Here is a 115343-nt window from a genome sequence, read left to right on the forward strand (position 1 = left end):
GCCAAGCACAATCGCGTGCTTCCGGTGGAAAGAGTAAGGGCTTTGGGAAGTTCCTGACCAAGGTGACCAGCATCCCGTTCTCAATCGGGAGTGAAGCGAAGGTCAAAAAGGATCCGGCGAAGGCGCTGGAGTCGGCTGAAGACATGCTGAAGGCAGATCCGTCGAATCCGGTGGGCCACAAGATCCTCGGTATTGCCGCGGAGGCTCTGGAATTGAACGAGACGGCCGCTTACGCCTACGAAGAACTGTACAAGATCGACGACGGCAACATGGACAATGTCAAATTGTTGATGGGTGCCTATATCCGTATCGGCAAGACCGAGGACGCCATTCGTCTGGGCGACACCGCGTATCGCCGGGATCCCAGTGACGACGAAATCCAGGGGCTGATCAAAAAGGCCTCGGTGGAGCAATCGATCGAAAAGGGCAAGTGGGAGGAAGAGAAGAGCTTCCGCGAAAAGCTCAAGGACGAAGAAGAGGCCCAGAAGTTGGAGCAGGCCAGCCGTGCCCGTACCGGTGAAGCCGGATTGCGCTCCCTCATCGCGGACGCCCTCAAGGCAGTCGAGGCCGAGCCCGACAATATCAATTTCTATCGCGAACTCTCCAGCCACTACCGCAAGCTAGGTGAATTTGACAGTGCACTGGAATGGATCGAGAAGGCCCGCCAACTTGAATCCGGTCGTGCCGACGTGAATTTGGAACGCATGGCCGGTGCGCTGAAGCGTGAGAAGATGCAAAAGGCCATTGCAGATGCCGAAGCCGAGTTGGAAGCGACTCCGGGCGATGCCGCTTTGGAGGCCAAACTCAAGGAATTACAGGCCGAGGAGCGCAGTTTCCGTCTTGAGCAGGCCGAGCTACTGGTCCAGCGCTATCCGAACGAGTTCAGCTATCGCTTCGAACTGGGCGAGCTTTACTTCGAAGATGGCGAAACGGACAAGGCCATCAAGGAACTGCAATTGGCGCTTCGTGCTCCGAAGGTCCGGATCAATTCCTTGATCCTTCTGGGCAAGGCATATAAGGCCAAGGGCTTCCACGATTTGGCCGCTGAACAGCTGACCACAGCCAAGGCTGAAATTCCGGGTGTGACCGAGCAGAAGAAAGACGTTCTTTACGAGCTCGGTGAATGCTACGAATCACAGGGCGACATGGACAAGGCCATGGTCGAGTTCAAGGCACTCTACGGTGCGGACATCAGCTACCGCGACGTGGCCCAGAAGATCGACGACTTCTACTCGAAGAAGAACGCATCCTGAGGCACGAATGGTACGCCCTTAAGGGAGGGCGATTGTCCCCAATCGCCGCGATTCGACAGAGCGAGCTCAGATGAACACGACCTCTTTCCGCAGCGCGGCAATCTTGCCGAGGCTTCGCATCACGAAGTACGTAGCACGGCGGCTGAGGACAGCCCGCCCTCCCAACTGGGTTCATCTCAAGTCTAGCAAGCGACTTCAAATCAAAGACCAATCTCCTCTCAAATCACCCTTAAGGTAGTGCCATTCTCCTGAGGCACGGCCACAACGGCCGGGCGTAGTCAGGGGCCGATCGATATTGCCGCTCCTTCCGATTCTGGATGTGTCTGGCCAATTGGGGCGATCATCCGGCTGATGCCGAATGCTACAACGAAACCGCTGTGATGGAGCATCGACGGTAACGCCGATGGCCGAATTGCAGACATTCCGTAGTTCGATCGAACCGGTATTATTCGCTGCTACCGCAGTGCTGCGGTCTTACTGGGTCAGACGGAAGAACTTGGCACCACCGCCGCTGGTACTGACACTCAGGGATTGGGTGGTTTCACCGGTAACGGATTCGCTGACGGCATCCCAGCTTCCGCTGCCCAAGTCGGTGCATACCTGAGGCGACCAGTCTGACCAGAACCCGGGCCAGCTCAGTTCGATATTGCCGGCATTGGCAGCCAATTGAAGGTGGGGTGGGATCTCGGGGCTCTCCGCATAGTTGCCATAGCCGACCCAGAGGGACGATTTAAATACCTTCAGCAGGGGGTAGCCGGTGCTGACGGCTTCCCAGATGGAGCTGTCCCAGCTGGAATCAAAGGAGCCTTCCAGACTCGATGTGTCTGAACTGTAGGTACTGCTGTCGACCGTCCATCCTTTATCCGCGGCCGAGGAGACAGTGTTGGCCGCAGCACTGGCACCGTAGGTATTATCGAAGACGAAACTATTGGTTGAAGTCGCAAAGGTATAGGTGAGGCTGTTGACAATGGACCGGCTGGAGCTGTTTGCGAGACTGTCCTCGTTGACCATATAGCTGTTCTTGACTCTCAGGGTCACGTTCCAGACCACGCTGCTGACCATGGCGATCATAGAGGATCCGGTGGATGCGTCTGTGGATGCCACATAGCAGTCTGTCAGGATGTCAACTTCCCCGTTCGTCGTGCTCTGCCATTGTCCGAGGATCGCACCGGCAGTGTCGCTTTGTGTGGTTCCGGTCATGATCGACTTCGAAATGGGCGAATTGAAGGATTGACCGACAATCCCGCCGCTCAGGATCCCGTTCACATTGCCGGACATCACGCATTGAGTGATGGTTGACGCGATCCCCAGGGCAGGCCGGTCGGAACTGAGAATACCACCACAATTGCGGCTATCGACTCCGAGGGATCCCTTCATCTGGCAATTCGCGATGGTTCCATAAAAGCCGGGGCCGGCAATGCCGCCCGACAAGTCGGATTCATTGATATCCAGACTAGAGATGCAGTCGCTGATACGGCTGCTGCCATTTCCGAAATTCTCGCCGACGAGGCCACCGCAGGAGTCCGCCCCGCTGATTGCCGTACCGGTGCTGGAATAGACACTGCAACGAGTGAGCTGGCCGTAGTTGTTGCTGGTGGTATCGCTCGAACCAGCGACCAAGGCACCGGCGCTGCTTGCCAGGCTGGCTGAGGCCAAGTCAATATTCAGGTTTTGAATATGTCCGCCACTGAGTTTGAAGAGCCCTGTAAAGCTGCCGGCCGGCAGCTGGATCGTATGGTGGCGGCCGTCGAAATTATAACTGCCAAGGTCGATTTGCTTGGGGCTGGCGGTAAAGACGATGTCACTGCTCAAGGCCAGATTGTCGGTCGCGGTCGTGGGGAGTGCTTCCCAATCCGCTTCCGAAGCAATCAGAGTGAGTGCGTGGGAACCGGTTTGGATGCCAAAAAATCCAACTGCTAAAAGGGACAGAAAGTTGAGTGACGATTTCATGAGTAGCTAATGTCTAAATCCGAATGAAACAGGTGATGAGGTAGCCCAGACATTAGCCGATTGCGGTAGAAAATCGAATACGGTAAATTACGTATATTGTTATAAACGAACTGTTAAAATGTCAGTGTTTATGCGGTCTACAGCCTGGTTCGCTTAGGGTATACCCCCTGATGTTGCGGTCGGCTGGTCGTCGGCAGAAAACCGACTCATTTGTTCTGCGTGCAGAGTCGTTTCACAAGTTCGGGAATTGCGGTGGCAGCCTTGGCTTCGAGAAACTCAAAGTCGTATCGCCGGGCTTCTTCCGGTATCTCCGGATTGACGAGAAACTTGGCCGCAGTCGTTGGAGCGAGATAAGCCAGGCTAGCTGCCGGATAGACTATGAGTGAGGTGCCGATGACGATGAGGATATCCGCAGTCGAAGTGATTGAGGCCGCGGTTTCCATCGCCGGAACCATTTCGCCGAACCATACGATATGTGGGCGGAGCTGGCTGCCGAGTTCGCAAGTATCACCCATGCGAATGTCTTTACCCTCCAAGGGGTAGACCAGAGTTTCGTCGGCCGTGCTACGTGCGTAGTCGAGTTCACCATGCAGATGGAGTACCTGAGTGGATCCGGCGCGTTCGTGCAGGTTGTCGACATTCTGGGTAATAATACTGACCCGGAAACTTTGTTCGAGCCGGGCCAAGGCCAGGTGCGCCGGGTTCGGTTCCACCTCGTAGAGTTGACGGCGGCGCATGTTATAAAAATCGAGGACCCGTTGCGGGTGGGCCTTCCAGGCTTCAGGTGTCGCGACATCTTCGACTCTGAAGCCTTCCCAGAGTCCTCCGGCGTCTCGGAAAGTCTTGAGCCCGCTTTCCGCGCTGACGCCCGCACCAGTGAGTACGACGATATGTTTGCTGTGATTGAAGGGTGTCATTATGAATCCGGAGTAAAGGGTATGATTGTTGTCAGGCTCTCGATTCGAAGCGGGGCGTAGTCGGGCTCGCTCGGGATGAACCACTGTCCGTCCTGGCGGTTCGACAGGCGCCCGTGTTGGAACTTGCCCCAGTTCGCAAGGGTCAAGGTGCCCGAGGTGTCGGCGCGGACAATGAGAACCACATGGTAATCCAGCAACTGGCCACTCTTCGGATCCTCGGGACGGACATAGAGAAATCCTGCCCTGTAGTTACGACTGACTTTCAGGAAATCATGATTCGTGAGTGGAGGGTCCTTGATTTCAAAATGGATGCGGATGCCTTGGGGACTGTGGGCTTGGACCAGTTCATCCAGTGTGACAACTTGCTCGAGGGAGTTGGTGCCTCCCTTGTGACTGCGCGTCATCCTTTGGAGTTCGAGGAGGTGTTGATCGATTTCCTCGAATTTGAGTAGCTTGTAGCGTTGTTCGTCCGAGTGTCGGATGTTCTCCTCGATGAGGCCGAATTTTGTATACCATATATAGAGATTGAGTAGGGCGGTCGGGCCACAGGCACTTTCGGGCTCAGGGTAGTCGGCTTGATTTTCCGAAATGATATAACGGCGGTGGTCCCCTTTCGAGGGCAACTCGACACCTTCCATGCCTTTGCGGTAGTAGTCGTAGCGACTCGTCGCATCGTTCCATTCCTTTTCGGCGACGTAAAACGGATATTGCCGCTCATCCTGACGAAAAGCAGTGCCTTTGTAAAAGGCGACCATACGAAGGATACTGTTTTGTGTGGCTGAGCTCGTGCTGCCTTCGAGCCGACTTGGCCCGGTCGGGGGTGCCGCGATACTTCCCGTTGTGGCCTCGCTTGAATGGCTCGATGATTTGCACAGAAGGAAGAACAATATTAGTGCGATGAGCCCGACCATGCATCCCACAGCGATTCGTTCCACGAGTCGATCGCATCGTTTCCGGCATCCCGGGCAGTGCGTGTCTTGCGGTGAAAGACTTTGCTTGCAGGATCGGCAATGTTCCGCTCTGAGTCGCATGATTCCCTGCTTTAAAAGTGGCGTATGCCAGACACGCAAACCTGTTCCAAAATTTAATCCGTAGTCGCGCGGCAGTAGGGATAGGATTGCCAAGCGGCTGACTGTCTGAACAGTATGGGCCCTATGAAGCTTCTGCGCGTGGCCATGGCGATGATTGCCGTCTTCCTGACATTCTACCTGCTCTACATCGGTCAGGCGCTTTTGCTTCCACTTGTAATCGCCGGGGCGGTGGCCTATCTCATCAGCATTCTGGCCCACGCGATCAGTTCGGTTCAGGTCAAAGGCATCGGTATCCCCAAGCCGGTTTCCATGCTCTTGGCACTTGGGATCATTCTTGTTTCCTTGAGTTCGGTCGTACAGTTGATTACCGTGAACATCACCAGTGTGGTGAAGGTTGCGCCGGAGTACCAGCACAACCTCGAGCGGTGGATCTACACCGGCTACGCATTGTTCGGGGTGGAAGCGGCGGAAGCCCCCAACCTTAAAGAATTTCTCGGCCAACTGGATTTTCGCAGTTACCTGCAAGACTTCGGTGGCACCGTGCGCGCCCTAGTCAGTAGTACCGGTATTATTATCGTCTACCTGATCTTTCTGCTGCTCGAACAGCGGACGTTTCCGAATAAGATCAAGGCGCTTTTTCCGGATCCGGAACGGCAGGAGGATATTTTTGAGCTGATGGCCAAGATGCGGCGGGACATACGTTCCTATATCGGGATCAAGGTCCTGACCAGCGCGGCCACCGGCCTGCTCAGTTATTTGGTGCTCCGGCTCGTCGGGGTGAACTTTGCCAGTTTCTGGGCGGTCCTGATCTTCCTCCTGAATTTCATTCCGACCATCGGTTCAATCATCGCGACGGCCTTTCCCTCGATTCTCGCGCTGGTGCAATTCGAGACGGTGGGGCCTTTTATCATGACCGCCTCGATCCTGACGGCGCTTCAGTTTTGTATCGGTAGTCTGGTCGAACCCAAACTCATGGGCAACCGCCTAAACCTGAGCCCGACCATTATACTACTTTCCCTAGGCCTATGGGGATCGATCTGGGGCATCCCGGGGATGTTTCTTTGTGTGCCGATCACTGTCATTATCATGATCATCTGCTCCTATTTTCCCGAAACGCGCTTTATCGCCGTTTTGCTTTCGGGAGATGGCAAAGTCGCGCATAGCCGGCGCAATCAGGCCATGAAGGAAGACTAGGGCGGCCTGCTTTTTGCTAGCCGCAGGTATGACGCATGAACAGATGATTGTTGCGCTGCGAAGCGCGAACGAGGTAGCGCGCAAAACCATGGAGCAGGGGCACCATCCCTTTGGCGCGGTCCTCATCGGGCCGGACGGCGACACGGTTTTGCTGGAAGCAGGCAATGTGGATACCGTTCGCCACGCCGAGACCGAACTGGCCCGGGAGGCCTCCTTGCGTTACGACCCTGAGTTTCTCTGGCGATGCACGCTGGTCACCAACTTCGAACCCTGTGTCATGTGCACGGGCACGATCTATTGGGCCAATATTGGCCGTGTCGTCTACGGTGTGAGTGAAAGCAGTTTGCTCCAATTGACGGGAGCCCATGATGCAAACCCGACCATGAGCCTCCCGTGCCGTGTGGTGATCGAGGCGGGACAAAAAACGGTGGAGGTGCACGGGCCCTTTCCCGAGGTCGAGGCCGAGATCCTCCAGTTACATGTCGACTTCTGGCGCTAGTTCCGGAGTCACTGCTGGGACCGCTTGTGCTTCGGGCTCCTCGATATCACCTTCCGCTGTCCAGGAGCCCACCAGCCAATAGACGACAAGATAGACGACGGGGGTGTCGATCAATGCCACCAGGAGTTTGAGCAGGTAGGAGCCCAGCACCAGCTTGGGCAGAACATCGTTGGGAATGATCCCATAGAAAGCGATGGAGTAGAAGAGCACGGTATCGAAGAACTGTGAGCCCCAAGTCGAGAGGTTGTTTCGCAACCAAAGATAGCGTTGTCCGGTACGCTGCTTGATCCATTCAAAGATGAATATATCCCAGAGCTGGGCAAAAACCGTCGCGACAATCGAGCCGAGTACGATGCGGGGTGCTGCGGCGAAGAGAGCCGTGTAGGCATCGTTGTGTGGCCAACCCGCAGCCGGAGGGAGTAGCGTGGCGATGAAGATCATGGCCGTGGCAATGATATAGACCGCGGTGCCCAGATAAACCATGAGGCGCGCACGCTTCGCACCCCAGACTTCAGCCACCGCATCCGTGCAGGGAAAGGTGAAGGCATGGGCAAATGAGCCATAGCTGAAAGCCAGCACCCCGAGTCCGATGGCCGAGAGATCGAGCGGGACCAGCTTGACCGTGATGCTCTGCAGGATCCCCCAGAAGCCGACATACAATCCCAGCAGAATATGGTATTTGTATTCCGGTGGTGCTTGTCGTGTTACTTGTCCTGCCATCGCTTCTCCCTCCTCGCTGCCGATTATTCTTCAGATCCGGGCAGCGTCGTCTCGTAGCGCTCCCAGTTCTTTACGATTTCGCGCACGACCGGGCTTCCGATTGCGTAGGCACTCTCGAGTGCCGGCACAAAGGCCGAGTAGCTGCCGATGGATTCACCACGCTTGCTCTGGATGGCGGTGGCGCCGGGCCATTGCATGGTATAATTGCTGGCCGAACGTAGCATCATGACGCGATCCCGATCGACGATACCTGACTGGTTCAGAAACTCCATCGCGATCATCATGCCACTGCCTTCCATTGCGGAAGCCACAAATTCACCTTCCCCGTCGGTCCAGTACTTCACCCATTCGTTGGCCCATTCATTTAAGAGGGCACCGTGCCAGTAGTTCATGGCTGCGAGGTAGCTGCCTTTCACGACGAAGGGAGGTTTCATGGCCGTGGGATAATCGGTATGCAAAGATCGGCGCTTCTGCAGGCCTTCCGTGTCGGTGAGTTCGATGTCCTTGGTGAGTCCATAGGCCCAGTCGGTCAGGTTCTCGTTAAGGTGGAAGACGGAGCCCTCACTGGCCGGGCGCGGTTGCCCGTAGGGCTCTTTCGCGCGGAACGGGAAGCGACCGGTCGGCCAGTCTTCGGGGGCTTCGCGAATATCAATGGCGTGGGAGAGGTCGCCGTCCACGACCCAGTCCACCCAACACACGCTTGCCAAGGAGGCGTCTGCCGGGTCAAAGCCGGCGATGCCGGCAAGCAGCCAGTAGGCTTCGGAAAAATCAAAGCGCGGGTCCAGTGCGACTGCGGTGATGGAAGCGGCCGCCTTGGCGGTGCCGATTCCTGTCACGATGCCAAGCACCCCGTCTTCCTCATTCCAGCGCATGTCGCGGTTGCCATGGGGTAGGGGAATGACTTCGGGGAGCGGGTAGCGTTCGGCCCAAAGTTGGAATTCGCCGGGCTTGTCGCCCGTATCCTCGCCCTGTTCAAAGAGGGTGACGATGACCACTTTCACTTTTTTTACGGGTTCTTGCGCGCCGACGGACAGTAAGCCGGCGAGCAGCGCAAAGCCGCTTGATGTGAATCGTTTAAGCAGGGTTTTGTGGTTTTTTAGCATGCACGAGGCTTAGCAAAAGCCAGGCCATTGAGGGCGCTTGTCGTTATGCTGTCTATAATTGGCGCTTCTCATGCTTATGAGGGCTTTCGTGAAATGGTTCGTTAAAGGTGACTTGGATGGGTTCTTCGCTCTCGGGCTGAACAACTTCATTAATTTTCTCTTAATCATTAGCCTGAGCACTTCGGTGCTCGGGTTCAGTATCGAGATGATCGCAGAGCGGGTCCTGCCGGCGATGGCGCTGGGCTTGCTCTTTGGAAATGCGTTCTATGCCTGGCAGGCCCGTCAGTTGGGCTTGAAGCAAGGGCGCAACGATGTGACTGCGATGCCCTACGGGATCAATTTGCTGCCCCTTTTCTTTTTCACTTTTTACGTGATGCTGCCCGCCCAGCAAATCGCCCTCTCGAAGGGGCTCAGTAAAGAGGCGGCCGATATCATTGCCTGGAAAGCGGGTGTGGTTGCCTGTCTGGGCTCGGGTCTTATTGAAGTCGTCGGCTCCTTTTTCGTGCATCACTTGCGCAAGGTGGCTTCCCGCGCGGCGCTGCTGTCGGCCTTGGCCGCCGTCGGACTTTTCTTCATTGCGGCGGATTACACTTTCCGTGCCTATGCGTTTCCGGAAGTGGGGATTACCACACTGCTCCTGACCTTGTATTTCTTTTATGGTGGCGTACGTCTGAAGGGGAACATCCCGGGCGGTTTCATCGTACTGGTCATTGGCGTACTCATTTGCTGGGGTTCACACTGGATGGGCTTCCGTAGTCCGGTCGACAGTCTGGGAGATTCGGGGCTTCAGCTCGGCCTGCACCTGCCGGGGCTCTACGGCTTGGAAGTGCTGGGTGGCCTCGGCGAAATGATTTCCTATGCCGCGATCATCATTCCAATGGGGATGATCAATGTGATCGGGTCGATGCAGGTGATCGAGGCGGCGGCGGCCGCCGGCGACGACTACGAGCCGAAGCAGACCCTGCTCGTGAATGGTATCGGGTCGGTGATTGCCGGCGGGCTGGGGTCTCCTTTTCCCACTACGATCTATATTGGCCATTTGGGGATGAAGACCATCGGGGCGCGTGCCGGTTATTCCTTGCTGAATGGGGTTGCCATGGCTTTGCTCTGCCTGACCGGAAGTCTCGGTTTGCTTTCCGAGCTAGTGCCGATCGAAGCCGGGATGGCGATTCTGATCTGGGTCGGATTTACGATTAGCGCGCAAGCTTTCCAGGCTGTTCCGGAAGAGCATGCACCGGCGATCATTGCCGGTCTGCTACCAGGCATGGGTGCGTTCTGCGCGCTCATCCTAAAGCGTATTCTGGGGGGAGTCGGCTATGGTACGGAGGCCATGCCCTATACTGCGGAATTATTCCATTCGCTGACAGAGAGTAATTTGTATGCCAACGGGATCTTCGCTCTGGAGCAGGGCTGGCTCTACTCTTCGATTGTCCTGACTTCGGTCATGGTCGCGATTATCGACAAGAAATTTTCGTCCGTCATCAACTGGCTGCTGGCCGGTTCGATCATGGCTGCGGTGGGGATCATACATAGTTTCAAGGTGCTCGAAACCGATGTCACTTCCGGTTTTAGTCCGGCTTGGGAATGGGTGCTCGGGTATGGTCTGGCCGCACTCTCGCTCCTGTTCGTCCGGCTCTGCCTCGTTGTGAAAGAAGAGGGGGAGGCGAAAGTCGTCCAAATCAGTGCCGCAACGGAGGATGCCGCTTTGACCAGTGCTGAAGCCGAGTCGGTGTAATCCGCATCGGTCCTATCGAAGTTTATCAAACAAAATGGGGCGCCGGATTCATGCCGGCGCCCCATTTTGTTTGTGTGGATTAAGTGCTCCAGAGTGCGAGTCGCTTAGGAAGCGCAGATCTTATGCTTCAACAGCCCCTTCGTCGCCGGTACGATTGCATCGAGATCCTCCACAATGGTGTACAAGGTGTCGTTTTCCCAGGGTTCGAGTAGGTCGATCAACTTGTCCCAGAAGCGTGTGCTGCCGTCCGGGTTGAGACGGTTGTAAAGGATGACCGGCTTCCCCATCATGCAGGGGTGGTTCATTTGCTTGAAGATCAGGAGCGCGAGCATTTCCTGTACGGTTCCGGCGCCGCCGGGAAAGATGACAAAGGCATCGGAGTTCTCGATCATGGCTTCCATTCGAGTGTAGATGTCGTTGCGCAGCCAGAAGCTGGAGAGTCCTTCCGGGAGTCCTTCCAATTCGATGATATGCGGGACGTTTGAACCTCCGGTCCAACCCCCGGCATCGACGGAACCGCGCACGACGGCTCCCATCACGCCGGTCGTTCCGGCACCGGACACGCAGCCCATTTGATTCATGGCGAGTTCACGGCCGAGGGCATAGCCGTCTTCCAAGTAGCTCTCGTCCTCAATGCTGGCCGAGCAAAAAATACAGACATTACCTGTCGAGCCGGCCGGCAGGGGCGTATCATAGCTTGTTTCCGAGCATTCGGTCACTTTGGTGCGTCCCGGATCCGGGACGCCCAGGCGCTGGACTTTTTCGAGTTCCGAGAGCACGCCTTCCGGGTTGGCGGTTTCCAATAGGTAATTGCGGTAATTCTGCCGGATCGTTCCCAGCGTATGCAGGTTTCCCAATAGGTTGAACATGGGGGTCCAGGTTCCGTCCGCATTCAGGATCACAGTCGCTTTACTTGAAAGATTCGGATCCAGTGTCTGGTAGCCGACAAATATAGAAATCGCTTTAAATAAGTCCTCCAGACTCGCTCCAGGCATAAATATAAAGGCGTTTGCTTCGACGATTTTGCGTTCTATATTTGAGAGTGTGATGCGCTGGTCGCCGTTGGAATTATAAATATCCCAGCCCCGGGAGAAAAGTTGATATAGCATTTTGGCGCGCACTTCCCGGTTGGGGTCGTCGCTGCCCGTGATCGTTCCGGATAGTCTTACTTTAGGCATATTGAGAGCCTAAATAGCATTTCGCATACCACCCGGTCATTGCTGGTTTTCTTGGGCCTATATTAGTTATTACTTAAAAACGTAATTTGTGGGTTTTTATATAAATCGTTCTATTTTGGCCAGTTGAGGGGTGTTGGTTGGCATGTCAGTTGCTAAAAATGTTCGCGACTACTGCAACACTAGTTAACAATGAACAAATACACGAATAAAATCATATTAGGCATGGCGACATGCCTGCTATCCGGGCCGGCTGTGTTCGCACAGGACGCGCCCGCCGAGGAAGATACGATCGTTCTTGAAGAAATGGAAGTGGATGAGGTGCCCATTGAAGAAAGCATTCTCGCGACCACGCGTCCGATTACTTCTGTCTACGGTACCGAGCGTTCCATTTTGGATACCCCGCGTAACGTGAACATCGTTTCCCGTGAGCAGCTTGACGCGATTAGCATCAAGGACGTTCGCGACTTCTCCAAGCTGACTTCCTCCTCATACACCAAATCGAATTTTGGGGCTCCGACGACTCCCAATCTTCGTGGTCAGGAAGCGGACTTGTTTATTAATGGAATGCGCCGCGGTCACTCGACCAATGGTAATGGTGTGCCGATCAACTTCAACTCCGTCGAGTCCGTCAATATCGTGAAGGGCCCGGCCGGTGCGGTCTACGGTACTTCCAACTATGTGGGTGGTTATGCCGACTTGGTGACCAAGCGTGCCTACTTTGAAGAAGGCGGTAGTGTGGAATACACTTATGGTTCCTTCGACCAGCACACGCTGGACCTTGACGTTAACATGCCGATCAGTGAAACACTGGCGGCCCGTGTTTCCTTCCAAGGCAAGGAATGGGAGGGTTTCTGGGACAACTGGTACCAAAAGAGCCAAGCCATCTATGCAACCTTGGCATGGAAGCCGAACGATAAGTATCGTCTCGACGTCATGGCCGAGTTCTACAAGGGCAACTACACCGAGAACTGGGGGATCAATCGTGCGACGCAATCTTTGATTGATGACGGCGAGTATCTTCCGAATATCGGTAGCGATGCCGATTATGCGTCATATGTCACTGGTGCTTCAGGGTACCGGAACTACATCCCGGTGGATTTGGACAACCCCGTGAGTGCCGACCGCGAGTGGAAACTTTCCGCTCCGGGGGACGACTCCAATGCGACCGTCTTCTGGGCGCAGGCGATTCAGGAATTCAATGTTTCTGAAGACTTGAAGCTCACCAACAACACCTATTTCCACTATAAGGATCGTTCCACTTGGAGTTCCTACCACTATTCGGAAATGATGCGTGATAACTGGTCGCTTGAAAACCGATTCCAAGTACTTCAAGACTTCGAACCGGAAGGCATGGCTGGTATCAGCTTGAATTATGGGGTACGCGTCAAGTACCAGGAAATCTGGTCGGTCAACCATTACTACAACGAACCGGCTAACTTCTGGGACCTGACCCGTTCGAACAGTCTCATCAACATTCCAGAAGATCAATTCTATGGAGGTTGGGCGCTGTCGGATGAATCCGGTCGCAACGGTTTGAGCCGCTGGTATGTCGGTACCGGTGAGGCGGTTGACACCGAAACATGGATCATTGGCCCGTTTGCACAGGCTGACATCAAGTTCACGGACCGTCTCTCACTTCTTGCCGGTTACACCCTCGATTATGTCGATCATTTCGAGGCTGTGCCGGACGAAATCGTTGGCATTGATGATGATGGCCTTGAGTACAAGCTCGACGAGGATCTCTACAATGGTGACGACTATGACGCTACCTTGTTTAATGTAAATGCATCCTTCGTGTTCAAGCCGACGGAAGAATCCGCAGTCTACCTGACCTATAACGAAGGCAAGCACTTCAGCGTGGGAACTGGTGGGGCTATTACTGCAAGTTCCCTTGATGACGATCTGGGCACTAAGCTCTATGAGTTGGGTAGCAACATTTCCTTCTTTGATAACAAGATGTATCTGGGGGCTGCACTCTTCCGTCAGGAGTATACTTCCCGTAACCAAGACGGATCGACTTCCTTCATCAAGACCGATGGTTTTGAAGTCGAGTTGAACTACCAGCCGAATCGTAACTTCTACGCAACGGTGGGTTATTCCTATCTGGATTCCAAGTCCTCTGGTGGCTTCTACGCCACAGGTTATTCCGCCGAGGAAGCGTACCTGACTGGTGGTACCTATGTTTCGCCGACCTTCCCGACTGCAAGCGGCAAGGAATTCGAGACTCCTGGTGTGCCGAAGCACCTCTTCAATGCCTTGGCTCAATACCAGTGGGACAACGGTTTCGGTGTTCAGGCCAATGTGGTTGTGACCGGACCGATGAATTCCGGTTATGAAGGATACACCTTTGGCGTGGATACTAATGGTGACTACGATGACGATGTCTTCCTTGAAGCAACCTCGCTCCGTACTGACTGGCAGTATGAAGTGGATGCCAAGATCTTCTACGAATACGAAAACTGGCGCTTCGAGTTCTCCATCTTCAACGTGACAGATGAAGAGAACTGGGACCTTCCGAATTCCGGTTACGGCAACGGTTCCATTGTGGCACGACCCGAGCGTAGCTACGAAGTCAGTGTGAAGTACTCCTGGTAAGGCCTTCAGGCCAAACCAAGCGAAATCAGATCTTAAACAAAGGCTGCCGTGTAAACGGCAGCCTTTTTGTTTTTTGGGAAATACTCAGAAAGGGGGGGAGTCATACCTCTTCGAGTTAAATTATGGCGTCTCAGGAATTTGTCATCGACGTGACCGTCGATGCTACGAAATTGCCCTTCCGTAGCATACGGCGTTAGCCGGATGAGTTATTTAGAATGGGGATCAGTCGGTCTGGTATTATCCATGACGTATCAAACCTGATGGGTACACCGTCTCTATGGACCTAGCAAACCATACCAGATAGAGAAAGCTCCGCTGTGGAGGCTCAGAGCCAAGATGCCGAGCCACACAAAGAAGATTTGGAAAGCGACGCCGTTCTGCGGGGAAACGATAGCCCCCGCAGACAAGCCTGTGCAGAATGAAAGATAGCTTTAGCCTCGTGGCTCGACAAGCGGCAGGATTTCCATGCCCGGAACGGTGACGAGGCCCTTGTCAGTTAAGCGGATTTCGGGGATCACGGAGAGCGGCAGTAGGTTGAAACCCATGTAGGGCAGGGTGCAACCGAGGGCATTCCAAGCCTTTTTCAGGGCGATGGTTTCTTCGGCCACCACGCGGGCGCGCTTGTCGGAGAGCAGACCGGCTATAGGCAGGTCGACTTTCGCGAGGATCGCACCGTCGGCGACCACGACCACCGCACCCTGGGTCTTTTCAATTTCCGACAATGCGATCTGCATGTCGCTCTCATTGGTGCCGGCGAGCACGATATTATGGGCGTCGTGGCCAACGCTGCTGCCAACGGCGCCACGTTCGAGACCGAAGTTCTGGAGCAGACCATAGCCGATGCCGCCATTTTGGCCGTAGCGCTCAACCACGGTGAGGAAGCATAGGTCATTTGCCTGCAGGACGCTGTCCCAGGATTCGGGCGCTGACTCCAGTTCCACGGTCTTGTGGAGGGTGACGATGCCCGGCAGTTCGGTTCGTAGCAAATTCAAGGTACAGGGACCCTTGGGCAGCTCCGGCAAGAGCTTGGGGGATTCCGGCAGCTTTACGGTCTGGTAGGCTGCTTGCGGGTAAGTATAGCTGTCCTCGGAGAGGGTCTTTTCCAGCACTGGAGTCACCGTCTTGTCTTCCACGACCAGCTCGCCTCCGTACCAGGTATTCTGGACTTCCAAATCGTCGTTGAGCAGCACCAAGTCGGCCCGGCGTCCGGGGCCGAGGCCCCCGATTTCATTATCCATGGCGTAGCGGCTGGCACTGTGCAGGGATCCGGCGCTCCAAGCCAACTCCGGGGAGAAGCCGGCCTTGGCCGCCTGACGCACGACCCAGTCCATCCCGAAGAGGAAGAGGTCGTCGGCATCCCGGTCGTCGGTACAGACGCAGACGCGTTTGGCGGCCACCGAATTTTCGGTCATGGGGCGAATGGCTTCCGGCAGGCTATGCCAGGGCGTGGTGGGCGGACCACCGCGGAGGAAGATCCAGACGCCCGCTTCAAGCAGGTCTTCGGAGATTTCCTTGTCGATGGCCTCGTGGGTGTCGGTGACCCCACCTGCGGCATAGGCGCTGACGAATTCGCGTCCGTAAATGTGCCCGCAGACCGGCCGGCCACGTTTGAGCGCCTCCGCGATGATTGCGTGGGAGCGTTCATCGGAGGTGCAGACTTGGACAAAGTCCATTTTTTCGCCAAGGGCCACGGCTTCGGGCCACTTGTCGAAGATGCCTGCGATCCGTTCCGGGGTGAGGTCTCCGCCGGCGGTTTCAAACTTCGGGGAGGTAGCAGGCACGGTGCTGGGCACAGTCAGGAAGATGTTGAGCGGCGCGCAACGGGCATCTTCCAGCATCCATTCCACGCCGTCGACACCTGCCACGTTGCCTATTTCATGGCTATCGCAGAAGATGGTGGTGGTGCCGTTGAGCAGGGCGGCTTCCGCGTAGGCGCAGGCCGTCATCATGCTGCTCTCGATGTGGATGTGCGGGTCGACCAGTCCGGGGGCAATGATTCCGCCCTTCGCGTCGTAGTAAACCGTATTCAAATTCTTGCTACGCGCGGTGCCGGCAGGCTGGACACATGCGATACGTCCGCCCTTAAGCCAGATTTCGCGCTCCGGTAGAATGCGCTCCGAATAGGTCGAGAGCATCCGGGCGCCGGTGATGACCAGGTCGGGCGTTTCGGTTTGCATGGCGACGCGTGAAAGCAGGCGCGTCATCTCATGGAGCGGGGCGATTTTCTTGAGTGGCATGGACCAGAGTATGATTTACGAAGGCCGCCATGGCAAGCGGCCTTCGTTTAATTATTACTGCGGCTGTTTTCCTGCCTAGTTGCCGGGGATGGTGTCCGCATACTCGTCCCAGTCCTTGATCAGGGCGTCGGCGACCTCGGTGCTCAGGGCATGTGCCGCCTCCAGGGCAGGCACGCCGTTGGCGGGATATTTCGCAAACAGGCTCCAGACGACATCCTTGCCGATCGGCGGAGTCGAGAAGTTGCTGGCGGTACGAAGGACCAGCAGGCGCTCAAAGTCGACTTTGCCGGTCTTGGCGACACGCTGCAGCGCGGTGGCGGTTCCGGTGTCCTCCATGTTCGACATGACGAAGTTGCCTTCCCCGTTGGTATGGAGTTTGACCCAATCATTCGCCCAGTCGTTGAGGGCAAAGCCGTGCCAATAGGTGGAGGAGGCGAGGGAGTCGCCGATCATGACAAAGGGAGGCTTGGTGGCATTCGGATAGCCGGAGTAGATCTCGCTGAACTCGTTGATTTCCTCATTTTCCGGGAGCGGGTAATCCTTGGTCAATTCATAGGCCCAGTCGACGAGTCCTTCGTTCAGCTCGAACTTGATTGTCTCGACCTGCCAACCGTCGTCCAAAGTGTTCGGGCGCTTGGCCCCGAGGGCAATCATGCCGTAGGGCCATTCCTCCGGAATTTCACGAGAATCGATTTCCTTGGCGAGGTCGCCGTCGATGACCCACTTTGCCCAGGCGGCACTGCCGAGGGAACAATCTTCCGGGTCGGCACCGGCGATGCCGGCTACGATCCAGTACGCCTTGCTCAGGTCGAAACGGTCATCCAGGGCAAGTGCCGTCACCGAGGTGGCCGCATTCGTGATGCCGCCACCGGTGCACATGATCAGCAAACCGTCGTCGCGCAGGTAGTAGTCGCGCCAGCCGAGAGGCGCTTCGATTTTCTTCACCTCATTACGCTCGATCCAGAATTGGAACTCGCCGGGGATATCGCCGGTGTCCTCGCCGATTTCGAACATGCTGACAACAACCACCTTGATCGGAATCGCAGCCTGTAGGCCGGTAAGTGCAAAAAGACCAAAAAGAAGATAGGGTGTGATTTTTTTTAACATAAATGCGTCTTTTCCTAATTCACGTTAATTAACGTCCATTCACGGTTTAGAAAAATTGTGTTCCTTCAGTTGCGTCGGTCCTAGCCGTCACGGGTCAGGCGCGCAACGAGATCGCTCTCGAATGCAGCCATGTCGGTCCAGCCGACTGCGCAGTTGACCAGATGGCCCTTGGCCTCATCGATCCGGGTAAAGCCCTTGGCATCCACTCGGAGCGGGAGCTTCTTCATCTTCAACCAGCGCGTGCTGTAGGCGAGATGCACGGCGACCGTATCGTAGAGGATGGAGCTCTCGGTTTCGGGATTCATTTTTTCCTTCAACCATTTCACATCGCGGATCCAATGGTCGTAGTTGGCCATCAGGTCTTTGGCCAGCGGGTCCTTGCTTCGGCGTACCTTGCGGTAGAGATCGCCTTTCAGTACGACGTGCTGGCAGCTGTCGATCGGCGTGATGGTACAGTCCCAGTCCGCCTCAAAGACCGCCTGAAGCGCTTCGTGGGACTGCTGGACGTTCCATTCGGCTGAGATGGATTCCCCTGTTCCGGTATAGCCCTCGTAGATCGAACCGTACATACCGACAAAGCGGGCATTCTTCACGATGCCGGGATCCCGCTTGAGGGCCTCGCCGATATTCGGCATCGGCCCCACGCAGATCAGAGTTACGGGATCCGGCGAGCTGTGAATGGTCTGAATGATGGCATCCACCGCGTCCTGGTGCACCGTGCCGGGATAGTCTTCCAACTGGTAGTTGCCCAGCCATCCGGACTGGGCATCGGGCTTGTCGTCGCGCTTCATGCCGATCGCGACCGGAATGTGCGCGTAGCCGCCGTAGTCCAGCAGTTTCGCCATCAAGCGTGCCCGGAAGATGGTGTTGTCCGAATCCGAAGCCAGAAGCTTGATGTCGACCTCGGGGGAGCGAAGCAACATGTGCAAGGCCCATGTGTCATCGATATCGCCTCCGATGTCGGAATCGTAGATGACGGGAATGGGCTTCCGCTGCAAGCTGCCTTGAATCGGCGGGCTCTTCTGTCCGGATTGACAAGCTGCAAGTGCGGCACTCCCGATGCCGGCCAGTGTCCCGCTGATGAAAGATCGACGATGCATGACGGACGCGGCGAGGCTTTATCCGATCGCGTAGAATGCGACAAAGATCGCACCGATGACGAATGTCATCGAGTTGACTTCCTTGATCCGGCCGGTTGCCAGACGCATGAAGAGGAAGAGGATCATGCCGATGGCCAAGCCGTGCGTGATGCTGAAAAAGAGGGGAATCGCGATTGCAGTGAAGATCGCGGTCAAGGTCTCCGTATAGTCGTCATAGGGGATGTCGCGAAGGCTTTGTCCCATAAGCAGGCCGACAAAGATTAATGCGGGGGCCGTTGCAATCGCCGGTACGGCGACGATCAAGGGGTGGAAGAAGAGTGAGAGCAGGAAGAGCGTCCCGACCACGATGGAGGTGAGTCCGGTTCGGCCGCCCGCTTCAATGCCGGCGGCAGATTCGACAAAGGAGGTCGTGGTGGAGGTGCCGAGAACGGCGCCTCCGATGGTGGCCATCGCGTCGGCGGTCAGTGCTTTGTCCATCTTGGGCAGCTTGCCGTCTTCATCCACCAGCTTGGCGCGGCGTGAGACGCCGATGATCGTTCCCAGGGAGTCAAAGAGGTCGAGGATGAGGAGTACGAAGAGCACCTTGAAAGAAGCGGGGTGCTGAAAGGGGTACAGCCATTCGAGCTGGGCAAAGGTCTTGCCGAGTCCGCTGGGCATGTCGACCACGCCTTCCGGTGCGCTTGTTAATTTGGCACCGTCCGGACCAGCGACAAAGAAGCCGAGGATCGCCAGTGCCACCATGCTCAGAAGGATGGCACCGGGGATCTTCTTTGCGGAAAGGACGCACATGAGGAAAAGGCCGGCGAACGCTAGCAGGATGTGCGGGGCGGTGATGTCGCCGTGAGTGATAATGGTGGCCGGGCTGGATTCGACAATGCCTGCGGCCTTCAAGCCCAGGAGTGCAATAAAGAATCCGATGCCCGCCTGGATGCCGACTTGGAGGCCGGCAGGAATGGCTTCGGCCAGACGCTTTCGAAAGCCTGTAATTGAAAGAATGAGGAAGATGATCCCGTTCCAGAAGGTCAGACTCAAGGCAGCCTGCCAGGTCATTCCCATGCCCAGCACGATGATGAACGCAAAGTAGGCGTTCGTGCCCATTCCCGGTGCCAGGGCGATCGGGTAGTTCGTCATGAAGGCCATGAGAAAGCAGCCGAGTGCGGCGGCCAGTCCGGTCGCCATGATGACTGCTTGCGTGTCCATTCCGGCGTTGCCCAGAATGAGGGGATTCACCACCAGGATGTAGGCCATGGCGGCAAAGGTGGTCACCCCCGCCATGATTTCACGTCCCATGGTGGTGCCATGGGCTTCGAACTGGAAGAATTTGCTGAGCATGATCTTAACTGTTGAAAATCGCTTCCGGCAAGTAACCGGTCACGGTGTAGTGGGGCACATTGACGACTTGGCTGAATTTAAGGTCCAGGACGGCCGAGCAGACGAGAAAGGCCTGCTCCGCACTCAGTCCGGGGCGCTTCATCAGGTAATCGATTGCGCGGCGGACGGCACCGCGTGCACACTCCATGATGTCCGGGCCGCTGGAGATGAAACCGTGATAAGTACTGCCGGCGTAGGCGGCCGGTTGTAGCTCGGGCGTAGTCACCAGATAAGGTTCCTGGACGGAAACGTCTTTGGACAGGCTGATCTTCAGCCGTACATCCATCGGGGCCTCCAAGCCGTTGATGGAAACCTCGCCATCGCCTTGAGCGGCATGCGCGTCCCCGGCACAGAGCAGGGCTCCGTCCACCAGAACAGGCAAATAGAGCGTACTCCCGGCGGTCAGGTGCTTCACATCCATATTGCCCCCGAAGGGACCGGGAGGCCGTGTCCGGAAGACCCCGGGTTCGGCGCGCTGGACGCCGATGATGCCACAGAATGGATGCAGGGCGAGTGTGATGCCGGGCATGCTCTTGGTGACATCGCCTACGAGTTCCCAATGATGGAGGTAGAAGTCATCAAAGTCCCCGGGAAGAAAGCACTTTTCCGGATTGATGCTCTGCCAGGCCCAGCCCTTGTGGATGTAGTCAAGGATCTCGATCTTCAGGGTGTCGCCCGGTTTCGCGCCTTTGATGGCAACCGGTCCGGTCAGGGCATGAATGAGATCGAAATTGATTTGCTTGAACGCATCGACCTCCATGCCGGGCTTGACCTGCCCGTCGCTCGAATCCTCCATCTCGATAAGGATGGTGTCGCCACTCTCCATTTCGAGACGAGGTTCGATCGAGTTATCCCATGCATTATAGGTGACTGATTTATCTAGGGTATGCTCCATCTATCTATTCAAAGCAGTCCGCGGCCATTAGTTAATAAACTTTTGCAGCGTATTGATGTACTGGGCGATGAAAGGTTGGTCGTTGATGACCTGCGCTTCCTTGAGGCGGTAGATCGCCTCTTGGTACTTGTTTTGTTTGACCAAGACACGGGCACTGCCCAGCAGCGCTTCCATTTTGGCTTCTTTCACCTTTTCCGCGCGGCTGTAGTAATCCAGCGACTTGACCAGTTCGTTCTCGCCGTAGTAGTAGCTGCCCAGAGTCAGCAGGGCGCTGCCGTTGAGCGGGTCTTTGGCAACCACCTGTCCCAGCAGGGTCATTGCGGTTTCCTTCTGGTTCATGGCCAGGGCGTTGCCGGCCTTGAGAGTGAGCAAGGTCAGTTCGCTGGACTGGCTGAGTTGGCCGCTGTAGGCCTTGTCCAGCATTTCCAGGAAAGTCTTGAGTTCTGTCGCGGGTAGGACACGGCTTAGCACTTTCGCTAGGTCGAGCGCGTTTTCAGCCTTCACCTTGCCGGTTCCGATGGCCTTCTCGTAAGGCTCCAGCGCGAGGGAAGGGGCCTGCATGTTGACATAGATATCACCCAGCAGCACGAGCATTTCACTGTCGGCCGCACCCAGCATCTTGACTACCTCGAAGTTGGCAGCTGCCTCGGCATACTTGCGCTGTGCAATGAAGGCGTTGGCCTGCTGGAGCCAGAATTCGGGCTCGTCCGGCTTTTCCTTGATGTAGCGATAGATGATGGCTTCGACTTCGTCGTAACGGCGGAGGCTTTGCAGGGCCTTGAGCTGGCCGAGGCGCCAGTCGCGGCTTTCGGGCTGATAGACGAGGGCGAAACGGTAGGCGTCCAAGGCCGGGCCGTAGCGTTCCAGATTCAGGTGGCAGAATCCGATCAAGCCGAACATGCCGCCGTCACCGCCGAGGATCTCGAGGGACTTGGTCAGGTTCGGCAGGGCTTCCTTGTAGTTGCCTTGTTGAATGTAGGCCAGACCCAGATTCTTGTAGGCGCGGCCGAAGTTCGGGAACTTGCGGATCGCGTTCTTGTAGGACGCAATGGCGGATCCCTGGTTGTTTTGCTGCAGCAGGAAGTTGGCGAGCGCGAAGTCCATGGCTCCGCTGGACTCCGACGTCAGCGCATTGCGGATCAGGCTGATGGCGGCCGATGTGTTACTGGCGGCGACATTGGCGACCTGTTGGAAGACCGCAGCCTCCTCCTTGGTGACACTCGGAGTCTTCTCTGTATCAAATCCATAGCTGCCCATGAAGCGTTTGACGAAGTCCGGGTTGGACCAGGTGTTCTCAGACAGCGGGTAGACCTGTGCGGTCAGCGTTGAACCGACTAATGCGAGGGAAGCGGCGATAATTCGGCTTGTTTTTTTCATGATCAATTAAAGGTAAGTGGTTGTTCGACGCGGACTTTAACGGCCCGTCCGTCTTTTTTAGGTGGTGTAAATTTCCAATTGACGATCGCTTTGCGGACTTCTTCCTCGAGTTCCTTGTGGCTTGTTTCCGAGAAGCCGAGGACACGGGACACATTGCCGTTTTCGTCCACAATAAAGGTGACCCGGGTGAACCCCTTTACGCGGTCGCGACGCATGTCGTAAGGCTTCTCCGGCTTTTGGAAACTGATGACGCGCGGCTTTTCATCCAGCTCGCTCATTTCGAAGAGCTCCTTCATTTCCGCCATTGCGTCGGGGCGGGTATTGAAGCCTCCGAAACCGAAAGCGCCAGCCATGGCATCGCCGATACCCGGGTCCAAAGCCAAATCCAACTGCGAGAGCGACAGTTGTGGCGGCGGAGGCGGCGGCGGAGGCGGCGGGGGTGGTTCGTCCACTTGCTCGTCCTCCTGCTCCGGCGGTTCCGGCGGCGGGGGCGGCGGCGGTGGCGCGATGTCCACGGAGACCGTCAAGCTGTCCTTCCTCCCGGCCGAATTGAGCAGCTGGGTGAAGGGGATCAACATGAAGATGCCTAAAGTCAGCACGAGCGAGCCCAAGGATACCGTAACAATGCCTTGATTGATACTCGGTAGCTTGAAGTCGATAACAACGCTGCTGGCGTCGTGTTCTTTGCCTGTTTTAGCCACTGTGTTTTAATTTTCCGTGGAAATGTTTACCGAGGGAGCCCCGCCGATCTTTGCTTCATCAATCACGCGGACCAGAAGACTGGTCGGAACCGTCTTGTCGGCCTGAATGATGACCGGCATGTCGTCCTTCTGGTTCAGCCGCTTGACGATGGCCCGTACGCCGGCCGCTCCGATTTCGCGACCGCCATAGACCACCTTGCCGGTATCCGTGATAGCGATGAGAACACTGTTCTTTTCCAGATCGACTGCGGACGAAGCCTGCGGCTTGGTCACTTCAACACCGGTTTCTTCGACGAAGACCGTCGTCACGATGAAGAAGATGAGCAGGATGAACACCACGTCGATCAGCGGTGAAATATTGATCTCTTCATTTCCGTCGGAAGAGGAGCCTCTTTTCTTACCTAAAGCCATAATGAGGAATGTTGTTTAAATCGTTTCTATTGAATGCCCCGTTTTTCGAAGACCTTGATGGTCTGAGCTTCGAGGTGTGCGAGGAACCCCTGAAGGCCGCGTCGCTGTGATCGGGCCAGGGTGAGGAAAAACATCGCCGGAATCGCCAGCATCAGCCCGGTCTGGGTGGTGATGAGGGCTTCCGAGATACCACCGGCTACCAGGTCGAGCGAGTTGCCACCATAACTGACCGACAGGCCGAGGAAGGTGGACAGCATCCCGATCACCGTTCCCAGCAGACCGAGAAGCGGAGCGGCGGTGACAATCGTGGCGCCGAACTTCAGCTGGCGGTCCAGTGGTTGTATGATACGGCGGCGCAAGAGGTGGAAACGCATGTGCATTTCTTCCCGCGAGCCGACATCACGCTGTGTATAGCGAATCATATCGCCGATTAGGCCGCTGCTGTCCTCAGGTTTTTCCACCCAGTGTTCCCATTGGTTAACGTCCTGGCGCAAGTCCCGGAGGCGCATCAGGTAGTAGAGCATCTGGAGGACGGAGGCATAGATGATGAATGCCAGTATCGCCAGAGCTACCATCAGCGGCCCCCCGGAAATCCAGGTGCCAAAGACATGCTCGTTGAGTGAGTCCCACATGATCGGAGCCTCGCTTTACTTCTTCTCGGCACGGAGGATGCCGTTCAAAAGCGTCATTGCATCGCCTTCGAACTCGTCCTCGATGGACTTTGCCTTGCGTTGCAGGAACGCATGCAGCACGAGGGAGGGGATGGCCACGATCAGACCGAACTCGGTCGTAATCAAGGCTTCGGAAATACCGCCACCAAGCGCTTTCGGGTCACCCGAACCGAAGATCGTGAGCAGCTTGAAGGTGGTGATAATACCGGTCACGGTACCGAGCAGTCCCAGTAGGGGAGCAGTTGCGGCTGTGATCCAGATGACGGAAAGGAGACGTTCGAGCTTGGGTTGTAGCTTCATCAGCACTTCTTCCATGGATTGCTCGATCAGGTCGCGTCCATGGCCGATGTTCTTCACGCCGGCCTCCAGCAAATCCTTGGCGGCTCCGGAGAGTCCTCTGGTCTCGCTGAGGGCTTGCTCCTTGTTGCCTTCCTGGATGGCAGTCAGGATGGTGACCAGCTTGTCTTTCGGTACGCGACTGATGGCTTGCAGCTCGAATAGTTTGATGACTGCGATAATGAGGGAGATGATCGCGATCGCGATGATCGGGTAGATCCAGAATCCACCCTTTTGAATGTGTTCCACCAGGCTTTCCTTGGTGGTTTCCATGGCCAGGGCCTTACCCAGGGTCGGGTCGAGCGGTACCGGCCCGCTTCCGGCGAGTACGGCTTCCGATAGGCCTTTGGATGTGTCGGTGAGGCTGACCAGTGTCGGTTCCCCGGAATCACCCTGCAGGGTAATGCCGGCATCCGAGCCGTCCGATGAACTGAAGAAGGCGACCGGGCCGTAGAGCAGGAACTTGCCCTTGGCGTAGGTGCCGTCGGCCAGCACCGCACTGCCGTCGAAACTGTAGCCGCCGATGATTGTATTCAAACGGTCGATACCAATGTCAACCCCGTCAAGCAGGGTCTTGATCGCCCCGACGGCTTCTTCCGGATTTTCAATGGGAGCGTCGGCACTGTTGAGCACTTCAAGCAGTTGTGCCTCGTAGAGTTGGCGTTCCGAGGCATCCGCACTCGCGGTCTGGTTGTTGACGAACTCGACCAGCAGGTTCTTGGCGTAGTCGATTTCGTCGCGGCGGGCCTTGATCTCGTTCTCAAGCGCGCTGAGATTCAAGTCGCGGGTGTCGCGAAGGCGCTCCAGCCGTTTCAGGTCGGCGTTCAACTCTTCAACCTCCGCTTCGAGGCTGTTTAACTTGGTGGCAAGCGGGATCTTTTCCTTGGCGATGCTTTCCTGCAGGGAGGCCAACTCGCTCAATGCGCTGTCCAGCTTCTTGTCCGTATCCGTTTCAACGGTGCTGAAGCTCTGTGCGCTCATTGCAATCGGTGCAAGCACCAAGGCACTGGTAGCCAAAAGTCGTCGTATGATTTTATTCTGCGCGGTCATGGAATCGTATAATTTGGTCGTTAAAGGGTCTGTACGGGGAGGGTGACGAAGCTGGCTTCGCGTGCACCTTCATAGGTGTCGATCAGGTCGACGACGCTTCCGGCGATGGCCTTGTCTTCTTCCCACTTCCAACCGCCTTCGGCCGGAATGCCTATTCCGGTATAAGCGCCGTTGTCGCTGGCAAAGAAGGCGCCCGCCAATCCGAAGTAGATGGTCTTTACCTCCATGCTGGTCTCGCCGAGATTGCGGATTTCGGAAGTAATGGTGATGCCGGTGTTAAACTTGTCGACCTTGTTGAGAATGCCGACGACGGTCAGCAGGCGCTGGGAGACGGGTAGGCTGCTCTTTTTGCCGGCTTCAGGCAGGCGGCGGATGAGGGGGTCGAGTTCCTCGATCAGCGGCTTCGGCAGTTTTGCCAGCAGGTCGCGCGCTTTCGCCTCGAGTTCCGGAATGACGGACTCCAGTGTTTCGTTGGCAGCCAGCAGGCTTTCCTTGTCGGCGTTGAGGTCGGTGCGCAGCTTGTCAGTCGCGTCTGCCGAGGTGTCGAGCTTTTCGATACTTTCCTCGAGCTTCGTCTTCTCATTTTCGAGGACTTTGACCAGATCGGTGATGATTTCCTTTTCCGCCAGCCAGTTGGCTTCGGTTTCCGAAATCGTCTTTTTAGTCTCAACCCAGGAGATCAATTTATCTTGCGTATCACGGATTTCAGCCTGCGAAGCCGAAACGATCGCAAGTCCTGCGAATACACTGTAGCATGTTTTCTTGAATGACATGGCACGCATTCAGCTTTTTCTATGCCACCGATTTCAACTTTTTTATATTTTTAATTTTCACTACCCATGCAGCTCTCTCTTTCCGGCCGGAAATACGATTTCCTACGCGGCTCTTGTTTACGTACTATTAGTGATATACATGCCGATTTTTTTCCCGACGCTTTGGTAATAACTGAGGCCGAAGGACTTTGGCGTGGGCGCATTTATGAAATCGGCGATACCTCTGAACTGGCAGCCCGCTACAATTTGGATCTCGGGGCGCTCCCCCGTTTTGAGGGCCTCTTGCTGCCTGCTTTTCATGATACCCATTTTCACTGGGTGCAGGATGATGTGCGTGAAATGCCCAAGGCTTCACTGATCGAGTGGCTGCAAAAATACACCTTCCCGGCGGAGTCCCGCTTTGCCGATCCGGACTATGCGAAAGCAAAGGCGGAACAGTTCTGGTCCCGTATTCTCGGCGTCGGCACCATCGGTGGCTTGTGCTACAGTTCGGTGCACGATGTGGCGCTTGACGCCGCCCTGGCTTGTGCCCCGGAGGATTTCAGGGTGGGCAATGTGCTCATGACGATGAACACGCCGGACTTTCTCATCCAGACGAAGGCGGAGGCGATTCGTTCGGTGTCGGAGGCGGCGGCCCGCTATGGTGCCAGGTATGTGTCGAGTCCCCGTTTTGCGCCGACCACGCATCCCGAGGTCATGCAGGCGGCCGCGGAGGCGGCGGTCCGGCACGGTTGCTTCCAGCAGACGCATCTTTGTGAGACCCCGCAGGAAATTGAATGGGTGCTTGGTATCTATCGTGGTCTGCCGGGTTACGAGGATGTGCGCTCCTATACCGAAATTTACCACCGGGTGGGGATGCTTGGCCCCCGTTCTGTCTTTGGGCATTGCCTGCACATGACGGATGCCGAGTGGGAGCTGATGGCTGCGAGCGGCAGTTGTATTGCCAGTTGTCCCACTTCCAATGCGCCGATCGAGGATCTGGGGCTGGGTTCCGGCCTGTTCGATTTCCGGGAGGCGGAGCGGCGTGGTGTGCCCTGGTCGCTGGCGTCGGATATCGGAGGCGGCCCTTATCTATCCATGTTTGATGTCATGCATTCCTTTGTGGCGCAGAACCAGCGTGCGGGTGTTTCGGAGGCGACTTATATCAAGGCGCTGCACCGCAGTACGCGCAAAGGAGCCGAACTTATGGGGCTGCCGGCGGACCGGGGTTGGTTGTGCGTCGGTGCCTATCTGGATGCGATACGAGTGCCGGTGCGCCCGGAGTTGCTGGCGACCGGCGACCCCGAAGCGATTCTTGCCGGAATCAACGGTGGCTTTGATTCCCGGGAAGAAACGGATAACTTTGTCTTGGAGACCTACATCAAAGGGGCCTCGTGCTTCAGGCGCGATTCGGTTCGGGAGGTGTGATATGACAGATCGTGAATTTTGGAAGATAGCCCTGCAGGAGCTGGAGGCGGGGCGACGGCTGTATGCCTGTTTCGTGGGCGCCAACAAGAAAGGTTCTCCCGGGACGACTGCTGCACGCATGTTGCTGCTTCTATCAGGGCGGCAGGTGGGTACCATCGGAGGCGGTATTATGGAGAAGCGTGTCCTGGAGGAGGCGAAGGAGTTGCTTGCATCCAATATCTCGCTTTTGCCTCAATGCCGCCGGTTGAGTCATCGCGCCCAGGCGGAGGAGGAGGTATCTGGCCTCATTTGTGGCGGGGAGCAGACGAATATCTACATGCTGCTCGAACCCGATGTGCATCTGGATGTGGTGCGCTCGGTTTTGCATGCGATTGAAACGGACTCGCATGGATTTCTTATAATTAATGGTAATTCTATTTCGTTTAATATTTCGAAGGAGCGGCCTAAAAAAACAGTCGAATTAAAATTAAATGGAAATATTTGGGAGTTATACATTTCGATTTATAATCCACGGCGGCTTGCCATTTTCGGAGGGGGGCATTGCGGGGTCGTTCTGGCCCGTTTGATGCATGATCTGGGATATCACGTCAGCTTGATCGAGCCTAGGGAAGATGTCTTTACCTTGGAAGGTTTGCCCGGGGAAGTCGTCTGCCTGCATGCCGGATTTTATGAGGCGGCGTCGCTGATCCGCTATCCGGAGGACACGCTGGCCGTGGTGATGACCTATTCAATGCTGACGGATGTGGAAGCGCTCGCCGGAGTCTTGAGCACGACATTTGCCTGGTCCGGGGTGATGGGCAGTAAGCCGAAATTGGCGGCCATCCGGAAGGCTTTGAAAGAGCGTGGTTTTTCGGTTGAATTGATCGAATCGATCCACGCTCCGATCGGATTGGACATGAATAGCGACACCCCCATGGAGATCGCCGTGAGTATTGCGGCGCAGATTTTGCTAGAGCGTGAAAACAAAAATCATGGTTAATATAAATAGGGAAATCAGTTTCATCCTGAATGATCAGGAAATGCATGTGACTGTACCCGCCGGCTTGCTTGCATTGGATTATTTGCGACAGGAAGCCGGGTTGACGGGGACGAAGGAAGGATGCAAGGAGGGCGATTGTGGCGCATGTTCGGTCATAGTCGGCGAGCTCGATGGGAGCGGGGGGATACGGTACCGGCCCATGACTTCCTGCCTGCTTCCCATGGGGGAACTCTCGGGAAAGCATCTCGTCACGATTGAGGGACTGAGCCGAGACGGTTTGACTCCGGTGCAGGCGGCGATGGTCGACTGCGGCGGCACCCAATGCGGTTATTGCACGCCTGGTTTTGTGGTGGCGATGACTGCGGGCTTGATGACACCAAAGCTGCCTTTGAATGAAGAAGGCTTCCTTTATGCGATCTCCGGAAATCTCTGCCGTTGCACCGGTTATCGCTCGATCAAGGAGGCCGGTGCCAATGTCATGAAGGAATTGTCGGCCAAACTGGCAGGCAAGGAGCGTCTTGCCGCGCTGGTCGAGGCCAAGGCGCTACCGGAATACTTTACCGGCATCCCGACCCGTTTGGCGGCATTGGCCGCTGACACGGTGGTTGCAGAGCCCGAGACGCCGGAGCCGAATGGGGCCCGCTTTGTGATCGCAGGCGGAACCGACTTGTATGTGCAGCGGGGGGAATTGATTCCCGAGGCTGCGGTTTCACTGCTGAATCCGGTCAAGCCGGTTGAGTCCGCGGCCATCCTTGATGGCAAGGTTCATGTCGATGCCCGGATGACCTTTGAGGCATTTGCTGAGGATCCGGTCATCCAGAGCTACGTACCGGACGCGGAAGCGTACAACAAGTTGATCGCCAGCTGGCCGATGCGTACTCGTGCCACGCTGGGTGGGAATATTTGCAATGCCTCGCCCATTGCTGACATGACCTGTCTGTTGCTGGCTTTGGAAAGTGAACTGACGCTGGTCGATGGCCGGGGAAACAGTCGCCCGATGCCATTGAGTGATTTCTTTCTCGACTACAAGAAGCTCAACAAGAAGGAGGACGAATTGGTCGAGCGTATCGCTTTCCCCACTTATGGAGAAAATACCCGGGTGAGCTGGGAAAAAGTGTCCAAGCGCGCCTGGCTCGATATTGCGACCGTCAATTCGGCCGCCAAGATCACGGTCGAGGAGGGCCGGATCCTGAGTGCGCACCTTGCCTTGGGAGGGGTGGCCGCGACGCCGCTTTACCTGACGAATGCCAGTGCATTTCTCGAAGGCAAGCCCCTGGAGGAAGTCACGGTCAAAGGCATGTTAGAGGTCGCGATGGGAGAATTCAATCCGATCAGCGACGTACGGGGAAGCGGGGAGTACAAACGCCTGTTGGCGCGCCAGCTCCTGGCGGTGCACTTTACCCAGCTGTTTCCTGAAGAAATCGGAGAGGAGGTGCTGTATGCGACATTGTGATAGCCCGCTTCACGTAACCGGCCGTTCCCTGTATGTCGACGATGTCCCGGCGCCTGCGGGCATGCTGCACGCTGCGGTCTTCGGCTCGCCGGTGGCGCACGGAAAAATACGCTCACTCGATTGTTCGAAAGCGAAAGCGGTCCCCGGTGTGGTCGCAACATACACCTGGGAAGACATTCCCGGAGACCCGGTGATCGGTGCCGTCCTAAAAGACGAGTACCTTTTGGCCCGGGAGGAAGTGCGCTTTCAGGGGCAGCCCATTGTTTTGGTTGTCGCGGAGAGCGTCGAGACGGCCCGCAAGGCGGCCAAGCTGTGCGAAGTCACACTGGAGGAACTGCCGGTCATCACCTGTCCGCGGGAGGCCTTTGAGAAAGGCGAGCTGCTGCAGGAGACCCGTGTCTTCGAAAAAGGCGATGTCAGTGCCGTATGGGATGCCTGCACGACCGTGGTCGAGGGGCAAATCGACCTTGCGGGGCAGGAACATCTTTACCTTGAGACAAACCGTGCCCGGGCCATTCCCCGGGAGGATGGCCAGGTGTCGGTGTATTCGTCGACGCAGAGTCCCTCCGCGACCCAGAAACATATCGCCGGTGTACTTGGTGTCCCGATGCACAAGGTCGAGGTCGATGTGAAGCGGCTCGGCGGGGGTTTTGGGGGCAAGGAGGACCAGGCAACGCATTGGGCCTGTATGGCCGCCGTGGCGGCGATGCGCCTGCAGCGTCCGGTCCAACTCGTCCTGAACCGCGTGGATGACATGCGCATGACGGGCAAGCGTCACCCCTACAAGCAGGATTTCAAGATCGGGCTGGATGATGCGGGCAAGATTCTCGCCTACGAAGTCAGCCACTTCCAGAACTCGGGTGCCTACATGGACCTTTCGGCTCCGGTTCTGGAGCGCACGGTCCTGCATTCCTCCAACGCCTACGCCATTCCGAATATCCGTATCCGGGCGGCGGCCTGCCGGACCAATCTTCCGCCGAATACGGCATACCGGGGGTTCGGCGGACCACAGGGCATGTTCCCTCTGGAAGTGGCCATCGAAAAAGCGGCGCATGCCATGGGTGTATCTCCAGACTGGATACAAGCCCGCAACCTGATCCAGGACGGCTATGTCTTTCATTACGGCCAGGAAGTCGAGGCCTGCAACCAGCAGCGTACCTGGGACGAAGCGATGGAGCTCTTCGATGTCGAGGGTACCCGCTCCCGGATCGACGCGTTCAATGCGGAAAACCGTCTGGTGAAGAAAGGCTTCGCCCTGATGCCTGTCTGCTTCGGGATCAGCTTTACCAAGACCTTCCTCAACCAGGGAAGCAGCCTGGTCCATGTCTACACGGACGGTTCGGTGAGCGTGACGACCGGCGGGATCGAAATGGGGCAGGGGATCAGTTCGAACATGATCGCGATCACGAGCCGGACATTCGGGATCTCGCCGGACCGGGTGAAAAGCAACAGCACGAACACCACGCGCATTGCCAATATTTCGCCCAGTGCCGCCAGCGCCACGAGCGACCTGAACGGGAATGCGACCTTGATCGCCTGTAAGGAGATCCTCGACGGCATGAAGCGGGTGGCCGCCGAAAAGCTCGACTGTGCGCCGGAGTCGGTGTCGATCCGCGAGGGGATTGTCCACGTGGGCGGTCAGCCGACCGAAAAGACCTGGGAGCAGTTGGTGCTCGATACCTATTTTTCACGGGTGCAGCTCATGGCGCACGGCTTCTACACGCCGCCGGACCTTCATTTCGATCCGGTGAAGGGCTTCGGGAAGCCCTTCCATTACTACACCTATGGGACCTGCATGATCGAGGCGACCGTTGATTGCGTGCGGGGAACCTACAAGCTCGATGCCTCCCGCATCGTCCATGACCTGGGTCGTACGATCATACCGACGGTGGACCGCGGCCAGATTGAAGGCGGTCTTGCCCAAGGCATCGGTTGGGTGACGCTTGAGGAACTCGCCTATAACGGGCAGGGGCGCCTGACCTCCCATGCCTTGTCCACCTACAAGGCGCCCGACGCCGAGTTCATGCCGGACGACATGCAGCTGAAACTTCTGGAGAACGTGGAAAATCCGGGCGGGCCACTCGGCAGTAAAGCCGTGGGCGAACCCCCCTTTATGTACGGGATTGCGGCGTTTTTTGCTATTAGGAAAGCTGTCGATGCGTTTAAGCCGCTGCATAAATATGAAAAAGAAGTCAGATCTCCGATGACACCGGAACGGGTTTTGCTATCGCTGTACCCGGACTTCGCCAGTGCGCCGGTATCTTCGGATCCGCCGCAGACCGGCCAAACTGTTTAATCGAAGTTCGATTATCAATGAGTCCTGAATTAATCGAATTCTTCAACGTCGTCCTGCGTTTTACCCATGTCGTTGCCGCGATCATGTGGATTGGTAATTCGCTGCTCTTCACCTGGATGGAGATCAACTTCATCAAGGATCCAAACAAGAACGCTAAAGGTGCGCTCGGGCATATGAACATGCTGCACGCCGGCGGGGTCTATTTCCTTGAAAAGCGGGTCATCGACCCGACGGATATACCTGCCAAGTTGCACGTCTTCAAATGGCAGTCCTATACCACTTGGTTGAGTGGACTGGTACTCCTGATCCTTACCTTCTACACCCGGTCGGGATCGCTGCTGCTGGATCCGGCCAAGACCGATATGCCGGGCTGGCAGGCATCAGTTATCAGCTTGCTCTCGCTGATCGGTTTTTGGTTCGTCTATGACGGTGTCTGGCGCAGCCCGCTGAAAAAGAAGCCGCTTTATGCGGTTGCCACGCTGGTGGTTATCTTTCTCGCCTATGCGCTTTGGATCAACGGGATCTTCAACGGCCGCTTTGTTTACCTGCAACTGGGGGCGATGATCGCGACAACCATGAGTGCGAATGTGCGCACCGTGATCATACCGAACCAGAAGAAGATCATGGCCAACCTGTTGGAAGGGAAGCCGCACGATCTCGAAATCGGGCACCAGGCAAAGATGCGGTCCCTGACCAATCACTATGTAACCTTCCCGGTGATCTTCCTGATGCTGAGCGCCCACTTCCCCATGCTGTACGGAAGCGAGCACAACATCCTGCTCATGATGATCATCTGCAGCTGTCTGGTGATCATCAAGTACATGATGAACATCTATAACGAGTTCAGCGAATGGCTGCACGTTTCCATCGCGACCTTCGTGCTCGGGGTTTTTGCCGTCATTGTCGTGCTGTCTCTGCCGGGCAGCGGTTCCGCCAACGGAACGATGCCGGCCTTGAGCGAAGATGCCATCAAGGGCAAAGCCCTGTTCTCCTCGAAGGGCTGCTCGGCCTGCCACCTGCCGACGCCGACCACCATTGCTCCGACCCTGACGGGGCTCTACGGGCATGAGGTGGAGCTGCAGGACGGTAGCAAGGTCACAGCCGATGAAGACTATATCCGGGAGTCGATCCTCAATCCCGGCGGGAAAATTGTTCGTGGTTTTGGCCCGACCATGCCCGGTCTGGCGACCATCCTCAGCGATGATGATGTCGACGAGCTTGTCGAGTATGTGAAAAGCCTGTAAGCTGCGGAATACCAGATCAGAGATTACCCACCCAATCAACTAACCAACACAATGAGTGTGCCTCAATTGCTGAAACAAATCAATCCGCCCCCCCGTCTCATGATGGGGCCGGGCCCCGTCAACGCGGACCCGCGGGTTCAACGTGCCATGAGTGCCGATCTCCTCGGCCAGTATGATCCGGCCATGACCGGATATATGAACGAGGTGATGGCGCTCTACCGCGAGGTCTTCGTGACGAAGAACCACTGGACCTTCCTGATCGACGGAACCAGCCGTTCAGCAATTGAGGCCTCCCTGGTTTCCCTGGTGGAGCCGGGCGACAAGGTGCTCGTCCCGGTCTTCGGGCGCTTCGGCCATCTGCTCACGGAAATTGCGCAACGATGTGGCGCGGAGGTGATCGCGGTGCATAAGGAGTGGGGCGAGGTCTTTAGTCCGGAGGAGATCAAAGCCGCTTTGGAGGCGCATCGTCCCAAGGTGCTGGCGATCTGTCAGGGCGATACTTCGACGACAATGAATCAGCCGCTGGCCGAGATCGGTCAGCTCGCCCATGCGTATGACTGCCTGACTTATGTGGATGCCACGGCATCCATCGGTGGCAACGAGCTGTTGATGGACGACTGGGAAATCGATGTCTGCACGGCCGGCTTGCAGAAGTGCCTGGGCGGTCCTTCCGGTTCCGCTCCGATTACGATCAGTGATCGTGCCGCCGCCTTGATCAAGGATCGCTGGCATGTGGAGAAGGGGATCGAACCTGCCAGCTTTGTCCCGGGGAAAGCCAGCCGCATTCAGTCCAACTATTTCGATTTGGCCATGGTCATGGCCTACTGGAGTCCGCAGCGGCTGAACCACCACACGGAAGCCACCAGTATGCTGTATGGCGCCCGTGAATGCGCCCGCTGCATTGTGGAAGAAGGGCTCGATCATGTTCTTTCCCGCCACGCCACTGCAGGCAATGCGATGGTCGCTGGACTTCAGGCGATGGGGCTGAAACTCTTCGGCGACCTGTCCACCAAAATGAGCAATGTGGTTGGTGTCTACATCCCCGACGCGGTGGAGGGCGAAGCCATTCGCAGCGACATGCTGGAGCATTTCGGTGTGGAAATCGGCACCTCCTTCGGACCGCTTCACGGAAAAATCTGGCGGATCGGTACCATGGGCTTCAATGCCCGCAAAGACGCGGTCCTTCGCACCCTGGCATCCTTGTCGTCCGTACTCCGGATGCACGGCATGAAACTGCCGGAAGAAGATGCGGCGCTGGCCGCGCTCGAAGTCTTCCAAGGCGCATCATAGAACGAACCCCCGACGCGAGAGCGCTTCCCCTGTCAGCACATGCAAAACGCTTCCCTTCTCATACACAATCTCGACTATCTAGTGACGATGGATGCCGACCGGCGCATCCTGCAGGATGCCTGGGTCTGGATCGAAGATGGTGACATCAAAGCCCTCGGTGAGGGGAAATTGCCGGAGGCTATTCCGGAGGACCTTTCCCGTCTGGACGGCAAGGGCAAGATCGGCACTCCCGGTCTGGTCAATTGTCACCACCACTTCTACCAGAACATGGCCCGGGCTTATACGCCGGGCAATAATCTGCCGCTGCTGCCATGGCTGGCTGCGATGAATAAGCTTTGGCAGCCATTCAGGGAGGACGATCTCGCACTCTGTACGGAGTTGGGCTTGGTCGAACTGATGCTCAGCGGGGCCACTACGGTGGCGGATCACCACTACGTCTTCCCGGATGGCGCGGTCAACATGATCGACGCGCAATTCGAGGCCGCGTCCAGGATGGGCGTGCGATTCCATGCCAGTCGCGGTTCGATGAATGTGAAGTCCGACCTGATCTCGGACTGGGCGCTGCAGGAGGAAGCGGAGATCCTGGACGATACGGTGCGTCTGATCGAAACGCACCACGATGCGGGGCACGGGAGTTGGCGGCAGATTATCGTGGCACCCTGCGCGGCGACCTCCTGCTCGGAAAGCCTGCTCAAGGCCAGCGCCGAGCTGGCCAAGAAATACAAGGTCGGCTTGCACACCCACTGCGGTGAAACGGTTCCGGAAAATGAATTTTCAATGGAGAAGTTCGGTCGCCGTCCCTTGGCCTACCTGCTTGACTGCGGGTGGGACTATGACCGGACCTGGCTGGCGCATGGTATTCATTTCGAGGATACGGAATTGGATCAGTTGCAGTCGATTGGGATCGGCGTGGCGCACTGCCCGAATGCGAACATGCGCCTGGGCTCCGGCATTTGCCGTGTGCCGGAATTCATCGAGCGGGGGATCAAGGTCGGCATTGCGGTGGACGGAAGTGCATCGAACGACTCCGGGCATATCCTTGGAGAGCTTCGTCAGGCGCTCTATCTGGCTCGGGTTCGCTACGGGGCCGAAGCGATGTCGGTGCTGGACGCATTGGAAGTCGGGACATGGCGTGCCGCGGAGATGATGGGGCGCAATGACATCGGACGCATCGCGACCGGCCTATGCGGAGACTTGGCGCTCTTCCCTGTGGAGGACCTCTACGCGAACGGTTGTGAGAATCCGGTGGATGCCTTGTTGATCTGCCATCCGCGTCAGGTCAGCGATCTCGTTGTCGGCGGCAATGTCCGCGTCTGCGACGGCGAGGTCATCGGGCTGGACCTGGAAGAACTCATGGCACGTCACCAGGACCGGGCCGACGTGATTCATGCCGGTGTTGCCTATTAAGGCGGCATGCTTGTCCGGCAACTTGCGGAAGAGCTGCGTCAGTCCTTGGCTACGACGCCTTCCGGCGAGCAAACTGCGACTCCAGGCCGTGAATCGTTACCTGTAGCTCTCTTGAAAACGCCAAGGTAAGACAGCAGGGTTTGACCTTTCCCAGATCGCCTCCCAAGCTGGCCGGACTACCATGACTACTCACTCTGACTTTGTCCGTGAGGGAGCCTGCATTCTGAGGAATCTCTACTCCGATGAAGAACTCTCTACCATCCGTTCCATTCTTGATTCGCATCCCCCGGGCAGCCCCATCCTTTGGAGCAAGGAACTGGCCGCATGCTCCCGCAATATCCTGAACTTCGCCACGCATCCACGTCTTGTTCGGCAGCTGGAGGTTTTGTTGGGGCCCAACATCCTGCTCTGGGGGGCTTGTCATTTGGAGCGGATCCCCGGACAGGTGCATCCCTGGCATACGGATATCGAGTCCTCGCGTCCGGAGGGTGGTTTCGTAACGGTCTGGATTGGGTTGGAGGGGACGAATCAAGCATCCGCGCTTAAGCTTGTGCCGGGGTCGCACCGCTACGGGAAGTGCTTGCAAGAGAGGATCCAGGCGCACGCATCCACACGTGACGGGGTGAGTGACGCCGATGTTGAAGCATGGGCCAAGTTGTCAGACCCGGATGCATCCGGTCTGAAGCAACCTGACATCGGGAACGGCGATGCGATCTTCTTTGACGGCCGCCTCTGGCATGGTTCCGCAAATACCAACGCGGATGTGACCCGCCGGGCTTTTCTTTTCCAGTATTGTGCCGCGGATGTTCCGGTACGGATACCGGATTACCGGCAGTTGTCATGGCCCTTTGAATTTTTGGATCAACCGTGGCCTCCCTGTATCCGTGTAAAAGGGGAGGCGGATTCCGGCACCAACCGGATCGCGGAACTGCCCCCGCAACTCGGGCCGGACTTGTCTTTGGTTCCGACATCGGTGCATCCGATCCACCTTGATTCCGTGCCGGAGACCGGCGAGCGGATGGTGCAGCAGCATTGCTTCAGTGGCAAAAGCCCGAACTTGCAACGCATCGGTGCGCACGCTTCGAGTCTGGCGCCCGGGGAATGTCCGCATGCGCCTCACTCGCATGTCGATGAGGAGGTCCTGCTGGTCTTGCGGGGATCCGCCGAACTTCGCTATGAAGACCGGCAGACCGGCGAGATTTACTCGGACCCCGCAAGTGCGGGAGACTTTGTCTATTATCCCGCCTTTCACCGGCATACCATTTTCAATGCCGGGACCGATGCACTGGTCTACCTGATGTTCAAGTGGGTGGCACCTTCCTCCGGTAAGTCGCGCAAGGCGCTGGCCCTGCAGCGCTTCCATACGTCGCATATCGATGTTCCCGAGCCATCCAAGCGCGGCTTTGCCAATGCCGAATGCCTGACCGGCTCCACCCATCATCTGAAGCGTTTCCATGCGCACATGAGTGAAGTTCAACCGGGCGGAGGCTATGCGGCGCATGTGGACACACATGATGTCGCCATTATTGTCTTGGAGGGCGCTGTGACCATTCTGGGGCAAAAGGTGCCAGCGGGCGCCTTTGCCTGGTGTGCTGCCGGCGAACCCCACGATCTGGCCAATCCGGATACGGAAGCGGCGCGCTATCTCGTTCTCGAATTTCACGGTCTGAAGTCCGCAGGGGAGACTGCCGTCTACAGGAAGCCCAAGCGCCGGAAAAAGAAGTCCGTCTTCAAAAAACGCTCCGCGGGCCGCGTCCTTGAGAATCTGAAGCGGCTCTTTACCCCGCGGTCCGAGTCCTAAGCCAGGCAGATTTCAACGGCTAGGCCGGTGTCGGAGCAGCCTCGACTGATCTGCGCGACTGGAGGAGAAAATAGGTCGTGACCACGCTGCAGACAGTCATGCAAGCCACGATACTGCCCATCGTTTGGGGCAGCAGGGTCGACAGGCCGCTGAGGATTCCGGAAATGCCGAATTGTGCGGCTCCGAGAAGGGCCGCCCCGGTTCCGCTGCTTTCCGGGAAGTACTCGAGGAAGCAGGCTTGGATATTCGGACTGATCGCGCCCATCGAACCGACGGTGAGCATCATGGCGGGTACCACGCTGTAGAGCTGCCAGTGGAAGCATGTGGCGATCAGGAGCACGACCACGCCGACGATTTGTGTGAAGGTGGCAAACTGCAGGATCTGATGGGAATCGAAATAGGAAAGCAGTACCTGGTTGAGCAGGTTGAAGCCCAGCATTGCGGCAATATTGACCGCAAACAAGAGCGAGAAAGCGGTTTCCGACTGCGCGAAATGCTCCTGGTAGATGAAAGATGCATTCGCGATAAAGAGCATCAGAATGGAGAATGCGAGACCTTGCCAGAGGATGTAGGGGCGTGCGGCCCGGACCGAGAGGACGTCACGGTAGCGCTTGAGGATACCGGTGCTCAGGGGCTTCCGGACCGCGGTTGGGATGTCCTTAAAAATGACATAGTAGCAGACCGGGATGAGCAGGAGTGCATACCCCGCCATGAAAATAAAGATACTGCGCCAGCTCCCCATCGCCAGGAATGCGCTCCCCACGCTGGGGGCGACACCCGGGGCGAGGATAATGATAAAGCCCAGCATGGCGAAGAGTCGTGCGGCTTCCTTTCCGGAAACGCGATCCCGAACCAGAGCCGGTACCGATACGATCACCCAACCGGCGCCGAAGGCTTGGAATACCCGGCAGAGCAAGAGCATCGGCAGGTTTTGGGCGGAGGCGATCAATGTACTCGCAATCGAATAGATGATGAGACCGCAGACCAGGACTTGCCTGCGGCCGAAACGGTCGGAGAGGGCGCCTCCAATCAGCTGGCTGAAGGCGATGGAGAAGATGTAAAAGGAGATACTTAGCGAGATCGACTGGAGTTCCACGCCGAGATCCCCCGCGATGGATGGAAAGGCCGGCAGATAGGTATCGATCGAGAAAGGACCGATCATCATGGTGCAGGCCATCGCCAGAGTGAGGATGAATGGTGTGGTTTGTTTTGACATGTAAGTTTTCAGCATAGGACCGCTATTGTGGATCGAGTCAACCTGTGCGGTGCGGATTCTGCAGTACTTCAACTGCCGCCCTCGTGAGTGGCGAGTGCGGACATCCTATAGCATGCCGCTTGCCTTTTTGACATGTCCCCGGTCGCCGGAAGGGGGGACCGAATCGCCTAGATGGTATGCAAATCCGGTCTTTTAGCGTTCCTTTTAGCTACAAGTTGCGTGTGATTGCGCTTGAACGTATTGAGATCCAACGCTCTATGTTCGGCTACAAGCCATCCGGCTCTGCAGTATTCGACCAGAAACAGGCACCGCGCTTTGGTTTCTGCGAATTTGGTGGGCCGGCGATTCCAAATACACAAACAGAACCAGAATTAATGAAACTTACGATCGGCACCGATATCGGCGGCACCAATACCTGTTCGGGGGTGGTGGACGCCGAAGGGAATGTCCTGAAGAAGGCTGCTTTCAAGACGGCAGACTACGACACGGCGGAAGCCTATGCAGATGCTTTGGCTGGTTCGGTTCAGGAGCTTATGGCTAGTTTTGAGGGGAAGTCTGTCGAATGGGCCGGCTTGGGTATCGGTGCACCAAACGGCAATCAGCGTTCGGGCACGATCGAACATGCGCCCAACCTCAAGTTTGATGGCATTGTGCCTCTCGCCCAGATGGTGCGGGACCGTTTGGATCTACCGAAAGTGGAGCTGACGAATGACGCGAATGCGGCTGCCGTCGGCGAGAAGCTTTACGGCGCAGCCAAGGACTATGATGATTTCATCATGGTGACTCTGGGGACCGGTCTGGGCAGCGGGGTTTATGTGAATGGCAAGTTGGTCTGCGGTGATAGCGGATTTGCCGGTGAGTTGGGCCACATGAGCGTGATCCCCGACGGACGTTATTGCGGTTTCGGCCGCCGTGGCAGTCTGGAGAATTATTGTTCGGCCACCGGCATTCGACGTACCTATTTCGAGATGCTGGCCCAGCGGGGCGGTCCGACCGCGTTGGATCACCTGAAGGTGGGAGAGATCAATTCGAAGCATGTGGCCGATGCCGCCAATGTCGGTGACCCGATTTGTACCGCGACGATGCATTTCACCGGGCGTCTGCTGGGCGAAGCACTGGCTTCGGCTGCCTTGCTGACGGCTCCGGCTGCTTTCTTCCTCTTTGGTGGTCCGGTTCAGGCCGGCGGTATCTTGCTGGATACCACCCATGAATTTTTTGAGAAGCACCTCATTCCGACCTATCGGGGGAAGATCAAGTTGATCGTCTCGGCTTTGCCCCCGGGGGATGCCGCGCTCCTGGGTGCGGCGGCACTCGTCGCCGAATAGGTCTTATACCTCTTCTCATAATTCTTGCGCATATGGCAGAGGGCGAACTCATTGCTGGCAAGGCGGGTGCCTCCAGTTGGGTCGAGACCCTGCTGGCGGCGACCAACGCCGCCAGCGATGAGCTCGCCCCTGTCCCTGCGGGATGCGCTGATATGCTTCTCCCGCGGCGTTAGCCGGACAGTCATGCACCTAGGTGCATTCCTGACCGGCCGCCTTGCGAGGTGAAGCAAATCAGCTGCACCATATACTCAATAATTATGAGAAGAGGTATTAGCTGTCTTTGCCTCCGAAGAGCTGGTCCCAGACCTGATCGATTTGGGATGGCTCGGGTAGGCTTTGCCGGTCCTGCAGGTATTGGCAGTAGGCCGCATCCGCATCGCACAATCGGTTGAGCGGAAAGCTCGCGGTCAAGCCGTCTTCCCTGCGGATCGATACCTGACTGTCGATGACTGAAAGAATGGTGGCGCGCAATTGCCGGCCTTTGCGGTCGGTCAGGGTTTGGATTGGAAGGGAGTCGCGTTCTGCGTAGTCGGTGGCTTCCGGTGCTGCCGCTTCGCCGATTGCCTCGGTGGACGGCTTGGTCTCGGAACCGAGTTCAACCGGTTGATAGAACTCCTCTGCGATGGTGGGACTTTCCGGTTCTGGCTCCGTTTCGATCGAAGTCGGTTCGGGGGGCGTGGGCCTTGTGTAGGCGCGGCTGGCTTGGGCCCGACCGATTTGATAGCCACCAAAGGCGGCACAAAGGGAGCAGATTAGGACGGCTACAATTAATTTCATGCGAAAAGTGAAGGGATCAGTCTGTCTGGTGCCAATTCCTCTGATGTGCAAATTCTTGCGTCAAGCCCCTGTTTATTCGTGGAGTGTATTTTAGGCCGCAGGACGTTCAGCGATTGGAAGCCTTTGATTTTTCGATGATGTCGAGCTTTATCAGTTCCTGGCTGATGTCATGCCAGAGTTTCTCCCGGCCTTCCGCCGGGCTGGAGGGAATGCGTGGGTTGTCGTCCAAATAGTGCCCCCAGAGTGCGAGATAGCGCTGCCTGTAGTCGTCGTAATTCCAGCGCCCCTTGAATCCCATGCGCTGGATCAGGTCTTCTAGCAGCAGACGTCGTATCGTCTGGTCCTGCTCGCGAAGGATTGTATAGTACTCATCCTCGAAGGTTTCGAAGGCGGCAGCGTCGCGCAGGGCTTTGACTTCCTGTTGCCGCTGGACGCGTTGCCGCACTTCCTGAATTGGAATCTGCCCGGAGGCACGGTGGGCCCGCAATACGGCGAGGTCGTCCAGCGCCCGCTGGCCGAAGCGTGCGCGGTATATCAAGGGAATCTGGGTGCCAAGAAAGGGCCTCGCATAGAAAAGGGCCTCGTCCCCGCTCTGCAGCTTGCCAATCAGGGAATCGATCGCTTCGGGTTGGGCCAGAAAGACGTCCCCGGCTTCATTTTCGACGTAGGTCCAGACCAGTGGATCTGGATCCGGGATAAAGAGGGCGGTGGAGAGTGGCAATGTGCCCTTGAACGCCTCAAGCACATCAATGCTGATTTCCTTTGCCTGCGGCCAGATGACCGGTTCGAGGGAGAGTTGCCGGCTGTCGATGGCCGTTACGTGCACGCCCATGGCTCCGGGCTTGAAGTCGCGTTCAGGGACGGTCTTCGTCACTTTGCCGTAGAAAACGAGGGTCGAGGTCTCGTAGACGCGAACCAGGTCCCAGTCTTCGGCCTCGATCGGTTCGGCTTTGATGGAACAGAGACTTAGAAAGCAAAGGGCTCCCTGGGTAAAGAGATGACGCATTCAGGCAGTTTGCAAGGAGGACGGAGTGTAGGCTAGTGCAAAAGGCTTTGCTTTCGGCTGGGTTGGCCGATGCTTTCACTGCGCTTCCGCCGTACTTGAGGCATCCGGGGGCGCGGTTAAGCCTTCCGGACGAAGGCCGGTCGAATCAAATAGAGGGTCAAGCCTCCGAGGTAGCCGATGACGCTGCCCAGCATGCTGTCGACAAAGCGCATGAGGATTAGGTGTTCGGTTTGATTGTAGGCCGAATGCGCGTCCGCATAGATGACGGTCAAGGGCGTAATGAAGATCACGGCGAGGGCATAGTTGCGTGTCACCAGGGATTCTATCAGGAAGCCAAGAATCATGATCGTGACGGATAGGGTCCAGGGGCCGGGAGCAGATCGGAAGATCAGCCAGGCGAGGCCCATGCCGATTGCGGTGCCGAGGATGCGGTGCACTTTGCGGTGCCACACGGCACGAAGGCTGGTGCCTTGCAGGATCGCAATCGTGGAGATCGGGACCCAGTAAGGATTGTCCAAGTGGATCAGTCTGGCAAAATGATAGCCTCCGGCGACAAAAGCAGCGATTGTGGCGGACTCCACCAGTGCATCCAGGAATTGCGGTTTGTCGGTGACAGGCGCATCGCTTAATTCGGCCGCGGTGGCGGGACGGAGTATGGAGAAGACCAGACCGAGGCACAGTGCGCCGAAGCAACCCGCGGATAACACGGCGGCTCGCGTGAGTATGAGTGCCGGATCGAAAGGAATGGCCCGCGCGACGCATGCCACCAGCACGAAGAAAAAGCTGGCCGGGGGGAGCACCGCGTTGCTGCGGCAGATCAGGGCGGCCATAAAGGCGGTTGCCGCGAGTGTCAGGGTGGAGACCAGCGGGTCATAGTTGGAGACCAGCCCGAGGGTGAAGCTCAGGATGAATCCGGATGACGCCAGCAGAAGGCTGCGCAGACGAACAGCGAAAGAGGTTCTGGGCCGTAAATAAAGAATGACCATCCCCCCCATGCAACCCATGCTGCTGGTGGCGAAGGCGCCGCATGCACTGCCAATCAGGACCGGTAGGCCCATGGCTATTGTCGCCATGATCAAGAGGCCGGGGGGACGTTTCCGGTCGCTCAGGGTGAAGAGTTCGCGGAGGGTTTCGCGTGCCAGATGAGAGATGCTGGTTAGGAGGGCAGGCATGGCAGGCGGGGGCATGGTCCAGGGCTGTACTTCTAGTCGCCGAAGATCGCGTCCCAATCAATCGTTTCCTCTGCTGTGGGTTCGGGTTGTGACTGGGCTTCGAGATAGCGACAGAAATCGGCATCCTCCTCGCTCAGGAGGCTGAGCGGGAAGCTCGCGCTTAAGCCGTCTTCCCTGCGTATGGCGACCGTGCCCTCCTTGACGGAGAGAATCGTGGCTCGTATTTCACGCCCTTGCTTGTCTGTCAGTTTTTGAATGGAGAGGACGGCGCGCGCCGCGTAGTCCGGTTTCGCCGCCGGTTCAGGTTCGATGTCGGGAGTTGGTACTGGGGCAGGGGGCGCTTCGGCGTTCCAGTCAAAATCGGGCAAAGGTTCCGGCGTACCCGTGTCCGGTTTGTCCGACACTGCTTTGTTCGGGAGCGGCCACTCCGGTTTGTGCTTCAGGCCGATGACATAGCCTGCGATCGCCGATAGGATCGAGCAGAGGAGCACGGTGAATACGAGTTTCATGACCCGCTTCCTAGTGCACTCCCGGGATGAGTTCAATCGGGAACTGTAGTTGCTTACGGGCTTGTCAGTTGGGTCCTTCGCAAGGAAGCTTGGCGCATGCGTTTTCTTTCTGTCAGTCTGTTGTCGCTCTTCACTGTGCTGTTCATTGCCGCTTGCGGCAGTCCTCAAGGCGGACGTTCCGCAGGAGAAGGCCTGGTCTCGATCCCGGACCCGCAAGCGGGTATTCTGCGAGCCGTGATGACGACTTCCCAGGGCGACATCGTCCTGCAGCTCTATGCGGAGAAAACGCCGGTTACCGTGGCCAGTTTCTTGAACCTCGCCTTGCGCGGCTATTATGACGGCCTGACCTTCCACCGGGTCGTGCCCAAGTTTGTGGTGCAGGGCGGAGATCCCACCGGAACGGGGCGAGGCGGCCCGGGCTACCAGTTTGAAAATGAAATCGTCCGGACACTGAGCCATGACCGGGCCGGCATCCTTTCGATGGCGAATTCAGGACCGGATACCAATGGCAGCCAGTTCTTTATAACGCTCGCCGCGACCGAATTTCTCGATGGCAGGCATACCGTCTTCGGGAGAGTGGTATCGGGCAAGGACGTGCTGGAACGTATTCGGAAGGGAGATACGATCGAGTCGATCCGCCTGCTGGATTCGCCGGCCGGGCTCTTCGAGTCGCAGAGAACGAGAATCCAGCAATGGAATGCGGTTCTAAACACGCTCGGTTTCTAGGACGCGGCTACAGTCTATCAGCGACTGGAGGATGGCGAGGTACAGTTCCAAATAGTCCTCATTCCTGCTTGTTCCCTGCGGTGGCAGGTGCAGGAAGGCGGCGAATGAAACAGGACTTTGCAAGGATCGGTAGAGCGTATTGTTACAGAGAAAGCTTCCGGCATCCCGGCTGATTGTGATTGCAGGGCACCGCGCGAGCAGCGTTTCCGTTGAAACGGGCCAGCGTGACTGGAGGCGCTCTGGTCCGGACGCATCAATGCGGGGATGTTCCGGTTCCGTGTTGCGTTCGTCCAGACCCTCGCGCCGGTTGACGGCTACGGTCTCAAACCGAACCGCATTTGCTTCGCCTTCGCCTAATCCCAGCACCACGCGAGGTTGAATTTCGGCGATTGCTGGCAAAAGCTGGCTCTCGACCACGCCCCAGAGGACCGGTAAATCCAGAACCCGCAGGCGAGGATCGCCTTTGCGGACCAGGGCCTGCCCCAGCGTGTCGGAGCCGTTGCGACTGCGTCCGCGGAATGCCCCGAAGGTGGTGATGATAAGGTCCACGGCCATACCGGATATTTTGAGGGATTTCTGTGTGGCAAGTCGATCCTATTGGCCACCCGAGGCCCTGTAGGCCGTCTGCTGGTTGCTTCGCGACGCTTGGAACTTGTCTGTCGACTTGAATATGATTCAAAAATAAATAGTTTGATATTGAACTATTACCGCGGCCGAGTAATCCGCTTGACCGAAAGACGATGAAAGAAACACCGATGCATAGAAAAGCGGCACCCGAGGCCCTGTACAAGCTGACGACAGCGATCCCGCCGGTCCGCCGCGCCTGGATACAGGCGGCCGAGCATGCGATGGGTGTTCGGGAAGCATCGACCTCGTTGACTCTGGTCGTTCTTTTGGTCTCCCGGCTCGGCCCGGATGTGCACCAAAAAATTCTGGCTCGTGAGATGGGGATCAATGCCGCGGCAATGGTACATTTGCTGGACCAAGGCGAAACGGCCGGGCTCTTGAGCCGCAGCGAATCGTCGGAAGACCGGCGTTGCAAGTTCATCAACCTGCTTCCGGACGGGGAGGAGATGGCGCGTCAGGCAGAGGCGCGCTTACAGGCTTTACGCAAGGAACTGCTGGGAGATTTGACCGCCGGCGAAGTGGCGACGGTGACTCGAGTGCTTCGTCTTTTGGAGGAGCGCAGTCTGGCCTACCTCGAGTCAGGTAAAGAGGCCTAATCCATGAAATTGCATCCTTCGCATTGGCTGTTTGCGCTCAAATTGTATCTGGCCATCATGCTGGCCTATGTCATTTCGGCGCGTATGGGTTTGGCTCAAACCTATTGGACGGTCGTGACCTGTTGCGTTGTGATGAACCCCATGAGTGGCGCGATGCGCTCGAAGGCGGTATACCGCTTCTGCGGAACGCTCTGCGCCGGCGTGGTCTCATTAACGCTTGCGTCCTTTCTCTCGCAGGCGCCGGTGCTGATGCTGGCGTGTGTCGGTTTGGTCGCTTCGGCCGCCTTCGGCGCCTCGTTGCTGGACCGCACACCGAGAAGCTATGGCATTCAACTGATGGGGATCACGCTGATGATTATTGCGGTCCCGGCGGTGGATGCTCCGGATACGCTATTTGACCAGATGGTGACCCGTTCGTGTGAGATTGGACTGGCAATTCTCTGCTGTACGGTGGTGGACAGCATACTCATGCCGCGTTCGCTCGGGCCGACGGTTCGAACCCGTATGGGCGGATGGCTGAAAGACATGGAACGGTGGATCGACGAAGCCTTTTCCGGGAGGCAGGCGGATGCCGCAGCCACGCAGGACCGGATCCGGGTGCTCGGGGACATCAGTTCCTTGTCTGTATTGGCCAGCCAACTACGCTATGACCCGCTTGTGACACGGAAGGAACGGCGTACCGCGTTCTGTCTGCAGGCAAGACTGCTGCACCTTGTTCCCCTGCTGTACGGCATTGCCTCTCGGGTCGCGGATGCCGGACCCCGCTTGCAGGCGGCCTTGCGCAAGCCGCTCGGTGATGCCGCCCGGAGTGCCCATGCCGGCCGACCGGCCGACCGCAGCCTGCCGGACCGGATCATGGAGCTCGAACCGGAGCCGGGCGACGCGCCGGAGTGGCGGCGACTGGTACAGGAAAACCTGGCCGAAATGTCGGAGTCGACCCTGAATACATGGGCCGAAATACGCCGGTTTGAACGGGCCTACACCCACAAGGAAGCCTTGCCTTCGGAGCTTGCGAAAGAGGTCAAGCTTGCGAGGACATTCACCTTGCGCCCCGATGTGTACCTGGCCACGCGTGTTTTTCTTGGCTGCCTGCTGACCTTTACGCTACTCGCTTTGTTCTGGGCGGCCACCGGATGGTCTTCCGGCAGTCTGATGCTGTTTCAGGCGGTGGTTATCCTCGCATTCTGCGGAGGCAGTGACGTGGCGGACCTGGCGATTCTTGCCACCGGACGAATCGTCGTCATTGCCTTGGCTGCTGCGGGAATCATGAGTTACGGGCTCCTTCCCCTGGCCAAGGACCTGACCAGCTTTGCATTTGTCATGGCTCTCTTCATCTTCCCTGCGGGGGCATGGACGGCAAAGAACCCGATCGGGATACTGATCACCGCGATCGCGTTTAGCAGTATCAATTTCCAGCGAAGCTACGCTCCCTATTCATTCGATGTCTTCCTCGATGCCTGCGTGGCCAATCTTGTCGGTGTCTTCGTGGCATTTACGTGCGTGAAACTGGTTCGTTCAATGGGGGCGAAGCATGCCGTGGAACGTTTGCTCTGGACCGGGCGCCGCGATATCGCCAGGTTGACCCGACACTCGACCCCACGAGAACGCGATTCCTACCTGAACCGGTCCCTCAACCGCATCGGCTTGCTGGCCGAGCGTATGTCGGGTACGGCCGATCCCGAGCAAGGGCAGCGTATCATGCGGGGCATGCGTGCGGGTGCCTGCGTGGCTGATTTGCGGTATTACGGCAACCGGACGGAAGGGGAATTAAGAAAGTCGCTGGAGCGCCTGCTCGCGGCTTTTCGCACGGAGCTGAACCAGTCGGCTTTTACAGATCGCTTGAGGGCCCGGATTGACGAGACCCTTTCGACTGCCTGGGGGCTGGGCATCCGCTCGGCCCGTGATCCTTTCCTGCGCAGCCTGGTGAGCTTGCGCCTTGTCTTGTTTGAATTTTCCGAAGCCTGGAGGCCCGTACCATGATGACTGAAATCGATATTTCGGGAGTGTTTTTCTCCCCCTTGTTGCTTTGCATGCTGGTCGCCCTGGCGACCCGGGTGCTTTTGTCCCGCGTTCTTGAGCGGGTCGGGTTCTACCAGTTGGTCTGGCACCGTCCTCTCTTCGATATCTCGCTGTTTTTCCTCTTCACTGGCGCGTCCTTTGAGATGCTGAAAATCTTCACTGCGGTCCATTAGTATGAACAAAGCACGTATTATTCTGATCTTTAAATTCCTGCTGACCGGGGTGCTCGCTTGTTTCGCTGCGCTCGTCGTATGGCGCTTGTATGATTATTACACCTATGCGCCGCAGACGCGCGACGGTAAGATTCGGGCGGATGTGGTGCCCTTGGCGGCGGATGTTTCCGGACGGGTGGAGGCTGTCTATGTCCGGGACAATCAAGTCGTCCACCAGGGAGATCTTCTTTTCTCGATCGACAAAGAGCGCCTGGAAAATGCCCTGGCACAAGCGGAAGCCACGCTCGACCGCGCGGAGTCGGAGCGCGATGCGGCCGCACGCGAGTACAAGCGTTACAAGGACCTGGATTCGGGGTCGGTTTCCCAGTTGGAGCAGGACCGCCGCATGGCTGAGGCGGAACAGGCGCAGGCCCGGTATGAACTCGCCGCAGCGGATTGTGCACTGGCCCGGCTCAATCTTGAGCGTTCGGATGTCTACTCACCGGTCAACGGGATCGTGACGAACCTGACGCTGCGTCCGGGTGTTTATGCGACGGCAGGCCAGGCTGTCCTGCCGCTGGTGGATACCGACAGCTTTTATGTGGTCGGCTATTTTGAAGAGACCAAGCTACGGCAGATCGAAATCGGTATGCCGGCGCATATCCGGGTGATGGGGGAGAAGCGCATGATCCGCGGGCATGTCAACGGTCTGGCGGCCGGAATCACGGACCGCGAGTACCAGACCTCCGCGGGTACGCTGTTGCCGGACGTCAATCCGACCTTCAGCTGGGTGCGCCTTGCACAACGGGTCCCGATCCGGATCAGCCTCGACGAGGTGCCCGAGGGGCTCGCATTGGTCGCCGGGCGAACGGTCAGCGTGGTGCTCGATGATTCGCAGGCCGTGCAGTAGACATGCGCGCGCCTGGTGGGAGGCATTTTGACGAAGCCGGCGTAGACATCGATCGGTTGACTATTTCTCTTTCCCGCATTTGGAGAAGTCGGGATAATTAACGCTGAAATAGCTTGAGCCGGTTCCGTTCAATCAGAAGATCAAGCACCTCATGTCTCGGACGTTTGTTATTCTCGCTCTGGTTTTCTCTTTAAGTCCCCTTTCGGCGGAAGAGTTTCACTATGCTTTCAGTGGCGAGGTCACGGAGGTCGCTGCAAATGAGAATGACTATCTGGGTACTCTCTATTCCGGAACGAGGGTGGATGGCTACTTTGGCATTACAGACACCTATCTGGGATTCGGGCGCTACAGGGCTCTCTACCTGGAAGTGAAGTTTCCCGGGCAAACTATCCGCGTCGACTACGAGCCACTCTTGTACCAATGGTGGACCAATGGGAGATTTGAGTTGGCTTGGGATAACAACGGTTCGGTGAATCTTCCATATGCGTTTTACGAGTTCGCGGTCGATCTGGATGGTTTTTCCGGTACGACCAGCGCGAGTTACTTGGCCGGACTCGATCTGCGTGATTTTAACGCAACAATCCTCAGTGTGCGTGGATATGATATTGAGAGTGGTGCTGCATTTGATGTCACCGTGGATCTTCAGAGCCTGGATCGATCCACTGACTTAAGCCGGAGGTTCTATTTCGATTCGGGGATTCAGTTTTATAGTAATTATCCGATCCGGGCACTGGCTTTTGACCGTGATTGCATCTGGGTTGGTGGCAGTGGGTTTTCCCGTTCCGGAGGCAAGCAACCCCTCGAACGACTCTTTCTGGATGGTGAGCGGGATACTTCCTTTAATATTGTCGGTGGATTTTCGAAAGAGGATGGCAGTCTGCCTGTGATTTATGCGATCGAGCGGTTGGAAGACGGCGACCTCTTTGTTGCGGGGGATTTTAGCCACTATATGGAGGTTGAGGTGGGGAATTATGCCCGTCTCAATCGAGATGGATCCTTGGATCCGGATTTTCTTAAAAATCGTCGTGGTCTCTCGGCTGTACCTGGTGCGAACGGCATCGTGACCGCCCTACAGCTTCTGCCGGGAGGCGATGTACTGTTGGGGGGAGACTTCTCTCAAGTGGATGGTTTGTCTCGTCTGAACTTAGCCATCGTCAGGTCTTCAGGAGAGGTGGTGCCCACGTGGTCCACGTCGGCCCTGCAATCGCCGCGATCTTTTAACGGAATTAACGCTTTCGCGCTATCACCGGATGGCATGGAGGTGTATGTGGCAGGTGATTTCCGAGTGCAGTCCACAGAGTCGGAAATGGGGCTTTTTCGAATGAATCTCAGTAAGGGGACACCGGATTGGTTATCTTCTTTCAATCTGCCTCCGTCGGAGTTTGCTAAGGTATGCTTTCGTGAAGACGGTGCCTTGGTACTGCTGGAAGATTTGGGAAGCGGGGGGGAGCTGTATGTTCAGCAAAAACCGGAAACGGGTACGACGGATCCATTCCGCTTAGGCGAGAATTCAGGTGTCATTGTTAACAATATAACGGCAATGGCTGTACTGAAGGACAATCGTATCTTTGCTGTGGGATATTTTTGGGATGCGGAACGCGACGAAACATTTTCTGTCGGGGTCTTCTCCGAGAAGGGGGATTACTTGAGCGCTTCGATGGGGCAGCGTCTTGAAATCTGGGCGGATGCTAAGGCTCAGGGCGTTCTGTCTGGCGATGGAAGCGTCTGGATCTTCGGAGATTTTGATTTGGAACTGGGAACCACTGACGGCACGGATTCGGTCGGAGAGTATCAATGGACCAAGCTTGCGCGTTTTGCCGAGTGTCAGTCGCATCCGGTTGCAAGCCCTGCGAATCTTGTTTTTGGCAGCAGTCGTTATGATACGCGTGACGGCGAGACCCTCTACGTGTCCTTGCTCCGCACCGGAGCCACGGAGGATTTGGAGGCGCCTTTGAAGGGATACGTCGAAAGCGAATGGGCGGACAACTTGAATGTTCTCAATGAAGGTGACGATTTTATCTATTCTTGGTTTCGCGGGCCTCTGTTAGAATTTGCGCCCTATGATCGGATGATTTCCGTGCCGGTCAGTTTTTTGACGGATTGGTTGCCGGGGGCTTCCGCTGAACCGGACGCTTCGCCCAGTGTGGTTTTTGCGGTCGATTATTCGAATGCACAATATCCCACTTCTACGGGAATGCGAACACGTACCGTTGCCTGGGTTGAAGACTCGACCCACGAGCACCTGACTGCACTTCAACAATATGTCCCTGATGCAACGATTGAAGCGGATGGCTACCTTGATCCGGATCAGGATGGCAGGGACAGTTATACTGAGATCTTGATGCAGACAGACCCTTTGATCGCGGATTCAGCGCCTGGTCTGAAGTTGTTTCGACGCTACCATCCGCAAGATGTGGAACCCGTGTGGGTTTTGGAGCTTCCATTTGATGGTACCATGTCGCAGGCAACGTTCGTTCTATGGCAGGCTTTGGCGAGTCAAGGTGGACTCGATGCCGGCTGGGACAGTCTTGTTTCAAACACGAGTGATGAGCTGTTGTCCCAGCGCTACAAGCCGATGAGCTATCGTGACTCCTTATTGTATGGGGACCCGCATGGTTCCGGAGTGCTCGGGATCCGTCTGGCCCCGGGGGCGGAATCTTCCGTCTTCTGGCAGGCGACCTATTCGGAGTATTGATACGGCAGCGGCCACGATCCGCAGCCACCAGTGCCAGTCGGCCTGGAGCCGGTAGTGGTGGAGGATATTTCAACCGTGATAACATCGCGGCAAAGATTTGCCTCGGAAGCAGGTTGGGGCATGTTTCTTGGAGTCATATAGAATGAATGATTCCATGACGAAGCAGCAATCGACATGCCCCGTGATGCTTTGGGACGGGGATTGTGAGTTCTGTGCGAAATGGATTGAGCGATGGCACCGGTTGACCGGAGACGCGGTCAGCTATCGTCCTTACCAGGATGCCTTGGAGGACTTTCCGCAGTTGAGCGTGGCGGCTTGCCGTCGGGCGGTGCAGTTGGTTCTGCCGGACGGGACTGTCTTTTCCGGGGCGCATGCAGTCCTGCGCACGCTGTCCATTGCCGGCAGGTATCCGCGTCTGCTGGTTCTCTATGAGGGATTTCCTCTCTTTCGCTGGCTCATGGATCTAGGCTACCGCTTTGTGGCCGCGAACCGTTCCTGGTTGCCGAAGTAATATCTCCTATGCTGTCAGGCGAATGGGCTGGCGTCGTGCGCCCCATGTCCCGCAAGGCCCTTCGAAGACTCCGGCGCAGGGATGACCGCAGAAGCGGCAGGATCCGTCGTCGGTCAGGTTATATTCGCGGATTTGGTACCAGTCGCGAACGACCACGGCTTGGTGGCAGGACGGGCAGATTGTGCTGCCGCCGTGCGAGTCGTGGACATTGCCGGTATAGGCAAAGTGCACGCCGTTTTTCAGCGCTATTTCCCGAGCACGACTCAAGGTTTCGGCCGGAGTGGGGGGGCGGTCGCGCATCTTCCAGTCGGGGTGAAAGGCGGTGAAGTGCATCGGTACGTCCGGACCGAGCTTGTCCACGACCCAGCGCGTCATTTCCTCGATTTCCCGGCTTGAATCGTTGAGTCCGGGGATGAGCAGGGTGGTGAGCTCCATCCAAACATTGGTTTCTTTGTGGATATATTCGATGGTCTCTAATACCGGATCCAGGTGTGCCCCGGTGACCTTCCAGTAAAAGTCTTCCGTGAAGGCTTTCAGGTCGACATTGGCCGCGTCCATGTGGGCATACAAGTCCTTGCGTGGTTCCGCGCAGATGTAGCCGGCCGTGACCGCGACGGCACGGATGCCGCGCGCATGGCAGGCATCGGCCACATCCATGGCATATTCGCAAAAGATGACCGGGTCGTTGTAGGTGAAGGCGACGCTGCGGCAGTTATGCAGTTCCGCGGCCTCGGCGATAGCTTCGGGGCTTGCCTGGTCACAGATGGTATCCCATTCGCGGGATTTGCTGATATCCCAATTCTGGCAAAACTTGCAGGCCAGATTGCAGCCGGCCGTACCAAAGGAGAGGACCGGTGTGCCCGGCAGGAAGTGGTTGAGCGGTTTCTTTTCAATCGGGTCGATACAGAACCCGCTGGAACGGCCGTAGCTGGTCAGTATGATCTGGTCGCCGCGACGCTGGCGAATAAAGCACATTCCGCGCTGTCCGTCCTTAAGTTTGCAGTCACGCGGACACAGCCGGCAACGGATGCGTCCGTCCTCCAGCGGCTCCCAATAGCGTCCGGGGTAGTCGGCCTGTTCCACTCGGCTCATCCACCTACAATACTGCCGTCCGAGGGCTCAGTCAATTTATCAACCAACTTGCCAGTGGGTGCATTTGTAGATAAATTTAAGCTGATGATTGTGCGCGATTCCAGGCCACCGGCGGTCGCCGGAATGTTTTATCCGGAGGATACCAACCAACTCCGGGAGGAGGTTCGTGACTACATGTCGGCAACGCCTGTTTATGAGGCGCTGGGGACACCCCGGGCACTCATCGTTCCGCATGCGGGCTATCCCTATTCCGGGCCCGTCGCCGGCACCGCCTTCCGCTTGCTCGCTGAAACCGGAAAGGAAATCAGCCGCGTCGTTTTGCTCGGTCCTTCTCACCACCTTTCTTTCGAAGGGCTCGCTTACAGTGGTTTCGAAGCATTCCGGACGCCACTTGGTACCGTGCCGGTGGACTCCGAGGCGATTGATCGCATCCGCTCGCTCCCGCAAGTGCAGCTGTTGGAGGGGGCGCATTTTCGTGAGCATTGCCTGGAGGTCGAGTTGCCTTTCCTGCAAATGGCCTTGCAGGACTTTCGCATTGTTCCGCTGGTTGTGGGCTCGGCGACTCCGGAGCAAGTTGCCGAAGTGATTCATTTGCTTTGGGATGCGCACAGCCTGGTGCTTGTGAGTACGGACTTGAGCCATTACCTGGATTACGAAACGGCGCAGGCATTGGATGCGGAAACCTGCCGTAGAATCAAAGATCTCGACTTTGTGCACATCGGGCCCGCAGATGCCTGCGGTGCGCGTGCGCTGAACGGCTTGCTCTGCGAGGCGGACAAACAAGGCCTGACGGTCCATACGCTCGACCTCCGTAACTCGGGGGATACCGCGGGCGATCGTTCACGTGTGGTCGGGTACGGGGCTTGGAGCCTAGACTGAAGCGATGCAAACGTCCGAACAGGAAGCCTATACCCCGCAAGAGCAGGTTTGTCTGCTTCATACGGCGCGTGAGGCAATTCAAGCACGCTTGGCCGGCGAAGTTTACCAGCATCCGCCGCTGCATCGCTATCCGGATGCGCTGATGGAGCATCGGGCCTGTTTTGTCACCTTGAAGATCCGGGACCAGCTTCGCGGTTGCATCGGCGGCTTCGAGGCCTCCCGTCCCTTGATCGATGAGGTGGCGCAACGTGCCTGCGATGCGGCCTTCAAGGATCCCCGTTTCGAACCGCTCGACGCCAGAGAGCTGCCCGAGCTGAGGATTCATATCGCCGTGCTGAATCCCACCATTCCAATGGAGGTGACTGGCCGTTCCGACCTGCTTCGCCAACTTCGTCCCGGAGTGGACGGAATCCTGATCGAAGAGGGCGCGTACCGGGGCACTTTTCTTCCTGCCGTCTGGGAGTCGCTGCCTCATCGCGAACAATTCCTGCAGGCACTCATGCACAAGGCGGGACTCCCTTCGGATTATTGGTCCGATTCGATTCGGGTGTACCGCTACACTTGTACGGATTTTGGGGAGTGAGCCCAGTCGAGACGATTTCCGGCTTTTCGTTGTCACGGCACTTCTGGATTGGTTGAGCTGATTTCCTCGACTACAGCGGCAGGGAAACCTTCCCGCTGTTTCGTGTCTTCCGGGGCGCGGCAATCGGTCGATGGGGGACAACAAGCAGGAAAGTCCGTTGCGTATGCCTGTGATTGGTGTATATTTTGATTGTCGCTGGAGTGTGATTCACGCTCAGCCAAAATCTGCCTAACCTCAATCCATACGCGCCATGATTATCGAACCACATAATATCGAGCACGAGTTTCCCCAACATCGCAGCAAACTGGCCCGACTCTGCCAGTCCGATTCCGAATTTGCCGCGCTGGTCGACCGGCACGACGAACTGGACCGGTCAATCCATAAGATCGAGGAACGCCAGCAAGCGGTCTCTGATGAGGAAGTCGAAAAGCTCAAGTACGAGCGCAGTGAGTTGAAAGACCGGATCTGGAGCCGTCTTGAGTCCGACTAGTTTTTTAGCTCCCCAGTTGACCTGGAGTTCAGGCTAACTTGGAAGATTGTGGCATCCTTGCTGTCGGGGTTGCTGGCGACCAGGTAGAGCCTGCCCATTTCGTCAAATGCAATACCGGCTAGATTCTGGTATTTGGGGCTGAAACACATCAGCAGTTCCACCTTGCCCTCCATGTCGAATCGAAACACCGATCCTGTGGAGGAGTCCGTCACGTACAGCCAGCCTTGGTGGAGGCTTATGCCTTCCGGGTTGATCAAGCCGTCGTTGGCGGTGGCAAAGGCGTCAACCGTTCCGCTGGGAGTTGCCCTGAAAATCGCGTGTGCCGCTTCGTCGCTGATATAGAGGTTCCCTGCGGAATCGAGGACGATTTCTTCGGGGCTCTTGAGTCCGTCCTCGGCGGAGACGATTGTGGTCTGTATCGCGCCGTCCAGACGGTAGATGAGCGAGAGTTTTTCATCGGCGACATAGAGCCGGTTCTGTGCGTCGAGCGCGAGGCCTTCGGGGGAGAGTAGTTCGGTTGCTTCGACCACGACCGGCCTGAGCTCCGGACTCGGGTAGTTCAGGATGCGGTGGTTCGCGTCGTCGCTGACGAAAAAGCCTTCCCCGTAGACGGCGACATCCTCAGGCGAGGACAGTCCGGTTTGGGCTTCGATGAATACCTTGCCGTTGCCTTCTGCATCAAAAACCAGCAAATCACCCGTTCCCTCGTTGCAGACGATCAGCCCGTAGTCGGCATTGTAGGTAAGGCCGTCGGGCTGGTCGAGACCGTCATCCGTATCGGCAAAAACCTGTATGGTGTAGTTATCTTTCTGATACAGGAGGACGTGGTCGATGCGGTCGTAATGGATCCGGAGCCATGCAAGTCCTCCGAGAAGACACAGGCAAAGAAGCAGGTAAGCCGCTTGGGCGAAACGCATGGGCCGGAGTTGTGGCTGCATCTGTTTGGCTAGCTTGAGGATGCAGCCTTCCTTGCCCTCCACCACGCCCACCCATGTGGCGCAGCAGAACAGGCTGGCAGCGGTGAACTCAAGGGTCTCCTCGATCGAATTGCACCAGTACTTCGAAGCATTCGCGCCAATCCAGGGCGCGAGTACGAAATCAAATGTATCGAGGAGCATCGCGCTTCCCAGGGCGAGGACTCCGGCGACCAGAAGACGGGGCAGATGGTTCTTCCAGTGGAAGACGCCTTGGCGGAGGGCCCAGCAGGCGGCGGCAACTGCGCCGAGGGCACCGACCGCATAGCCCGCCGTGATGAGGTCCTGCCCATGGGCGACTTTCAAGTACGGGCCCAGACGCTCATGGATCCGGAAATATTCGTCGGCTGCCGCCAGCAGGAAGGCTGCGGAGAAGACGGCCCACAGGCCATGGAGCAGCCGGTTGTGAGGTTCCCATATGCGCTGGGCAAAGAGGTTGACGGCCGCACCGGTGGCGCAGAGCACGAGGACGACCGCAGAGAAGAAGGTCAGGTTGGATGCCTCCGTCCAGAACCAGCGGTCGATCGGATCCATGATCCATACGATGCAGAGCACGATGCTTTCGGCCAGTAGGGTGTACAGCAACATGCGCATCCGTAGTCCGAACATGGGCCTGACCCAGAGGGGGAAGATCAGGGCGGCAATAACCAGCATGCCAAACAGGGTGCCCGTTGTCCTGAATTGCAGCTCCAGAGTCGGGGGCTGACCGGTCTTCGCTACGAGTTGATGAACCAGGGCCGGCGCAGTCCACAGGCTGATGAGCGGAATGCCCAGCAGCAGAAATCCGGTCCAGACCAGTGCGATCGGAGCGGACCAATGGCATTCGTGATCCGTGGGCATGCTAAAGTGGCTAGTGGCTTCGGTGAGGGGCTTGTGCTCGATTACGGGCTGCGTGAACTGATGCAGTCTTTCATAGGGCGTGGACTCCCGGTTTGCAAGGGGAATTCCCTTAGCGTGTGCTCGTGTTGACTTGGGGGCGGACGGGTTTATGTCGCGTCTTGTAGAGCGCTTTTGACAGGGGCCGTTTTTCTCTTACCATTTATTGCTTCGCTGGTGTATCGCGCCGCGCTCCAATCCTACATCTACCAACTCTTACCCATGACAACCTTGGCTGCTACCGACTATGTGGCTCTGCAATCCGAGCTGACCGGGAACGTGATCCTTCCCGTTGATCCGACCTACGACGAAGTTCGTCAAATTTGGAATGCCATGATTGATAAGCGACCGGCGGCTATCGTCCAGTGTCGCAGCACTGAAGATGTACAGGCATGCCTGCGCTTCAGTCAGGCGCATGACCTCGAAGTCTCCGTCCGGGGGGCGGGCCACAATATTGCCGGAAACTCGATTTGCGAAGATGGCTTGGTCATCGACTTTTCATTAATGAAGGAGGTCGAGGTCGATCCGAAGGCACGCCGTGCACTGGTACAGCCGGGGGCGACCCTGGGCGATGTGGATGCCGCGACCCAGGTTCATGGCCTGGCGGTTCCGACCGGGATCAACTCGACCACCGGTATCGCGGGCCTGACGCTCGGGGGCGGCTTTGGCTGGCTCACCCGGCGCTTCGGTATGACGATCGACAGCCTCATTTCCATTGAACTGGTCACGGTTGAGGGCAAGCGTGTGTGTGCGAGCGAGACGGAGCATCCCGACCTGTTCTGGGCGGTGCGCGGTGGGGGCGGCAACTTCGGCGTCGTCACGGCCTTTGAGTTTCTCTGCTATCCGGTTGGTCCTGAGGTTTTGGCGGGACTCGTTGTTTTCCCTTTCAGGCAAGCGAAACAGGTCTTAACGGCCCATTTCGCAAACACTCAACGCATGCCGCTGGAAACCAATGTTTGGTGTGTCCTCAGAAAAGCGCCGCCGCTGCCTTTTCTCCCGGAATCGGTCCACGGCCAGAACGTGGTGGTGATGGCGCTCTGTCATACCGGTGACGAGGCCTCCGGCATGGGAGAGCTCGAGCGGATACGCTCCTTTGGTGATGCGGTGGGCGAGCATGTCGGGGTCCAGGCTTTCGTGGACTGGCAACAGGCCTTCGATCCCTTGTTGACCCCCGGAGCGCGCAATTACTGGAAATCCCATAACTTCATTGAAATGGTCCCGGAAGCGATCGATTGCATTATTGAATATGCCGGGAAACTACCCACCGTTCAATGCGAGATCTTTGTCGGGCTGATTTCCGGGGTGGCCAACAAGGTGTCGCCCGCAGCGATGGCCTATAGTAGCCGTGATGCCAATTATGTGCTCAATGTGCACGGGCGTTGGGACGATCCGAAGGAGGACGCGCGTTGTATCGTCTGGGCACGTGACTTTTTTGCCGCCTCCAAGCCCTATGCCTCCGAAGGGGCCTATGTGAACTTCATGACGGAAGAAGAGGGTGGCCGGGTCGAATCCGCCTATGGCGTCAACTACAAGCGCTTGCGCGAGATTAAGCGGAAATACGATCCGGAGAACATACTTCACCTCAACCAGAATATCGTCCCTTGATACATCGGAATTCGTTCCAGTTCTGTCCGGCGTGTTCGTTTGGCTGAATGACTTCGGACACTATGACTGCTGCGACCAGCGCGGGCGGGTCGCGTTTGTCAAATCCTTCGAGGAAGACGGGCTTCGCTGGACGGACGGATGTTCAGTACGGTGACGGTGCGCCGTAATCGTAAGGCGTGTAGAAGTACTGGGGGTCGTAGTCCGGCACAAACACATCATAGTGTTCTTGCAGGAATGAAACGATGTCCACCAACTGTTCGACGGTCATCTTCGACTTGTAGTCGGGCATCATGGAACGTCCTTCCGTGTCGAGATAGCGGCCCTCTTCGGCGTAGAGATTGGCAGACGGGTGCATGACTGCCGTGACCAACTGGCCATAGGTCTTGGCGATATGTTGCTTGCCGCCGAGTGCGATGATGTTTTCGGGTGGGATGCCTTCCGTTTCAGGTAGGGTGACACCACGGACTGTGTGGCACTGGACGCAGCCCAGCTCCACGAATGCAGCTTTTCCTGCGGCAATGTCACCGTCAGGCAGAACAAATCCCCTTGGAGAGTTGCCCCGAAGCAAATAGAGCACTTGCCCTAAGTAGAGTAGGACGCCGATAATCAGCAGTGTGAGCACAAACCTCAGCGCCTTTTTTCTTTTTCCTGATTGTGTAGGTTGGTTCATGAAACACCTCCGGAATTAGTGTATCCCGATCCTTGTTTTAGGCAAGTTTAGGTGCAGAATCTGCTTGTGTCGTGGGTCTGTTAGTGGGCCTTGACATGGCCACGGAGAGGGGATGCCGGTTGAACCATGTCAGGCGACTTAAATTTCGGCGCAAAGTGTGAAGTATGCCGTGTTCGATCTCCGTAGTAACGGATTTGTTGCTCTGCCCAGAACAGCAGGGTGTCTTGCAGTATTTGAATCTCCGGCTTCTTGAATGCCGCAGCATATAAGTCGTCGAGTTCTCCGGGGTCGCGACTTGTGTCGAATAGCTGGTAGGTTCCTCTGCTGAAGTCATAGAATAGTTTATACTTGGAAGTCACCAATGCGACTTGCTTCATCGCCGGTGATTGGCAAACCAAGGGGGCCCATTCGCGCTTATCCCCCTCCAGCAAGCTGTGTCCTTGGAAGCCCGGATAGGGCGGAAGTCCGAGCAGGCTGAGAATCATTGGTGCGATGTCGGTGTGATGGCTCAGGCCCTCATAAGTAGCGGGTGCCTGATCCGGTTTGTAAATGATGAGCGGCGTCTGTACGACTTCGTTGTAAAGTTTGCTCGCATGGCCGGTAAAGCCATGTTCTCCGAAGGCTTGTGCGGTGTCGCCGCTGATGATGACAATAGAGTCCTTGAGCTGCCCGTTCTGGCTGAGCTTGTCCAGAAAGCGTCCGAGCAGTTGGTCGACGTAGTTCAGGCTGTCGGCGTATCGGTCGTAGATGTCGGGAATCTGTTGCGGAGGCAGGTTCAGGAAATTCAAACCTGAGACGTCCATGTCCTTTCCAAAGGGGCGTTCCATTGTTTCCGGAAAATAATACGGGTAGTGCGTGGATTGTAGATTGATGTAGGTGAAAAAGGGTTGTGTTTGGGCACGTATCCAATTGGTCGCAATTTCCAGGGTGACTGTGTCCGGGCACTTTCCGGCATGTCGCTTGATGGGGTTGTTGTAAAATGGTTTGGCTGATTCCAGCGCGTTGGCATGGAACAGGTAATCGAGTCTCGTACTTTCGTAGTAGTTCAGCATGCCACCCCAATTTTCATTTTGAGAGGAAATGATGGACGTGGTGTAACCGGATTCGCGGAGAAGGTCGTAGATCCTTGGCCGGGGGTAGCTGGTTGCTTCGGGATATACATGAATGCGTTCACTCCAGAATGGATACGTGCCGGAGAGTATGCTGACATCCGCATAATTCGAGTGGCTCGAGCTTGCAAAATGACGGGTGAATACGGCGCTTTTATGGGCCAGTGTCTCGAGGTGGGGCATGACCACACGTGAACCGCCCCACTGTGTGAGTTGATCCACCCGTAGTGACTCGATGACGATGATAATGACGTTATATGCGCGGGTGGTCTCGAAAATCTGACGGTTTTGTTGGCCGTATGCTTCGGGGCTTAAATATGTATCGAATTCCACCTTGTGTGCAGACACCGACTGGCTCCGGGGCATCGGTCCTGTTTTATTGATGGATCGTACCAATGACGTATAAGGCCCGGTTCGCTGGTCCAATAGGGAGTCCAGGTGGTCACCGATAGTGGTGACACTATATTCCTTAGCGCCACCCAATCGGTAGCGTCCGCTTTCACTGCTGCTAATCTGGTAGATGGAGAAGGGCTCATAGATAAGCGTCGTACATGCGATACAGAGGACAAAGAGTGTGCCCCACTTGATTTTGGAGCCCTTGTCTGCGCGTTTTGGGATCCAGGAAGGCAGGTAGACCCAAACCGCGCTTATACTACATCCGAGCAGGAGGAGGCTGATTGTGCCGGCAATGGAGAAATGAATGGCGTGTTCGAGTAAGTGCCAGGGAGAGGCTGCGTAAAATAACAAGCTGTCCCACTCGATGAACTTTCCGACATAGAGAAATTGTCCCCAGTTCAGCGCGTTATAAAAGCTCACAACCAGTGCACACAACCAGAGTGTTGTCGTCGATAGGAGGATGCGTAGCCAGTTTTGAGTTCTCTGGTGATGACGCCAGTAGGCTGCCATTCCCAGCACCACGGCAGGAAGACCGGCGTAGTTCACTTCTATCAGGATGAAACGGATGCCTAGGAAATCTTTGAAATACGGGTCTTGGATCGAAGTGTCTCCTATCGCCAGGGAGAAGGCTACGAATATGAGGATTTGTAAGAACCAATAAACCCCAATCAGATTCATGCATTCGAGCCCTTTTTTGATTACGGGAGGAAGTTTTTGTGTTGGTTTTGTCCGATCTCTGTTTGCTTGGCTCATTTGGAATAACGCATTAAAAATGATGAAATAAAAATGCGTAAAAAAGATTAGGCAATTAGGAATCGAAGCTTTCTGATGGGGTCGAACCCGGCTATCAGCGCGCCAGCGCACAGGGCTTTTGTCCGACTTTATCTTGTTCTATCTGGAGATGCCGGGGCGTATGAGTCCCCGGGCAACGCTGCGTTCCGAGCGATGCGACATGACCGGACGCGAAGCGGACCGGACCACTCCAAAATTACGCGCATCCTGCAAGGACGGGTCCACTCGGTTTTCTGGCGGCGTTGATTGCCCACAGCAGGGCCACAGCCCAACAGAGGGCACCCGCCTTGCCAGAGAACCGAGTGAGCTCTGCAAAAATACCAGAATTTTTTCGAAGTGGCATAAACGGCCGCGGAGCTTCCTTGCTTCGTTGACACTGGCTGCAATCGGGATTACTTAATTGGTAAATGTCGGCGTCTGCGGGTGCCCGCAAGGGGTCTCGTAACGTCGCCGGCAGGTGGGAGGAGGCACGACGTGATATCAAGAATGCTTTTTCTGGCGGGCCTAATGCTCGGGGTTTCGCTGATTGCGAAGCCGGGTGTTTTGCGGATGCTTGAAATCGAGGGTCCCATCGGGCCCGCGACCGCCGATTATGTCACCCGGGGGATTGAAGATGCGGAGGCCGATGCCGTCGCTGTCATTATCCTGCGGATGGATACGCCCGGCGGGCTCGACCAATCCATGCGTGAGATTATCCAGGGGATCCTGGCCTCGCCGGTTCCGGTGGTTGGGTACGTGGCGCCGCAGGGCAGTCGCGCGGCCAGCGCCGGTACCTATATCCTGTATGCCTGCCATCTCGCGGCCATGGCGCCCGCCACGAACCTGGGCGCGGCAACACCCATCCAGATCGGCGGGACCTCGCCCTTGCCCCATGACAAGCCGGAGGCGGATAAGGAGGCAGATAAGGACGACGATCCGGACCGGCCACTGTCGTCGGAGGACGCGTTGCGCAACAAAGTGGTGAATGACGCCCAGGCCTACATTCGTAGCTTGGCCGAACTGCGCGGACGCAATGCGGATTGGGCGGTGCGGGCAGTGACAGAGGCGGCCACTTTGACGGCCGTGGAAGCCCACAAACTCAATGTCATTGACCTCATCGCCGATGATACGCCAGCACTCATCGAAGCGCTCCATGGCCGCACGGTCATGATGAAGGACGGGGAGCATGTGCTCGACACCGTGGGGGCGGACTTGCAGCTTGTGGAGCCCGGATGGCGCACTGAATTCTTGCGTGTGATTACCAATCCCAGCGTGGCCTACTTCCTGTTGTTGATCGGGATCTACGGCCTGATTCTGGAGTTTTACAGTCCGGGGATCGGGGCCGGCGGAATCATCGGCTCCATCTGCCTGCTCATTGCCCTCTATGCATTGCAGTTGCTGCCGATCAGCTACTCTGCACTCGCTCTCATGCTGCTCGGCCTGGGCATGATGGCAGCGGAAGCCTTTACCCCGAGCTTTGGTCTTTTGGGAGGCGGTGGGATCGTCGCATTTATCATCGGTTCCATCATGTTGATGGATACCGATGTGCCGGGTTTCCGTATTGCACTGCCCGTCATACTCGCACTGGCGGCGGTCAGTGCCGGTGTGATGATCATCGTGCTGAATCTCTTGCTGCGCTCGCGCAGGAAACCGCTTGTCAGCGGCTCGTCCACATTGGTGGGCCGGATGGCCGAGGTTGTTGATCCGGGAGAGGGGGAACCGATGGTGCTGATCCAAGGGGAACTCTGGCGCGCCAAATGCCCCGGGACGCTGAATGTCGGCGACCGGGTGCAGGTCAAAAAAGTTTCGGGACTGGTTCTCGATGTGGAAAAGGAGGAATAAGTTATGGAGCACTTCATTATCGCATTCATCGTGATCGCCGTGGCGCTGGTCATCTACGCCTTTCGTATCCTGCTGGAGTATGAGCGCGGGGTCATCTTTTTCCTCGGCCGCTTCTACAAGGTGAAGGGGCCGGGGCTGATTATTGTCGTTCCCTTTGTCCAACGGATCGTCCGGGTTAGCCTGCGCACGATCGTGATGGACGTTCCCAGCCAGGACGTCATCTCCCGTGACAATGTCTCGGTCAAGGTGAACGCCGTTGTCTACTTCCGGGTGGTGGATGCGGAGAAAGCGATCATCCAGGTCGAAGACTACCTCGTGGCGACCAGCCAGTTGGCACAGACCACTCTGCGTTCCGTTTTGGGGCAGCACGAACTCGACGAAATGCTGGCGAAGCGCGATAAGCTGAACGCCCATATCCAGAGCATTCTCGACCAGCAGACCGACGTCTGGGGGATCAAGGTGTCGAATGTCGAAATCAAGCACGTCGACCTCAACGAGAACATGATCCGCGCGATCGCCCGGCAGGCCGAAGCGGAGCGCGATCGCCGCGCCAAGATCATCCATGCCGAAGGTGAGCACCAGGCCGCCGCAAAACTGACCGAGGCGGCCGCCATCCTCGCCCGTGAGGAAAAAGCCATCCAGCTTCGTTACCTGCAGACGCTCAACCAGATCGCGGGTGAGAAGAATTCCACCATCGTCTTCCCGCTCCCGGTCGATTTCCTCAACCGCCTCCTTCCCGATAAGAAGGATTGAACCAACCCGAGCGCAGTGCCCGAGTCGCTTTGAACGGATCGGAGTCTCGACGAGGCTTCGACTGCTTCGCTGGACAACATAGGTTGCAGCGTTCCTCTTTTTACGATTGGCTGCCGCGATGAAACTTCAACAAGGCCAGATTTGGAAGACCTCTCCCGCCGTGCACAGCCATGATGGCAAGCCGCTTTACCTGCGCATCGTCCGCCTGGAGCGTTTGGCGGTCGGCTATAAGGAAATGGCCAGCGCCACCGCTGTAGACGGCAAGCACAAGAATGCCACCAAGAAGGAGTTCTGCCGCTTTATCAAAGGGGGCGAGCTGCTCGACGCTTGAACCGTGAATCCGTCTTCGTGTAAGACTACGCTGGGACAAGTGGACGTGAATGAACGTTAATGCATGCTGAGGAACACCTGTGCGGGCGATTGGCGCCTGCTTCGGATTCCGCTCGTCTTTGACCGCATTGCCTGCACTGTGATCCGGCTACCCGGGCCTTTGCATGGCGCGGCCACCACTTTACCATCATGACTCAGACCTTTCAACAACTTGGCGTGCCGGCCGACTTGATCCGCGGTATCGAAGCACTCGGCATCGAGCAACCCACGGAAATCCAGACGCTTGCGATTCCTTTCCTGATCCAGGAGGGCAGTGACCTGATCGCGCAGGCGCAAACCGGTACGGGGAAGACCGCCGCATTCGGTCTGCCCTTGCTGACCCGGATCGATCCGGACAATCCCACGATCCAGGCCCTGATCATTGCGCCGGTGCGCGAGCTGGCCAAGCAGATCGGCAAACAGCTCTTCCGCTACACCAAGTATTGCGAAGAAAAGATCTTTGTCGAAGTGGCGGCCGGCGGCGATCAGATCGAGGATCAAATCAAGCGTTTGCAGCGTCCCACCCAGATCCTGGTCGCGACGCCGGGCCGCTTGATGGACCTGCTGGACGCCCAACTGGATCTGGGCGCGGTGCGCTATCTCATTCTCGATGAAGCCGACGAAATGATCAGTATGGGCTTCCGTCGGGAGTTGGGCCGGATTTTTGAGGAAACCAAGGGCCGCCGCAGCACCTGGCTGTTTTCAGCGACCTTCCAGGACAAGGTGCGCCAGATGGTGGAGGACAACATGTCCGCGGATGCGAAGCACATCAAAGTCGAGAAAGCGCGGGTCGTGAATCCGAATATTCGCCACGAATATGTGATCTGTGCCCGTGAGCATAAGGACGACTACATCTGCCAGTATCTGCTGCGGCATGGCGGGGAGCGTGGCTTGATTTTCTGCCGTACGCGCGCCGGGGCGCAGCGTCTGGGCCTCGAATTGGAAAAGAAGGGCCTGTCCGTCGGTGTGCTACAGGGGGACCTCAGCCAGCGCGAACGCGACAAGCTCATGCGTGGTTTTAAGAAGGCGCGCACGAACTACCTGATTGCCACCGATGTGGCCGCGCGGGGGATTGATGTCGAAGGGCTGGCCTTTGTCATCCACCACCAACTGCCGGACCAGTTCCAGTATTACACCCACCGGGCGGGGCGTACCGCGCGTGCCGGAAAGACAGGCACCTCGCTCTGCCTGATCGAACCCGATGAGCGCAAGGCCATCACCGTGCTGGAAAATGAGCTGGGGGTCCGCTTCAAACTGGTGGAGTAGTCCAGTCACGATCACGATTTGACCTTTCTTGGGAGCCTGTCTGAGAGGTTCTCTGTGGCACTGGGGGATGCGATCATCTATTTCGGTTGGGGGATTAGTGAATATTATGCAGGAGGTAAGTAATACTTCTCGCAATATGGAGCGATGCTTGAGAGTCTGGTGGGATGGATCAAATCCGGTCGAGATTGACAGCAATTGTCCTTCTTGGGGGGCTTTGTTTGTGCATGCCGCCGCTCTACAGCCTGACATTTGATAACATCGACAAAGAAGTGGTCGTGGCCGGAGAGACCGTGACGATCACCGGGACGGGGATCACGACCACTAGCGCCTACGAGGTCTTGCTAAATGACCTGAGCATTGTCGCGACACCGGTTGATACGGAGACACTTGAGTTTGTGTTGCCCGCTGCGGCGGTGCCGGGCAGCCTGCGCATTACCGAGGACGCAGGACCGGAGATTCCGACCCTCTTTTCGCTGGAGCCGGTCCGGGAAATCACGGTCAGCTTTTCGGCCTCGATTCCTGTCGACACCACCGGATTCATCGTGGGGACGATCTTTGGGGACAGCGAGGACATCGGCCCGAGCTATCAAACTTGGATCACAAACGGCGAGCCGACTCTCGTGGCCGGCACGGCGGGGCCTGACAACTATGACTTTCTCGGCATTTCCCTGAATGAGGCATCCGCCATGGAACTCAGCCCCCGTTCCACGGCCAAGGGGATCATATTTCTAGCGCCGTCCATTTTTACCTTCGATCCAGTGGTGGCCCAGGCCAGACTCGACATCCTCGAGAGCCTTCCGGAATTGGACGCTGCGGAACAGGCGATCATCAATTCGCTGGGCTCCGGGCCGGAGTACATGGAAGACCCCGCCGTGATTGCGGCCATGCGGTCGCTCCTGTTGGCTGCGGCCGAAGTCATTCTCGTTCCCCCGGATCCCGAGCCGCCTGCCGCCGCATTCAATTTCGTACAGAAACTCGAGAGCCTGGTCAGTGCCGATGGATTCAAGGAGGATTTGTATACTCAGGCTTTGGATTTCACCGTCGATCCACATCAGTTGAGTGACAGCGAGTATGATCATATCGAGCAACTCACAACCACCAAGGTGGCGACGGCTTTTACTAATGACTCCGGTATTCCTCATCGGGCGGTGAAAATCGATAATAATAATCTCAATTTCTTCTGGAAGGGCCACCCGCTGGATCATCTAGCCATGGTCTATCAACTGGATCCGACCAGTTTCAGCAGTCTCGATGAGATACAGGGTCTTCAGGGAAGCCTGACCGAAGTTTACCCACGCTATTACAATAATGCGATCGATCGGCGAGTGATCCCGGGAAGCATCAAGTTCCAGCTTTACGACACGGAACTAACTTACAGCGCACTCAAAAACAACCTCGGCTTTGAGCGCTTTGAGAAGGACTTTCTCGGCTTCGAGCGAGAGGGCGAACTGTATGTGCCTGCGGACCGACCGGGGATCTACATGGTCCGCGCATTCAATGGTGCCATCTTTAAACCGCAAAACCTCTTGGCCTACAATCTTCCCGGAGGCGACAATCTCGATCAGGCCATGTTCTTTGAGAACCTAAGTCTGGCCATCATCGACAGTGTCATGGTGATCATGAAATACAGGGGGGTGAAGAAACCACCGGAAGGAGAACCTTCCAAGGTGTTTGAACTGGGCGACCTTCAGGGGGCGGTGAAACCAATTGTCTTTGAGATGTATCGGAAGGCCTTGGAGGACCGTTTGTCTTGGTCTGCCATCAAGCAATCCTTCAAGATTACCTTGTCAAAAGTGGTTGAGTCCTACTTTGAGAATTCAGTCAAAGTGGGACTTGAAAACGCGAAGCTGGATGCCGTCAGTAATGTTTTCGATAAAGGCACGGCTGTTATTGATTTAATCACTGAAGACGCGCCCTCGGCCTTGGCCCGCTTGATGTGGGTGTTTAATGCGCCGGATTTATTGGGAATCGGCCCTGTGACCAAATCCATCGAGTCCAGCATCTTCGTGATCGGGGACCCATTTGGTCCGAAAATTACGCGCCTCAGCAAGCTGTATGGTCACCGGGGAGCGGAACTCGTCATTCTTGGGAGGAATTTTACGGACAATCCAGCCAATATCATCGTTCGTTTCGGCCCGGTGCCGGCAAATCCGGAAGATCCGAATGTGGGCGGACCCATCGCCAATATCATCTCATCGAGTTGGTCCTACATTGCCTTGGAGGTCCCCGAACTGCCCGATCCTCTGGGCCCTGAAATCGTAACGGAGATCTCTGTCACTGTCCTTGGTACCGGTAGCGACTCCTCTGGAAATTTGCCGGATGGCCGCAATCTGTTCAGCGTCTTACCGGACCCGGTCATTGACAGCCTCAACCCGTCAACTCCGATCGCCGATGGGCTGATGCTCGTGAATGGCCAGAACTTCAGTCCGGATTATAGTAGGAACAAGGTGCTCTACGATTACGGTGAACTGGATGTCCTGAGCGGGACGGCTGACACATTGCTTGTCCGCGTCCCCAATACCAATGTGACCCTGAATCTACGGGTGGAAGTTGACGGAAAACAAAGCGAGCCCTTCGAATTCACTCCGACCGCTCCCAGTCCCGAGTCGGGGGGCGGGGATGGATGGATTATATCTGTCTCGACAACTGCCATGGGTAACACTCGCGACGGAGACATCACACTGGAGGAAGCCATGATGTTGGCACGTGGCGAACTGGCTGGTACGAATATCACCACACGTCCGGAAGGGAACCTGGATCCCCCGGGGACCTATGAGTCCGATCACTTGATCGACAGTGTTGGGACACCTGGAATTGCATCCGCTGACATGATTGTCCTGCCCACGAGTCTGGACGGGCAGGTCATCTATGTGAACACCGTGCTACCTGCAGTTGCCAGCTATGATACGATTCGAAGAGCGGATGGGGCCACGGTTCTGATTCATGGAGATCCGGGTGCGTCGGATGGGATTGTTGTGGCCAATGCAGTCGATGCGACCGTGCAAAGTCTGGATCTTGAGGGATTTAGCGGGAGTGGTATCCGTATTACCGGAACCTGCAGTAGAATCGTGGTTGAAGATATCGCATTGTCCGATTGCGGCACGGGCTTGCTGGTCGAGGGGACGGCAAGTGAGCTCTTCATGAAGGAAATGACCGTTTCCAACTCAAGCAGCCACGGGATTCATTTCAACGGAGCCGGTGCAAACTCCATTACCAGCTGCCAACTCGATTATTTTATCATCGATGAGGCGGCTGGGCATGGCATCTATCTTGCCGGAAACGTGAGTCACTGTCAGATCAGCATGTTCGATATCACGACTTCCGGGATGGACGGGATTCGTCTTTCCGGTCCGGGGGTTCTCAATAACTCGTTCGACCGATCTGCGGCAAGCTCTCCGGAATATGGTCTGGGGTTCCTTGACGCGTCTTTGATTGGGGTCAGCGGATCGGAGGGGTATGGCATCCATGTCGATGGAGGTGCCAGCAATAACCAGCTGGACGCTGGCCACCTGAATGAAAATATGCTGGGTGGTATCCTGGTCACGGATGCGACTTCGACGGGTAACCGCTTTGGCAGCACTTCATCAGTGTTCGCGGCATTCGGGCATAGCCGGATATCCCTGAATGAAGGACCCGGTATCACGGTCAGGTCGCCCAATACGGTCCTTCGTAACTATAATATTTTTGGCAATCGGCCCGAAACGATCGAGGTGAACCATGGGATCTGGTTGGATGGTCCCAACGCGACTGGAATCGAGGTCGAAGGGATGCGCATCGGTTACGACGATTCGGTGGCTCCGACGAATTTCGATAATCAGAATGATGGGAGTGGCATCGCGATTACCGGGGGGGCGAATGATATCCTGATTGGAACAATCAACAATCATCCGGGCGGCAAGGAGCGTAATTTCATCGCCGGCAACCGTGACCATGGTATTTACATTGAGGGCGCCGATACATCGGATATTGTCATCAATCACACGGATATCGGACGTGCCGACTCCGACCTCTCGATTGCCTTTGATCTCTACAATAGGCCGGCCGGACTGGTCCCGTTTTCCAACGGGCTGAACGGCATACGCATCGAGAATGGGGCCACCGGCATTGAGATCGGCTCCGAGGAAACCGTGCGGGACGTACACATTGTCAACCATGACAGCAGTGCCGGTGTTTACATCAATGGGCCGGATGCCGGTCAGGTCCGGATCATTGGCACCCATTTTGGAACCAGCTACTTCGGTGATGACGAAGGGAATCTAGTCGGCATCCATTTGGCCAACGGAACACAAGGCAATATTATTGGGATGCGCGGGGAACCGATCGAGGACGGCAGTACGACCCAAAAATACTTTCATAACACTTTTGCGGCCCATACGCAGGCGGCTATCCTGATCGAGGATTCCGGTGGCACCTATGCCGGAGTCATTACCGAAGAACCGCCGGAGACGCCGCCTGAGGGGGCCAATGTCATCATCAACAATTACTTCGGCTGGCCTTGGGAAATCGAGAATTGGAATGATCTGCCCCCGCCCAATGAGGTCGATATTCTCATCACGGGCAATTCCTTCGCCAACCGGATCGGAGGCATTCACTGGACCGAGAGTAATTATTTCAATAATTCCAATCGTGCCTGCATCGAACTGGATGGTGTCACGCCACCAGCCAAGTGGATGTCCAACCGGATTATTGGCAACGTGGGCTGGGACATGGGTACCATGTTGCCCGCACCCCCTTCCGATATCCTCGCGGTTACGCAACCAGTGGGTGCGGGCATCCTCCTGACCAACGGATCATCCGGTAATATCATTGGTGGCATGGGGGAAGGTGAGACCAATTGGTTTCAGTATGGATTGGTCGGTGTCTGGGTTGAGGGCTTGCTCGGGCCGGGCGCTACGGATAACCATATCATTCAATGCTATCTCAAGTACAATTCATGGGCGGGTACGCTTTCCCGCTATGCTCACGGCAATACTTACGGTCCCTGGCTGGAGCTCCTGTTCAATGGGACAACCGCCAATGGGCTGGGCGGCATTGTACTTGATAATTCGGACGACAATAAAATCATCGGAAACTGGGTGGGCACCGAACGTGAAATGCTCAGTTACCGGAACGGGGAAAATCGAAATAACGGCATTTATCTGATTGATTCCGCAGGCAACCAAATTGGCGGATTTGACCGCCAGCGTAATGTCATCGTCGACAGTAAACAAAACGGCATCCTGATCGAAGGGGGCGGGTCCACTGGGAACAAAGTCCTCAACAATGCCATCGGATACTTTCCCGAGAGTGGAATCTTTAAGACCAATGAGGTGGCGGGGATTGGCTTATCCGGCGGAGCTAACCACAATCAGATCGGTGGCATCCTGGAGGGCGTCAATGGATTGGGGGAGGCATGGCGCAAGGAGCTCCCCAATGGGATCAGAGGGAATGCGATCGGCATCAAGACGGAGGATGCCGGCACGACGGAGAATCAGTTCAGGAGAAATTCGATCACGAAGAACAGTGGGGCCGGGATCCTTGATTTGAGTGGCAACGCCGCCGATGTGCCGCCACCGACCATTCTGGAGGCGGGCGAGGACCGTGTGAGCGGCACGGTGGATGCGACTAAAATTCCGGATGGCAGCATTGTCGAGATCTTCTCCGATAGCGGTGATGAGGGAGGGGAGTATATCGGCTCAACTATCGTAAGGGATGGCGCCTTCTCCATCCGTCCGGTGGCTATCCTGGGGCAGAATGTCAATGCCACCGTGACGCACGGCCTGACCGGAGTGACCTCTGAGTTTTCCACTTTGGGGGTTCCCGGCATTCTGCAGACCGTGACGCTTTCGAATTATAACAACCTTCCACCAACAAACCGGGACGAGGCGAACACGGGCCGGATCCTGATCGGTAAATTCCAGTTTTTGAGCAGCGGACGGGATGCCTCAATCGACCGTGTTGTCTTCAGCTTCAATGGCACGGCCGACAAGGCAACAATGGCAGACTCCTATCAGGTGCTTCAGGACGCCGACAACAACGGTGTCTTGTCCGTCGGTGATATCATTCTGGAGGATAACATTGTTATGGGGGCTTCGGCTACCTATCTCTTTGCCTACCCAAGACTGAAGCTGCCGGCAGGCCAGGCCACCACCTTGTTGCTGGCTGCGAATATGAACGGGAGCGCGACGGCGACGCAGACGGTGATCATGAGTATCGATTTTGCCACGCGTGTCGACACGGTCGGTCTGCCGGTGCCCTTCGAGATTGCCGAAGAAGGCACCTTTCCGGTCACGGCCGATACGGTGACCCTCTATGATGGGGGCGCTCCGGACATGGGCTTTGTCATCTACTTGGGCACACTGTTCCCCGGAGAGACGGATCCCAACATTATCGGAGCTGACAAGGATCCGGACGGCGATGGCCGCTCCAACTTAAGAGAGTATGCCGAAGGGACGGATGCCAGTGTGCCCGATTCGCCGCTGCCAGTGACACTTGAAGTTGTCGGGGAAACCCTCTACTTCTCCTTTATCGAGCGCAGGGATGCTCCGGACTTGCTTCGTGATGTCCTGTTCTCCCGTCAATTGACGGAATGGGCCAGGGAGAACAGCCGGATCCTTTCGCTTGAAATCACGCAGCTGGACGCTGAGCGCAATCAGGTCGATGTCGCGATCGATATCAGCGACATCATTCTAGGGAAATTCTTCGTGCTCTTGAACTACGAGCAGGCGCCTTAGGCGAACGCAGGGACGAGGTGGGCTGAGGCCGGAAAATTGCCCGTGTGAATGTTTGGGCCTTTCTGAATCCTTCGCTGTGGCGGGGGTGGAGTGCTTGACTGAAGCTCAAGCCGGTCCTACTGCTTTTCAGATGATGAACGCATGTCCGGAAAACGCCGAAAAGCCCCTGATTGAAAGCGGGGAAGCTCCGTTGCGGATCGAGGATATGCTGCGGGCCGAGGACGGCAGCTTCAACCAGCTCATTAAGAATTCTTTTGATATGATCGTGCTTCTGGATGAAAATGGAATCCAGAAGTATGTGAGTGAGTCGTGTGAGCGCATCCTCGGCTACAAACAGTCTGAACTGATTGGGATCCCTGTCATGGATGCGTTCATCCATCCGGAAGACCGGGATGCTTTGAAAAAGAACTTTCAAGAGCTTGTTCGTGGGGAATTCAATGGGGCTGCGGAATACCGTCACCGTCATCAAAACGGGACTTGGGTACACCTGGAAACCTTCGGTACCAATCAATTGGACAATCCTGCCATTCGGTCGCTGGTCCTGAATGTACGTAATGTGAGCAAGCGTAAGAAAGCCGAGCAAGCGCTGGTGGAAAGCGAAGCCCGCCTGCGGGAGCTGAATGCCACCAAGGACAAGCTCTTCTCCATCATTGCCCATGATTTGCGGAGTCCGTTCAACAGTATCATCGGCATCTCGGATCTCTTGACGGATAAAAGTCAGCCCTATGAGGCGGATGATCTGGAATGGTGTCTCGAGACTATTAACGGCTCGGCGAAAAACACTCTGGCCTTACTCGATAACCTGCTCAACTGGGCGCGCTCTCAAACCGGTCAGATCCACCTTGTACCCGAGCTCGTCGACCTGTCTGATGTTCTTCGGGATGCCGTGGCACTGTCACTGTCCGCCAGCATTCTAAAGCGTGTCGCTTTCACTTACGATCCGGTCGATCCGGTCAGGGTGGTCGCGGATGTGAACCTGTTGAAAACGGTCCTGAGAAACCTGCTTTCCAATGCCATTAAATACACGAAGCCCGGAGGTGAGATACGGATCAGTGTGCGTGCTTTGCCGAGGCTAGCCGAAGTCTGTGTGGCCGATAACGGAATCGGGATCGAGGCGTCCGTCCGGGAGAAGCTGTTTGATAAAACTTCGTTCTATTCGTCCGAGGGGACGGATCATGAAACCGGCTCGGGATTGGGACTGATACTCTGCCGGGAGTTTGTCGAAAAACTCGGCGGGACAATCTGGGTCGAGAGCGAAGCCGGGCAGGGCAGCCGCTTTACGTTTACCGTGCCCTTGGCGAGCTAGGGCTTATCAGTGTCGCGGGGCGATGTTCATGGCCTTTTTGCGGCCTTCCAATAGTGCTCCCGTTCCATGCTTGCCCCATGGGAGCTCTACGGGTTGACTCGGTGTTTTGGATGGATTTGGACTACTGGGATAGAACGCTGCAAAATTATGATGCAGAGGTGGTGAGTGTGTACGATTTGGATGCCGACGGCATGGTATCCAAGCTGATTCACGAGCTGGCCCGCACCAATAGCACCGCGAGTGCGGCCGACCTTGGCTGTGGGATCGGGAAGTTCACCGAATTACTCTCCGGTTTGTATCGACGGGTCGAAGCCTGCGATTTTTCGGAGCAGGGCTTGCAACGCACGCGCGAGCGGTGCCGGGGCAAGCCGCACATCAACTACCATCAACTGGACCTGACGAGCGACCCGGTTCCCTTTGATCCGGTGGATCTGGTCCTCTGCGTCAACGTGCTGATGATGCCCTTGATGGATGAGCGGCTCCGGGCCTGGCGTACGGTGACCAACCAGGTGCGGCGCCAGGGCCACCTCTTGCTGGTCGTGCCCGCAATCGAGTCGATCCTCATGGAGCGGCACTGCGAAATCGAAAACCAACTGAACGAGGGCAACTCCTGTCAGGCCTCCCTCCAGGAGACACTGCCCGAAGACTCCACAGCCATGGATTTCCATCAGGGGGTGTATCGTATCGAAAATGTCCGCACCAAGCACTACCTGAAGGCCGAGCTTGAAGCGACGCTCGAAGACCAACAGTTCACGGTCCGGCAGATCCACAAACTCCGCTACCGGCGCGATTGCGATTCGGACACCTTGGATACCTGGGACTGGTTGGTCCTGGCTCAGAGGAATTGAGTGGGTGAGGGCTAGCGTGTATTACACCAGCGTGTTGAAGCAGGGGGGCGAGAGGCTCTTGATTGCCCTTGTCAGTTTACTTCAGTTCCAAGTTCAGCCTGAAAAACCTGTTGGCTGAATCTTCTATTGGATCGCTGGAGCGCACCTTAAAATATTCCATAGCTGAATCTTCCGGATCGACCGTCTTATCATAAATAATGAGATCGTTCGCTGTCCATGTGGATGGATCCGAAAGATCTGTAGTGCTCTGAGCTTGCACCCGAATAAAGGGCGCGGCCGACCGTTGGATTCTAAATTGGATCACTAGAAAATCGCGGTCTGCGAAATAGCCAGGATCAAGAAGGTCGGAGGAATTACCGATAAAGACTAGATGGGTGGTAAGATCGATTTCCAGGTATGGCAGGTCACTGATCTCTGGATCCGTACCAAAAACAAACTCTTCCAGCGCACTGAGACCGTCCATGTCTTCATCCGAGTTTGGATCGATTGCGGTCTTTGATTTCGGAATGGTATGGTTCCATTCAAAGTCATCAGACAAACCGTCGCTATCAAAATCGCTGTAGTCGCCGCTGTATTCAAACTCATAAGCCCCCATGTCGACTGCCGCGCCCTGCACACGCACGAGGCCATCCAAGTCATATAGTAGCTCTCCGGAAAGTGTTGCCCCCTCGCCAGAGCCATCGAGGTCGATTGCATTTGAACCCGCTCCAATTGCCGGGGAGAGTCCGTTCAGCCTGAAATCACTGGCGCTTATAAATCGAGGATCATTTCCACCATCCATGCCGTTCAAGTTTGTCTCGTCGTTCAAATGATACGTCGTTCCGGCTATTAATGAGTGAGTGACGTGGATCACGGAGTCGGAATTTCGCTGAATAGAAGAGGAAAGTACGGAATAAGGTCCCTGATCTCCACCCCCGCTTTCCGGGATATCGCTGATCAGGGTATCTCCGCTATAATTACCCCAAATGATGAGGTTCGCTAAGGTCGTCTCAGTGGATTCCACTCGTAGTGCAGAGGCTCCAGTGCCACGCCCACTGTTCTCCGAGAAAGTTGAATTAGTGATGTGCGATTGAATGGCACCGGAAAAAGCAATCGCTCCGGCGCCAAATTCCTCGCTGTCATTATGATCGAAGAGACAGTTGTAGATGACGATGTTGCGATAGACGACAGGCTCTCCAAATACGGACGAGCCGTATGCACTAATCGCGGCTCCTCCGCCTTCGGTCATGTTACCGGTAAATCGAGTGCCTGATACTGTCAGCGATGCGTCGTCGGCGTAGATGGCGACTGCTGTATTGCCGGAGAATAGACAGGAGGCGATAGTGGCCGGATTGTCGTTTTTAGATAGAATGGCGCCGGCCAGTGTCGCATATGAGTAGCTGTAAATACTGCCGAGGGATGAGCCGTTGATTCCGGAAAACCCCAAGTCATAGCCATTTGATATGAATTGACTGTTGGATATGGAAGGTGACGCCCCATCGGAATAGACTGCGCCGCCGTAGTAGCCTTTGTTGCCTTCGAAAGAGCAATTTGTGATGCTTGTGCCTGCGTAGTCCAAAGGGGCCGCATCGCCCAGATCGCCGAAGTAAATCGCACCGCCATTCTGGGCGGCATAGTTGTCGGTGAAAACACAAGCATCTATGCTGACGCTTGAAAATTCGCTGTAGATACCTCCGCCATTCAAATGTGATGCATCAGGGCCGTTCCAAGCGCAGCCTGCAGTGATGGTGAACCCCGCAATTTCAGTCGTCGAGCTGCCGCCCTCAAGCCATAGAACATGATAACTGTTGGCTAAAATCGCGGCTGGCGGTTGGTAGCCTGAAAAAAAGGAACCGGACTCATCCTGATTAATATCTCCAGACAGTATGCAAATATTGGTTGTGGCATCCCGTTCGGCGCGGCTAGTTTCGGATCCTGAGAAACCGCCGTAAAGTCCAACGCCAGATTTCAGATAAAACACCGAATCACGGCTGTCGTCGACTTGTCCCTGTCCTTCGTCGGTGTAGTAGGTGCCGGCTGCGACCCAAATTTCATCGCCATCCTCGGTGAGTTGCAGTGCTCGCTGCAAGTTGGTGACGTCGGTACTCCAGTTTGTGCCGCTTGCCGTATTACCAGGATCTACGCCGGGTTCGACACGAATGACTGCTGCAAATGCCTTGGAGGTCACAAGCATAGCAATCAGGGTAACGATGCGGAGCATTAATTTATCAACGCATTTATAGTAAGTAATATCAATCTTAATTGTGGCTGGGGCTACACGCACGGTATTCGGGGATTACTCTATTTTAGGAGGAACGGGTTTGGTACTATGAATTGTCGACAGGGTTGCCCCGCCGAGCAGGCAATTCGTCGGGTCCGGAGCCGGTTTGACGAACCACATAGGTAGGGACAGTGCCTCCCTTGCAGCAGAGCTCGTTTCATTTCCGGCTAAGCACGGATCTGCTGCCCTCCTTTTTAGCGTCTTTTTAGCTCATTTAGGATCGGACTTTTCCCATGGTTCTGCTACCGGTATGCCTTCGTATTCTGCTTCCAAACTGACATGGTAAAATCCTATCTGTACCTGCCCGGCTTGCTCTTTCTGGCAAGTTGTTCGCACGCACCAAAGCCACAGCCTATGATCGATCCTGCCAGTCCGGTCGTCAGCCCCGCTGCGGTGGACGAGGCAACGCCACCTCCGGTCGCGGTGCAGCAACCGGTCTCATCGGTCGAAATCTTGGCAAGCTTTGAGCCTGATCCTGAAGTGACCGAACCTCCGGTGCCTCAGCCGGAGCCCATACCGGCGCTGGTTGAAGGACCGGCGGAAGTGGTCAGCGAATTTGCCCAGGTCGAAGCGGAGACGCCCACCGCCGCCGAGGCGAATGAGGTGATACTCGAAACGGTTGAAGCGGTTGTCACGGAAGCAAACGTTGCCGAGCCGGATCGGGTGGAGAAGGTTCTTGTGTCCGAGGTTCAGGAATCTAAGCTCGAGGCGGAGCCCAGCAGTACGGTCGACGCTGTTGCTCCGGTCGTGGAACCGGAGATTGAGGCAGCACCGGTTGAGGCTCTCGAAGCGACCGATGCGGAACGTGAAGCCGCTAAGCCCGTAGTTGAAACGCCAATCGTCCCCGCACCGGAAGCGGTGAAACTCGAAACGACCGAAGCGGTCGTCTCCGAAGTAGAGCTGCCGGAGCCGGAACCGGCGGAGGAACTGGTCGTGGCCGAGGTCCGGAACACAGAACCCGAGCCGGACCCAAGCAGCGTGGTCGAGGAAGTCCCAACTGTCGTGGAGCCAGCTCCCGTGGAGGCAAAGCTCCCGGAAAAAGAGGCGGCTCTGGTTCAGCTGGCCAGTGGCCAAGTCAGCACTCAGCTGACCCTGGTTTCGACGACGGGACCCGCGATTTACTTTTATTCGGACGATCAATTGATCTCCAGCGTGCCTGCGGAGCAGTTGGCCACCGGAGGCTTGCGCTATGTGGGGCCCAAGGAATTGGATCTGTGGAAGCCGGCTCGCGTCGACGGGACGGCCGGAAGCCAGGTGCTGGAATCGGTGGGCACGGTTGAGCTTCCGGGGAATGCTTCCAGTTGTATGGTCTTTTCTGCCCGGACCGAAGTGACGGCTTCCGGCCGTGGCCGCTACCGTTTTGTCCTGCTTGAGCATGCGCGGGAGCATGCTCCGGCAAACAGCCTGTGTTTTGTGAATCTCACCGCATCCGCGCTCAAGGTTCGTCTTGAAGGATCCGACTTCCGCATTCCGTCCTTCAGCCACTATGATGGCCCGCTTCAGGAAGGCCGCGAAGTCATCCTACCGGTTCGAATCGAGGTACATACGGACGGAGGCGCAGCAGGTCCTGTGTTCTCAGGAACCGTCTCCGGGCAATGGCCGGAGATGCCGGTCTTCCTCCTGACCGAAAATGCCACGGATCCGGCCGGCGCGATCGAGCTACAAGCGCCGGGGCTTACCGTCCGCGCCGAAGCTCTGCCGCTTCAAGTGGAGGCTGTCCCGGATCCCGTTGCTCCGCTGCCCGAAGAATCCAGCCCGTCGCTGAAGGTGGACTCCTTACAGCCCATACTGCCCGCCATTACACCGGAAACGAGGACCTTCTAGGCAAGTTGCTGAAACCCGGTGCTGAATGACGATCTTAGGTGGCCCGCTTTAGTTGGCCGTAAATGGCATACCTTAAGCGTGATTTGAGAGGAGATGGGGCTTTGAGTCGCTTGCTGCACTGAGGTGAATCCAGTTCGGGAGGGCGGCAGTCCCGTAGCGTTCTCTTTTCCGTGAGCTGTGTGCCACCCTGTGAGAGTGTGAGAGAGTTATCGCATTTTGAGACTCTTGAGCCTTTTCCAACATGCCGGGTTACACGGGTGTTTTGAGAACTGGTAGGCCTTGTTTTGATGCGCACGAACCTTTTTTTTACTCTGGCGTGCAACATATTGCATAAATTGCCACGCGGTAATAGAGCGGCCAAAACGCTGAACTCTAACTGGTGATGCGTTGATAGTTGACGTTAATTAAGTTCGTTAGCTTCATCTGCCTCAGAGAGCCTGTCTAAGCTAGTGGTTGTCTAACATTTTCTGTAACTCGTGAAACACATACGCCTTTATACCCTTTGTGCATTCATCATCGCAGCGTTCGCCTTGTTGAAGTTTGGTTTTCGATCTATTGACGAGACTGAGCAAAACAGAGTGAGTGGTGATGTCTCAAATGAAGCTGGCCAGCCGGCTGGTCCGACTGAAAGTCGCAACCCGCTTCAAGCATTAGAACAGGGTTCGCCGCAGCAAACCGAGTCTCGGTCGAAAGCGATTTCCACACTGGCTGAAGCACTGTCTAACTCGTCTAATCCGCTCGGCTGGTATGAAACTGCTCTGAATCAAGCGATTACGGTTTCTGAGAGTTTTACGACAGACGGTTCGCCGAACGTGACCTATGTTCGTAGCGATTCGAAATATCCGTGGATACGTATCGAAGCTCGGGAAACTAAAGTGAACGGGCAAGTCGTTGAACGTTGGGAGGCCAGCGCCGGGACTCATTTGATCATTCGCAAGCGACCTGATGTTCGTGAGGATTTGCTCCGGCAAACCTTGAGTGAACTCTCCTTTGAGGTCATTTCCAAGTTGGAGCCAGCCAATACCTTCCTCGTGGGACTGACATTGGTGGAGGGGAGCGATGCGCTTGCTAAAGCAAAATACGCATTGGCTTCCCTGGACAACGTGATCGAGTCGGTTGAGCTTGATTCAGTGATTGTCGCAGGTGCCAGCCCGGAATCACAACCGGCTTTACTCGATGGTAAGCAGTGGGGGCTTTATAATGATGGTAGTCGTGGTGGCTTGGCCGGAAGTGATATCGATGCCTTGCCCGGTTGGACCTTGTCAACTGATGCCTCGGGCGTGGTGGTCGCCGTTGTCGATACAGGGATCGACTATCTGCACGAGGATCTGCTCTCCAACATTTGGGCCAATTCCGGAGAGATTCCGGATAATGGTGTCGATGATGACGGCAACGGTTACGTGGATGACCTTTACGGGATCGATGCTTACAATAATGATCGTGATCCGTCCGACGACAATGGCCACGGGACGCATTGCTCGGGCATTATCGGTGCAGATGGCTACAACGATGTTGGCATTTCAGGCGTCGCGCCCCGGGTCCAGCTGATGGGGTTGAAGTTTCTTTCTCAATCAGGAATGGGCTTCACCTCTGACGCGTTGAAGGTGCTTGCTTATGCAAAGGAAAACGGCGCCCAGGTTTTGAATTTGAGCTGGGGCAGCCGTAGCTTCAGTGAGAGCCTGCTGGAAGTATTACGTGACTGTGCAGAATCTGGTATCCTTATTGTCGCATCCGCGGGAAATGATGCGGATAACATTGATAATCGGCCCGTCTATCCGGCTGCTTATGACGTCAACGGCTTGTTGACTGTCGCCTCGGTGGATGACTACGACAGACTTTCTGACTTTTCGAATTACGGGGTGGGGACGGTCGAGATTGCTGCACCGGGTACGAATATCCTGTCCACTTGGATCGGGCCAAGCGAACCCTATCGATTCTTGAGCGGAACCTCCATGGCGGCGCCGCATGTCGCCGGTGTCGCCGCCTTGCTCATAGCGGAATATCCAGCCGATTCGATCGATCAAACGATCGCACGCTTGATGAATGGCTGCGAACAACTCGAGAGTCTTCAAGGTGCGGTCCAGTTGGGGCGCCGACTCAATTTGCACGCGGCCCTTCAGGCTGTGGACGCCCCGCAGAACGATGCCGGCGCAGGTGCCTATCTGTCCATGCTGCAGTCTGCACACTGGATCGGTTCGAATCGCAACGCGAAGGCTGAAACCGGCGACGAGGCACGTTCGGCCAGCCTCTGGTATCGATGGGTACCGCCAGTCGACGGTACTGCACTGATCCGGTTCGATGCTCCCGCCGGCCTTTTCGTCGATGTGCTTCGGACGGATGCCGAGACGCCTGTATCTGTTTTGAATAGTGCGGAACGCGGTCAGTATATCTTCGAGGTGAGTGAAAACACTGCCTATTCGATCGTCGTTTACGGGGACAGTGCGGATTTCATAATTGATATCTCGATCCCCCCCGCAAACGACAATCGTGAGAACGCGAGTCTTGCGGTCGGTCATATTTGGACGCGGAGCGGATCCAGTTTGGGCGCGACCAGCGAACCCGGTGAGCCCAATGTCGGTTTTGGTGCCGACCACTCCGTTTGGTGGCGCTGGACGGCTCCCGCTTCAGGGGCGGTACGTATCGACACCGTGGGCAGTGATTTCGACACCATTCTGACTGTCTTTGCGGAAGATCCCCTGGAGGGCTTGGTCCAAGGGGATATGCCTGAGCTGACCTTTGTCGTTGATGTTTCTGGAAGCGCGAAGGACGCCTTCAACGGGAGTTTCATTTCGGACCTTAACGGTGACGGCCTCGCAGGCACCATTTTAGACGGTGAGATTGCTGCTGTCAGCAATTTGGTGGGACTCCTGAACTTGTCCGAGGTTGCAGACTCCACCCATATACGGGTGGTTGCATTTGAAGACCAGGCTACGATCTTGGACCTGGATCCGGTTGAGCCTGGGCTTCAAGCAGCAGTTCCATCGACTGCTGACCGTAATGCGAACGGTATTCTGGATATTCTCGAATCCTTGGAAAACTTGTATGCCTCTGGTGGCACAAATTATCGTGCTGCGCTGGAGCGGGTAGAGACGGGGTTCTTTGCACTGCCTCCCGAGTCGAGTGCGAACATGGTATTCTTCTCTGACGGTAAGCCGACGAGTGGGGGCGGCTATGCCGATGTCGTACAGCGTTTGCGTGCAAATAACACTTTGATTCGTGCCTTCGGGGCGGGACGTAGTGCTTCACTCGGTGCGCTGATTCAAATCGACCCCTCGGCTCGTATCTACTCAAGCGAAGATGAACTAGGGCTCATGATAAGCGGCGCCTTGGCCTACAACGACGACACCGGAGCGCAGCTAACAAGTGAGGTGAATCTGGCCGTGGAAAAGGGGGAGACATACTTTATCAAGGTCACCGGATACGATGGCGAAACTGGTGCGATTCGCTTGAACGGTTCCATGTTTGACGGATTGGAAATCATTGAACAGCCAGCTGCTACTTCTGTCGAATATGGGAGTCCTCTCTTTCTCTCTGCCGAAGTCAAAGGCGTGCCGCCGTTGGTCTATCAGTGGTTCTTGAACGGTGAAGCGATTGAAGGAGCCAATCGGTCGACCTACTTTGTAGGTGAGGCCGACGATAGCCATGCCGGCGACTACCAACTGATGGTGAGCAACACCTTTGATCACCTGACGACCGAACTTGCGACTGTGACGCTGTACCGTGCCCCGCCTCAAGTCATTGCCGGTCCCGTCAGCCAGAAAGTTGTCGCAGGAGCGAATGTGACTCTGGCAGTGGATGCACGGGGGAGCGCACCGCTTGCTTACCAATGGTACTTTGACGGTGCGCCGATTGTCGGGGAAACTGCCGAGACATACTCGGTGAATGCTTTTGCCGGGGAGCATGTCGGAGGCTATTCGGTCGGCATCTCCAACGAAGCGGGAATGACACAATCGGTCCCTGCTTTTCTTGAGTTCTCGGATGCACCTTTCTCCGATTGGCGTTTCCGTAATTCCAGCGGTCCCAGTATTTATCCTGAAGCAGTCATCGGGCATGGCGATTATTTTTACATATTCGAGGACAATCGTGTGGTGCGCACACGTGACGGACTCGTTTGGCAATCCGCCATGCTGCCCATCGATGAGGAGCTCTACAACCTGAATGGCCAGATCGAATCGGTGATGGTCCGCGGAGATTTGATGATTGCCGAATATTATGAGAGCGGCTACCGAGCTTACTTTGCCTCGACTGATGGCTTGAATTGGACGCTTTTGGATACACCTCAGAACTCCCACGGACTCTCAGAGTTCAATGGCAGGTGGTATCTTGAAGGCTACGAGAATTCGAAATATGTGCTCCTTGAATCGATGGACCTTCAGAACTGGTCTGTCATCGAGAGTATCGATGCCTATCTGGATTTTACTCTAGTCGAAGCCGGGAGCGAGTGGCGTTATCTGGTGGAGAGCGAGCCAGAGGCGTCGAATTGGTATACGTCGTATTACGACTCCGGGGCATGGCTCACTGGGATGGCTGAGCTCGGTTATGGTGAGGGCGACGAGACGACGGTTATTCCGTATGTGCCTGAGATACCGGCGGCCTATTTCATCAATCCATTCGAAAATGAACCGGATTACTCGCGCTATGACATGTGGGGGCGTGTGAAGTATGACAGCACTGTTAAGGTACGCATCGGCAGTCTTATGCTCTATGAGGATGCCGTGGCGACTTCCGGCAATCCAGAAGGGGAGTGGGTTGATATACCTGTAAAGAAGGATGTGTACCTGTCCAGCTCTGCAAGCATATACCCGTTTGCGGTTGAAGTAGGCAAGGCCGTCGGCGATACGACGATGAGCTTTGACTTGGAGATTTTCGCCACGACGAGTGTCGGCATTCTCAATGCCGTGGCCGGCGACGACCGTGTGATCGTTTTGAAGGGCAACGGCGATGTCTTCGTTTCCTTTGACGGAGAAACTTGGAGCGAGCATACGACGATCGGATTGCTGGAATCGGGGTCGAAGTATCTGCCCTTCAACGAGTCGCCACGCTTTTTACTAGGCCATTTCGTGGGAAGGGATAGCACCCATGATAAGATTTACATTTCTGAAGATGGCATCAATTGGGAGTCCTATTCCTATCCACAAGTCCAGATTGAGTATGCCAATGGTGTGATACTGAACCGTTCGGTGCCTTTCGATAATATCATGGATATGGTGGAGCATGATGGGCAGCTCATGATCAACTATAATCTGAGCTCTGCCTATGTGCTCACTTCGTCCGACCTTTTGAACTGGACGGTTCATCTTGTCGATCGTGAGGAAGGCAACACTTCCAGCGGAGGTCTCGGAAAGCTGGCATCCAACGGTAGCTACATCTTTAGCTCCACGGGCAGTTCCGATTTCGGAGTCTTCAGCTCGCTTGACGATTTGATTGTTCCTATTGTCCGATCGACTTTGGACGTCTCCCGTCTCAGGGTGGTTGACGGCTGCCTTGTTGCTTTTCCTGATGACTATTCGGATACGGCTATGTTCTCTTCGGATTCCGAGACATGGAAACGCTTCCTTGGTGGTTGCAAGGATGCCGTCTATCACGATGGGAACTATTATGCTTTGCAAAGCTGGTATAATGGCACGAATTGGATCTGTTTTGATTCTGCGGTGGTCGGAAATTCTACCATCGACTGGAAAACGGGTATCGAGGCGAATCAAACGCAGTGGCCTTTCACTTGGGAACCGAGAACCATTCGCTATTTTGCCGGACAGCTTGTCGTCGCGGGCAGTCGAGGGGGGGTTGCCTCCAGCACGGATGCAGTGAACTGGGAGTTGAGGAGGGCATCCTCGGATATGTTCGGTACGGTTTTGCATGCCGAAGTCCTGAACGGTGTCTGGCTTGGAATGACGGACAAGGGCTCGGTCGTCACCTCCTTCAACGGCATTGATTTCAACGAGACATCGCTCTCTGCCGAACCTGCTGTCGGTCCTTTCATCGGCGGTTTTGCTGCGGCTACGTATGGTAACGGTGTTTATCTGGTATGTGTTGAGAATGATGATGTGGCTGAGATGTATCGTTCGAACGACGCAGTAAATTGGGAAAAGGTCTCACTGGGTACCGAGGGTGGTCCCACCGGTGTCGCGTACGGTAATGGCTGGTTCCTTGCTGTTGCCAAGGATGCGGTCTACTTCTCCCAGGATGGTGTCTCTTGGGAAACCGGGTCACTCATTGGGGGGGAAGGAACCCATGTCCTGTTCTATCTGGGGAGTTTCTGGATCTGTGATGAGAGTGGTGTATTCTGGAATACGGATATGGGGGCGATCTCTGAACTGCCATTGCTCCAACTCGAGGAACTCGAGGAGACTTACTTATATAATTCGACCGTTCGCATGCAGGCTGAGGTGGCCTCGGCCGGGGTACCTGTGTCCAAAGTCGAATTCGTGGTGGACGGTGAAATCGTCTTTCAGTCGGCGGTCGGCCCGTTCATATGGGAAACGGCTGATTTTGGGCCCGGTGTCCACGAACTGGTGGTCAAAGTATATGACCAGGACGGTCGGTTTTCGATTCAGAGAGAGGAGATTTCCGTCGTGTTCTCTCCCGAGGCCAATGTTATGCCGGGAGCGGTTCAGCACCCGGGGGGCTTCTTCCAGGCAAGGGACGGCAGCTTTTACGGGCTCGGGAGCGAAACCTATGGCAGCACGAACTACGGTGCCTTCCTTGCTCGATCATTGGACGGCCGCAATTGGAAGAAGGTTGAATCGATCGAGTCTTATCCCGCGCAACAGGGGCTTTCGGATTTTGTCGAAATGAATAATGACTGGATTCTGATCGGAGGCTCTAGCGGAAATCTCCTTGTCTCGAAGAATGGACTTAACTGGGAGGAGTTGGAAGACGTTGAATTGTCCGGTCGGCTGATTGGCAGTGGTGACACTGCGGTTATGATCTCCCGCATCGTGGATGGTTATACTGTGCCCTACACATCGGATGGTATCAATTGGCAGCAAGGCATCCTATCCCGATCCGGGGGAAGTTCCAGTATCTATGATTGGACCCTACGCTCCGCTGTTTACTGGAAGGACCGATTCGTTGCACTTGGTTACCAGCGTGGTGCCGTGGCCGTGTCGTCCGACGGTTTGAACTGGACCGCGGGGAATCCGGTCTCGACTTTCGGGTACTCACCTTACCTTGTTGCAGGCAAGAACCATCTAGTCAGTTTTACTGGCATTATAAACAACGGTTCTTATCCTGACTACGTGCCTGTTTATGGCATGACTGCCTATGTCACGGAAGATGGTTTGAACTGGGTGCCTTTGTCCGAGATGACCGACATGGTCTTCCGTAACCTCCAGTCGGTCGATGATGTCTTCTACGGGGTTAATCCAGACGGCCTATGGCGTAGCGATAATCTCGTCGATTGGGTTTTGGTTGTTCCATTAACTGCCTCGAATGATTTCCTGACCGGGGCGAAATTGTTCAAGACAGCAGATGGGTTCCTCTGTATTGACATCAGCGGATCTTCGTTAAAGACGACCGCAAGAACCATTGCGGTGTCTCAGGATCTGGTGGAATGGGAAATTCTCCAAAGCTATCCAAATGCGGTTCCCGGGAACTTGGCGTCCGACGGCGAGACTTTCGTTGCCGATGTTGGGACGGGACTGCTTCGTTCGGACAATGGGCGCAACTGGATTGAGATCGAGACAGGCTTGATCGACAACATAGTGGAGCTTGAGTATCGGGCGGGCCTTTGGGTCGTACTCGGTTCTGCACCCGGTACGCAGAACACACGCGTTATCTGGTCGGCTGATCTGGAGGAGTGGAGCTACTCGGATGTCAAAGACGACCAGGTGTACCCCTACACCGATGGGCGCTTGTTGTATTTGGATGGTGTCTGGCTGTTGGTGGAACGTTATGGAGTGATGCGTTCGACCGATTTAATTACCTGGACGGATTCGGTCCCGCCCGTCGAAATGCCGTTTTCCGAGGGCGATGACGGGATCCTTCGGGGGACCACCATGGGCGGGCGATTCGTGCTTTTGCACAATGACGGCTTCTTCAGCTCCATTGATGGGGTGGAGTGGGATTTTCTTTATCTCTACGACTATACTCCGAACATCTCAAATGCCCTCTACCATGTCTATAACCTGCGCTATGTGGACGGTTATTATGTGTATCCAAGTTATCCCGGTACCTCCGGCCCGACTGCAGTCCATGTGCGTTCGTCGGATTTGACGTCATGGGAAGTGGCTCCAGGCTTTCAGGACTTAGTCAACGAACCCTGGGCTAGTATTGGTGAGATCGGATTGGCCTATTTTGACCCGATCTATTATTATGGCACTAGTCAACGAGATACCTACATCACCTACGACGGTGGCGAGAGCTATACCGTAATGCCAAACAACTACGGAGTATTAGATATCGTTGCTTCTGAGGATGCTTTCTATGTCTGCCGGAATTATGCCATCTCGGAGCTCAGTCTGATTGATTTGGCAGTGGAGAATACGTCGGTTTCTTTTGATCAAACTCCGGGGCCGGACATCCCGATTACAGTCGAGTTCGATCTGAGTAATTTGGGCTTGGTCGATTACACACGCGAGGGGACCTTGAAAGTCTCCGTGATGCTGGCACAGAGCGAGTCCGTGGATGCGAGTACCAGCGTTACACTTTTTGAAACCGTGCTGGAGCCGCCATTGGCTCGGGGCGGATCGGTGCATATCATCCAGGAGGTGCTGATTCCTCGCTATCTGAATGCCGGTGATTACCACCTCGGTGTATTTGTTGACTCCAGTGATATTCTCGCGGAGTTGAATGAAAGTAATAACATCTATTTCAGCCCGGAAAGTCTAATTGATATTCCGCATGTTACGCTGACAGTGAATCAGGCCGTCGGTGGTGCGATCGTCGCGGGATCTTCGCTGCCGGACGGCCTGACCCTTTCAGGCGGGGAGAGCGGGGATGGATTCCAAGCCCTTTCAGGTGATCTCGAGTTACCCTACAATATACAGCTCAGCCTGGTCGCAAAACCGTCCAAGAACTACCGGTTTGCCGGATGGGAGGAGTTTCCGAATCAAGGTTCTGATCCGCTCAACCTGATTTTGACCACCGACATGACGTTGACGCCGATCTTTCGCCGAGTCATCTCGCTGACGGTCCACATGGAGGGCGAGGGGCAGGTTCAGACGCTACCGGAGGACACCTCGGATCTGGAAGAGGGGGAAGTCGTAGCTGTGACGGCCACAGCGGATGAGGGCTGGACCTTCCTCGGATGGGAAGGTGACCTGAACACAAGTAGTCCCACGACGAGTATATCGGCGACCTCCAGCAAGCAGATACGAGCGTTTTTTTACCGCAATGCGCTGAGTTTTGAAGATTGGAAGTCAGAGCAATTTACGGTCTATGAGATACCCAATGCATCCGTCTCAGATGGTGCCGTGGATGCCGATGGAGATGGCTACAGTAACCTGAACGAATATCTATTCCGGACGAATCCAAGAGACCGTGCCGATCGTCCTTCGGTTGCGATCCGTTTTGAGAATAATTCGGTTCGTTTTGAGTTTGAGACCGATCCACGAATTACGGATTACGAACCGGTGATTTATTCTTCTTCTGACCTGAATGGCTGGAATCGCGAGACGCTGGTGGAGGATCAAACGACCGTGCATAGTTACAATCGAGCAGAGCGTAGTCTCAGTGCTCCGATGCAGCATGAAAGTCATAACTCTTACTTCTTCCGATTGCAGATCGATCCCAAGAATTGATCTGCAAGCGGTCATGCACTTCTTTTAGCCTTCACTTTGAATTGGCATCCCAGGCAAAGCCATAAATGACCGGTGGGGAAAGAGGCCAAAAGCGAAAACTCGGATCAGTTCTTCTGCCCGAATGCTGCTTGTTATGAGAGAGGAGCTCGGTCTTTGAGTCGCTTGCTGAACTGAGGTGAATCCAGTTCGGCACGGCGGCTGGGACAGCCGCCCTCCCTCGAGCTAGTGTCATTCACACAAAGGCGCAGTGGCACAAAGTGGATGTGTCGCAGGCTTGTTTTTCGTGAGCGTTGTGCCCGCCGTGTGAGAACCATCCCTTTTAGCTCTGTGGGAACATTCGGGGTCTTTCCGGGGAATAAATGATAGGGGCATCTGTTCTTAGCCTGCCTATGCGTACATTACTGTCACTTTTTGCCGTTTTGACTATGACGGCCGCTCCGCTTGTAGCGGAGTCCAACCTTCAGGAACAGCTGGATCAGAAGAAGGCGTCCTCGCCTGTCGATGCGGGCACGCGGGCCATGATGCAGAAGGCAATTGAAGACCTGGCCGCGACCCAAATCACTGAAAAGGCGGTGCAGGCGGGGCAAATGGCTCCGGATTTCACCGCGCCACGGGTCGACGGAGCGGGGGACTTCAAACTAGCCGCCGCGCTTCAGCACGGACCGGTTGTGCTGGTGTATTACCGTGGGGATTGGTGCCCGTACTGTAACCTTCAACTGATGGAGTACAATAAGTACGTGAAGCGCTTTGCTGACTATGGTGCTCAAGTCGTCGCGATGAGTCCGCAGACTGCGGCAAACAGCAAATATGCCGGCGAAGCGAATCCCTTCGACTTTACGATTGTTGCGGACCCCGACAACCGCATTGCCCGCAGCTATGGAATCGCCTTCGAGCTGCCGGACGAGATCAATGACTTGTATGCCAAGTTCGGTTTCGATTTGCACATTGAAAACGAGTCTGAGCGCGCCGAGCTGCCGCTGGCCGCGACCTATGTCATCGATCCGACAGGTAAGATCACTTACAGCTTTCTCGATGCGGATTACACCAAGCGCGCCGAGCCGGATGCGATTCTGGAGGCCCTGAAGGCGCTGTAAGCGCGCGATACCGGAGCTTCTGGCAGTCAGTCGTCTCTGCGCTCTCCGCGTGCTCAGCGGTTAAATTGACCGTCGTTGTAAGCTTTCGCGCATCCTTGTGCCTTTTTGCGGCCAATCCTACAGCGTTGCTGGCTTTGCGCCTTCGCGTCTTTGCGTGAGCATCGGACTCCCATGGAGGAATCATACTTGCAATGACGAAGATTGTTTAACCGCAGAGACACAGAGATAGACAGATAATTAAAAGTTCTCCTCCTTGGTTAAGGAGGAGTCCGGCGCAGCCGGGAGGTGGTTCGTCTCCCCCATCAACAAACAACATCAGCAAAAGTCTCTGCGCTCTACGCGTACTCTGCGGTTAGAACAAGCGTCGTTGCTGGCTCTGCGTCTTTGCGTGTGAGGCTAGAGAGCGCTTTCCCGAAATGCCGGTTGAAGCGGGTGGTTTGGGAGGTGAAGCAATCTATATATTTCGCGTTAGCCTTCTGATCTGCGTCGACGACCGCTTCTACTCGGGGCGCTCGTGTAAGCGAAGAACAGTGACGCCGGCCGCATTCGTCAGGGAGAGGTTCGGACCGTTGCGCGTGAACCCCTTCACCGACTTGATTGTGTCGAGCACGTCGCTTTCCAGCTTTGCGCGCGCACCGCTGCATGCCATTTTCGTACCCGCGAAAACGGCTGGGAATTCCAATTCCTGGCCTTCGATCCGGACTTGTCCCCGGAACCGGTTACAGCCTGCGTAAAGCGAGAAGCGCCCCTCATCGTCGATGGCCAGAGTCGGGGGATCCTCACTCACGAGGAGACGACCGCCGATCTCGAAGGCGGCCCAGGCCACTCCGGTTATCCCGGGGGCAGATGCTGTGGCCGTCGATGGGGTGGCAGTGGGTGAGGCGGCTGTTCGCTCAAGGAGGATCTCGATTTCGTTGCCGGCACCCCGGGTGAGTACCGGGTAGGCCGTGGTTGTGCGGAAGAGTTGCTTGTTGCCCGATGTAATGCGGGCGCTGACCGTATAACTATGGCGCTCGTCAATCACATTCGGGTCCACGGGAAGCTGGATGGTTCTCGGGACCCCGTCGATCGCGAAGCGCTGAGCTGAGATGACGACCGCTTTCGCGTCGGCCCGGGAGGTGTCAAGCAGACTGGCGTCGACCCGGGCATCCGGAGGCAGGGCAATCCGCTCCCGGTAGGTCATGGTTACGCTTACCGAATCAGCCTGTGCGTTCGCGCTGAGCGTGAGGACAAGGAAGAGTAGGGGGGCGATCGAGCGTAGAATGGGATGTTTCATGAGCTGTTTCCGGTTTATGGTATTGGTGGAAGAGGGAGGTTCGTTATCTGGGGCAATCGCCCCCTTGCGGGGAGGCTTCAGATGCAGAGGCGAATGGTTGACGTGATTTCCTTACGGTGCGAAGAAGTGATTAAAAATCAACTCTGCCGGACGTTAAGCTTCGGAGTTTCCATACCTGCCATTCGGCCGGGACATCACCCGACCTGTGAGGCTTTACGACCGTTTCGTTTATCGACTCTGATCCCCCCGCTCGTCGCTGGCCTGCTTCAGCCGGTCAGCCGCTGGTGCAATCGCTCCCGATCGTCCGTTCTGTCGCGCGGCTAAGCGCGACTACGAGAGCTGCGTCGTGAGTGCCATTCCGATCTCCAAAAGCCGTGGCGTGCGCGCTTGTCGCGCGCTTTCAATTCTCTGACCTGTGTTCATGAGGACTATGGTTCCAGTTTGACAAATCCATGCCTCCGGTCGACTTGTCCCCCTGTGAAACTATTGCTCCTCTTCGCCTCCCTTCTTCTTATCCACACCCTAGCCATGGCCAATGACTCTATCTACGAAGTAACGCTTAAGGACATGAATGATCAGGATACCTCGCTCGCCGCTTACAAGGGGAAAGCAGTGCTGGTCGTTAACGTGGCTTCCAAGTGTGGCTACACCAAGCAATACGCCGGACTGGAGGCGCTTTACCGGAAATACCGCGAGCAGGGGCTGGTTGTGCTCGGCTTCCCCTGTAACCAGTTTGGCGGACAGGAGCCCGGCACAAACGAGGAAATTCAGGCATTCTGCTCGACGACATTCAACGTGACCTTCCCGCTCTTTGACAAGATCGACGTCAACGGTGCCGATCGTGCGCCGCTTTACGACTTGCTGGCAGGCGACGGCTCGCCGTTCCCCGGCGATATCAAATGGAACTTTACCAAGTTCCTGGTCGGCAAGGACGGCACGATTCTACACCGCTTTGAGTCGAAGGTCGCCCCCGAGTCGCCTGAGATGGTCGCCGCCATTGAATCTGCGCTGGCCGCTCAATAGGGCGAAGCAAAAAGAAGTTCTCCTCCTTGCTTCAGTCGGAGTCCATGAGCTTGTGGGGATCTTTATATTTTGCGTTTGACCCGAATGGCGCTAACTTAAGGTGGATTGACGTAGTCGTGTTGCTTTAGCCGCACGACCGAGCGGACTTGCGGAACCCGTTGCACATGCGGGCGACCGGCTAAGCAAGTCGCCTACGATCACCACTCAAAACTCGCTCCGATTCCTTAAGTTAGCGCCATTCGCGTTTGTCCCCCTTTTTTAGCGCTCGTCTTTTCATTGCTGTTGTGTGCATTGATTTTTGCGGTTGCGACCTTTCGTTGACTGAGATGCTCTCCCCGTAGATGCAGCAGTCGCGAAAGAGAGTCGGGATTATCGGAGGCGGGCCGGCAGGTTTGCGGGCGGCCGAGGTCGCGGCGATGGCGGATGTCTCGGTCACTGTCTTTGATGCGAAGCCTTCAGTGGGACGCAAGTTTCTGGTTGCCGGCAAGAGCGGGCTCAACCTGACCAACGCGGCCGGATTCGAAGATTTTCTGGCACAATACTCGGGCCGGGACTTCCCGCTGGATCGTTGGCGGACCTATCTTAGGGACTTTGATAATACGCGTCTTTGCGAATGGGCTGCAGGGCTGGGCGTGGAGAGTTTTGTCGCGTCGAGTGGCAAGGTTTTTCCTGTTGGTAAGAAAGCGGCTCCTTTGCTCCGTCGTTGGGTTCAACGTCTACGCGAGCTCCGGGTGACGATGCGCATGAAGCATGAATGGACCGGATGGGAGCCGACGGCACCGCACTCGCTTGAATTCAGGCATGAGGGGCAGGTGGTCCGCGAAAGCTTTGATGCCGTGGTGCTGGCCATGGGCGGGGCATCATGGCCCCAAACGGGATCGACCGGTTCCTGGATCCGGATACTTGAAGCTGCGGGGATTGCGGTCGAGCCGCTCCAGTCTGCGAATTGTGGCTGGTGTTGTGACTGGTCGGAGCCCACCCGCAGCCAGGTGGAAGGGCAGCCGCTTCATAATGTGCATGTGTCTGCTGATGGTGAACGAGTGGTGGGTGAGTTGATGTGCACACGCTATGGCTTCGAGGGCACTCCGATTTATGGACTTGGGCGGGCTTTGCGTGCGATGTCGCAGCCAGCCATCATCATCGATTTTAAACCAACCTTTACGGTCGAGCGTCTCGTGCAGAAAATGGAATCGGCGCGGCGTAACTTTTTCAAGGAAGCCAAATTACGATGGAAGTTGAATGACGCCGCGATCGCCATTCTTCGACAGTTCTATGGCGAATTCAACGATGCCGAGTCACTGGCACAACGGGTCAAATCCTGCCGGATTCCTTTGACTGCACCCCGGCCGATAGAGGAAGCCATCTCGACGGCTGGCGGTGTCGCCTGGCGGGAACTCGATGCGGATTTGATGCTCAATCGCCTGCCCGGGGTTTATTGTGCCGGCGAAATGATTGATTGGGAAGCCCCCACCGGCGGCTTTCTGCTGCAGGGCTGTCTACTCACTGGTGGCATTGCCGGACGCGCTGCCGCCCACAGCATCAGCTGAGAGCTCGTAGCGAATCCGACAGGGATGATTGGATACAGGAGGTGAGACGAAATGCTCAGACTCCCTCCGTCCAATAGAGTTGTCTTCTCTCATGTCGCCACCTATAAGGATCATTTGCATACTATGGAGAGACAGTGGTGAGCCATTCAAAAAAAACAGAGCAAATTGAGCATCTATCGGGCAATGATCCGTTTTGGGACGCCTTGACTGAACTGCTCCCGGTCTGCCTATTTGCCAAGGATCTGGAGGGGCGCTATCTCTACGTCAACGAGAGCTTTGCCGCCAAGTCGAAGCTGCGCGACAAGGCCGCGATCATTGGGAAAATGCCATCGGAAGTCCTGGCACCCGAGGACGCTGCCTTTGCCGAGGCGGAGGACCGTAGCGTCATTGAAACCGGCGAGCCCATCATCAATCGGGAAAATAGAAACCGAGGCCGGCACGGCGACCAGAACTACGAGATTATCTCGAAAATCTGTGTGCGTGACGAGGCAGGCAACAAGCTGGGTCTGGTCGGCACCACCCTCGACATTACCGAGCGCAAGCACAACGAGAACAAACTGCATGAGCTGAATGCAAAGCTGGAGGCCCAAAACCGGCGCTACGAGGAGGAGCTTACCCTCGGTCGCCAGGTGCAGAAGACTTTTGTAAAGGTAAAGGCGGATGATTCGGGCGAGCTGCTTGATCTCGGTTACCACTACCAGCCATCAACCAAACTCAGTGGCGACCTGATCATTGCCGAGCCAATTGACGATACGCGCTGGGCGATCCTGATCTGTGACGTCATGGGGCACGGTATAAGGTCGGCTCTAGTCACGGGGATCCTTCGCAGCTTTTACGACGAGCATAAGGAGCGCATGTCGGATCCGGCTGCATTCGTGACCGAGCTCAATCAGCACTACAAGGCATTGCTGCAGGGGTTGGATACCGCTCTCTTTACGACCTTGACCTGTGGTGTGCTCAACCTGCTCAGTGGCGAGATGACTCTGTGCTCCGCCGGTCACCATGACCCCATCTGGTTCCGGACCCGAGCCGGGGAATTTGTGGCTCCGGAGGGTCGTATCCTGACGCGTAATCCCGCCATCGGCCTGCTGGATGACCATCGCTTCAGGGCCGACACGCATACCTTGGAGGACGGCGATTCGATCCTGTTTTATACCGATGGCTTGATTGAGGCCTGCTCCGCGGACGGTGAGGAGTTTGGGGTGGACCCGATTCGTCAACTCATACAGACACATGCCGCTGATCTCCCCAGCCAGGCGCTTATCGATACACTCGTCGCTCAAGTGCATGCATTTGCCGATGAGATCGACGATGATATTTCACTGCTTTTGCTGAAGAAGCTGTGAGGCTCACCGAGCAGCCGGTTGAGCTGGCGTGGGCGAATGTCCAGTTCTGATCAGGCTGCTGAGGGCAGTTTCGCAACTGCTTCAAAATAATGGAAAATTGACAAAATGTGGGTTTGTGGGTTTTGTTAATCTTATGAGCACTGCATCCATACGCCGTATTTCCATCGATGTGACGCCGGAGCAGCACAAGCGGCTGAAGGCAATCGCAGCCCTGTCCGGAAAATCCCTTAAGGACTATGTGTTGGAACGCACCCTCCCTGACGATGAGGATGGTGTCGCTCTCCGTGAGCTTGAGGCCTTTCTGGAGACTCGGGTTGAGTCGGCCCGCAAAGGGCCTTTCGTGGATCAGTCGGTTGAAGACATTTTCGATGAAGTGACTCGCGACGCGAACAGCTGAAACGGCAGCTTACCGGATCACGCCCGAGGCTCGTGACGACCTTCGCAGCATCGCTCGTTATACTTTGGAGACGTGGGGTGCCGCGCAGCAGCAGATTTATCGTGATAAACTCATCGCTTGCTTTGAAGCCATTGCAAACGGAGGCATCGTAGCACGTCATTTTTCCAAAAAGTATCCCGATTGCTCTGTTACGCGCTGCGAACACCATTACGTGTTTTATCTGGAAGCCGTCCACGAGTCACCTCCGGTTATCATCGCCGTCCTGCACGAAAAGATGGACTTCCTCGTGCGTCTCAAATCGCGTCTGGGTTAATCAACGATTTCCGATTGTGTTCTTCTCTGTGAGCTTTGTGCCTTGGTGTGAGAATCATCCATTTTACGTCGTTGCAGTCTTGCCGGCGCATCGGACTCCCATTGAGGAATCATTCCTGCAATAACGTAGGTTGTTTAACCGCAGAGAGCGCAGAGCAACTCAGAGATAGACAGATAAAAATTCTCCTCCTTGGCTAAGGAGGAGTCCCTGAGCTTCGCCTGCCATGAGTGAGTCGAATGGCCGAAGGGGAGGTGGTTCGCCTCTCCGATCAACCAGCAACCTTCAACGAACAACATCAATCCGCTCCTTACAGCTCCTCGCTGAAGATCTTCTCGGTGATCTTCCAGAACTTTCCCAGCTTGCGGGCGATGATGAAGGCGGGCATGCGCAGTTGGGATTGGAGCTCGACGACTTCGCTCACGGAGCGGATGTTGAGCGTCAGCTCGGGCCGGCGCAGGTGCGACCGGAGAAAGTTGATGTGAAACTTCTTCACGCTCGTTGGGTTGTTGAGGTAGTGCATCTCGGATAGGTGCTTGGCGTCGTAGTCGTAATATTTGACCTGGAGGTAGGGATTCCCGTTCTTGTCGATGCGCTCCAGCATCTCGATCGAGTCGGGGGTGAGCACATGGGCGTCTTTGGACAGCCTTGCCTGCTTGAGCTTTTCGTCGGGGTCGACCAACACGCTGCCGCAGTGGCTGCATTCACGGGCGGAGATGTCATTTTGCGCCGAGCATGAGGGGCAGACCTTGAAGCGAAAACGATAGCCGCAGGGCGTCACTTCGAAGGTGTCGGGATTGGTCTTTCCGCCGCGGCACTTGCGCCCGTAGTGCTCGATCACGTTGCCGTCCTCATCGACGATCCCCCAGAAGTCATTGACGAAGCCGCATTCGGGGCAGGGCACTCGCACGGCCACGGATTCGGACTCCGTTTTCTTTTCGCCCACCTCCGGACTGAAGATGCTATGTCCCATGCCGGTGTAATCCAGGATCAGGCAATCCTTCTTGTCCGTATCCAGGCGCAAGCCGCGTCCGATGATTTGCTGATACAAACTGATCGATTCGGTCGGTCGCAGGATGGCGATCACATCGACATGGGCGGCGTCGAAACCGGTCGTCAGGACGGAGACATTCACCAGATACTTGAAGGCTCTGTTTTTAAAATCCTGCACGATCTGATCGCGCTCCGTCAGCTCGGTGGAGCCGACCACCAGCCGTGCCTCTCCCGCCGGCAGGTGTGCTAGGATCTCCTCGGCATGCTTCACCGTGGAGCTGAATATCATCACCCCCTGGCGTTGATAGCTCTCGGTGATATCCACGATGTTTTTGATGATCAGCGGCGTGAGCCGTCGTTGGCGTTGGAGCACTTCTTCAAGCTGGGCCATCGTGTAGGACTGGCCGCTTTCGGTGAGCTCGGAGAAATCATAGGAGGTGACCGGATTGTCGACCTTGACCGGAGGCGTCAGGTAGCGGTTCCGGATCATATACTCCAGCGGCAGCTCATAGATGCAGTGCTTGAAGAAGCGCAGCTCCTGCGTTTTCACCTCCCCGCGGAGCGCGTAGTTGTAAATCCAGCCCAGTCCCAGACGATAGGGCGTCGCCGTGAGGCCGAGGATGCAAATGCGCGGATTGTTCCGCTTCAGCTGCTTAATGACTTGAGCGTATTGACTCTCCGGCTCCAGACCGACGCGGTGGCACTCATCGATCACCAGCAGCGTGAAATCGCGAAAAAAGGAATCGTCGGCCTTCGCGACCGACTGGATGCTCCCGAAGATGACCTTTTGCGCGCTGTCCTTTTGATTGAGGCCCGCCGAGTAGATCCCGGCCTGCAGGCCATAGCTTTCATACTTCAAATGATTTTGCTCCACCAGCTCTTTGACATGGGCTAGCACCAGCACGCGGCCTTTGGCAATCTTGGCCAGCTCCGCAATGACCAAGCTCTTCCCCGCACCCGTGGGCAAAACAATCACCGCAGGACTGCGCCGCTTCCTGAAATAGTGAAGCGTATTGTCAACAGCTGCCTGCTGATAGGGACGGAGCGTATACATTCCGCGGAAGCTATGGAATGCTCAGGTCGATGTATAGTTAATTTCCTGGAGCGAGATTGTCCCCGATGTCCTTGTGCTATCTGTTACCCATGTCTTTCTGTCGCACCATGTGATTAACTTGGTCATGCGTAATGAGTATGGATTGCCCATATATCCTAAAGTCATCTTAACCGAGGGCTACTGGAAGGAGGGGCAGTCCTTGCCGCATAAAAATAAGTGCGTACAGACCGGCAAATCATAGCACTGTGTCTATGACGGTCCAAAGTTTGAGAATTTTTTGCATTTCGCATCGCCATTACGTTAAGCCGACCATTTTTGAGGCTCAGTCATCACGACTGGGCCTCGTTTGTGTCCGGTTCGGGCGATGCTTTTAGCCGAGTCTGGGACCTGTCCCTTAGGTATGCTCTGATTTGCTTCTCCAGCGGCGTTAGCCGGGCACTCCTGCCCCCCGACGCCTTGCGCTGCTCCAAAATCACGCAGCACATAACTACCAGAACTTTTTCGAAGTGGGCTGAGTGAACACATTTTCTTGTTCCAGTCAGGGGATTGTCTTATGCACATCTGAAAATAGTCCGTTTAATCATGATACATCCAAACAGAATTATACTTTTCGTTTCCGCGTGCTTCGTTGCATGCATTTCAAGCCATGCAGAGGAGCGCGTGATCGAAGGCATGCATTATCGAAGCTCCGATGCGGAACTCCCTCGGGAGGATTACCGCTACACCCAATGCCAACTGGATCTGTACCTTCCTGATGCCGAGCCTGGGTTTCCCACGCTTATTTACTTTCACGGGGGTGGCCTCGTTGGGGGAAAACGGCATTTTCCGGATTTGAAGAACAAAGGAATTGCACTGGTTGCCGTGGGGTATCGTCTCTCCCCGAAGGCGGATTGCCCTGCATTTCTGGAAGATGCTGCAGCAGCCACTGCTTGGACCCTCGACCATATCGAAGGGTTCGGGGGCGATCCTGCCAAAGTGTTCATTTCGGGCCATTCTGCGGGCGGTTACCTTTCGGCGATGGTTGGTATGGACCCTCGCTGGTTGGCGCCATTCGGACATGTGCCCAACGACCTGGCAGGTCTTATTCCTGTGAGTGGCCAGGTGAGCACGCACTTCACGGTCAAAAAATTGCGCGGCGACACTCAATCGCAGTACCGGGTCGTTGTCGATGAATACGCTCCACTGACCTACGCGAGTGCCGACTTGCCGCCCATCTGCCTGATTGTCGGCGACCGTGAGATTGAATACAAAAACCGAGTCGAAGAAAATGACTTGCTCGCGACCAGCCTTCGTAATTTAGGTCATGAACAGGTCGAGTTCCACGAGATGGGGGGGCTGAATCATGGGACTGTTCTCAAAGGTGCCTACATCATCATTCCGGATTTCATTAAGCGTACCGTGGAGCGGCAATCGCCCTGAACATGAAAACTTTCGCATTGGGACTTTGTCGCTGCGCCCGGAACGCATCGCCATCCCGATCGAAACCTTTCGGGAGAATTCGCAGTGCGAATCGGTTCGTCCCGCGCCACCCCGATCGGCCGACCAGAATGTCTGGGCGAAAGCGTGGGCTTTTTAGTCGATGAGGATCAGGGAATCAGGTTCTGGAGTCCAAGTTGCTGCAGTCGTTGTTTCTCACTGTTATCCAGTTTCTTCGTGGTAAAGACTTTGACCGAACCGGTGTCCTTGTTTTCCATGAACAGGTAGAAGCCGAATAGGGAGCCGGGGTCTTCCCCGACGACGATATCGAGCTCATAGGTTTCACCCGCACGGAAGTTATACCATTCGCCGTAAACTGTTTGGTAGGTGCCGTCGTAGGCCTGGCTTTCCCAGCCGAGCGTTCGGAAGCCGGCTCCGGGATTCTTGATGCCTGTTCGGTCCCAACTGGAATACATCCCGTTATAGAGTGAGCCATCCAAGACCAACCGGTTGTTGACCGCGACCATGATGCAGTCGTCCCCTTTGCCTAGAAAACGGAACCGGCCGCTTTCGCTTGGCGTGAAGGTGCCACGGTAGTGCAGCAGGATGCCTGTCGGGGTGACACTATCTGTCACATCATATGCTTTCGGAACGGCGTCGGCGTAGATGATCGGCACGATGAAATGGGTGGCATAGAGTTTATTTTCGGGGGAGTAGTAGGCCCGGTCGACCAAGCTGCTGCGGAAGCGTTTGTCCGACCATTCGCGCAGGAAATTAACCATTGTAACAGTCGGGATGTATTCGATCGGCTTGCCGGACGGATCCTTTTTCATGTCGTAGAGTCTGCCTTCGAGGGCACCTTCGACGAAGCCGTCAAAACCGAATTCGGTGAGACGCAGTGATTCCATCATCCCGCCTCCGATTGCGCCGAGTCCGCCGCCGGCACCGCGACCGGTCAAGGACATTGCCATATTGGTATCACCGATATCGATACTGGGAACGTCCAGGCTGAGCGGGTTGGCCACGGCCATCGGTTGAGGGCGTGCCATGCTGCGCTGGGTGCTTCGCTGTGTCGGTGGGGGCGGGGGAGGTTCGGTCGGTTGCGAATCGACGACAGCCTCGAATTCCGGCGCTTGCCGGGTGACGGTATCGACGATTTTGATGACTGCAAAGGCACCGAGTCCCACGACATGGGCGATGACACTTGCCAGTATGACAATCACCAGAATGCTTCGCTTCTTTCTACCGAGGAGCGGTTTTCCCAGATTGTCGGGGTGTCCGGATGGCGGATGGTCTGACATATCGTGTAAAAGTGGTTGGGATGAATTACATCCGGGCGAAGGAGACGTAGCTCAGCTGAGCTTTGGCGCAGGCATTGAGCACGTCAACGGAACGGAAGTGCGGGGAATAGGGGTCGGCTTGAATGGTTACGATGGTCTTCTTGTGGAGCCGGTCTGCCGATGCTTTCAGATGTGCCAGCATGCTGGTTAATACCGGGAGCTCGCCGACCGGTCCGTCGCCGCTGGGGCCGCCGTTGATCAGAACGGAACCGTCCGGCATGATGTCGATGATATGCCTGGACGGTAATTCGGGAGTGTCTTTGGGGACGGCTTGCGCGGGCAGTTGAATGCCGAGATCGGACTCCTGTTTGATCAACTGCGTCGTGACCATGAAGAAGATCAAAAGCAGGAACACCACGTCGATCATGGGAGTCAGATCGGGCTTGCCCGCGCTTTCAAATATATCGTTCGCTTTCATGGCGTTTACAGGTCGGTTTCGTAGGTTGCGAAGATGATGTCGGTGATCCCGTATTCGGTGCAGATCTGGAGCAACTGGTTGACGTGCCGGTGCTCTGTTTTCCGGTCGACGCGGAGAACCAGCTTGGTGGCGGCGCCGTGTTCGGCGACGATCTTCGAGATACGCTGACGCAATTGCTCTTCAGTCAGTTCCTTGTTACTGGTATAATAGACACCCTGCGGGTCGATGGAGAAGGTGTAGCGGTTGCTGATTTCCTTGGGCACGACGGATTCGTCCGCGACAGCAAGGTTCAAATCCTTCTTCTCCGTAATCATGCTCGCCACCGTCATGAAGAACACGATGAGCAGGAAGACGATATCGATCATCGGTGTCAGATCGAAACCCTCGGTGTCCTGGGGGACCTTGTATCCTTGTAAGCTCATAAGGTGTAATGTGGCATAGGTCGGGAGGCCGGCTTATTTGCTGCGCATGCCGTGGGAGAGCTCACCATGCATGTCGTTCAGATACATAGTCATGTCTGCGACGATCTTCCCGTAGCGGTTCTTGAAATAAAAGAAGAAGAACATCGTCGGGATGCCGATCAACATGCCGGTGGCAGTCGTGATGAGCGCTTCCGAGATATTACCGGCGAGGAGGTCGGGCTGCCCCATGCCGACGGTTGCGATCGAGTTGAAGGCTTTGACCATACCGGAAACCGTTCCGAGCAGCCCGAGCATGGGCGCGATCGAGGCAATGATGGACAGGTAATTGATGATGACGAACGGTTGTGCGAGCTCCTTGCTGGATCCGGCCTCCAGGCGTTCCTTAAAGAGTTCCATGTCGATTTTGTTGCCGCGGATGGAGTCGAGCCCATGGCTGACAATGCGGGTCAACGGATTGGGCGTCGCGGTACAGGTCTGCTTGGCACCTTCGATATCGACCAGTCCCAGCCGTTCACGCACGGCTTGTGCGGTCTGGTCGTCGAAGAAGGATTGCGGGCGCAGTGCGATGAAGTTGTAGATCGTCAAAGCGAATCCGGCAAAGGAGAGGCAACCCAGCGGATACATGGCCCAGCCACCTGCCGCGATCATATGGAGGAAGCTGGTCTCCGTGGTTTCGGTGATGGCACCGTCCTCCGAAGGGATGGTGTTCTCCTGGGCCGACGCGAAAACAGCGGCCGACAGAAAGAGGAACAGGAACAGTATGTTCCGGGGGCGGGTTATGTTGAATGGAGTTTTCATAAGTGCGTTCTGGTTGATTGATAGCTGTATCAGGATGTTAAATCTTTTGTATAAGCGCTTTTGGAGTAGACCAGTTTGAGTTCCTCCAGAATGCCTTTGGCCGTTTCGAATGCCTCTTCGAGTTGATAGGCTTTGTAGTTGTAATAGAGTGCGATCTCTTTCCACTCGCTATCGGATGGTAGCAGCGCGAGCGCACGTCCGATCGGGCTCAATACTTGACGGCGGTCTTCCGTATCCTGTTTGAAGGCATAGATTCCATCGAGTATCCAAGACGCGGCATTGGTCTCATCCGATTGGCCTTCGGCTTGTGAGGCGACGGTTCTGAGTTGCTTGTATTTGCCAAAATCGCCGGTTTCCAAAGCGAGATAGGCGGTTCGCAGCGCCACCGCTTTTCGCTGGTCGACCGGGACGATTTGCAGCAGCGGTTCGTAAATGCCTAGAGCGACCTTGAAATGGCGTTCCGCGGCGAGGCGCTGCGCCAGATCCAGTGCGTTGGTTGCGAACTCCTCCGCGGGGCGTGCGTTGAACAACTGGATGAGTAGTTTTTCCCCTTCAGCGGCCTGATCGTCGGAGAAGAGTAATTCGACGGTGTTGTAGGCCTCCAATGCGATCGGTTCCGGGAGGCGCCCAAGGTCCGTGCCCTGCGTGACTTTGTAGGCACGATCCGCTTCACCGCGTTCGTTCAAGGCCGTGAGATAGGAGAGGATGACCGCGTGAATGCCCCCGGCCGATTTCTCCGGAATGCCGGCGAACGGCAAGAGCAGCTCGGCGTCGTTCTTTAACTGCTTGATCCGTTCATCAAGGTTGTCCGAGTAAACGATCTGGCTGGTCGACGCCTCCAGTTTGCGCTGGAATTGCAGTTCTTCCATCCCCTCCCACGCGTAGATCAGCGAGGCGCCGCTGGTATCGACGAGAATCTCCAAGCCGTGCTCGGTCGCGCGGGTGTCATACGCTTTCCACTTGCCGTTTTCGAAGACCTGCAGCTCGACCGGAGCGAGATGACTGAAGTCGGGGGCGGTGTAGTGGCTGTCCGAGAGGTCGATTTGGCTGTTGTCCGGCGATACATCCGCGAGCAAGTTGCCTTGGCTCACGAAGCAAGCGGCAGTGCCGTAACAACCGATCGCCAGGATGTGCTTGTAAAGTCTGGGGTGGGGGCGCTTCATAATTGTATCTCCTCCTCTATCAGTTTGGATCCACGTGTGTCTTGGAGATCGGGGGTTTCGGTATAAGCTTTCAGGACGGAGCGGGCGCTCTCCGTTTCCCCCATGGCGACCAAGGTCTTGATGTCCTTGTAGAATGCCAAGGCCACGACCTCATGGAAGAACGGGTAGCCGAGGATGAGGCGTTCATAGAATCCGTGTGCCTCGGCATATAAAGACTGGTCGGCATAGCTGTCGCCGAGCATGAGCAGGGCATTCGCATGGATTTCGCCGCGCCATTCGGTTCTGCTAAGAATGCCTTCGAGTGTTTTGCGGGCCGACTTGTAGTCGTCGAGTTCGAGATACAAGCGGCCGATTTCCATCATGGAAGAGGCGGCGACCTTCTGTTCGGCGAAGCGTTGCAAGACTGCCTCATGCGCCTTGATCGCTTCACGGTAACGGCCCATGCGGGTAAAGACGTCCGCCATAGCCAGATGGATGTCCAGTTCGACGGCGGAACCGACATACTCACGGAGCAGTTCCTGCAGTTTGCCCGCCGCATATTCCGGCTGGTCCTGAGAGATCCGTTGCAGGATCCACAGCTTGGAAGCCGGGCTCAGCGTTTCCCAGAGTTCGGGATTCTCATGCAGGCGGACGTGCCGGTCTTGTGCGGTTTTGACGGGCTCGGATAATTGTGCCAGTGCGCACTCGATGCGGACCCGAACCGGGAGCGATGCATCCGGGCTGTTGGATCGAACCTGCTCCCTGCACCAATCGATCGCCGGAGTGCCGGATAGCTCGGCAAAGCGTTGCCGGATCTTCGCGCTCAGTGTTTGCAGATGCTCCGGGTTCTCCAGCGTCTGCGTGCGGAAATCGTCGTCCCTGACAAAGCTTAGTTGGATGAGCGGATGCAGGTTGGTGTGTTCGTTGAAGTAGCGGTATTGCTTCGCCCGGTCCTGAATCAGCTCATTCAGTAATTCCGGATTTTCACTCACTTCGTCCAGGAAGTTCTCTGTCGCCGACTGCATGGTTCGGAGCGAGGCATCCGTCTTAAGGAATGTCACGAGCAGCTTGTCCACCGAGGCGGCCCCGACGCGGTCGATAAACTTGTTCACGGTCGTGCGCATCGTCGAGAGTGCCTTTACGGGCGCGCCGTTGTTCTGGTGGGTCTGCGCCAGTTTCAGGTAGACGGGAATGCTGGCGATGGCGTCCGGATGTGCGTCGATGAAATCAACCAACTCCGTCAAGGACGCTTGGGTTTCGTTCAGGCGGCTCAGCGCATCGGACGTTTTTACGGTCGCTTTGGCCAGCAAGTCGATGTTGTCGGTGAATTCTTTGGCGGTTTCGAAGTGCTCCAGCGCCCAGTCCGGACGTCCGTTCATATTGGCGATATCACCCAGGGCGATCTCGACTTCGGCGCGAAGGGGGTTGTCCGGGTGTTGACGGACAAATTCCTTGAGCAAGGCCTCCGCTTCCAGAATCATATCCTTGCCCATGAGGGCGAGGGCTTTCCGGTAGCTTGCATCAATCGCATAGGGAGAATCGCTGCGACTGATGACGAAATCGAAGGACTGCAAGGCCGCATCATATTCCTGCCGCAGCAGGTGCGCAAGGCCCATCATGTATTCCAGTTCGTCGGCGATGACCTCGTTCGGGTATTTCGAGCGGAACTGGCTGAACTCCCGGATCAGTTCGTCGAATTCGAGGAATTCCAGACGTTGCATGCCGTGGGTGAAAACAATTTGCTGGGCGGCAAGATCGGTGGAATCCGTCGCCAAATAGTTCGGTGTCAATTCGTAGAGCTTGTCCCATTTTTTCTTCTGCTTGTAGATCTTCGCCAGCTCGCTGGCGATCATGCCGCGGTATTTCCGGTAGCCATCGCGGTCCAGATAAATGTGGGCGAGCTCTTCGCCCTGATCGATCGCCTCGAGCTTGATGGCCAGCGCGAAGGCGGAGTAGAGAATGCTCTCGCCGGACGGGTGATTCGGATAGCGATCCACCAGGAAGCGGAAGCGCCAAAAGGCCTCCCAGTTCCGGTTCATTTCCATATAGACCCTTGCCAGACGCCAGCTCAGAAGCGGAGTATAGTTGGTGGTGGACTTGAGGGCCTCCAACTCGCGGCGCGTGTTTTCCAGTGCCGCCTCCACCTCGGCCAGGTCTTCCAGCAGGGAGGGCTTGCCCCGAAGTGAAGCGGCTTCTTTTTCCAGACGGCTTGCATAGTTGCTCAGGCCTTCATGCAGCGTTTCGTAAGAGCGGACGAACTGGTAGAAGAGGGCGGCCGTATTGTATTGACGGGACTCATACAACTGGTCGCCGATCTCCATGAGTGCGGCATTGAAGCGAGGGGAATAGAAGACCGGGCTGGAGGTCTTGAAGAACTCCAGCAGGGAACCGGCCTCTTCGAGATTCCCGCTTTTCGCCAGGCCGATGACATAATAGGCGGCCGCGGAAGTCCGCTCTTCGGCGGTTTCCGCCCGTTGCATGCTTTTGCTGAAATAGGGCGCGCCGGCAACCCATGCTTTCTTCGCGACATAGATGCGCGTGATCTTTTTCAACAATCCGTTCCGGTCGATGCCGGTCGGCCGCTTGTCGTAGAGCTCGATGTAGTATCTGAGGGCGTCTTCCAGCTTGCCCTGCACTGCAAGGATATCCGCCAGGTTGAACTTTGCGACCGGTGCCAGGATCGAGTCGGGATATTGGTTGAGGTAGGATTGGAAACGGTTTCCAGCCTCACTGAGTGTCGCGTCATTCTGGTTGTTGTAGTATTCGAAGACATAGCCCAGTGCGATGTAGAAATCAATCCGGGGGAGTTCTTCCGTCGTGCCCTGCTGCTGCATGTATTCGCGCATTTGTAACAGGAGCGGACGCGCTTCGATGAACTGTTTATTCGCGATGAGCTGCTTGGCCTGCTGCGAGACGCGAATGATTTCGTTATTCATCGTCTGGCCGTTCAGTGCCAGGCCGGCCAATGTCAACGGCAGCACGAGCAGGAAGACCTTGCGCAGATTCACGATTTTACGGGCCGACCAGCGATCCTTCAAAACTGACAAAACATTATCCATGGCGCGGCAATTCACGAGTCATTGTGGGGTGGATTTTCATGGGGACACTGGAGCCTGGGCTCATATCAAGATTTCAAAGCGGTTGCAGGTAAGGCCTGGAAGGCTTCGCTGCTGACTGGATGGTAGCATGCATTCGTGCGGGGCGGCTACCTAGCCAATCGAATAGTTTAGCGGGGTATCTCGCTGATTAGGGTGGTGTCGGAGGGCATTTCGGGCTAGGAGCACTCTTTGTTTTCCAAACCTAGCAATCCGGTTTTCGGAAGCTCCCCGGATGTGGCAAATTTCGCAGAGATCTTAAGCCCAAACCAGCTGTCCAAATGGCCAGTAGGCTCCGGAATGCGTGACTGTTATACCTGTCATAGAATGTTCGTCCCAAATTTTCTTCGATTCCGCGGGGAGTGCGCCCACCGTTTCCGGTGGCGAGTCATCCTTGCTATTGCCCTGACGCTGCGACTGGCATGCCCGGCCTCAGCGGATCGTTCGATGGCCACACCGAAGCTTTCGGATATCCGGATTGTGGACTGCGCTGAAGTGATCCAGAGCCCGAAGCGAGGGGTTGCTGCCAACCGTCTTTCCGAGGCGGATTTCCGTGCACTGGCACCGGGTGTGTCCTGGTATTACAATTGGAGCTACGCTCCGGGGGGCACCGGGACCCCGCCGGAAGATGTCGCGATCGAATTCATTCCCATGGTTTGGGGCGGTGGAAAACAGGCTATGGATGGGCTGAAGTCCTATATATCCGGAGGACATCGGCCGCGTGCGGTTTTGGCCATCAACGAACCGAATTTGGTTGAGCATCATGTGGCGGCAGGCATGACGCCGGAGAAAACCGCGCGGATCTACGGAGAAGTCAAAGCCATCACAGACCGTTACGGGATACCTCTCATCGGACCACAGATGTCGATCGGCTCACCGCCTCATATGAGTGTGACTGCCTATGATCCGATTGAAGGTGAGGAAGTGACTTACACCTACATGGTGCCATTTTTGCATGCATTCTTCTACTATGCACAGAAGCAGAACACGGAGGTCGATGGCTTGGGCATGCACCCCTACATGGCGGCTCCCGGTGTGGAAGGGCTCATGAATCAAGTGGCGGCAAGCTTCGGGAAGCCCATCTGGATCACCGAATTCTCCAATTCGGATCAGCCACTGTATGACATCCCCTACAAGCTGCGTGACCTCGTCCAGTCGGTGGACTATATGGAACGCACGCCTGCGATACAGGCTTACGCATATTTTAAAGAACGCAACGCCGCTCATCCGCCGCTGAGCCTGTTTACCGGTCAGGATGGCGAGCTCAACGAGCTGGGGAAAGCCTACGTCCAGATGCCGGTGCACGATCCCGCCCTCTATTATCGGCTCCCGGGACGGCTGCAGGCGGAAAGGTATGTCAGTCTGGCGGATGCTACGGTTTGGCCCACTACCGACCAGGACGGCTTTTTGCATATGAGTTCGGAAGCGATCGGCTCGCGCTTGAACTACCATGTCTCTGTCGAGACGACGGGGGATTACCGCATTCGTGTGCGCGTGACGGGCGGGCCGGGGAAGCTCGGACTGCGCTTCGGTAAGGGGGCACCCTTTTATTTGGATATGCCGCAAGCGGTCAGTGGCTGGCAAACGCTGGAAACGCTCACGGAACTGGAGGCCGGGCCCCAGGTCCTGTATCTGAAAATGGATGCAAAGCCTTTTGGCATCAACTGGATCGAAGTCGAGCGTGTCGAATAAGATTTTCGAAGTGGTATCACTCCCTTCCGTGGTCTTCCAGTGTTATCGGGCGAACCACCCCGTCTCGCTGCGCGTGCCACTCCTCCTTAGCCAAGGAGGGGAGCTATGATTCCCACATTTGAAGCTGGATCGACACTCGCGGAGGCCGCCGCCGTTCGTTATGATTCGCCGTCATTCGTCTTTAGACGCTCATCCAGCTCCTTGCGGATTTGCGGGTAGATCTTGTCGAGCTTGTAGAAGGCCATGATCGCCATGGAGATGAGGTTCATGACTATGGGGATCAGCAGGTAGTTGCCCTTGATGGCCAGCAGTGCGCTGGCGGGTTGGTCGCCATTGGGCACGTAGCCGCTTAGGTCCAACAGGAAGCCGGCGAGCGCACCGGTAACAGCCATCGCGACCTTTCCGATAAAGCCGTTGATTGAGCAAAGTAGGCCGGCGGCTCCGACACCGCTTTTCCATTCGCCGTAATCGATCGGATCGGCTTGCATCGAGAAATAGATGCTTTGGCGGAGTCCAAACCCGAAAGCGGCAATGGCTGCTCCGGCCAGTAGGACGGGGATCGTTGCCCCTGCCAGCACGATCAGGACTAGGCCTGCGATCAGGATGCTGGACGAAACCATATAAATTGTCCGCTTGGTCATGATCCTGGCGACCAGGGGAGTGACCAGGGTGCCCCCCAGGGGAACCAGTGTCGAGATGCCGGCAATGACGGAAACCAGATCCGTGCGTTCCAGATTATAGGTGAAATAGTAAATGAGTGCGCCTGTTTGAAGAAAGAAAGAACCCCACATGAACAGAATGTTGACCGCGAAGATGTGCCAGTAGGTATTGCTTTTCAGTGAGACGAAGGCTTCACGCAGTGAAATCGCGCGTGAGCTTTCCTCATGCTTTAGCTCCCTGACGTTGAGGAATGAGGTGGCGAAAAGCGCGATGGCGATCAGGCCAAAGGTCGACATGGTGAGGAAGAAGCCTTTCGCCTGGGATCCACCGCCCAGCGCTCCGACCATGGGCATAGTCAAGGTGCTCACTGCGGTGGCACCGATGAAGGAGAAAATGATGCGGCTGGTGGCCAGGTTGGTCCGCTCTTGTGCGCTTCGTGTCAGGCTCGGGAGAATTGAAGCGATCGGGATGTTGACCATCGTGTAGGCCAGCGAGAGCCCGATGTAGGTGATATAGGCATAGACCAGTTTGCCGCCGGTTGGAAGATCCGGCATGAAGAAGGCCGCGGAGGCGAAGATCGCAAATGGAAAGGCACCAATCAGGATCCAGGGACGGGATTTACCCCAGCGGGTGTGCGTTTTGTCGATCACGATTCCCATCCCGACGTCGGTGAAGCCGTCGACCACCCGGGTCACGAGGAAGAGCACGCCCACCGCGGCTGCCGAGAGCCCGGCAACGTCCGTGTAGTAAAACATCAGGTAAAGCGTGATGACTTGCCAGACCAGATTGCAGGACAGGTCGGAAATGCCGTAGCCGACGCGTTGTCGCCAGACATTGATGCCGGTTGAGGTGGTTCGTGACGTGCTTGTTGTCATTGAGTGGGGTGGGCTTGATGGGATTGAATGCGTCGGCACATATTCGCTGAGTTCCGCGCAGGAGTATGAAATTCTTTCCACGGATTATGCGGGGTCGGCGCCCCTGTGAACATCTGGCCAATGGTCTAGTTTAACGCATTTGCCGCGCGATCTGCGGCATTGTTCGGCATCGGTCCGGTGCGAATTTATGATACTAGTCGAAAGTATGGATAGTCGATTGTCTAGATATCGAATGCAGGAACCATCTGTAATATGGTTTCCGATTTATATATTAGACAAAGTGTAACGATGAATTGTATTGAAATTGGATATAAGGCGCGTGCGGGCGGGGCGTTGAATGCGCCTTGTGGTTATCCGGACTTGTCCCCATGCGCGGGAGCGGGTGAAGACGCGGCTAGATCGTCTGTTTTACTGGTTCAGGGGACGGCCAATGGTTGCCTGACCTTGAAGCCTGACGGCTCGTTTTTTTATTCTCCCGATGTCGGTTTTGTCGGGACGGATCGTTTTACTTATCGCGTGTCCGATCTGGACGAGGAAAATAATCGTATGGCTTCGGTGTCGATACTCGTCGAATGATTGCTGGATCGATTTTGGTGTTTGTGCATGCCACCTAGCCATTCGACTACATTCGAATGTCCAGTTATTTCGAATTAGCATTTTAAGTATTATGGAATCCTCACAAGTCGATTTGTGTGAACGTTGGTAGTCTACCCCTCTGTGGAGCCTACTATATCTCTAAATGTAGATCTAAATAATAAAAGTCATGAATACTAAAACTAAAATAAAGAGCTGGGGGACGGCTGTCGCAATGACTGCGATGCTGGGTTCTTCGCTGATGGCGCAGTCACCGACTGAACTGCCCAAGCCAACCGAAGCCGAAGCCGAGCAGCGTGCGGCCGAGCTGGTTGCGCAACTGACACTGGATGAAAAGATTTCACTCTTAGCCGGGCCTAATGATGGCCGTTACGATCACGTTCCCATTGACCGACTGGGGATTCCGCCGCTTTTGGCAGCCGATGCCGGCCTAGGTGTCCGCACCACGTACCTGTACGAACCTGGTTTGGCGACCACTTCCTTCCAAAGCGGGCTTTCGCTGGCCGCGACCTTCGATGAAGAAGCCGCCAAAGCGCAAGGACGTGCGATGGGGATCGAAGCTTACGAGCTTGGTTATGGTTCCATTCTTGGACCCAATGCGGATGCGGCTCGCACACCTTACTACGGCCGTAATTTCGAGGGCTTGGGTGAAGATCCGTTCCTGACGGGGAAGATTGCTGCTGCGCAAACCAGCGGTCAGCAGGAAAGCCCGATCATTACAAGTGTGAAGCACTTTACCGGCAATGTTCAGGAATGGAACCGTCACACGATCAACGAACTGATCAGCGAGCGTGCCCTTCGCGAATACTATGTCCGGCCTTTTGAAATCATTGTGGATGAAGCACAGCCGGGTGGCGTGATGGCCGCCTTTAATTCCATTAATGGCGAGCCTTGTGTGGACGACTATCACCTGTTGACCGAGATCCTGAAAGGAGATCTGGGCTTTGAGGGATACGTGCAATCCGACTTCAATGGGGCACTCGGAGTTTCCAATGCCAACGCCGGCCTGGACTTTGAAACCAACCAGATCACCTACTTCGGCGACATTCTGAAGGAGGCTGTGCAGGACGGTACTGTTTCGATCGAGCGTATCGATGACATGGTCTATCGTTGGCTTCGAACTCTCATCGTCTCCGGTTACTACGATAATGTTCACCCGAATGCCTTGGCTGCACTCGCCGACCGCGAGCCGCTGTCTGAAGAGCTTCTGGCCGAGCACGCTGAAATCGCTTACGAGAACGCGATCAAGGGTGTTGTGCTCTTGAAGAACGAAGAGAGTGCCTTGCCGCTGGACGATTCGATCAAAAGCATCGCGTTGATCGGTACCGACCTCGATATCAATCTGAGCGGTAGCGGTAGTGCTTCGGTTCCGGTTCCCGGTAACCTGATCACCGCTGTTCAGGGCATCTCCGACCGTGCCGCCTACAGTGGCGCGACAGTTGAGTGGGTGAAAGGTGTCGATTCCTTCTCCCCGGCTGATATGCTGGGCGGCCCGGCCACAACAGTTCCGTCTTCGGTACTCAAGCCTTTTGATGCCGAGGAAGGTGTGCAAGGTTTGACCGAGTATGTCTACGGCAGTCCGACGGTTCACTATCCGCTGGTTGCACAATCCATCCAGCCGGTCGTCAACCGTGCGACTGGTATCCCGCACATGTTCCCGGCTTCCTTCGCAAACCGGACCACCTTGTTCCCGTACAACTTCGGCCCCCACTCCATGATGTGGATGGGGAAGTTCACGCCTCCGGCAACCGGCACTTACACGCTGCACCTGCACCACATGGGTGGCGCACGTCTCGTACTGAATGCCCAAGTGCTGATCGCTGAGTCCGCTGCGGTTCCGCAAACTGATTCCGTGACCCTCGATTTGATCGGCGGTCAGGAATACGATCTTGAGATCAACTACTTCATGGATGCAGCCGCTCAATTGCTGAACGGTGCAGGCGGCATGTTCAGTGACGGCGGTATCGCCAAGATCCGCTTTGCATGGACCACTCCGGAGGATGTGCTGCCTCCGAATATCCAGGAAGCTGTGGATGCCGCCCGTGATGCGGATGTGGCAATCGTCGCTGTTCGCGACATCAATACTGAATCGATGGACCGTCAAAGTCTGCAGCTCCAGCAGGATCAGGATCGTCTGGTCAGTGCGGTGGCAGCGGTCAACCCGCGCACCATCGTCGTGCTGCAAACCGGTGGTCCCGTGCTCATGCCCTGGATCGATGAGGTCGAGGCGGTTGTCGAGACCTGGTACATGGGGCAGGAGCAAGGTGACGTGGTTGCCGGTATCCTGTATGGCGACTACAATCCGTCGGGTAAGTTGCCGATCACCTTCCCGAGCAGTGAAGATGCACAGCCGATCAACACGATCGAAGGGCGTCTTGGCACACCGGCTGAGCCCTATGTTGGCTCTGGTCCGGTGCCGGTGAATGACTTCAGTGAAGGCGTCTATGTCGGTTACCGCGGTTATGACAAGGCAGGCATTGAGCCGCTCTTCCCCTTCGGCTATGGTCTCTCTTACAGCACGTTCGAGTATTCCAAGGCACAAGCGAAACCCAAGTCGCTTAAGATCGATGGCAATAGCAAGAATAACAAGGTGACCGTCGAATTCAACGTGACGAACACGAGTGATCGTGCCGGCACCGAGGTTGCACAGGTCTATGTCCAGTTCCCTATCGGGATGGATGTCCCTGCCAAGCAGCTGGTTGGTTTCAAGCGTGTTTCTCTTGAAGCAGGCGAGACCAAGAAGGTGGCCATCACTGTCGATGCCGACTCGGCTGCCCATCCTCTCTCCATGTGGTATGAGCCGCTGGACAGCTGGTTGACCCCGGAAGGCAGCTATAAGCTCCTCGTGGGCGGATCTTCCGCAGAACTTCCTTTGGAAGCTCAATTCACGATTAAATAAATAAAATTAGCTGTTCGCCGATGCCCTTCACGGGGCGTCGGCGAACTTTGGTTTTTCGAACGGCCGAGTTGTGGGTGAAACCACAGCCCGGCCGTTTTTGTTTCATCGGAGACGGGTCGATTCAATTTGTTCAACTTTGTAAATCGATACCCGTTTTATTACATGTCCGAAGCGTATTCTATTTTAGCCTAGTCGAATGGCTACAGTCTTATGACTAGTTCAAGAGCAAGGGGAAAAAGTATAATTTCAAAAAACAACAAGATACCCCGACTTGAGACGCTATGAAAACAAATATAAAAACCGGAATACTCTGGGGTGTCATTACACTTTCCGTGTTGCTCGGCCCGACGCTCATGGCGGAACTGCCGAATGAGATAACGAAGCCAACGGAGGCGGACGCGGAAATACGTGCCGCCGAACTGGTATCGCAAATGACTCTCGACGAGAAACTGCAGTTGGTCAGCGGATTCGGCGATTCACGCTACGACCACTTGCCTGTCGAGCGTTTGGGTATTCCGCCGCTGCTTGCTTGTGATGCCGGGCTTGGCGTGCGCACCTCGCTTTTGCCGGATACGGTTCGCTCGACCGGTTTTCAAAGTGGTTTATCGCTTGCCGCAAGCTTCGATGAGGCGGCGGCAGAGGCGCAGGGGCGGGCGATCGGTGTCGAAGCTTACCTGCTGGGTTACGGTTCTATCTTGGGACCGGTTCCGGATGCAGCCCGCACGCCTTACTACGGACGTAACTTCGAAGCGCTGGGGGAGGATCCTTTCCTTGCGGGCAAGATCGCAGCTTCCGAGACCCGTGGGATACAGGAGAGCCCTGTCATCGCATCGAACAAGCACTATACCGGAAACGTGCAGGAATGGAACCGTCACAGCGTCAACGAGCTGATCGGCGAGCGTGCACTGCGCGAGTATTACACACGTGCCTGGGCGATCATCGTGGATGAGGCTCAACCGGGAGGTATCATGGCGGCATTCAACTCGATTAACGGGGAAGCCTGTGTCGACAGTTATCATTTGCTGACTGAAATCCTGAAAGATGACTTCGGGCACAAAGGCTATGTTCAAACCGACTTTAACGGTAGCACGGGCGTCTCCAACGCGATTGCCGGGCTCGATTTTGAAGGGCCGAATACGCAATACTTCGGTGATGTGCTCCGGGAAGCCGTGACGAATGGAATCGTGCCGATGGAGCGTCTTGACGATATGGTTTACCGTTGGCTGCGTTCCTTGATCGTTTCGGCTTACTTCGACCATACGCCGGCAAATGCCTTGGTTGAATTGTCCGATGTCGAGCCGATTTCCGAAGAGATCCTTTCAGCGCACGCGGATCTTGCCTATGAGAATGCGACCAAAGGGATCGTGCTTCTCAAGAACGAAAACAATGCGCTGCCGATCGGACTGGATGCGTTGTCGATCGCCTTGATCGGGACGGACCTGGATATCGATATCTCCGGAAGTGGAAGTGCCTCGATCCCGAATACCGGCAATCTGGTCAGCGTGCTGGATGGAGTCTCTGCGCGTGCCGCCTATAATGGTGCCACCGTCGAATGGGTGAAGGGGGTGGATTCCTTCTCTCCCGGCGATATGCTGGGTGGCCCCGCTACGACGGTACCGTCGTCCGCCTTTAGGCCTTTCGGAGCCGCACCGGGTGTGCATGGCCTGACGCAATATGTCTACGGGAGCCCGACGAATAACACGCCCCTGGTCGATGCCAGCGTTGTGCCGCAGGTGAACCTGGCTTCGGGGATTGTGAACCTGTTTTCGAACTCATTCGTAAACACTCCGAATTTCTACCCGTGGAATTTCGGACCGCATTCGATCTCGTGGTTCGGTAAGTTTACGCCGCCGGTCAGCGGCACTTACACGCTTTACCTGCATCACATGGGTGGGGCACGGCTCGTTCTGAACGCCGGCGTTCTTATCGCGCAAGGGGCTGGTGAGCCTCAAACGGATTCGGCCACAATCGATCTGAATGGCGGTCAAAGTTATGACCTGGAGATTAATTATTACATGAATGCGCCCGCCCAATTATACAATGGCTCGGCTGGCATGTTCAGTGATGGTGGTATTTCCAAGATCCGTTTTGCCTGGGATCCCCCGGCCGGCGTCTTGCCGACCAATATCCAGGAAGCCGTCGATGCGGCCCGCTCTGCGGATGTCGCGGTAGTCTGTGTGCGTGACTTCAACACCGAGGCCATGGACCGTCAAAGCCTGCAACTGCAACAGGATCAGGACCGCTTGATCAGCGCCGTTGCCGCG

General features: G+C 56.1%; 82 protein-coding genes (2 of these 82 cut by a window edge). 45 read left to right on the forward strand and 37 right to left on the reverse strand.

The genetic code is table 11. The features are described 5' to 3' along the window. On the forward strand, positions 1 to 1253 hold the 3' portion of the coding sequence (locus tag O2597_RS12035) for a tetratricopeptide repeat protein (RefSeq protein ID WP_269525142.1). It extends 157 nt beyond the left edge of the window; the window shows 1253 of its 1410 coding nt (coding positions 158-1410); its start codon lies off the left edge, out of view; the stop codon is at positions 1251 to 1253. 474 nt (positions 1254 to 1727) lie between these two features. Here O2597_RS12035 and O2597_RS12040 read toward each other — a convergent pair whose 3' ends face one another. The 3 genes from O2597_RS12040 to O2597_RS12050 form a co-directional block, all read right to left on the reverse strand. After that, a complete protein-coding gene (locus O2597_RS12040) occupies positions 1728 to 3203 on the reverse strand; it encodes a hypothetical protein (protein ID WP_269525144.1) in 1476 nt (491 codons plus the stop codon). Positions 3204 to 3409: 206 nt separating this feature from the next. Then, positions 3410 to 4120, reverse strand: a complete 711-nt coding sequence (locus O2597_RS12045; protein ID WP_269525146.1) for an SIR2 family NAD-dependent protein deacylase — start codon at positions 4118 to 4120, stop codon at positions 3410 to 3412. Next, complete coding sequence (locus O2597_RS12050) at positions 4120 to 4875, reverse strand: hypothetical protein (RefSeq protein ID WP_269525148.1); 756 nt, start codon at positions 4873 to 4875, stop codon at positions 4120 to 4122. Before O2597_RS12050 ends, O2597_RS12045 begins: the two co-directional genes overlap by 1 nt. 399 nt (positions 4876 to 5274) lie before the next feature. On the opposite strand from O2597_RS12050, the gene O2597_RS12055 reads away from it, so the two are divergent. Together O2597_RS12055 and O2597_RS12060 are read left to right on the forward strand one after the other, a co-directional pair. Further along, positions 5275 to 6345, forward strand: coding sequence for an AI-2E family transporter (locus tag O2597_RS12055; RefSeq protein WP_269525150.1), 1071 nt, complete (start codon positions 5275 to 5277; stop codon positions 6343 to 6345). Positions 6346 to 6373: 28 nt separating this feature from the next. Next, positions 6374 to 6844, forward strand: a complete 471-nt coding sequence (locus tag O2597_RS12060) for a nucleoside deaminase (protein ID WP_269525152.1) — start codon at positions 6374 to 6376, stop codon at positions 6842 to 6844. Here the strand turns inward: O2597_RS12060 and O2597_RS12065 are convergent. Continuing rightward, positions 6821 to 7564, reverse strand: coding sequence for a queuosine precursor transporter (locus O2597_RS12065; RefSeq protein WP_269525154.1), 744 nt, complete (start codon positions 7562 to 7564; stop codon positions 6821 to 6823). The genes O2597_RS12060 and O2597_RS12065 overlap by 24 nt on opposite strands. Before the next feature lie 23 nt (positions 7565 to 7587). Beyond that, complete coding sequence (locus O2597_RS12070) at positions 7588 to 8667, reverse strand: purine-nucleoside phosphorylase (RefSeq protein ID WP_269525156.1); 1080 nt, start codon at positions 8665 to 8667, stop codon at positions 7588 to 7590. A gap of 88 nt (positions 8668 to 8755) precedes the next feature. On the opposite strand from O2597_RS12070, the gene O2597_RS12075 reads away from it, so the two are divergent. Continuing rightward, positions 8756 to 10402 carry a hypothetical protein gene (locus O2597_RS12075; protein ID WP_269525158.1) on the forward strand — a complete coding sequence of 549 codons (1647 nt, stop codon included), beginning with the start codon at positions 8756 to 8758 and terminating at the stop codon, positions 10400 to 10402. Positions 10403 to 10506: 104 nt separating this feature from the next. Here the strand turns inward: O2597_RS12075 and O2597_RS12080 are convergent, their stop codons facing one another. Continuing rightward, positions 10507 to 11580 (reverse strand): LOG family protein, encoded by a 1074-nt coding sequence (locus O2597_RS12080; RefSeq protein WP_269525160.1) that lies wholly within the window; start codon positions 11578 to 11580, stop codon positions 10507 to 10509. A gap of 189 nt (positions 11581 to 11769) precedes the next feature. On the opposite strand from O2597_RS12080, the gene O2597_RS12085 reads away from it, so the two are divergent. Further along, on the forward strand, positions 11770 to 14175 hold the full coding sequence (locus O2597_RS12085; protein WP_269525162.1) for a TonB-dependent receptor: 2406 nt from the start codon (positions 11770 to 11772) through the stop codon (positions 14173 to 14175). 431 nt (positions 14176 to 14606) lie between these two features. Here O2597_RS12085 and O2597_RS12090 read toward each other — a convergent pair whose 3' ends face one another. The 11 genes from O2597_RS12090 to O2597_RS12140 all read right to left on the reverse strand — a co-directional run bounded on the left by O2597_RS12090 (position 14607) and on the right by O2597_RS12140 (position 26204). Beyond that, complete coding sequence (locus tag O2597_RS12090) at positions 14607 to 16412, reverse strand: adenine deaminase (RefSeq protein WP_269525164.1); 1806 nt, start codon at positions 16410 to 16412, stop codon at positions 14607 to 14609. A 75-nt stretch (positions 16413 to 16487) separates the two neighbouring features. After that, entirely contained in the window at positions 16488 to 17519 is a 1032-nt protein-coding gene (locus tag O2597_RS12095; protein ID WP_269525166.1) for a purine-nucleoside phosphorylase, read from the reverse strand. Between the two features lie 80 nt (positions 17520 to 17599). Next, positions 17600 to 18619 carry a nucleoside hydrolase gene (locus O2597_RS12100; RefSeq protein ID WP_269525168.1) on the reverse strand — a complete coding sequence of 340 codons (1020 nt, stop codon included), beginning with the start codon at positions 18617 to 18619 and terminating at the stop codon, positions 17600 to 17602. Between the two features lie 18 nt (positions 18620 to 18637). Next, positions 18638 to 19951, reverse strand: coding sequence for an NCS2 family permease (locus O2597_RS12105; RefSeq protein ID WP_269525170.1), 1314 nt, complete (start codon positions 19949 to 19951; stop codon positions 18638 to 18640). 4 nt (positions 19952 to 19955) lie between these two features. Beyond that, positions 19956 to 20885: an acetamidase/formamidase family protein gene (locus tag O2597_RS12110; protein ID WP_269525172.1), complete on the reverse strand. Its 930-nt coding sequence runs from the start codon at positions 20883 to 20885 to the stop codon at positions 19956 to 19958. A gap of 27 nt (positions 20886 to 20912) precedes the next feature. Then, positions 20913 to 22262: a tetratricopeptide repeat protein gene (locus O2597_RS12115; protein ID WP_269525174.1), complete on the reverse strand. Its 1350-nt coding sequence runs from the start codon at positions 22260 to 22262 to the stop codon at positions 20913 to 20915. 2 nt (positions 22263 to 22264) lie between these two features. Then, the gene (locus O2597_RS12120) at positions 22265 to 22963 is read right to left on the reverse strand and encodes an energy transducer TonB (protein ID WP_269525176.1); all 699 of its coding nucleotides are present in this window, start codon (positions 22961 to 22963) and stop codon (positions 22265 to 22267) included. A 6-nt stretch (positions 22964 to 22969) separates the two neighbouring features. Next, positions 22970 to 23374, reverse strand: a complete 405-nt coding sequence (locus O2597_RS12125; RefSeq protein WP_269525178.1) for an ExbD/TolR family protein — start codon at positions 23372 to 23374, stop codon at positions 22970 to 22972. Positions 23375 to 23400: 26 nt separating this feature from the next. Further along, entirely contained in the window at positions 23401 to 24006 is a 606-nt protein-coding gene (locus tag O2597_RS12130; protein WP_269525180.1) for a MotA/TolQ/ExbB proton channel family protein, read from the reverse strand. A gap of 15 nt (positions 24007 to 24021) precedes the next feature. Beyond that, positions 24022 to 25431, reverse strand: a complete 1410-nt coding sequence (locus O2597_RS12135) for a MotA/TolQ/ExbB proton channel family protein (protein WP_269525182.1) — start codon at positions 25429 to 25431, stop codon at positions 24022 to 24024. 20 nt (positions 25432 to 25451) lie between these two features. Beyond that, positions 25452 to 26204 (reverse strand): DUF3450 family protein, encoded by a 753-nt coding sequence (locus O2597_RS12140; RefSeq protein ID WP_269525184.1) that lies wholly within the window; start codon positions 26202 to 26204, stop codon positions 25452 to 25454. Between the two features lie 66 nt (positions 26205 to 26270). Between O2597_RS12140 and O2597_RS12145 the strand changes: the two genes are divergently transcribed. The 8 genes from O2597_RS12145 (at position 26271) to O2597_RS12180 (ending at position 38081) form a co-directional block, all read left to right on the forward strand. Continuing rightward, positions 26271 to 27611, forward strand: a complete 1341-nt coding sequence (locus tag O2597_RS12145) for an amidohydrolase family protein (protein WP_269525185.1) — start codon at positions 26271 to 26273, stop codon at positions 27609 to 27611. Between the two features lies 1 nt (position 27612). Next, positions 27613 to 28590, forward strand: a complete 978-nt coding sequence (locus O2597_RS12150; RefSeq protein ID WP_269525187.1) for an XdhC family protein — start codon at positions 27613 to 27615, stop codon at positions 28588 to 28590. Next, entirely contained in the window at positions 28583 to 30043 is a 1461-nt protein-coding gene (locus O2597_RS12155) for an FAD binding domain-containing protein (protein WP_269525189.1), read from the forward strand. Before O2597_RS12150 ends, O2597_RS12155 begins: the two co-directional genes overlap by 8 nt. Further along, a complete protein-coding gene (locus tag O2597_RS12160; RefSeq protein WP_269525191.1) occupies positions 30030 to 32339 on the forward strand; it encodes a xanthine dehydrogenase molybdopterin binding subunit in 2310 nt (769 codons plus the stop codon). The genes O2597_RS12155 and O2597_RS12160 overlap by 14 nt, the downstream gene beginning before the upstream one ends. Before the next feature lie 17 nt (positions 32340 to 32356). Next, a complete protein-coding gene (locus O2597_RS12165; protein WP_269525193.1) occupies positions 32357 to 33583 on the forward strand; it encodes a urate hydroxylase PuuD in 1227 nt (408 codons plus the stop codon). Between the two features lie 51 nt (positions 33584 to 33634). After that, positions 33635 to 34873, forward strand: a complete 1239-nt coding sequence (locus O2597_RS12170) for a pyridoxal-phosphate-dependent aminotransferase family protein (protein WP_269525195.1) — start codon at positions 33635 to 33637, stop codon at positions 34871 to 34873. A 39-nt stretch (positions 34874 to 34912) separates the two neighbouring features. Then, positions 34913 to 36280: an amidohydrolase family protein gene (locus tag O2597_RS12175; RefSeq protein ID WP_269525197.1), complete on the forward strand. Its 1368-nt coding sequence runs from the start codon at positions 34913 to 34915 to the stop codon at positions 36278 to 36280. A 181-nt stretch (positions 36281 to 36461) separates the two neighbouring features. Continuing rightward, a complete protein-coding gene (locus O2597_RS12180; protein ID WP_269525199.1) occupies positions 36462 to 38081 on the forward strand; it encodes a cupin domain-containing protein in 1620 nt (539 codons plus the stop codon). A 19-nt stretch (positions 38082 to 38100) separates the two neighbouring features. On the opposite strand, the gene O2597_RS12185 is transcribed toward O2597_RS12180, so the two are convergent. Continuing rightward, the gene (locus tag O2597_RS12185; protein ID WP_269525201.1) at positions 38101 to 39297 is read right to left on the reverse strand and encodes a multidrug effflux MFS transporter; all 1197 of its coding nucleotides are present in this window, start codon (positions 39295 to 39297) and stop codon (positions 38101 to 38103) included. 374 nt (positions 39298 to 39671) lie between these two features. On the opposite strand from O2597_RS12185, the gene O2597_RS12190 reads away from it, so the two are divergent. Then, positions 39672 to 40622 (forward strand): ROK family protein, encoded by a 951-nt coding sequence (locus tag O2597_RS12190; RefSeq protein ID WP_269525203.1) that lies wholly within the window; start codon positions 39672 to 39674, stop codon positions 40620 to 40622. 270 nt (positions 40623 to 40892) lie between these two features. Here O2597_RS12190 and O2597_RS12195 read toward each other — a convergent pair whose 3' ends face one another. From O2597_RS12195 to O2597_RS12210, 4 genes are all read right to left on the reverse strand, one after another. Then, positions 40893 to 41399 carry a hypothetical protein gene (locus O2597_RS12195; RefSeq protein ID WP_269525205.1) on the reverse strand — a complete coding sequence of 169 codons (507 nt, stop codon included), beginning with the start codon at positions 41397 to 41399 and terminating at the stop codon, positions 40893 to 40895. A gap of 106 nt (positions 41400 to 41505) precedes the next feature. Beyond that, positions 41506 to 42405 (reverse strand): hypothetical protein, encoded by a 900-nt coding sequence (locus tag O2597_RS12200; protein WP_269525207.1) that lies wholly within the window; start codon positions 42403 to 42405, stop codon positions 41506 to 41508. 116 nt (positions 42406 to 42521) lie between these two features. Next, positions 42522 to 43577 carry an FUSC family protein gene (locus O2597_RS12205; protein ID WP_269525209.1) on the reverse strand — a complete coding sequence of 352 codons (1056 nt, stop codon included), beginning with the start codon at positions 43575 to 43577 and terminating at the stop codon, positions 42522 to 42524. A gap of 32 nt (positions 43578 to 43609) precedes the next feature. Continuing rightward, entirely contained in the window at positions 43610 to 44086 is a 477-nt protein-coding gene (locus O2597_RS12210) for a hypothetical protein (RefSeq protein WP_269525211.1), read from the reverse strand. 96 nt (positions 44087 to 44182) lie between these two features. On the opposite strand from O2597_RS12210, the gene O2597_RS12215 reads away from it, so the two are divergent. Continuing rightward, positions 44183 to 44812: a peptidylprolyl isomerase gene (locus O2597_RS12215; RefSeq protein ID WP_269525213.1), complete on the forward strand. Its 630-nt coding sequence runs from the start codon at positions 44183 to 44185 to the stop codon at positions 44810 to 44812. Here the strand turns inward: O2597_RS12215 and O2597_RS12220 are convergent. Then, a complete protein-coding gene (locus tag O2597_RS12220; RefSeq protein WP_269525215.1) occupies positions 44792 to 45367 on the reverse strand; it encodes a pyroglutamyl-peptidase I family protein in 576 nt (191 codons plus the stop codon). The two genes, O2597_RS12215 and O2597_RS12220, sit on opposite strands and share 21 nt — an antisense overlap. 185 nt (positions 45368 to 45552) lie before the next feature. On the opposite strand from O2597_RS12220, the gene O2597_RS12225 reads away from it, so the two are divergent. The 6 genes from O2597_RS12225 (at position 45553) to O2597_RS12250 (ending at position 52322) form a co-directional block, all read left to right on the forward strand. Next, complete coding sequence (locus O2597_RS12225) at positions 45553 to 46035, forward strand: MarR family winged helix-turn-helix transcriptional regulator (protein ID WP_269525216.1); 483 nt, start codon at positions 45553 to 45555, stop codon at positions 46033 to 46035. Between the two features lie 3 nt (positions 46036 to 46038). After that, positions 46039 to 48015: an FUSC family protein gene (locus tag O2597_RS12230; RefSeq protein WP_269525218.1), complete on the forward strand. Its 1977-nt coding sequence runs from the start codon at positions 46039 to 46041 to the stop codon at positions 48013 to 48015. Continuing rightward, positions 48012 to 48227, forward strand: a complete 216-nt coding sequence (locus O2597_RS12235) for a DUF1656 domain-containing protein (protein ID WP_269525220.1) — start codon at positions 48012 to 48014, stop codon at positions 48225 to 48227. The genes O2597_RS12230 and O2597_RS12235 overlap by 4 nt, the downstream gene beginning before the upstream one ends. Position 48228: 1 nt before the next feature. Continuing rightward, positions 48229 to 49116 (forward strand): efflux RND transporter periplasmic adaptor subunit, encoded by an 888-nt coding sequence (locus O2597_RS12240; protein ID WP_269525222.1) that lies wholly within the window; start codon positions 48229 to 48231, stop codon positions 49114 to 49116. A 151-nt stretch (positions 49117 to 49267) separates the two neighbouring features. Next, positions 49268 to 51811, forward strand: coding sequence for a delta-60 repeat domain-containing protein (locus O2597_RS12245; protein ID WP_269525224.1), 2544 nt, complete (start codon positions 49268 to 49270; stop codon positions 51809 to 51811). A gap of 142 nt (positions 51812 to 51953) precedes the next feature. Continuing rightward, the gene (locus O2597_RS12250; RefSeq protein ID WP_269525226.1) at positions 51954 to 52322 is read left to right on the forward strand and encodes a thiol-disulfide oxidoreductase DCC family protein; all 369 of its coding nucleotides are present in this window, start codon (positions 51954 to 51956) and stop codon (positions 52320 to 52322) included. 6 nt (positions 52323 to 52328) lie between these two features. On the opposite strand, the gene amrS is transcribed toward O2597_RS12250, so the two are convergent. Further along, a complete protein-coding gene (gene amrS / locus O2597_RS12255) occupies positions 52329 to 53414 on the reverse strand; it encodes an AmmeMemoRadiSam system radical SAM enzyme (protein ID WP_269525228.1) in 1086 nt (361 codons plus the stop codon). 84 nt (positions 53415 to 53498) lie between these two features. Here amrS and amrB point away from each other — a divergent pair, with 84 nt between their 5' ends. The 3 genes from amrB to O2597_RS12270 all read left to right on the forward strand — a co-directional run bounded on the left by amrB (position 53499) and on the right by O2597_RS12270 (position 55366). Continuing rightward, positions 53499 to 54293, forward strand: coding sequence for an AmmeMemoRadiSam system protein B (gene amrB, locus O2597_RS12260; protein ID WP_425603760.1), 795 nt, complete (start codon positions 53499 to 53501; stop codon positions 54291 to 54293). Between the two features lie 4 nt (positions 54294 to 54297). Then, complete coding sequence (amrA, locus tag O2597_RS12265) at positions 54298 to 54876, forward strand: AmmeMemoRadiSam system protein A (RefSeq protein ID WP_269525232.1); 579 nt, start codon at positions 54298 to 54300, stop codon at positions 54874 to 54876. Positions 54877 to 55126: 250 nt separating this feature from the next. Then, positions 55127 to 55366, forward strand: coding sequence for an HP1242/YdcH family protein (locus O2597_RS12270; RefSeq protein WP_269525234.1), 240 nt, complete (start codon positions 55127 to 55129; stop codon positions 55364 to 55366). Here O2597_RS12270 and O2597_RS12275 read toward each other — a convergent pair. Then, positions 55363 to 57180, reverse strand: a complete 1818-nt coding sequence (locus O2597_RS12275) for an NHL repeat-containing protein (RefSeq protein WP_269525236.1) — start codon at positions 57178 to 57180, stop codon at positions 55363 to 55365. The genes O2597_RS12270 and O2597_RS12275 overlap by 4 nt on opposite strands. Before the next feature lie 258 nt (positions 57181 to 57438). Between O2597_RS12275 and O2597_RS12280 the strand changes: the two genes are divergently transcribed. Beyond that, positions 57439 to 58821, forward strand: a complete 1383-nt coding sequence (locus O2597_RS12280; protein ID WP_269525239.1) for an FAD-binding oxidoreductase — start codon at positions 57439 to 57441, stop codon at positions 58819 to 58821. Positions 58822 to 58963: 142 nt separating this feature from the next. Here the strand turns inward: O2597_RS12280 and O2597_RS12285 are convergent, their stop codons facing one another. Further along, on the reverse strand, positions 58964 to 59443 hold the full coding sequence (locus tag O2597_RS12285; RefSeq protein ID WP_269525242.1) for a c-type cytochrome: 480 nt from the start codon (positions 59441 to 59443) through the stop codon (positions 58964 to 58966). Between the two features lie 128 nt (positions 59444 to 59571). Then, positions 59572 to 61674, reverse strand: a complete 2103-nt coding sequence (locus tag O2597_RS12290) for a sulfatase (protein ID WP_269525244.1) — start codon at positions 61672 to 61674, stop codon at positions 59572 to 59574. 600 nt (positions 61675 to 62274) lie between these two features. Here O2597_RS12290 and O2597_RS12295 point away from each other — a divergent pair. From O2597_RS12295 to O2597_RS12325, 7 genes are all read left to right on the forward strand, one after another. Then, entirely contained in the window at positions 62275 to 63609 is a 1335-nt protein-coding gene (locus O2597_RS12295; protein ID WP_269525245.1) for an NfeD family protein, read from the forward strand. Positions 63610 to 63612: 3 nt separating this feature from the next. After that, positions 63613 to 64362 carry a slipin family protein gene (locus tag O2597_RS12300; RefSeq protein WP_269525248.1) on the forward strand — a complete coding sequence of 250 codons (750 nt, stop codon included), beginning with the start codon at positions 63613 to 63615 and terminating at the stop codon, positions 64360 to 64362. A 118-nt stretch (positions 64363 to 64480) separates the two neighbouring features. Continuing rightward, positions 64481 to 64693 (forward strand): hypothetical protein, encoded by a 213-nt coding sequence (locus O2597_RS12305; RefSeq protein ID WP_269525250.1) that lies wholly within the window; start codon positions 64481 to 64483, stop codon positions 64691 to 64693. Between the two features lie 188 nt (positions 64694 to 64881). Next, on the forward strand, positions 64882 to 65997 hold the full coding sequence (locus O2597_RS12310) for a DEAD/DEAH box helicase (RefSeq protein WP_269525252.1): 1116 nt from the start codon (positions 64882 to 64884) through the stop codon (positions 65995 to 65997). Between the two features lie 224 nt (positions 65998 to 66221). Further along, a complete protein-coding gene (locus tag O2597_RS12315; RefSeq protein ID WP_269525254.1) occupies positions 66222 to 72710 on the forward strand; it encodes a right-handed parallel beta-helix repeat-containing protein in 6489 nt (2162 codons plus the stop codon). A 130-nt stretch (positions 72711 to 72840) separates the two neighbouring features. Next, positions 72841 to 74016: a PAS domain-containing sensor histidine kinase gene (locus O2597_RS12320; protein ID WP_269525256.1), complete on the forward strand. Its 1176-nt coding sequence runs from the start codon at positions 72841 to 72843 to the stop codon at positions 74014 to 74016. A gap of 77 nt (positions 74017 to 74093) precedes the next feature. Further along, positions 74094 to 74864 carry a class I SAM-dependent methyltransferase gene (locus O2597_RS12325; RefSeq protein WP_269525258.1) on the forward strand — a complete coding sequence of 257 codons (771 nt, stop codon included), beginning with the start codon at positions 74094 to 74096 and terminating at the stop codon, positions 74862 to 74864. A gap of 76 nt (positions 74865 to 74940) precedes the next feature. Here the strand turns inward: O2597_RS12325 and O2597_RS12330 are convergent, their stop codons facing one another. Further along, positions 74941 to 77127: a right-handed parallel beta-helix repeat-containing protein gene (locus O2597_RS12330; RefSeq protein ID WP_269525260.1), complete on the reverse strand. Its 2187-nt coding sequence runs from the start codon at positions 77125 to 77127 to the stop codon at positions 74941 to 74943. 276 nt (positions 77128 to 77403) lie between these two features. Here O2597_RS12330 and O2597_RS12335 point away from each other — a divergent pair, with 276 nt between their 5' ends. From O2597_RS12335 to O2597_RS12345, 3 genes are all read left to right on the forward strand, one after another. Beyond that, the gene (locus O2597_RS12335; RefSeq protein ID WP_269525262.1) at positions 77404 to 78948 is read left to right on the forward strand and encodes a hypothetical protein; all 1545 of its coding nucleotides are present in this window, start codon (positions 77404 to 77406) and stop codon (positions 78946 to 78948) included. Positions 78949 to 79424: 476 nt separating this feature from the next. Continuing rightward, positions 79425 to 88688 carry a S8 family serine peptidase gene (locus O2597_RS12340; protein WP_269525264.1) on the forward strand — a complete coding sequence of 3088 codons (9264 nt, stop codon included), beginning with the start codon at positions 79425 to 79427 and terminating at the stop codon, positions 88686 to 88688. Positions 88689 to 89113: 425 nt separating this feature from the next. Then, on the forward strand, positions 89114 to 89782 hold the full coding sequence (locus O2597_RS12345; RefSeq protein WP_269525266.1) for a peroxiredoxin-like family protein: 669 nt from the start codon (positions 89114 to 89116) through the stop codon (positions 89780 to 89782). A 499-nt stretch (positions 89783 to 90281) separates the two neighbouring features. Here the strand turns inward: O2597_RS12345 and O2597_RS12350 are convergent, their stop codons facing one another. Beyond that, on the reverse strand, positions 90282 to 91058 hold the full coding sequence (locus O2597_RS12350) for a YbaY family lipoprotein (RefSeq protein ID WP_269525268.1): 777 nt from the start codon (positions 91056 to 91058) through the stop codon (positions 90282 to 90284). A 528-nt stretch (positions 91059 to 91586) separates the two neighbouring features. Between O2597_RS12350 and O2597_RS12355 the strand changes: the two genes are divergently transcribed. The 5 genes from O2597_RS12355 (at position 91587) to O2597_RS12375 (ending at position 95684) form a co-directional block, all read left to right on the forward strand. After that, entirely contained in the window at positions 91587 to 92081 is a 495-nt protein-coding gene (locus O2597_RS12355; RefSeq protein ID WP_269525270.1) for a glutathione peroxidase, read from the forward strand. Between the two features lie 341 nt (positions 92082 to 92422). Then, a complete protein-coding gene (locus tag O2597_RS12360; RefSeq protein ID WP_269525272.1) occupies positions 92423 to 93628 on the forward strand; it encodes a BaiN/RdsA family NAD(P)/FAD-dependent oxidoreductase in 1206 nt (401 codons plus the stop codon). A 137-nt stretch (positions 93629 to 93765) separates the two neighbouring features. Further along, positions 93766 to 94974 (forward strand): SpoIIE family protein phosphatase, encoded by a 1209-nt coding sequence (locus O2597_RS12365; protein WP_269525274.1) that lies wholly within the window; start codon positions 93766 to 93768, stop codon positions 94972 to 94974. A gap of 133 nt (positions 94975 to 95107) precedes the next feature. Beyond that, complete coding sequence (locus tag O2597_RS12370; protein WP_269525276.1) at positions 95108 to 95371, forward strand: hypothetical protein; 264 nt, start codon at positions 95108 to 95110, stop codon at positions 95369 to 95371. A gap of 16 nt (positions 95372 to 95387) precedes the next feature. Continuing rightward, positions 95388 to 95684 carry a type II toxin-antitoxin system RelE/ParE family toxin gene (locus tag O2597_RS12375; RefSeq protein ID WP_269525319.1) on the forward strand — a complete coding sequence of 99 codons (297 nt, stop codon included), beginning with the start codon at positions 95388 to 95390 and terminating at the stop codon, positions 95682 to 95684. Between the two features lie 307 nt (positions 95685 to 95991). Here O2597_RS12375 and radD read toward each other — a convergent pair whose 3' ends face one another. After that, positions 95992 to 97728, reverse strand: a complete 1737-nt coding sequence (radD, locus tag O2597_RS12380; protein ID WP_269525278.1) for a DNA repair helicase RadD — start codon at positions 97726 to 97728, stop codon at positions 95992 to 95994. A gap of 672 nt (positions 97729 to 98400) precedes the next feature. On the opposite strand from radD, the gene O2597_RS12385 reads away from it, so the two are divergent. Continuing rightward, positions 98401 to 99147, forward strand: a complete 747-nt coding sequence (locus O2597_RS12385) for an alpha/beta hydrolase (RefSeq protein WP_269525280.1) — start codon at positions 98401 to 98403, stop codon at positions 99145 to 99147. 167 nt (positions 99148 to 99314) lie between these two features. On the opposite strand, the gene O2597_RS12390 is transcribed toward O2597_RS12385, so the two are convergent. The 6 genes from O2597_RS12390 to O2597_RS12415 are packed head-to-tail and all read right to left on the reverse strand — an operon-like array spanning position 99315 to position 106323. Continuing rightward, the gene (locus tag O2597_RS12390) at positions 99315 to 100445 is read right to left on the reverse strand and encodes a hypothetical protein (protein WP_269525281.1); all 1131 of its coding nucleotides are present in this window, start codon (positions 100443 to 100445) and stop codon (positions 99315 to 99317) included. A 25-nt stretch (positions 100446 to 100470) separates the two neighbouring features. Next, the gene (locus O2597_RS12395) at positions 100471 to 100902 is read right to left on the reverse strand and encodes an ExbD/TolR family protein (protein ID WP_269525283.1); all 432 of its coding nucleotides are present in this window, start codon (positions 100900 to 100902) and stop codon (positions 100471 to 100473) included. A gap of 5 nt (positions 100903 to 100907) precedes the next feature. Next, positions 100908 to 101324 (reverse strand): ExbD/TolR family protein, encoded by a 417-nt coding sequence (locus O2597_RS12400; RefSeq protein WP_269525284.1) that lies wholly within the window; start codon positions 101322 to 101324, stop codon positions 100908 to 100910. Between the two features lie 33 nt (positions 101325 to 101357). Then, a complete protein-coding gene (locus O2597_RS12405) occupies positions 101358 to 102122 on the reverse strand; it encodes a MotA/TolQ/ExbB proton channel family protein (protein ID WP_269525286.1) in 765 nt (254 codons plus the stop codon). 29 nt (positions 102123 to 102151) lie between these two features. After that, on the reverse strand, positions 102152 to 103285 hold the full coding sequence (locus O2597_RS12410; RefSeq protein WP_269525288.1) for a hypothetical protein: 1134 nt from the start codon (positions 103283 to 103285) through the stop codon (positions 102152 to 102154). Next, on the reverse strand, positions 103282 to 106323 hold the full coding sequence (locus tag O2597_RS12415; protein ID WP_269525290.1) for a tetratricopeptide repeat protein: 3042 nt from the start codon (positions 106321 to 106323) through the stop codon (positions 103282 to 103284). The genes O2597_RS12410 and O2597_RS12415 overlap by 4 nt, the downstream gene beginning before the upstream one ends. 363 nt (positions 106324 to 106686) lie before the next feature. On the opposite strand from O2597_RS12415, the gene O2597_RS12420 reads away from it, so the two are divergent. Continuing rightward, positions 106687 to 108051: a glycosyl hydrolase gene (locus tag O2597_RS12420; protein WP_269525292.1), complete on the forward strand. Its 1365-nt coding sequence runs from the start codon at positions 106687 to 106689 to the stop codon at positions 108049 to 108051. A gap of 158 nt (positions 108052 to 108209) precedes the next feature. On the opposite strand, the gene O2597_RS12425 is transcribed toward O2597_RS12420, so the two are convergent. Then, positions 108210 to 109586: a glycoside-pentoside-hexuronide (GPH):cation symporter gene (locus tag O2597_RS12425; protein WP_269525294.1), complete on the reverse strand. Its 1377-nt coding sequence runs from the start codon at positions 109584 to 109586 to the stop codon at positions 108210 to 108212. Between the two features lie 288 nt (positions 109587 to 109874). Here O2597_RS12425 and O2597_RS12430 point away from each other — a divergent pair, with 288 nt between their 5' ends. From O2597_RS12430 to O2597_RS12440, 3 genes are all read left to right on the forward strand, one after another. Next, positions 109875 to 110162, forward strand: a complete 288-nt coding sequence (locus O2597_RS12430; protein ID WP_269525296.1) for an Ig-like domain-containing protein — start codon at positions 109875 to 109877, stop codon at positions 110160 to 110162. A 187-nt stretch (positions 110163 to 110349) separates the two neighbouring features. Beyond that, a complete protein-coding gene (locus O2597_RS12435; RefSeq protein ID WP_269525297.1) occupies positions 110350 to 113079 on the forward strand; it encodes a beta-glucosidase in 2730 nt (909 codons plus the stop codon). A gap of 281 nt (positions 113080 to 113360) precedes the next feature. Beyond that, positions 113361 to 115343, forward strand: the 5' portion of a protein-coding gene (locus O2597_RS12440; protein WP_269525299.1) for a beta-glucosidase. 738 nt of this gene lie beyond the right edge of the window; the window shows 1983 of its 2721 coding nt (coding positions 1-1983); it begins with the start codon at positions 113361 to 113363; its stop codon lies beyond the right edge, outside the window.

This window comes from Coraliomargarita parva (assembly GCF_027257905.1).
GTDB classification, from domain to species: Bacteria; Verrucomicrobiota; Verrucomicrobiia; order Opitutales; family Coraliomargaritaceae; genus Coraliomargarita_A; species Coraliomargarita_A parva.

Excerpts from the sequence above, each read along its gene's own strand:
- O2597_RS12040 (WP_269525144.1), bottom strand. The coding sequence starts at position 3,203 with ATGAAATCGTCACTCAACTTTCTGTCCCTTTTAGCAGTTGGATTTTTT.
- O2597_RS12045 (WP_269525146.1), bottom strand. The coding sequence starts at position 4,120 with ATGACACCCTTCAATCACAGCAAACATATCGTCGTACTCACTGGTGCG.
- O2597_RS12050 (WP_269525148.1), bottom strand. The coding sequence starts at position 4,875 with ATGGTCGCCTTTTACAAAGGCACTGCTTTTCGTCAGGATGAGCGGCAA.
- O2597_RS12055 (WP_269525150.1), top strand. The coding sequence starts at position 5,275 with ATGAAGCTTCTGCGCGTGGCCATGGCGATGATTGCCGTCTTCCTGACA.
- O2597_RS12060 (WP_269525152.1), top strand. The coding sequence starts at position 6,374 with ATGACGCATGAACAGATGATTGTTGCGCTGCGAAGCGCGAACGAGGTA.
- O2597_RS12065 (WP_269525154.1), bottom strand. The coding sequence starts at position 7,564 with ATGGCAGGACAAGTAACACGACAAGCACCACCGGAATACAAATACCAT.
- O2597_RS12070 (WP_269525156.1), bottom strand. The coding sequence starts at position 8,667 with ATGCTAAAAAACCACAAAACCCTGCTTAAACGATTCACATCAAGCGGC.
- O2597_RS12080 (WP_269525160.1), bottom strand. The coding sequence starts at position 11,580 with ATGCCTAAAGTAAGACTATCCGGAACGATCACGGGCAGCGACGACCCC.
- O2597_RS12085 (WP_269525162.1), top strand. The coding sequence starts at position 11,770 with ATGAACAAATACACGAATAAAATCATATTAGGCATGGCGACATGCCTG.
- O2597_RS12090 (WP_269525164.1), bottom strand. The coding sequence starts at position 16,412 with ATGCCACTCAAGAAAATCGCCCCGCTCCATGAGATGACGCGCCTGCTT.
- O2597_RS12095 (WP_269525166.1), bottom strand. The coding sequence starts at position 17,519 with ATGTTAAAAAAAATCACACCCTATCTTCTTTTTGGTCTTTTTGCACTT.
- O2597_RS12100 (WP_269525168.1), bottom strand. The coding sequence starts at position 18,619 with ATGCATCGTCGATCTTTCATCAGCGGGACACTGGCCGGCATCGGGAGT.
- O2597_RS12105 (WP_269525170.1), bottom strand. The coding sequence starts at position 19,951 with ATGCTCAGCAAATTCTTCCAGTTCGAAGCCCATGGCACCACCATGGGA.
- O2597_RS12110 (WP_269525172.1), bottom strand. The coding sequence starts at position 20,885 with ATGGAGCATACCCTAGATAAATCAGTCACCTATAATGCATGGGATAAC.
- O2597_RS12115 (WP_269525174.1), bottom strand. The coding sequence starts at position 22,262 with ATGAAAAAAACAAGCCGAATTATCGCCGCTTCCCTCGCATTAGTCGGT.
- O2597_RS12125 (WP_269525178.1), bottom strand. The coding sequence starts at position 23,374 with ATGGCTTTAGGTAAGAAAAGAGGCTCCTCTTCCGACGGAAATGAAGAG.
- O2597_RS12130 (WP_269525180.1), bottom strand. The coding sequence starts at position 24,006 with ATGTGGGACTCACTCAACGAGCATGTCTTTGGCACCTGGATTTCCGGG.
- O2597_RS12135 (WP_269525182.1), bottom strand. The coding sequence starts at position 25,431 with ATGACCGCGCAGAATAAAATCATACGACGACTTTTGGCTACCAGTGCC.
- O2597_RS12140 (WP_269525184.1), bottom strand. The coding sequence starts at position 26,204 with ATGTCATTCAAGAAAACATGCTACAGTGTATTCGCAGGACTTGCGATC.
- O2597_RS12145 (WP_269525185.1), top strand. The coding sequence starts at position 26,271 with ATGCAGCTCTCTCTTTCCGGCCGGAAATACGATTTCCTACGCGGCTCT.
- O2597_RS12150 (WP_269525187.1), top strand. The coding sequence starts at position 27,613 with ATGACAGATCGTGAATTTTGGAAGATAGCCCTGCAGGAGCTGGAGGCG.
- O2597_RS12155 (WP_269525189.1), top strand. The coding sequence starts at position 28,583 with ATGGTTAATATAAATAGGGAAATCAGTTTCATCCTGAATGATCAGGAA.
- O2597_RS12160 (WP_269525191.1), top strand. The coding sequence starts at position 30,030 with ATGCGACATTGTGATAGCCCGCTTCACGTAACCGGCCGTTCCCTGTAT.
- O2597_RS12165 (WP_269525193.1), top strand. The coding sequence starts at position 32,357 with ATGAGTCCTGAATTAATCGAATTCTTCAACGTCGTCCTGCGTTTTACC.
- O2597_RS12170 (WP_269525195.1), top strand. The coding sequence starts at position 33,635 with ATGAGTGTGCCTCAATTGCTGAAACAAATCAATCCGCCCCCCCGTCTC.
- O2597_RS12175 (WP_269525197.1), top strand. The coding sequence starts at position 34,913 with ATGCAAAACGCTTCCCTTCTCATACACAATCTCGACTATCTAGTGACG.
- O2597_RS12180 (WP_269525199.1), top strand. The coding sequence starts at position 36,462 with ATGACTACTCACTCTGACTTTGTCCGTGAGGGAGCCTGCATTCTGAGG.
- O2597_RS12185 (WP_269525201.1), bottom strand. The coding sequence starts at position 39,297 with ATGTCAAAACAAACCACACCATTCATCCTCACTCTGGCGATGGCCTGC.
- O2597_RS12190 (WP_269525203.1), top strand. The coding sequence starts at position 39,672 with ATGAAACTTACGATCGGCACCGATATCGGCGGCACCAATACCTGTTCG.
- O2597_RS12195 (WP_269525205.1), bottom strand. The coding sequence starts at position 41,399 with ATGAAATTAATTGTAGCCGTCCTAATCTGCTCCCTTTGTGCCGCCTTT.
- O2597_RS12200 (WP_269525207.1), bottom strand. The coding sequence starts at position 42,405 with ATGCGTCATCTCTTTACCCAGGGAGCCCTTTGCTTTCTAAGTCTCTGT.
- O2597_RS12205 (WP_269525209.1), bottom strand. The coding sequence starts at position 43,577 with ATGCCTGCCCTCCTAACCAGCATCTCTCATCTGGCACGCGAAACCCTC.
- O2597_RS12210 (WP_269525211.1), bottom strand. The coding sequence starts at position 44,086 with ATGAAACTCGTATTCACCGTGCTCCTCTGCTCGATCCTATCGGCGATC.
- O2597_RS12215 (WP_269525213.1), top strand. The coding sequence starts at position 44,183 with ATGCGTTTTCTTTCTGTCAGTCTGTTGTCGCTCTTCACTGTGCTGTTC.
- O2597_RS12220 (WP_269525215.1), bottom strand. The coding sequence starts at position 45,367 with ATGGCCGTGGACCTTATCATCACCACCTTCGGGGCATTCCGCGGACGC.
- O2597_RS12225 (WP_269525216.1), top strand. The coding sequence starts at position 45,553 with ATGAAAGAAACACCGATGCATAGAAAAGCGGCACCCGAGGCCCTGTAC.
- O2597_RS12230 (WP_269525218.1), top strand. The coding sequence starts at position 46,039 with ATGAAATTGCATCCTTCGCATTGGCTGTTTGCGCTCAAATTGTATCTG.
- O2597_RS12235 (WP_269525220.1), top strand. The coding sequence starts at position 48,012 with ATGATGACTGAAATCGATATTTCGGGAGTGTTTTTCTCCCCCTTGTTG.
- O2597_RS12240 (WP_269525222.1), top strand. The coding sequence starts at position 48,229 with ATGAACAAAGCACGTATTATTCTGATCTTTAAATTCCTGCTGACCGGG.
- O2597_RS12245 (WP_269525224.1), top strand. The coding sequence starts at position 49,268 with ATGTCTCGGACGTTTGTTATTCTCGCTCTGGTTTTCTCTTTAAGTCCC.
- O2597_RS12250 (WP_269525226.1), top strand. The coding sequence starts at position 51,954 with ATGAATGATTCCATGACGAAGCAGCAATCGACATGCCCCGTGATGCTT.
- amrS (WP_269525228.1), bottom strand. The coding sequence starts at position 53,414 with ATGAGCCGAGTGGAACAGGCCGACTACCCCGGACGCTATTGGGAGCCG.
- amrB (WP_425603760.1), top strand. The coding sequence starts at position 53,499 with ATGATTGTGCGCGATTCCAGGCCACCGGCGGTCGCCGGAATGTTTTAT.
- amrA (WP_269525232.1), top strand. The coding sequence starts at position 54,298 with ATGCAAACGTCCGAACAGGAAGCCTATACCCCGCAAGAGCAGGTTTGT.
- O2597_RS12270 (WP_269525234.1), top strand. The coding sequence starts at position 55,127 with ATGATTATCGAACCACATAATATCGAGCACGAGTTTCCCCAACATCGC.
- O2597_RS12275 (WP_269525236.1), bottom strand. The coding sequence starts at position 57,180 with ATGCCCACGGATCACGAATGCCATTGGTCCGCTCCGATCGCACTGGTC.
- O2597_RS12280 (WP_269525239.1), top strand. The coding sequence starts at position 57,439 with ATGACAACCTTGGCTGCTACCGACTATGTGGCTCTGCAATCCGAGCTG.
- O2597_RS12290 (WP_269525244.1), bottom strand. The coding sequence starts at position 61,674 with ATGAATCTGATTGGGGTTTATTGGTTCTTACAAATCCTCATATTCGTA.
- O2597_RS12295 (WP_269525245.1), top strand. The coding sequence starts at position 62,275 with ATGCTTTTTCTGGCGGGCCTAATGCTCGGGGTTTCGCTGATTGCGAAG.
- O2597_RS12300 (WP_269525248.1), top strand. The coding sequence starts at position 63,613 with ATGGAGCACTTCATTATCGCATTCATCGTGATCGCCGTGGCGCTGGTC.
- O2597_RS12305 (WP_269525250.1), top strand. The coding sequence starts at position 64,481 with ATGAAACTTCAACAAGGCCAGATTTGGAAGACCTCTCCCGCCGTGCAC.
- O2597_RS12310 (WP_269525252.1), top strand. The coding sequence starts at position 64,882 with ATGACTCAGACCTTTCAACAACTTGGCGTGCCGGCCGACTTGATCCGC.
- O2597_RS12315 (WP_269525254.1), top strand. The coding sequence starts at position 66,222 with ATGCCGCCGCTCTACAGCCTGACATTTGATAACATCGACAAAGAAGTG.
- O2597_RS12320 (WP_269525256.1), top strand. The coding sequence starts at position 72,841 with ATGATGAACGCATGTCCGGAAAACGCCGAAAAGCCCCTGATTGAAAGC.
- O2597_RS12325 (WP_269525258.1), top strand. The coding sequence starts at position 74,094 with ATGGGAGCTCTACGGGTTGACTCGGTGTTTTGGATGGATTTGGACTAC.
- O2597_RS12335 (WP_269525262.1), top strand. The coding sequence starts at position 77,404 with ATGGTAAAATCCTATCTGTACCTGCCCGGCTTGCTCTTTCTGGCAAGT.
- O2597_RS12345 (WP_269525266.1), top strand. The coding sequence starts at position 89,114 with ATGACGGCCGCTCCGCTTGTAGCGGAGTCCAACCTTCAGGAACAGCTG.
- O2597_RS12350 (WP_269525268.1), bottom strand. The coding sequence starts at position 91,058 with ATGAAACATCCCATTCTACGCTCGATCGCCCCCCTACTCTTCCTTGTC.
- O2597_RS12355 (WP_269525270.1), top strand. The coding sequence starts at position 91,587 with ATGGCCAATGACTCTATCTACGAAGTAACGCTTAAGGACATGAATGAT.
- O2597_RS12360 (WP_269525272.1), top strand. The coding sequence starts at position 92,423 with ATGCAGCAGTCGCGAAAGAGAGTCGGGATTATCGGAGGCGGGCCGGCA.
- O2597_RS12370 (WP_269525276.1), top strand. The coding sequence starts at position 95,108 with ATGAGCACTGCATCCATACGCCGTATTTCCATCGATGTGACGCCGGAG.
- radD (WP_269525278.1), bottom strand. The coding sequence starts at position 97,728 with ATGTATACGCTCCGTCCCTATCAGCAGGCAGCTGTTGACAATACGCTT.
- O2597_RS12385 (WP_269525280.1), top strand. The coding sequence starts at position 98,401 with ATGCATTATCGAAGCTCCGATGCGGAACTCCCTCGGGAGGATTACCGC.
- O2597_RS12390 (WP_269525281.1), bottom strand. The coding sequence starts at position 100,445 with ATGTCAGACCATCCGCCATCCGGACACCCCGACAATCTGGGAAAACCG.
- O2597_RS12395 (WP_269525283.1), bottom strand. The coding sequence starts at position 100,902 with ATGAAAGCGAACGATATATTTGAAAGCGCGGGCAAGCCCGATCTGACT.
- O2597_RS12400 (WP_269525284.1), bottom strand. The coding sequence starts at position 101,324 with ATGAGCTTACAAGGATACAAGGTCCCCCAGGACACCGAGGGTTTCGAT.
- O2597_RS12405 (WP_269525286.1), bottom strand. The coding sequence starts at position 102,122 with ATGAAAACTCCATTCAACATAACCCGCCCCCGGAACATACTGTTCCTG.
- O2597_RS12410 (WP_269525288.1), bottom strand. The coding sequence starts at position 103,285 with ATGAAGCGCCCCCACCCCAGACTTTACAAGCACATCCTGGCGATCGGT.
- O2597_RS12415 (WP_269525290.1), bottom strand. The coding sequence starts at position 106,323 with ATGGATAATGTTTTGTCAGTTTTGAAGGATCGCTGGTCGGCCCGTAAA.
- O2597_RS12420 (WP_269525292.1), top strand. The coding sequence starts at position 106,687 with ATGTTCGTCCCAAATTTTCTTCGATTCCGCGGGGAGTGCGCCCACCGT.
- O2597_RS12425 (WP_269525294.1), bottom strand. The coding sequence starts at position 109,586 with ATGACAACAAGCACGTCACGAACCACCTCAACCGGCATCAATGTCTGG.
- O2597_RS12430 (WP_269525296.1), top strand. The coding sequence starts at position 109,875 with ATGAATTGTATTGAAATTGGATATAAGGCGCGTGCGGGCGGGGCGTTG.
- O2597_RS12435 (WP_269525297.1), top strand. The coding sequence starts at position 110,350 with ATGAATACTAAAACTAAAATAAAGAGCTGGGGGACGGCTGTCGCAATG.